Source organism: Subtercola sp. YIM 133946, from assembly GCF_036553535.1.
Classification (GTDB): domain Bacteria; phylum Actinomycetota; class Actinomycetes; order Actinomycetales; family Microbacteriaceae; genus Subtercola.
Genome location: NZ_JAZHPE010000022.1, coordinates 56466 through 169887 on the forward strand (window position 1 = coordinate 56466; position 113422 = coordinate 169887).

General features: G+C 69.6%; 104 protein-coding genes (2 of these 104 only partly in view). 39 read left to right on the plus strand and 65 right to left on the minus strand.

Features of this window, described 5'->3' with window-relative positions; translation table 11 throughout:
- On the plus strand, positions 1–1411 hold the 3' portion of the coding sequence (locus V3W46_RS07705; protein WP_331782508.1) for an FAD-dependent monooxygenase. 341 nt of this gene lie to the left of the window's left edge; 1411 of the gene's 1752 nt are visible here — the last part of the coding sequence; the start codon falls outside the window, past its left edge; its stop codon occupies positions 1409–1411.
- Here V3W46_RS07705 and V3W46_RS07710 read toward each other — a convergent pair.
- The 5 genes from V3W46_RS07710 to V3W46_RS07730 form a co-directional block, all read right to left on the minus strand.
- Positions 1345–1680, minus strand: a complete 336-nt coding sequence (locus V3W46_RS07710; RefSeq protein ID WP_331782509.1) for a hypothetical protein — start codon at positions 1678–1680, stop codon at positions 1345–1347. The genes V3W46_RS07705 and V3W46_RS07710 overlap by 67 nt on opposite strands.
- Positions 1677–2294: a hypothetical protein gene (locus V3W46_RS07715; RefSeq protein WP_331782510.1), complete on the minus strand. Its 618-nt coding sequence runs from the start codon at positions 2292–2294 to the stop codon at positions 1677–1679. The genes V3W46_RS07710 and V3W46_RS07715 overlap by 4 nt, the downstream gene beginning before the upstream one ends.
- On the minus strand, positions 2291–2851 hold the full coding sequence (locus tag V3W46_RS07720; protein ID WP_331782511.1) for an RNA polymerase sigma factor: 561 nt from the start codon (positions 2849–2851) through the stop codon (positions 2291–2293). Before V3W46_RS07720 ends, V3W46_RS07715 begins: the two co-directional genes overlap by 4 nt.
- A gap of 154 nt (positions 2852–3005) precedes the next feature.
- Positions 3006–3752: a mechanosensitive ion channel family protein gene (locus V3W46_RS07725; protein WP_331782512.1), complete on the minus strand. Its 747-nt coding sequence runs from the start codon at positions 3750–3752 to the stop codon at positions 3006–3008.
- Between the two features lie 88 nt (positions 3753–3840).
- A complete protein-coding gene (locus tag V3W46_RS07730) occupies positions 3841–4620 on the minus strand; it encodes a PRC and DUF2382 domain-containing protein (protein ID WP_331782513.1) in 780 nt (259 codons plus the stop codon).
- Between the two features lie 179 nt (positions 4621–4799).
- Between V3W46_RS07730 and V3W46_RS07735 the strand changes: the two genes are divergently transcribed.
- Complete coding sequence (locus V3W46_RS07735) at positions 4800–5612, plus strand: aldo/keto reductase (protein WP_331782514.1); 813 nt, start codon at positions 4800–4802, stop codon at positions 5610–5612.
- A 41-nt stretch (positions 5613–5653) separates the two neighbouring features.
- Here V3W46_RS07735 and V3W46_RS07740 read toward each other — a convergent pair whose 3' ends face one another.
- The 5 genes from V3W46_RS07740 to V3W46_RS07760 form a co-directional block, all read right to left on the minus strand.
- Positions 5654–6610, minus strand: a complete 957-nt coding sequence (locus V3W46_RS07740; RefSeq protein ID WP_331782515.1) for an alpha/beta hydrolase — start codon at positions 6608–6610, stop codon at positions 5654–5656.
- Between the two features lie 11 nt (positions 6611–6621).
- Complete coding sequence (locus V3W46_RS07745; protein WP_331782516.1) at positions 6622–7941, minus strand: NtaA/DmoA family FMN-dependent monooxygenase; 1320 nt, start codon at positions 7939–7941, stop codon at positions 6622–6624.
- A gap of 370 nt (positions 7942–8311) precedes the next feature.
- On the minus strand, positions 8312–9457 hold the full coding sequence (locus V3W46_RS07750; RefSeq protein ID WP_331782517.1) for a DUF4232 domain-containing protein: 1146 nt from the start codon (positions 9455–9457) through the stop codon (positions 8312–8314).
- Positions 9454–9663 (minus strand): helix-turn-helix domain-containing protein, encoded by a 210-nt coding sequence (locus V3W46_RS07755; RefSeq protein ID WP_331782518.1) that lies wholly within the window; start codon positions 9661–9663, stop codon positions 9454–9456. The genes V3W46_RS07750 and V3W46_RS07755 overlap by 4 nt, the downstream gene beginning before the upstream one ends.
- Entirely contained in the window at positions 9663–9866 is a 204-nt protein-coding gene (locus tag V3W46_RS07760) for a hypothetical protein (protein ID WP_331782519.1), read from the minus strand. The genes V3W46_RS07755 and V3W46_RS07760 overlap by 1 nt, the downstream gene beginning before the upstream one ends.
- Positions 9867–9949: 83 nt before the next feature.
- Between V3W46_RS07760 and V3W46_RS07765 the strand changes: the two genes are divergently transcribed.
- Both V3W46_RS07765 and V3W46_RS07770 read left to right on the plus strand, forming a co-directional pair.
- Positions 9950–10348, plus strand: coding sequence for a hypothetical protein (locus tag V3W46_RS07765; protein ID WP_331782520.1), 399 nt, complete (start codon positions 9950–9952; stop codon positions 10346–10348).
- Positions 10336–10560: a hypothetical protein gene (locus tag V3W46_RS07770; RefSeq protein WP_331782521.1), complete on the plus strand. Its 225-nt coding sequence runs from the start codon at positions 10336–10338 to the stop codon at positions 10558–10560. The genes V3W46_RS07765 and V3W46_RS07770 overlap by 13 nt, the downstream gene beginning before the upstream one ends.
- Here the strand turns inward: V3W46_RS07770 and V3W46_RS07775 are convergent.
- From V3W46_RS07775 to V3W46_RS07785, 3 genes are all read right to left on the minus strand, one after another.
- Entirely contained in the window at positions 10495–11802 is a 1308-nt protein-coding gene (locus V3W46_RS07775; protein ID WP_331782522.1) for a LuxR C-terminal-related transcriptional regulator, read from the minus strand. The genes V3W46_RS07770 and V3W46_RS07775 overlap by 66 nt on opposite strands.
- Positions 11803–11888: 86 nt before the next feature.
- Entirely contained in the window at positions 11889–13433 is a 1545-nt protein-coding gene (locus tag V3W46_RS07780) for a helix-turn-helix transcriptional regulator (protein ID WP_331782523.1), read from the minus strand.
- A gap of 109 nt (positions 13434–13542) precedes the next feature.
- Positions 13543–14226 carry an SOS response-associated peptidase gene (locus tag V3W46_RS07785; protein WP_331782524.1) on the minus strand — a complete coding sequence of 228 codons (684 nt, stop codon included), beginning with the start codon at positions 14224–14226 and terminating at the stop codon, positions 13543–13545.
- A gap of 148 nt (positions 14227–14374) precedes the next feature.
- Between V3W46_RS07785 and V3W46_RS07790 the strand changes: the two genes are divergently transcribed.
- Positions 14375–15571, plus strand: coding sequence for an adenosylhomocysteinase (locus V3W46_RS07790; protein WP_331782525.1), 1197 nt, complete (start codon positions 14375–14377; stop codon positions 15569–15571).
- Between the two features lie 66 nt (positions 15572–15637).
- Here V3W46_RS07790 and V3W46_RS07795 read toward each other — a convergent pair whose 3' ends face one another.
- On the minus strand, positions 15638–16405 hold the full coding sequence (locus V3W46_RS07795) for a DUF429 domain-containing protein (RefSeq protein WP_331782526.1): 768 nt from the start codon (positions 16403–16405) through the stop codon (positions 15638–15640).
- Between the two features lie 203 nt (positions 16406–16608).
- Here V3W46_RS07795 and V3W46_RS07800 point away from each other — a divergent pair, with 203 nt between their 5' ends.
- The 3 genes from V3W46_RS07800 to V3W46_RS07810 all read left to right on the plus strand — a co-directional run bounded on the left by V3W46_RS07800 (position 16609) and on the right by V3W46_RS07810 (position 19138).
- Positions 16609–17103, plus strand: a complete 495-nt coding sequence (locus tag V3W46_RS07800; RefSeq protein ID WP_331782527.1) for a hypothetical protein — start codon at positions 16609–16611, stop codon at positions 17101–17103.
- A 113-nt stretch (positions 17104–17216) separates the two neighbouring features.
- Positions 17217–17975 carry a glycosyltransferase family 2 protein gene (locus V3W46_RS07805; protein WP_331782528.1) on the plus strand — a complete coding sequence of 253 codons (759 nt, stop codon included), beginning with the start codon at positions 17217–17219 and terminating at the stop codon, positions 17973–17975.
- Between the two features lie 47 nt (positions 17976–18022).
- Entirely contained in the window at positions 18023–19138 is a 1116-nt protein-coding gene (locus V3W46_RS07810; RefSeq protein ID WP_331782529.1) for a 5-methyltetrahydropteroyltriglutamate--homocysteine S-methyltransferase, read from the plus strand.
- 37 nt (positions 19139–19175) lie between these two features.
- Here V3W46_RS07810 and V3W46_RS07815 read toward each other — a convergent pair whose 3' ends face one another.
- Together V3W46_RS07815 and V3W46_RS07820 are read right to left on the minus strand one after the other, a co-directional pair.
- Positions 19176–20204 (minus strand): LLM class flavin-dependent oxidoreductase, encoded by a 1029-nt coding sequence (locus tag V3W46_RS07815; RefSeq protein ID WP_331782530.1) that lies wholly within the window; start codon positions 20202–20204, stop codon positions 19176–19178.
- Positions 20205–20225: 21 nt separating this feature from the next.
- Complete coding sequence (locus tag V3W46_RS07820; RefSeq protein ID WP_331782531.1) at positions 20226–21086, minus strand: zinc-ribbon domain-containing protein; 861 nt, start codon at positions 21084–21086, stop codon at positions 20226–20228.
- Positions 21087–21184: 98 nt separating this feature from the next.
- Here V3W46_RS07820 and V3W46_RS07825 point away from each other — a divergent pair, with 98 nt between their 5' ends.
- Together V3W46_RS07825 and V3W46_RS07830 are read left to right on the plus strand one after the other, a co-directional pair.
- Positions 21185–21787 (plus strand): GIY-YIG nuclease family protein, encoded by a 603-nt coding sequence (locus V3W46_RS07825; protein WP_331782532.1) that lies wholly within the window; start codon positions 21185–21187, stop codon positions 21785–21787.
- Positions 21788–21923: 136 nt separating this feature from the next.
- A complete protein-coding gene (locus V3W46_RS07830; RefSeq protein ID WP_331782533.1) occupies positions 21924–22967 on the plus strand; it encodes an isopenicillin N synthase family dioxygenase in 1044 nt (347 codons plus the stop codon).
- 27 nt (positions 22968–22994) lie between these two features.
- Here the strand turns inward: V3W46_RS07830 and V3W46_RS07835 are convergent, their stop codons facing one another.
- On the minus strand, positions 22995–23783 hold the full coding sequence (locus V3W46_RS07835) for a winged helix-turn-helix transcriptional regulator (protein ID WP_331782534.1): 789 nt from the start codon (positions 23781–23783) through the stop codon (positions 22995–22997).
- A gap of 96 nt (positions 23784–23879) precedes the next feature.
- Here V3W46_RS07835 and V3W46_RS07840 point away from each other — a divergent pair, with 96 nt between their 5' ends.
- Both V3W46_RS07840 and V3W46_RS07845 read left to right on the plus strand, forming a co-directional pair.
- A complete protein-coding gene (locus V3W46_RS07840; RefSeq protein WP_331782535.1) occupies positions 23880–24428 on the plus strand; it encodes a dihydrofolate reductase family protein in 549 nt (182 codons plus the stop codon).
- A 60-nt stretch (positions 24429–24488) separates the two neighbouring features.
- Entirely contained in the window at positions 24489–25559 is a 1071-nt protein-coding gene (locus tag V3W46_RS07845) for an FUSC family protein (RefSeq protein ID WP_331782536.1), read from the plus strand.
- On the opposite strand, the gene V3W46_RS07850 is transcribed toward V3W46_RS07845, so the two are convergent.
- Positions 25505–26479 (minus strand): DUF4436 family protein, encoded by a 975-nt coding sequence (locus V3W46_RS07850; RefSeq protein ID WP_331782537.1) that lies wholly within the window; start codon positions 26477–26479, stop codon positions 25505–25507. The genes V3W46_RS07845 and V3W46_RS07850 overlap by 55 nt on opposite strands.
- A 47-nt stretch (positions 26480–26526) precedes the next feature.
- Here V3W46_RS07850 and V3W46_RS07855 point away from each other — a divergent pair, with 47 nt between their 5' ends.
- On the plus strand, positions 26527–26799 hold the full coding sequence (locus tag V3W46_RS07855; protein WP_331782538.1) for a DUF2277 domain-containing protein: 273 nt from the start codon (positions 26527–26529) through the stop codon (positions 26797–26799).
- Positions 26800–26933: 134 nt separating this feature from the next.
- Here V3W46_RS07855 and V3W46_RS07860 read toward each other — a convergent pair whose 3' ends face one another.
- Entirely contained in the window at positions 26934–27593 is a 660-nt protein-coding gene (locus tag V3W46_RS07860; RefSeq protein ID WP_331782539.1) for a class I SAM-dependent methyltransferase, read from the minus strand.
- 467 nt (positions 27594–28060) lie between these two features.
- On the opposite strand from V3W46_RS07860, the gene V3W46_RS07865 reads away from it, so the two are divergent.
- Positions 28061–28702 (plus strand): hypothetical protein, encoded by a 642-nt coding sequence (locus V3W46_RS07865; RefSeq protein ID WP_331782540.1) that lies wholly within the window; start codon positions 28061–28063, stop codon positions 28700–28702.
- On the opposite strand, the gene V3W46_RS07870 is transcribed toward V3W46_RS07865, so the two are convergent.
- Positions 28692–30095 (minus strand): glutamate decarboxylase, encoded by a 1404-nt coding sequence (locus V3W46_RS07870; protein ID WP_331782614.1) that lies wholly within the window; start codon positions 30093–30095, stop codon positions 28692–28694. The two genes, V3W46_RS07865 and V3W46_RS07870, sit on opposite strands and share 11 nt — an antisense overlap.
- Before the next feature lie 150 nt (positions 30096–30245).
- The gene (locus V3W46_RS07875; protein ID WP_331782615.1) at positions 30246–31010 is read right to left on the minus strand and encodes a putative protein N(5)-glutamine methyltransferase; all 765 of its coding nucleotides are present in this window, start codon (positions 31008–31010) and stop codon (positions 30246–30248) included.
- Between the two features lie 286 nt (positions 31011–31296).
- On the opposite strand from V3W46_RS07875, the gene V3W46_RS07880 reads away from it, so the two are divergent.
- Together V3W46_RS07880 and V3W46_RS07885 are read left to right on the plus strand one after the other, a co-directional pair.
- Positions 31297–32061 (plus strand): fructosamine kinase family protein, encoded by a 765-nt coding sequence (locus tag V3W46_RS07880; protein WP_331782541.1) that lies wholly within the window; start codon positions 31297–31299, stop codon positions 32059–32061.
- A 347-nt stretch (positions 32062–32408) separates the two neighbouring features.
- Positions 32409–32651, plus strand: coding sequence for a hypothetical protein (locus V3W46_RS07885; protein ID WP_331782542.1), 243 nt, complete (start codon positions 32409–32411; stop codon positions 32649–32651).
- On the opposite strand, the gene V3W46_RS07890 is transcribed toward V3W46_RS07885, so the two are convergent.
- The gene (locus tag V3W46_RS07890; RefSeq protein WP_443069954.1) at positions 32627–32929 is read right to left on the minus strand and encodes a DUF7882 family protein; all 303 of its coding nucleotides are present in this window, start codon (positions 32927–32929) and stop codon (positions 32627–32629) included. The two genes, V3W46_RS07885 and V3W46_RS07890, sit on opposite strands and share 25 nt — an antisense overlap.
- 205 nt (positions 32930–33134) lie before the next feature.
- On the opposite strand from V3W46_RS07890, the gene V3W46_RS07895 reads away from it, so the two are divergent.
- A complete protein-coding gene (locus V3W46_RS07895) occupies positions 33135–33734 on the plus strand; it encodes a histidine phosphatase family protein (RefSeq protein WP_331782543.1) in 600 nt (199 codons plus the stop codon).
- A gap of 13 nt (positions 33735–33747) precedes the next feature.
- Here the strand turns inward: V3W46_RS07895 and V3W46_RS07900 are convergent, their stop codons facing one another.
- The gene (locus V3W46_RS07900; protein ID WP_331782544.1) at positions 33748–34644 is read right to left on the minus strand and encodes an anti-sigma factor family protein; all 897 of its coding nucleotides are present in this window, start codon (positions 34642–34644) and stop codon (positions 33748–33750) included.
- Positions 34641–35147 (minus strand): sigma-70 family RNA polymerase sigma factor, encoded by a 507-nt coding sequence (locus tag V3W46_RS07905; protein ID WP_331782617.1) that lies wholly within the window; start codon positions 35145–35147, stop codon positions 34641–34643. Before V3W46_RS07905 ends, V3W46_RS07900 begins: the two co-directional genes overlap by 4 nt.
- Before the next feature lie 143 nt (positions 35148–35290).
- Here V3W46_RS07905 and V3W46_RS07910 point away from each other — a divergent pair, with 143 nt between their 5' ends.
- Together V3W46_RS07910 and V3W46_RS07915 are read left to right on the plus strand one after the other, a co-directional pair.
- Complete coding sequence (locus V3W46_RS07910) at positions 35291–35791, plus strand: QcrA and Rieske domain-containing protein (protein ID WP_331782545.1); 501 nt, start codon at positions 35291–35293, stop codon at positions 35789–35791.
- A gap of 12 nt (positions 35792–35803) precedes the next feature.
- Positions 35804–36550 (plus strand): hypothetical protein, encoded by a 747-nt coding sequence (locus tag V3W46_RS07915; RefSeq protein WP_331782546.1) that lies wholly within the window; start codon positions 35804–35806, stop codon positions 36548–36550.
- Between the two features lie 57 nt (positions 36551–36607).
- On the opposite strand, the gene galE is transcribed toward V3W46_RS07915, so the two are convergent.
- From galE to galT, 4 genes are read right to left on the minus strand one after another with little or no spacing between them, the layout of a single operon-like run.
- Complete coding sequence (gene galE / locus V3W46_RS07920; RefSeq protein WP_331782547.1) at positions 36608–37576, minus strand: UDP-glucose 4-epimerase GalE; 969 nt, start codon at positions 37574–37576, stop codon at positions 36608–36610.
- A 31-nt stretch (positions 37577–37607) separates the two neighbouring features.
- On the minus strand, positions 37608–38906 hold the full coding sequence (locus tag V3W46_RS07925; RefSeq protein ID WP_331782548.1) for an aldose 1-epimerase family protein: 1299 nt from the start codon (positions 38904–38906) through the stop codon (positions 37608–37610).
- On the minus strand, positions 38903–40285 hold the full coding sequence (galK, locus tag V3W46_RS07930; RefSeq protein WP_331782549.1) for a galactokinase: 1383 nt from the start codon (positions 40283–40285) through the stop codon (positions 38903–38905). Before galK ends, V3W46_RS07925 begins: the two co-directional genes overlap by 4 nt.
- Complete coding sequence (galT, locus tag V3W46_RS07935) at positions 40278–41531, minus strand: galactose-1-phosphate uridylyltransferase (protein ID WP_331782550.1); 1254 nt, start codon at positions 41529–41531, stop codon at positions 40278–40280. The genes galK and galT overlap by 8 nt, the downstream gene beginning before the upstream one ends.
- Positions 41532–41567: 36 nt before the next feature.
- Between galT and V3W46_RS07940 the strand changes: the two genes are divergently transcribed.
- Together V3W46_RS07940 and V3W46_RS07945 are read left to right on the plus strand one after the other, a co-directional pair.
- Entirely contained in the window at positions 41568–42488 is a 921-nt protein-coding gene (locus tag V3W46_RS07940; RefSeq protein ID WP_331782551.1) for a DeoR/GlpR family DNA-binding transcription regulator, read from the plus strand.
- A 57-nt stretch (positions 42489–42545) separates the two neighbouring features.
- The gene (locus V3W46_RS07945) at positions 42546–43811 is read left to right on the plus strand and encodes an LCP family protein (RefSeq protein ID WP_331782552.1); all 1266 of its coding nucleotides are present in this window, start codon (positions 42546–42548) and stop codon (positions 43809–43811) included.
- An 11-nt stretch (positions 43812–43822) separates the two neighbouring features.
- On the opposite strand, the gene V3W46_RS07950 is transcribed toward V3W46_RS07945, so the two are convergent.
- The 6 genes from V3W46_RS07950 to V3W46_RS07975 form a co-directional block, all read right to left on the minus strand.
- On the minus strand, positions 43823–46516 hold the full coding sequence (locus V3W46_RS07950) for a putative bifunctional diguanylate cyclase/phosphodiesterase (RefSeq protein ID WP_331782553.1): 2694 nt from the start codon (positions 46514–46516) through the stop codon (positions 43823–43825).
- Positions 46517–46803: 287 nt separating this feature from the next.
- Positions 46804–48147 (minus strand): aminotransferase class III-fold pyridoxal phosphate-dependent enzyme, encoded by a 1344-nt coding sequence (locus tag V3W46_RS07955; RefSeq protein ID WP_331782554.1) that lies wholly within the window; start codon positions 48145–48147, stop codon positions 46804–46806.
- A 14-nt stretch (positions 48148–48161) separates the two neighbouring features.
- The gene (locus V3W46_RS07960; protein ID WP_331782555.1) at positions 48162–48920 is read right to left on the minus strand and encodes a DedA family protein; all 759 of its coding nucleotides are present in this window, start codon (positions 48918–48920) and stop codon (positions 48162–48164) included.
- Positions 48921–50360, minus strand: a complete 1440-nt coding sequence (locus V3W46_RS07965; RefSeq protein ID WP_331782556.1) for a sensor histidine kinase — start codon at positions 50358–50360, stop codon at positions 48921–48923. It lies immediately after the preceding gene.
- Positions 50357–50536: a hypothetical protein gene (locus V3W46_RS07970; RefSeq protein WP_331782557.1), complete on the minus strand. Its 180-nt coding sequence runs from the start codon at positions 50534–50536 to the stop codon at positions 50357–50359. The genes V3W46_RS07965 and V3W46_RS07970 overlap by 4 nt, the downstream gene beginning before the upstream one ends.
- A 7-nt stretch (positions 50537–50543) precedes the next feature.
- A complete protein-coding gene (locus tag V3W46_RS07975) occupies positions 50544–51215 on the minus strand; it encodes a response regulator transcription factor (protein ID WP_331782558.1) in 672 nt (223 codons plus the stop codon).
- Positions 51216–51394: 179 nt separating this feature from the next.
- On the opposite strand from V3W46_RS07975, the gene V3W46_RS07980 reads away from it, so the two are divergent.
- Complete coding sequence (locus tag V3W46_RS07980; protein WP_331782559.1) at positions 51395–54556, plus strand: HAD-IC family P-type ATPase; 3162 nt, start codon at positions 51395–51397, stop codon at positions 54554–54556.
- A gap of 17 nt (positions 54557–54573) precedes the next feature.
- Here the strand turns inward: V3W46_RS07980 and V3W46_RS07985 are convergent, their stop codons facing one another.
- From V3W46_RS07985 to V3W46_RS07995, 3 genes are all read right to left on the minus strand, one after another.
- Entirely contained in the window at positions 54574–54813 is a 240-nt protein-coding gene (locus tag V3W46_RS07985) for a hypothetical protein (protein ID WP_331782560.1), read from the minus strand.
- A 180-nt stretch (positions 54814–54993) separates the two neighbouring features.
- A complete protein-coding gene (locus V3W46_RS07990; protein WP_331782561.1) occupies positions 54994–56346 on the minus strand; it encodes a glycosyl hydrolase family 28-related protein in 1353 nt (450 codons plus the stop codon).
- Positions 56347–56384: 38 nt separating this feature from the next.
- Entirely contained in the window at positions 56385–56867 is a 483-nt protein-coding gene (locus V3W46_RS07995; protein WP_331782562.1) for a MarR family winged helix-turn-helix transcriptional regulator, read from the minus strand.
- A 59-nt stretch (positions 56868–56926) separates the two neighbouring features.
- Between V3W46_RS07995 and V3W46_RS08000 the strand changes: the two genes are divergently transcribed.
- Both V3W46_RS08000 and V3W46_RS08005 read left to right on the plus strand, forming a co-directional pair.
- Positions 56927–57970, plus strand: coding sequence for a tryptophan-rich sensory protein (locus V3W46_RS08000; protein WP_331782563.1), 1044 nt, complete (start codon positions 56927–56929; stop codon positions 57968–57970).
- The gene (locus V3W46_RS08005; protein ID WP_331782564.1) at positions 57967–59829 is read left to right on the plus strand and encodes a DHA2 family efflux MFS transporter permease subunit; all 1863 of its coding nucleotides are present in this window, start codon (positions 57967–57969) and stop codon (positions 59827–59829) included. Before V3W46_RS08000 ends, V3W46_RS08005 begins: the two co-directional genes overlap by 4 nt.
- Here the strand turns inward: V3W46_RS08005 and V3W46_RS08010 are convergent.
- Complete coding sequence (locus V3W46_RS08010) at positions 59775–60377, minus strand: TetR/AcrR family transcriptional regulator (RefSeq protein WP_331782565.1); 603 nt, start codon at positions 60375–60377, stop codon at positions 59775–59777. The genes V3W46_RS08005 and V3W46_RS08010 overlap by 55 nt on opposite strands.
- Positions 60378–60473: 96 nt before the next feature.
- Between V3W46_RS08010 and V3W46_RS08015 the strand changes: the two genes are divergently transcribed.
- Genes V3W46_RS08015 through V3W46_RS08025 form a run of 3 tightly spaced genes read left to right on the plus strand, consistent with a single transcriptional unit; the run spans position 60474 to position 63476 of the window.
- Positions 60474–61376: an aldo/keto reductase gene (locus V3W46_RS08015; RefSeq protein ID WP_331782566.1), complete on the plus strand. Its 903-nt coding sequence runs from the start codon at positions 60474–60476 to the stop codon at positions 61374–61376.
- A 10-nt stretch (positions 61377–61386) separates the two neighbouring features.
- On the plus strand, positions 61387–62694 hold the full coding sequence (locus tag V3W46_RS08020; RefSeq protein ID WP_331782567.1) for a DMT family transporter: 1308 nt from the start codon (positions 61387–61389) through the stop codon (positions 62692–62694).
- Positions 62694–63476, plus strand: coding sequence for a GntR family transcriptional regulator (locus V3W46_RS08025; RefSeq protein ID WP_331782568.1), 783 nt, complete (start codon positions 62694–62696; stop codon positions 63474–63476). Before V3W46_RS08020 ends, V3W46_RS08025 begins: the two co-directional genes overlap by 1 nt.
- Positions 63477–63793: 317 nt before the next feature.
- On the opposite strand, the gene V3W46_RS08030 is transcribed toward V3W46_RS08025, so the two are convergent.
- A complete protein-coding gene (locus V3W46_RS08030; protein ID WP_331782569.1) occupies positions 63794–65941 on the minus strand; it encodes an alpha-keto acid decarboxylase family protein in 2148 nt (715 codons plus the stop codon).
- A gap of 134 nt (positions 65942–66075) precedes the next feature.
- Between V3W46_RS08030 and V3W46_RS08035 the strand changes: the two genes are divergently transcribed.
- The 7 genes from V3W46_RS08035 (at position 66076) to V3W46_RS08065 (ending at position 74857) form a co-directional block, all read left to right on the plus strand.
- Positions 66076–67296 (plus strand): ROK family transcriptional regulator, encoded by a 1221-nt coding sequence (locus V3W46_RS08035; protein WP_331782570.1) that lies wholly within the window; start codon positions 66076–66078, stop codon positions 67294–67296.
- A 117-nt stretch (positions 67297–67413) separates the two neighbouring features.
- The gene (locus V3W46_RS08040; RefSeq protein WP_331782571.1) at positions 67414–68688 is read left to right on the plus strand and encodes an extracellular solute-binding protein; all 1275 of its coding nucleotides are present in this window, start codon (positions 67414–67416) and stop codon (positions 68686–68688) included.
- 118 nt (positions 68689–68806) lie between these two features.
- A complete protein-coding gene (locus V3W46_RS08045; RefSeq protein ID WP_331782572.1) occupies positions 68807–69775 on the plus strand; it encodes a carbohydrate ABC transporter permease in 969 nt (322 codons plus the stop codon).
- Positions 69776–69912: 137 nt separating this feature from the next.
- Positions 69913–70812 carry a carbohydrate ABC transporter permease gene (locus tag V3W46_RS08050; RefSeq protein WP_443069955.1) on the plus strand — a complete coding sequence of 300 codons (900 nt, stop codon included), beginning with the start codon at positions 69913–69915 and terminating at the stop codon, positions 70810–70812.
- Positions 70809–72668: a beta-N-acetylhexosaminidase gene (nagZ, locus tag V3W46_RS08055; protein ID WP_331782574.1), complete on the plus strand. Its 1860-nt coding sequence runs from the start codon at positions 70809–70811 to the stop codon at positions 72666–72668. Before V3W46_RS08050 ends, nagZ begins: the two co-directional genes overlap by 4 nt.
- Positions 72665–74068 carry an ROK family protein gene (locus V3W46_RS08060; RefSeq protein WP_331782575.1) on the plus strand — a complete coding sequence of 468 codons (1404 nt, stop codon included), beginning with the start codon at positions 72665–72667 and terminating at the stop codon, positions 74066–74068. Before nagZ ends, V3W46_RS08060 begins: the two co-directional genes overlap by 4 nt.
- 3 nt (positions 74069–74071) lie before the next feature.
- Positions 74072–74857 (plus strand): glucosamine-6-phosphate deaminase, encoded by a 786-nt coding sequence (locus V3W46_RS08065; protein ID WP_331782576.1) that lies wholly within the window; start codon positions 74072–74074, stop codon positions 74855–74857.
- 169 nt (positions 74858–75026) lie between these two features.
- On the opposite strand, the gene V3W46_RS08070 is transcribed toward V3W46_RS08065, so the two are convergent.
- Complete coding sequence (locus tag V3W46_RS08070; protein ID WP_331782577.1) at positions 75027–75635, minus strand: TetR/AcrR family transcriptional regulator; 609 nt, start codon at positions 75633–75635, stop codon at positions 75027–75029.
- Positions 75636–75772: 137 nt separating this feature from the next.
- Here V3W46_RS08070 and V3W46_RS08075 point away from each other — a divergent pair, with 137 nt between their 5' ends.
- Positions 75773–77257, plus strand: a complete 1485-nt coding sequence (locus tag V3W46_RS08075; RefSeq protein ID WP_331782578.1) for a DHA2 family efflux MFS transporter permease subunit — start codon at positions 75773–75775, stop codon at positions 77255–77257.
- A 96-nt stretch (positions 77258–77353) separates the two neighbouring features.
- Here V3W46_RS08075 and V3W46_RS08080 read toward each other — a convergent pair whose 3' ends face one another.
- The 22 genes from V3W46_RS08080 to V3W46_RS08185 form a co-directional block, all read right to left on the minus strand.
- Positions 77354–78370, minus strand: coding sequence for a carbohydrate kinase family protein (locus tag V3W46_RS08080; RefSeq protein ID WP_331782579.1), 1017 nt, complete (start codon positions 78368–78370; stop codon positions 77354–77356).
- On the minus strand, positions 78367–79323 hold the full coding sequence (gene pip / locus V3W46_RS08085) for a prolyl aminopeptidase (RefSeq protein WP_331782580.1): 957 nt from the start codon (positions 79321–79323) through the stop codon (positions 78367–78369). Before pip ends, V3W46_RS08080 begins: the two co-directional genes overlap by 4 nt.
- 184 nt (positions 79324–79507) lie before the next feature.
- On the minus strand, positions 79508–79846 hold the full coding sequence (locus V3W46_RS08090; protein ID WP_331782581.1) for a hypothetical protein: 339 nt from the start codon (positions 79844–79846) through the stop codon (positions 79508–79510).
- A gap of 70 nt (positions 79847–79916) precedes the next feature.
- Positions 79917–80783, minus strand: coding sequence for a response regulator transcription factor (locus tag V3W46_RS08095; RefSeq protein ID WP_331782582.1), 867 nt, complete (start codon positions 80781–80783; stop codon positions 79917–79919).
- Positions 80784–80829: 46 nt separating this feature from the next.
- Positions 80830–82362 (minus strand): sensor histidine kinase, encoded by a 1533-nt coding sequence (locus V3W46_RS08100; protein WP_331782583.1) that lies wholly within the window; start codon positions 82360–82362, stop codon positions 80830–80832.
- Between the two features lie 2 nt (positions 82363–82364).
- A complete protein-coding gene (locus tag V3W46_RS08105) occupies positions 82365–83192 on the minus strand; it encodes an ABC transporter permease (protein ID WP_331782584.1) in 828 nt (275 codons plus the stop codon).
- Positions 83189–84136, minus strand: a complete 948-nt coding sequence (locus V3W46_RS08110; RefSeq protein ID WP_331782585.1) for an ATP-binding cassette domain-containing protein — start codon at positions 84134–84136, stop codon at positions 83189–83191. The genes V3W46_RS08105 and V3W46_RS08110 overlap by 4 nt, the downstream gene beginning before the upstream one ends.
- Before the next feature lie 238 nt (positions 84137–84374).
- Positions 84375–85328 carry a TetR/AcrR family transcriptional regulator gene (locus V3W46_RS08115; protein WP_331782586.1) on the minus strand — a complete coding sequence of 318 codons (954 nt, stop codon included), beginning with the start codon at positions 85326–85328 and terminating at the stop codon, positions 84375–84377.
- A 44-nt stretch (positions 85329–85372) separates the two neighbouring features.
- Positions 85373–86218 carry an ABC transporter permease gene (locus V3W46_RS08120; protein ID WP_331782587.1) on the minus strand — a complete coding sequence of 282 codons (846 nt, stop codon included), beginning with the start codon at positions 86216–86218 and terminating at the stop codon, positions 85373–85375.
- Complete coding sequence (locus V3W46_RS08125) at positions 86215–87168, minus strand: ATP-binding cassette domain-containing protein (RefSeq protein ID WP_331782588.1); 954 nt, start codon at positions 87166–87168, stop codon at positions 86215–86217. Before V3W46_RS08125 ends, V3W46_RS08120 begins: the two co-directional genes overlap by 4 nt.
- 127 nt (positions 87169–87295) lie before the next feature.
- Complete coding sequence (locus V3W46_RS08130) at positions 87296–89407, minus strand: acyl-CoA dehydrogenase family protein (protein WP_331782589.1); 2112 nt, start codon at positions 89405–89407, stop codon at positions 87296–87298.
- A gap of 212 nt (positions 89408–89619) precedes the next feature.
- Complete coding sequence (gene recQ, locus V3W46_RS08135; RefSeq protein WP_331782590.1) at positions 89620–91650, minus strand: DNA helicase RecQ; 2031 nt, start codon at positions 91648–91650, stop codon at positions 89620–89622.
- An 82-nt stretch (positions 91651–91732) separates the two neighbouring features.
- Complete coding sequence (locus V3W46_RS08140; RefSeq protein ID WP_331782591.1) at positions 91733–92209, minus strand: MarR family winged helix-turn-helix transcriptional regulator; 477 nt, start codon at positions 92207–92209, stop codon at positions 91733–91735.
- Positions 92206–93441, minus strand: coding sequence for a 2-hydroxyacyl-CoA dehydratase family protein (locus tag V3W46_RS08145; protein WP_331782592.1), 1236 nt, complete (start codon positions 93439–93441; stop codon positions 92206–92208). The genes V3W46_RS08140 and V3W46_RS08145 overlap by 4 nt, the downstream gene beginning before the upstream one ends.
- Positions 93438–94556 (minus strand): 2-hydroxyacyl-CoA dehydratase family protein, encoded by a 1119-nt coding sequence (locus V3W46_RS08150; protein ID WP_331782593.1) that lies wholly within the window; start codon positions 94554–94556, stop codon positions 93438–93440. The genes V3W46_RS08145 and V3W46_RS08150 overlap by 4 nt, the downstream gene beginning before the upstream one ends.
- Positions 94553–95797, minus strand: coding sequence for a CaiB/BaiF CoA transferase family protein (locus V3W46_RS08155; protein ID WP_331782594.1), 1245 nt, complete (start codon positions 95795–95797; stop codon positions 94553–94555). Before V3W46_RS08155 ends, V3W46_RS08150 begins: the two co-directional genes overlap by 4 nt.
- Positions 95794–96960, minus strand: coding sequence for a CapA family protein (locus V3W46_RS08160; RefSeq protein ID WP_331782595.1), 1167 nt, complete (start codon positions 96958–96960; stop codon positions 95794–95796). Before V3W46_RS08160 ends, V3W46_RS08155 begins: the two co-directional genes overlap by 4 nt.
- The gene (locus tag V3W46_RS08165) at positions 96957–97805 is read right to left on the minus strand and encodes an alpha/beta fold hydrolase (protein ID WP_331782596.1); all 849 of its coding nucleotides are present in this window, start codon (positions 97803–97805) and stop codon (positions 96957–96959) included. Before V3W46_RS08165 ends, V3W46_RS08160 begins: the two co-directional genes overlap by 4 nt.
- On the minus strand, positions 97802–98647 hold the full coding sequence (locus V3W46_RS08170) for an ATP-binding cassette domain-containing protein (RefSeq protein WP_331782597.1): 846 nt from the start codon (positions 98645–98647) through the stop codon (positions 97802–97804). The genes V3W46_RS08165 and V3W46_RS08170 overlap by 4 nt, the downstream gene beginning before the upstream one ends.
- Positions 98644–100593 (minus strand): dipeptide/oligopeptide/nickel ABC transporter permease/ATP-binding protein, encoded by a 1950-nt coding sequence (locus tag V3W46_RS08175; protein ID WP_331782598.1) that lies wholly within the window; start codon positions 100591–100593, stop codon positions 98644–98646. The genes V3W46_RS08170 and V3W46_RS08175 overlap by 4 nt, the downstream gene beginning before the upstream one ends.
- A complete protein-coding gene (locus tag V3W46_RS08180) occupies positions 100590–101531 on the minus strand; it encodes an ABC transporter permease (protein ID WP_331782599.1) in 942 nt (313 codons plus the stop codon). The genes V3W46_RS08175 and V3W46_RS08180 overlap by 4 nt, the downstream gene beginning before the upstream one ends.
- Before the next feature lie 47 nt (positions 101532–101578).
- Entirely contained in the window at positions 101579–103147 is a 1569-nt protein-coding gene (locus V3W46_RS08185; RefSeq protein WP_331782600.1) for an ABC transporter substrate-binding protein, read from the minus strand.
- A gap of 115 nt (positions 103148–103262) precedes the next feature.
- Between V3W46_RS08185 and V3W46_RS08190 the strand changes: the two genes are divergently transcribed.
- Positions 103263–104660, plus strand: coding sequence for an alpha/beta hydrolase domain-containing protein (locus tag V3W46_RS08190; RefSeq protein ID WP_331782601.1), 1398 nt, complete (start codon positions 103263–103265; stop codon positions 104658–104660).
- A gap of 64 nt (positions 104661–104724) precedes the next feature.
- Positions 104725–105297, plus strand: coding sequence for a MarR family winged helix-turn-helix transcriptional regulator (locus tag V3W46_RS08195; protein WP_331782602.1), 573 nt, complete (start codon positions 104725–104727; stop codon positions 105295–105297).
- A 108-nt stretch (positions 105298–105405) separates the two neighbouring features.
- Here V3W46_RS08195 and V3W46_RS08200 read toward each other — a convergent pair whose 3' ends face one another.
- Complete coding sequence (locus V3W46_RS08200; protein WP_331782603.1) at positions 105406–107550, minus strand: bifunctional metallophosphatase/5'-nucleotidase; 2145 nt, start codon at positions 107548–107550, stop codon at positions 105406–105408.
- Positions 107551–107701: 151 nt separating this feature from the next.
- Here V3W46_RS08200 and V3W46_RS08205 point away from each other — a divergent pair, with 151 nt between their 5' ends.
- Together V3W46_RS08205 and V3W46_RS08210 are read left to right on the plus strand one after the other, a co-directional pair.
- Positions 107702–108622 carry a DMT family transporter gene (locus tag V3W46_RS08205; protein WP_331782604.1) on the plus strand — a complete coding sequence of 307 codons (921 nt, stop codon included), beginning with the start codon at positions 107702–107704 and terminating at the stop codon, positions 108620–108622.
- A 124-nt stretch (positions 108623–108746) separates the two neighbouring features.
- Positions 108747–109382: a TMEM175 family protein gene (locus V3W46_RS08210; protein WP_331782605.1), complete on the plus strand. Its 636-nt coding sequence runs from the start codon at positions 108747–108749 to the stop codon at positions 109380–109382.
- A 161-nt stretch (positions 109383–109543) separates the two neighbouring features.
- Here V3W46_RS08210 and V3W46_RS08215 read toward each other — a convergent pair whose 3' ends face one another.
- Both V3W46_RS08215 and V3W46_RS08220 read right to left on the minus strand, forming a co-directional pair.
- Complete coding sequence (locus V3W46_RS08215) at positions 109544–112000, minus strand: DEAD/DEAH box helicase (RefSeq protein WP_331782606.1); 2457 nt, start codon at positions 111998–112000, stop codon at positions 109544–109546.
- Positions 112001–112386: 386 nt separating this feature from the next.
- A protein-coding gene (locus tag V3W46_RS08220; protein ID WP_331782607.1) for a YhgE/Pip family protein crosses the window boundary here: on the minus strand, positions 112387–113422 show its 3' end. Its footprint extends 1133 nt past the window's final position; 1036 of the gene's 2169 nt are visible here — the last part of the coding sequence; its start codon lies beyond the right edge, outside the window — the gene reads right to left on this strand; it ends in the stop codon at positions 112387–112389.

Consider the following 113422-nt stretch of genomic DNA (forward strand, 5'->3'; position numbering starts at 1 on the left):
ATTCCCTGCTGCGGGCCACTTCGCCGGGCTCTTCTTTCGCCCCGACCTGCTCGACCAGCACAATCCCGAGATCACTGCGCACGCGGGCGCCGGCGGGTCGACGATGGTGCGGCAGAGCGAGGTCGAGTCGCTACTCGAGACACGCCTGGCGTCGTTGGGGGTCACGGTCGAGCGCGGCGTCGAGCTGACGGGGATGGACACGCTGTTCGACGACGACGGGGTCGAGATGGGCAAGCTGCTCGTGACCAGCGGCGGTGTGATCGGCGTCGGCTGGGTGGTGGGCGCAGATGGCGGCCGCAGTCGCGTGCGTCGGTTTGCCGGCATCGGGTTCGACGGCACAGATCCGGAGATCACCGGCTATCAGGCCATCGCGGAGTTGGAGGGCACTGAGGGGCTGGGGCGTGGCTGGAATCACACCCCCACCGGCGTCTACAGTCTCGGGCCGATTCCCGGCCGTATTCTCACCGTGCAGTTCACCGGCGCACCCGACCGCGCCCTGCGTGACCAGCCGGTGACCGAGGCGGAGCTGCAGGCCAGCATTCGCCTCGTCACAGGCCACGACGTGACGGTGCGCGCCCTCCACGGCGCAGCGACCCGATGGACCGACAATGCGCGCCAGGCAGCGACCTACCGGTCCGGCCGAGTGCTGCTGGCCGGAGACGCTGCCCACGTGCATTCCCCGTTCAGCGGGCAGGGGCTGAACCTCGGCGCGGGAGACGCCATCAACCTCGGCTGGAAGCTCGCCGCAACCATCGACGGCTGGGCGCCAGAAGGTCTGCTCGACACCTACACGACAGAGCGGCATCCGATCGGCGCGCAGGTTCTGGACTGGACCAGGGCCCAGGTCGCCCTCATGCGAGGCGACGACAAGACGATCCAGCTGCGCAGAGTCGTGGAACAGGATCTGCTGTCGAACAGCGTGACCACCACACGCCTCGTGCTCACCACTTCAGGCGTGGCTCAGAGATACGACCTCCCTGACTTCGATGACGCCGGAGTCGACGCGCCCCAGCACCCGCTCCTGGGTCGACTCATCGGAGACACTCCCCTGTCGGCGGGCGGGCGACTCGCCGACCGCTTCCACACCGGCCGTTTCGTGCTGCTCGACCGCCTCGGCGGGGCTCTCGCCGCCACCGCGGCTGCCTGGTCGGAACGTGTGGTGAGCGTGGTTGAAACCGCACCCGCGGCCGACTGCCCCGATGCCTACCGAGCGACGACCGGCATCCTCATCCGACCCGACGGGATCATCGCCTGGGCGACCGACACGCAGCAACCCGAGGAAGGCATCGCCGCACTGGAGAAGGCGATGAATCATTGGGTTGGCGCTCAGGCGGATGCGACGGCTCAGCCGACGCGGCCGATCTTCACCGATATGGAGGTGGGGGGCGCTTCGCTGTTGTCGGTGAAGTAGCTGCGCAGAGCGTCGTGCGCGCGCCGGCAGACGATGGGCGCCGGCTCGTCGGTGGAGATACCGATGCAGGCGGTGATGGTCACGCCCTCTGCCTTCTCGCTGACGCTGACGAGATGCATGCCGACGGGATCGTTGCGCACGGCTTCGACGACGGCGCTGGCGAGCGCGGGAATGAGTGGTTTGGTGGCGTAGACGGTGTGCACACCGTCGACGTTCCGGAGCAGTCGGGTCAGTCGAGTGGGAAGATCGTCTTCGGTTTCGTCGTTCATTCTGCCGCCTCGTCTGCGTCTTCGTCGCTCAGTTCGGTGTCGTGCACGCGCACCGTCACCCTCGTGACGCTGAGATGCGTGTGCCTTGCGACCGCCTCACGCACGAGTCGCTCGAAGTGAGCGGTGACCTGGGCGGGCTCGGCGCCTTCGAGGGTGGAGACGACGACGTGGATCGCCACGGGTGCACCCGGTGTTTCGACGTCACCGTCGAGCTGGGTTCGCTCGACGATGAGCCCGTCTGTCTCGTCGCCGGCTTCTCGTACGAGCGCACGCACGGCCCCTTCGGAGATGGAGAGGTTCGCGCCGTGTACGTCGTGCGGAAGAGGGATGTCGCGCCCGGCGTGCGCCTGCACGCCGATCTGGTCGAGGATGCGCGAGATCCAGTTGTCGTTCTTGGGCGCGAAGAAGGTGGCGTCGGCGTCGATGACGCGGGGCGCGATGGAGCGGAGGCGACTGAGAGCGGCGAGGGCATGCTGCGCTGCCGGGGATGATTCGATTGCGGGATCACGTGGTTCTCGCCCGCGATCGAGATAGTCGCTGAGCTCTTCGACTGTGTGCCCGTCGAGATCATCGAGCGGTGACGGGTTCGAAGGCTGAGGGGTGTTGTCGTTCATCGCCAGGCCTCCATCTCGCGAACGAGCGTCTTCCGACTGCGTACGAGGAGCCCGCGCACTGTCGAGACAGGCAGGTCGAGTTCATCTGCGATCTGGTTATAACCATACCCAGCGATCTCCCGGAGCACCCAGCACCGTCGCTGGTCCTCCGGCAGGGTAGACAGGGCTTGCGACAGCGCCTCATCCAGAGACTCTGCGGATGCCGCACCCTCCGGCCCCGGAGCGGAGTCTGCGACGTCGTGGTCGTCGATCGAGTCGTGGTGGCGTTCGGCGCGGAGCCGGTCGATGCTCTTGCGGGTCACGATCGTGATGAGCCACGAACGAACCGAGGCCGGGTTCGCCAGATCGGGCAGATCCTGCCACGCCGTGACGAAGGTCTCCTGCACGACGTCGTCGGCGTCAGACGGCCTGACGATACGCGCAGCGTACGCCCTCAGGAGCGAGCCGTAGCGGCGCATCAACAGTTCGAAAGCGCGGATGTCGCCGTCAGCCGCCCGGCTGGCGATGGTGCGGTCGTCGGCGTCGCTGAGGGAGTCGCGTCCGGGAAGCGAAACCATTGCAGCCTTTCCCACCCGTGTACCGTTCGGTAGCGACGGGGACGTCTCTGATGTTGACCCTATCCGACGGGTGCGAAGGAACGATACTGTCCCCATCCGAGGGGTAGGCGGAACGATACTGGCCCCCGCGCCCCCGCGGGGACCAGTATCACCGTCAGCTGTGTCGCGTTGCGCTCTTCACGTCAGCGGCGGCCTGCTTGGCCTGTTCCGAGACGCTCGGCGCGGTGTCGATCTTCTGGGCGACCTTCGGTGCCTCGGCTTCGGCGGTGTGGAGCCAGGCATCCCATCGTGCCTGCATGGGCTTGATGAGTCCGCCGCCGACCCCGACGATGAGCACGCCCGCGATGATCGCGAGCACCGTGATCAGGATGGGCGTGGTGACCGTGTCGGCGATTCCCACCTGGTTCAGTGCGGCAGTCACGCCGAGGAACAGGATGAAGATGCTGGCGATGTTCGCGACGATCTTGCCGTACGACGAGCCGCCGAGGGTTCCCTGGATGAGCGTCTTCACGGCGGCGGCGATCGCTGCGGCGATGATCACGATGATGATCGCGACGATGATCCTGGGAATGTAGCTGATGATCGCAGCGAGCAGGTCGCTGATCGGGTTCGGCCCGAAGACGCCGAACGCGAATTGAAGAACGAAGAGAACGAGAGCGTAGTAGACGATCTTCGCGACGATGTCTGACGCGTCGAACTTCGACCGTTCCAGGGCTCGCTTGATGCCGCCGCGTTCCACGGCTCTGTCGAAGCCGACGCGGGTGAGCAGCTTGCTGATCGCCTTCTGGATCACCTTCGCGACGATCAGTCCGACGATCAGGATCACCAGGGCGAGAAGGAGGAGGGGAACGAAGGCGATGACGGCGGCGAGGCCGTTCTGCAGTGTTGCGGGGAAATCCACGGGGAGTGCCTTTCAGGTTGAGGGGTGAGGGGTGAGGGGTGGTCGGCTGCCGTCGGGGGCGAGGGCTCCCGCCGGCAGCCGGGGTGAATCAGTTGCGGGTGCCGGCCTCGGTGACCGTCGGGTCGACGAGTTCGATCTCTTCGTGTGCGACCTCTTCGGTCACCTGCTGCTGCTCGGTGACCGTCTCAGTGCCGAGGGCGACGCGCTCGACCGGAACGGTCTCCTTGTTGACGATGACGCGCTCCTGCGTCAGCACTACTTCGTGTTCCTCTTCGCTGAGATCAGGGCCGGCCGTCGCGTCGCCGATGTTCGCCTCGGTGATCGGTTCGCGCGTGAGCGTGACCTCCTCGTGGCTGACCGGCACGGTGACGGTCTGCATCTCGGTGACGACGTGCTTGCGCAGGCGCGCGCGGCCCGCCTCGACCTTCTCTGTTCCCACGTGGAGCTGCTGCTCAGAACGCGTCATCGCGTCGTCGGTCGTGGGCCCCGAGGTGTCGTGACCGACCTGGGTGTTCACCGGCGTCTCGGATTCGACGGACGCGCCGTTGCGGCCGTTGCCGCCGTTGCCGTAGTAGGCGTAGAGCGCGTTCTCCTCTTCCTGGCTGAGCGCACCGTCGTCGGCGATGCGGGGAGCATCCTTGACGAAGTCCTTCTCGTACGACAGGCGCAGGGCATCGCCGTCGTATGTTGCGCTCTCGAGCGGGGCGAAGCTCTCACCCGTGCCGAAGAGTCCGGTCTTGACTGTCACCCAGAGCGGGGCCTGCGTGTCGGTGGCGACGTACACCTGGCCGACGGTGCCGATCTTCTCGTCGGAACTGCCGTAGACGGTGGCGCCGATCAGTTCATTGACGTTGTTCGTGTCGATCATCGTTCTCTCTTCTCTTCTCAGACAGCCATCCGAAGATCGCTTCGCCGCCGATGCAACGTGTCTCCTACTGGTCGCTGCACGGGCCCGTTCTGTCACAACACCTCCGCGGGGGTTGTGAGCGCGACATCACCCGTGTATAACGAGCTCGGGGCCTGCGGTCTGGGCGTAGCGTTGACGGCATGATCACCTTCCCCGACGGCAGCGAAGTACCGTCTCTCGGCCAGGGCACGTGGCACATGGGCGACTCACCTGCCACCCGCGACGAAGAGCTCAGGGCGATCCGTACGGGCATCGACCTCGGCCTGACCGTGATCGACACCGCCGAGATGTACGGCAACGGCCGCAGTGAACAGCTCGTCGGCGAGGCCATCAGCGGTCGCCGCGACGATGTCTTCCTCGTCAGCAAGGTGCTGCCCTCGAACGCCTCGGCGAAGGCAACCGTCGAGGCATGCCGGGCGAGCCTTCGCCGCCTGAACACCGACCGCCTCGACCTGTACCTGCTGCACTGGCGCGGTCGATACCCGCTCGAGGAGACCGTGGCGGCCTTCGAAACGCTCGTCGCCGACGGCTCGATCGGGGCGTGGGGCGTGAGCAACCTCGACGCCACCGACCTTGCCGAGCTGCCGCCCGGCTGCCAGACCGACCAGGTGCTCTACAACCTCACCCGCCGCGGCCCCGAGTTCGATCTGCTGCCGTGGGCCGAGGCAGTGCGGATGCCCGTGATGGCTTACTCGCCGGTGGAGCAGGGGCGACTGGTCGGTCATACCGCGCTCGCCGATGTCGCCCGGTCACTCGACGCGACGCCGGCGCAGGTCGCGCTGGCCTGGACGATGCGGAGCGGTTCGGTGCTGTCGATTCCGAAGGCATCGACCGCCGCCCACGTGCGCGAGAACGCAGGTGCCCGCGACCTCCGGCTGAGCGACGCCGACCTCGCGTTGCTGGATCGCGCCTTCCCGCCGCCCACCCGCCCGGTTGCGCTCGAGATGCTCTGACACCAACAGTCTCGCGGGGCTGCGCCGATCCCCTGATCCGGTCAACTCCCATCGGGACTGGCGAGTGCTTCCTTCAGTCGACCGGCGGATTGCGCGATTGCGCGGTCACGGCTGGGCATCGGCGGGAACGTGATGAAGAGGTGGGGCACCCCTGGGATGAAGATGGTGTGGGTGGGTACCCCAGCGGCCCGGAGTCGACCGGCGTACTCGAGACCTTCGTCGCGCAGCGTGTCATGTTCGGCGACCACGATCGTCGCGGGCGCCAGCCCGCTGAGGTTCGCCCTGTTAAGCGGGCTCGCGGCGGGCTCCGTGCGCCGATGCGGGTCAGGGCAGTAGAGCTCCCAATACCACTCCATTTCTGCGGTGGTCATCAGCAGCCCCGTGGCGTTCTCGCGATACGAGTCGCGGGTGGTGTCGCTGTCGAGAACGGCACACAGCAGCAGTTGGTGAACGACTCTCGGCGCCTCGCCCGCGGCGGCGAGCTGCGCCAGCACCGCAGCGATATTGCCACCAGAGCTGTGCCCGGCCACGGCGATGCGATCGGCGCCGCGAACCAGCCCGTCGGCGCCCGAGGCGAGCCATCGCAGGGCGGCGACCCCGTCGTGAATCGCGGCCGGGTAGGGATGTTCGGGCGCCAGCCGATAGTCGACGTTGACGACCGACGCTCCTGCCTGCATACACAGCTCGCGGCACAGGGTGTCGTTCGTGTCGAGGTCGCCCATCATCCATCCACCGCCGTGGAAGAACAGGATGCTGCCACCCGGGTTCGTGGCGGGCGAGTACACGCGCAGGCGAAGTCCGCGCCCGCCGCACGCGATCTGGATGTCGTTGCTGGTGACGTCGGCCGTGTCGGCATCCCGGGCTATCCGTAGGCGCTTCCGCGTGGCATCCACCCCGGCGTCCCGGCCGACAGGCAGGCCTCGGTTGAGGTTGTTGAGATGAGCGGTGAAGCGGGCGGCGTCGAGGTCGGTGAGCCGAGGGTCGAGTCGGGCATCCATCGCCTGCCGCCTCAGAACGCGAGCAGATTGTCGCGGAACAGGGGCGAGCTGTACTCGGTGCGGGCCAGCCCGCGCCGCTGGAGCTCGGGTACGAGACCCTCGGTGATCTCGATGACATAGCGCCTGTTGAGACGGTTGACCGGGCTGGTGATGAGAAAGCCGTCTCCACCCGCGATCTCCATCACCTCACCCATGCGGGCGGCGACGTGGGCCGCGGTTCCGACCAGTTCGACACCGTCGTCGAGGCCACGCCTGGCGTGCTCGCGGAGCGTCTTGCCGGCACCCTTGCGCAGCCACTGGGCGAGGGATCCGCGTTCACCGTTGGTTCGTACGTCGTCTGGAACCGGCGCATCGAGGTCGAACTGCGAGAAATCGACTCCGCTGATCGACGAGATCATCACCAGCACCCGTTCGGCGAACTGCGGGTTGTCGAGCAGGCGATCCTGCCTCGCCCTGGCCTCCTCCATTGTGTCGGCGATGATGGGCGCGACGATGAACAGCACTTTGCAGGTGTCGGGATGCCTGCCCTCGGCGGCGACGCGGGCTCGGATGTCGTCGCGGAACTCCCGCATCTCCTCGGGGCTGACGGCCACCGCGACGATCACGTCGGCGTGCCGGGCCGCGAACGCTCGTCCCCGAGGCGAAGCGCCGGCCTGGCACAGCACCGGCCGCCCCTGCGGCGACCGCGCCGTGTTCAACGGCCCGCGGCTGCGATGAAAGTGCCCCTCGAAGTCGATGGCGTGCACCTTCGACGGGTCCGCGTAGGTATTCGTCGTGCGGTCCCGGATGATCGCGTCGGGCTCCCACGAATCCCACAGCTGTTTGGCGAGCTCGACGTACTCCTCGGCCCGCTCGTACCGATGGTCGTGTTCGTGCAGAGCATCGAGACCGAAGTTGCGCGCGGCCAGATCTTCGCCAGACGTCACGATGTTCCAGCCCGCGCGACCGTGCGAGATGTGATCGATGGTCGAGGTGAGGCGGGCCAACAGGTAGGGCGGGTAGAAGCTCGTCGAGAGCGTGGGCACCACGCCGAGGCGCTCGGTGCCCGCTGCGATCAACGTGGCCAGCGGCGCCGGATCGAGCTTCGGCGCAAGCGCATGCTTCAGGTCGTGGTCACGCGAACCGCCGTAGGTCTCACTGATCGCGACCTTGTCTTCGATGAGAACGAAGTCGAAACCGGCCCGCTCGAGCATGCGCGCGACATCGACATAGAAGCTGCCATCCAGGTTGCCACCCCCGGATGCCCACGGATCGTTCCACTCGTCGACCCCGTAGTTGAGGAACCACGACAGGTGGAAAGCACGCGGATGAACAGAAGATGTATCGGTCATGATGATCGCTCTCGGTTGGGCGAGCGGTGACCGTAGGGAAGTCCATAATCCACCGCGTCGCAAGACGGCACGCAGTGGGATCCCTGGCTGTGACGGCCCGGGACGGGATCTGTGCGAAAAACATAGCACAGCGTTCGACGGCCGTCTGACGCTGGTGTGCTCGGCCGCCGAAGCTCGAGTCGCAGCAGGGGCGCCCTGCTCAGCAGTAGATCTGGGTGAAGGAGTAGACGTACACCTTCAGCGACACCGCGGATCGTAGGTCGCGACCTCCGGTGCCCGTCCCGGTTCAGGCCGGGCTCGCTGTGCTGGGGCCGATCAGACCGGTGGCGATCGTGCTCATTCGTTCCGAGCGGGTGGCTGCCCGGGTGACTCAGTCGGCCGGAACCGGGGTGTAGCTCGCCCACGCGGTGACGGCCACGTCGGCGTCTTGGATGAGATCGACGCTGACCGGGAGTGGCACGCGCTCGGCGCCGGGGTAGGGGGCGATGTGGATGTACGCGACGGTGTGGTCGGGGTCTCGGGGTTGGGCGTCCCATCCGAGGCGGGCGATCACCGATTGGCCGCCGCTGAGGGTGATCGGGGTCGGGCCGGCATCGTCGGTCGAGAAGGATCCGCCGTGCACGACGTGCATCGTGAGGAGGAAGTCGTCGGCATCGGCGAAAGCGATGTCGGGGTATCCGTCGAGTACGCAGTCGACGCCTGCGCGGTTGGTCGCGATGAGGCCGAGAGTACGGTGCCCGGCTGCCCCGTCGGTCGCTCCGGCTTCGACGGTGAGCTGGTCGTCGCTGCACCACTGCGGATCGACCGCGGGTGATCCGTCTGCGGTCAGAGGAACCGCGGGGCCGGTGGGCTGCACCGTCGGAAGCGGCTCTGACGGGTCGGTCGGCACCGTGTATCCGGTGAGCGACGAGGAGACGACGACGACCGCGAGTACGATCGCCGCGGCGGCCGCCCCGCGAACACGGCGGCGGAGCACGACGCCGTTCGGGGTGGATGGACGAGGCTGCAGTGTGTCGGAAGGCACTCGCGAGATCAGCAGGGCGGGTATCCATCCCCACACGAGACCCCACAGCACGGCCGCTTCGATGACGTCAGGAAACCCGTCGAAGGCTGTCCAGAGTCGGCTCGGCGGCCAGTCGTGGAAGGTCTGGCCGAGGGCGAGTGCGAAACCCACCAGGCCTGCTGAGAGCAGTGCGAGCAACCAGGCAGCGAGGAACCGGATGAGGCGGCTGGGCCCGTGCCCTGTGCCGGCATCCCGGATCGCACGCGAGCTGAGGGCGACCACGGTACCGACCGCGAGCGCAGAGACGATCGGGGTGACGACATTCCACGGCGGATCGGAGACCCACGTCACCGAGCGAACGGCGGCCGGAAACACCAGGTTCGCGAGAGCCGTCGGCAGGGTGCTGTTGAAGGTCACTGCGACGTTCAGGCCGTTGGCGAGCATCCACAGCGCGGCCGCGACTGCGCCCGCGACAACACCGGTGAGACGAGCCGGCCTGGGGTTCGGGGTCATGCGTCTGGCACGTAACTCAGGATGTCGCCCGGCTGGCAGCCGAGCACGTCGCAGATGGCGTCGAGGGTCGTGAACCGGATGGCTTTCGCACGCCCGTTCTTGAGGATCGAGACGTTCGCCACGGCGAGGTCGATGGCGGTGGCGAGCTCGGTGACAGACATCTTGCGTTTGGCCAGCTCCACGTCGAGGTTGATCACGATCGCCATCAGATGACCTCAGCCGACGATGACGACGCCTGGCCGACGACGAAGGAGACGAAGCCGCCCACGGCGAGAACGGCGCCGACCCCGAGCGCACCGATGGCGGTGTTCGTGTACCGGTCGGCGTGGCGCTGGCCGTCGAAGATCGATTCGTCGCGCACCATACCGGCGAGCAGCACTCGCAGCAACACATCAACTCGGGTGGTCATCCTCCGATCATATCGATGTTCGTGTAATTTGTATTGATATTCGATATGTTCTATCGCAATCAGGCAAACAACAGAGTGGAACTATGCCCGCCCCAGCTCGTCACCGACCGGCTTCACGCAGAACCACCGCGTCTCTCGCCGGGTTCGCGTTCGTTGCGGTCGCGCTGTGGGCGGCCGGCTCGCTGCTGTCGCTGTGGCCAGCACACCTGCTCGGGAACGCCGCCACCATCTGCGCATCAGGCAACTGGCAGCCCTGGACGTCTGGCGGCCCCGCGACGACAGGCTTCTCGCTGGCCCCGCTTGGGCTCGTCTGCACCTACCCGCACTTCGCAGACGGCAGCCCCATCCGCGTCTACCCCGACGAACCCGGCGCATCGCTCTTCGCCCTCTGCCTGGTTCTCGCGGTGCTCGGCGCCTGGTTCCTGCTCGGCGGCCACTACCGCATCAGACCAGTAACGACATCGCGAGCGTGCACTCTCTGATTCCTACCGGGGTGCTGTGCACGTTCCCCGCCGCGGCAGACGGAACAGGCCTGGTGCTCTTCGGTGCCGCCGAGTTCGCAGGAGCCGGCAGCGTCGCCACGGTCGCGTTCGTGGCCACCGTGCTCGCCTTCTTCCTCGCCAGTCGGTTACGCCCCGAACTCGCCGTCACTGGGGAGGGCACCCTGTCGACTCGCCGCGAAGGCCAGGAGTGAGAATGCCTGCGCGCGCTCGGCCCGCTCGACTGCTTCGACGCGCGATGCGACCGACAGCTTGGCGTAGATGCTGCGACACTGCGAAGCGATCGTGTTGCGCGCGGTGAACTGGTCGCGTGCGATCTCGTCGAGGGTCTTGCCGGTGCGAAGGGCTGTCAGAACATCCCATTCACGTGGTGTGAGCAGCGCGAACGTCTCGGCGATCGTGTCGAGGCCGCTTCTCGGCCTGCCGGCGACTCGGGTGACGCTGTCGGGCAGCCGGGGGTGCTGCCGCCCGAACAGATCGATCAGCTCATCGAGCAGTTGTGACGGCAGCAGCGTCAGGCTCATCGGCCCGCTGGGGTCGGCGAGCACGATGGCACGGTCGAGAGTGGCGATCGCCGACTGAGTGCGACCGCCGGCAAGGAAGGCGCCGGCCCGAACGGCGAGCACCTGCAGGCGCGTTCTGGCGTTGTGCCGGTCTGACGAGCGGTAGCAGTCGTCGGTCAGTCGCAGCGCCACGCCCGGCATTCCGGCGCTCAGAGCTGCGAGCGCCTGCATCGTGGGTACACAGACGTTGTGGTGATCGCGGCACGTACCGTTCGGCTCGGCCGCTGCAGCGACGACGCCGCCCGGCACCCCGGCTGAGAGCAGTGCCGTGAGCCGCGCGCCGAACGCGAGCCCCTGCATCGTTCGGTCGACCCCGGCGGCCGCCGCTCCCTCGCCTCGCTGGCCTACCCGGCCGAACGACTCCGCGACCCTGAGCGCCCGTTCCCCCTCGCCCGACAGTGCCGCGTGATGCACTCGGGCCACTGTGATCGCGAGCCGCCATGTCGACTCCGATCCGGCCGGATGGGGCACCACCGCTTCGACCAGCACCTCCGCCGCATCGAGATGATCGGCCATCGCGTCGAGCCTCAGCTCGGATGCGGCCACAATGGCCCGGGCGAGCGACAGCCGCAGGTGGAGTCGAATGAGACCGGCCCAGCCAGGTCGGGCCGCTGCGTCGACGAGAGCCTCGAGTTCGAGGATGCACTCGAGGGCTGCCCGCAGCTCCCCGGAATACCCGTACACGCAGGCGAGATCGCCGAGGGCCAGCCCGCGCGGGTAGCGAGCGGCGCTGCGGCGCGTGCGCTCGAGCAGCGGAACTGCAGCCCGGTCGTCGCCCGCCGCCCGGAACACCACCGCCGCCGACCACCAGAGCCAGGGCAAAGTCGCCTCGACACGGCGGTAGGCGTCGGCGTCGAGCTGGTCGATGCTCACGAGTGCAGCCCGGGCATCCGTCTGTGCCTCTTCGAGTCGGCCGGCCCGCAGCTGCGCGCGAAGCCCTGCCGAGAGAACCCGGATGTTCAGGGCCGGCCTTCTGCGAGAGCGAACCAGCCGGCGACCTCAGCCACATCGACCGCCTCTGCCCGTGAACTGACGCCGAGCTTCGACGAGATGCTTCGCAGGTGCGATTTGACCGTGTTGCGCGACGTGAAGGTGTTCGACGCGATGTCGTCGAGCGTGCCGGGTGTGCGCAGCTGGGTGAGCAGAGACCGTTCGGCTGAGGTGAGCGTGCCGAGCGAGACGAAGACGGCGTCGAGGCCGTTCGGCGACTGTTCGGTGAGACGCTTCACCGAGTCGGGCAGGGGGCTCGAATCGCCCGATTCGAGCAATCCCGCCAGCAGCGACGACGGCAACAGCGCCGCAGAGGCGTAGCCGGCAGACTCTGTCGCGCTCATCCACTCGCCGAAGCGATGCCTCGCGCCCTCCCGGTCGCCGAGCAGGTGCGCTGAGGCAGCCCTGATCAGTGGGATGTTCGGCGCCGACGACTTCGAGTGGGAATGGCCCAGGGCGACGCACGATTCGATCGCCACGAGTGCCTCGCGGGGCATACCGAAGGCGAGATAGCCGAAGGCCCGCAGTGTCTCGAAGCACAGCTGGTGAGCCGGCAGGTCGGCGAACGGGCTCGTCGCCGCGATGCTGGCACCCGGGTGGCCGAGAAAGAGCTCGACCAGGGCGGTCGAATAGGAGATCTGGGCGCGAACCGCGAGCGACGCGGTGGCCAGTTCGAAGCCGAGCAGGGCCTGCTCGAGATGGCCGACGACGACCTCTGCCTCGCCGGCGAGACACCAGAACTGCACCTGCACTTCGAGCGCGGCGAATCGCCACTGCGGCTCGGCCGACTCGAGCACCTCGTTCAGCGCGACGAGGGAGCGGCGCGCTTCATCGAGACGCAGCAGACCGACGTTCATCAAGACGAGGGCGGCGAAGATCGGAATGCGGTTCTGGTGCGCGGGCCAGCCGTGCTTGCCGATCAGGGCGAGAGCAGCCTCGGCCGGAGTCTGCACTCGCGGCAGATCGCCCGAGAGGGCGAATCCGAGCGCAAGGTAACCGAGGGCGAGGTATCTGATGTAGTCGGCGTTGTTCGTCGCCGCGGCGCGACCGAAGAGACCGAACGCCTCACGGTACTGGTGGAGCAACTGCAGCGCGAGGCCGCCGGTGAGCCAGATGGCCGCGACGGGCGGTTCGGGCGAGATCTCGCCGCCGAGAACCTCGACCGCCCGCTCGATGAGCGGTACCGCCAGCTCGGGCGTTCCCCTGTTCGACAGGGCGCGGATCACCGCGGCGACCCTGAGTGCGGTGTTCGACGAGATGGGCGACTGGATGTCGGCGGGCTGAACCGCGCGAATGAGAACCTCGGCGAGGTTCGGGTCGAGTGCCACCGGGCTGCCGGGGAACGAGCTGAGAACGATGTGCGCCGCGATCGCGTCGAGGTCGGATCGCAGCTGGTCGACCGTCAGCCGGCCGGCGATGCTCGACGCCTCGGCGACACCCGCCAGGTCGTCGAGCGAAGCGACGACCAGCGCGACCAGCCGCTCACCCGGCAGGGCGTCTGCTGTCCTGCTCATCGCAACACTCTATCGCCCGGGCGTTCGCAGGATCGGCGTCGCACCGCGGGCTGTGCAGGGCCGCTCAGAGCCGGCGACACGGCCGCGCAGGAGTCACCGACACGGCCGCTCAGGAGTCGACGGAGACAGGTGCGATGAGGCTCTCGACGTTTCTCGGGTTCGGTGCGCCGATTCGCGGCGAGACCCGGTGACGCAACAGTTCGTCGGTCAACCGTCTGGTGGCCGCCGACGGCTGCACGAAGAAGTCTGTCGGTTTGCGCGCAGGCTCCGATCCGAGCCACGCATCCCAGTCGTTCTGCTGCAGCAGGGCGGGAACCTTGCGCCGCGGGTTCGGAGCGTCTCGGGTGACCACGGCGACCGAGAACAGGTTGCGCCTACCCACCGTCTTCGCGGTGTAGACGCCCAGCGCGGCGATCATCGGTTCAAAGCCGTGTACGAAGTACGGCACGGCTTCGCCCCGGCCCGGCTGCCACTCGAAGTATCCGCTCATGGGAATCAGGCAACGCCTCGCCCGGGCGGCGTCGCGAAAGAGACCGTTGCGGCTGATCCGCTCGATGCCGACGCTCGCGACCGGGCTCAGTTCCCCGCTGGCCCACTCGGGCACGAACCCCCAGCTGGCGAGCTGCAGCTCCCGGCGAGCGGGAACCGCGAGCGTGCTCTGGCGCAGGATGAGAATGCCTGCTCCAGGACCGAATCTGTACGAGGGTTTCCAGCCCGATGCTCCGTCAGGCACTCCCCGGGTGAACGCCGCTACTTCGCCGATGGGGCATGAGAGTGCAAATCGCTCGAGCATCACCCCCACGCTAATCCGAGGATAACGCCGACGCGGCCGCAGCGGGCTATCTCACCCGCTGTTTCATTCGGCGCCGCCACCGGGCGAAGATGAGGGGAGAGTACGAAAGCACGAGAGCACGAGATCGACCGCACCGACAGGAGACACCATGACCCCCGACTCCCCCACCCAGGCCGAACTCGCGGCCGCGGGCGAAGCGCGCCTCGGCTGGATCAGGTCGCGCATGCACCTCCTGCGGGAGGTGCGCGCCGACTTCGAGCGGCGGCTGCCATTCGATGGCATGACCATCGGAGTGGGGCTGCACACCGAGCCGAAGACCGTAGTGCTCTTCGAGACGCTGGCGGCCGGTGGGGCGACCGTCATCGGCACGGGCAATCACGGGTCGACGCAAGACGACATGGTGGCGGCGCTGGCGACGAAGGGCATCACCATCTACGGCCGGCGCGACGACACCCTCGAGCAGCACATCGGCAATCTGAACCGCACGCTTGATGCCGGGCCCGACATGCTGCTCGACAACGGCGCCGACCTCGCCATTCTGGCAGCCGACCGGGGCCTCGCGGGCACGATCGTCGGGGGTACCGAAGAGACGACGTCGGGCGGGTTGCGGCTGCGCGACGAGGCCGACGGCCGCATCCCCTTTCCGGTGCTCGTGATCAACGACAGCCCGCTGAAGGCGATCGCCGAGAACCGGCACGCGGTGGGCCAGAGCACGGTCGAGAGCTTCATGCGCATCACGAACCTGCAGATTCCGGGCCGGCGGTTCGTGGTGGTGGGGTACGGATGGTGCGGCCGGGGCGTCGCGCAGTACCTGCGGTCGCTCGGCGGCGTGGTCGCGGTCGTCGACTCCGACGAGCTGAAGGCGTTCGAGGCTGCGTACGACGGATACCGGGTGGGCACGATCGAAGAGCTCGCCCCGTGGGCGGATGCCGTGATCACGGCGACCGGGCACGCGAACGCACTGCCCGCCCACGTGTTCGAGACGCTCGCCGACGGCGCCGTGATCGGCAACGTGGGCCACTTTCTGTGGGAGATCGACGTGCCGGCCCTCAAGGCAGCGGCGACGGATGTCACGATCGTCGCGACCGCCCTCGAACGCATCGACCTGCCGAACGGGCGTCACGTCGTGCTGATCGCCGAGGGCCGCATGTTCAACCTGGCCGGCACGCAGCCCAAGGGCAACTCGATCGAGTCGATGGATCTCGGCTTCATGCTGCAGGCCCTCTCGCTCGAGCGCGTGGCGCTGAACCGCGCGTCGCTCGTGCCGGGCCCGCAGCCGATTCCCGACGACATCAACCGCCACGTCGCGCGGCGCGTTCTCGCCGTGCTGGGCGCCTCCCGCTAGGTCACGCCCGCTGGGATGGGCGGGGCCACCGGCTACGGGCGGGCCTGGCCGCGGGCCGGGGGCGGGCTACGGGTGGGCCCGGCCCACGGTGTCGACCAGCGCGGCGAGGGGGCACGTCGGCAGGGCGACCCAGCCCTCGCGGCGGGCCTGGGCGAGCATCCCGGGCGGGGCGACGGTCGAGTGCCCGAGGGCTGCGGCACGGGTGGCCAGGGAGGCGATGACAGCGTCGAAGGCGTCGGTCGAGGCGCGCATGAGCGGGGCGAACCCGCCGAGGTCGAGCCACGGGGCGGCGCTGCGCAGGTCGGCGACGAGCTCGCCGCGGCGGGCGGAATCGGCGCGGTAGCCCGCGGTGACGAAGCCCCACAGCCGCAGCGACGCCGCCGGGTACACCTCGGCGATGCGGCCGGCGCCCGAGCGGTCGACGTCGACTCCGGATGCCCGCAGGCGGCCGAGCAGGCCCGCGCACCTCATCGCGGTGAGGCCGAGCCGGTCGGTCGACACGCTGAGCGGCCAGCGCCCGGTCACGGCCCGCACCTCGCGGTCGGTGGCGCGGTAGGCAAGGGTTCGGCGCCAGTCGATCGAGCCGTCGGCGCCGTCGGGCAGCGGGTCGCCCGACGCGTGGGCCGCGACGAAGGCGACGAACTCGTCGGGCCAGCCGAGCGCGCAGTCGATTCCGAGTTTCGCGGAGCCTGCGGCGGCCGACACGATCGTCTCATCGGCGACGCCCAGCTGCAGGTCGCGCAGCACCGCCGTGGCGCCCCTCCACTCGATGACCGCGAGCGCCGTGCCCTTCGCCTCGGCGGCGAGGTCGACGCCGGCGGTGATCACGGGCATCCTCGCAGCGTCGGCATTCGTCTAGGGTAGGTCGATTCGGCGGCGCGCGGTGCCGGGTCGGCCGACGTGCGGCGCGCGGTGCCGGGTCGGCCGAGGTGCGGCGGGCGCGCGGTGCCGGGTCGGTCGACGTGCGACCGGCACCGAGGCACGAGTCGGCCGAAGTGCCGACTGGCGGCGAGCGACGACCGGGGCTCAGGATGAGCATGGAGGACGTCATGGCGAACACCGGCAACGAGCCGCCCTTCGCGACGAACACCGGCGGGCAGGCACCCGACCCCATGCCCGGCGGCCCGCTCGGCGGCACCCGCCGCAACGCCCGCGGCGCCCTCATCGCCGTGAACGTGCTGGTCTTCGCCGGCAGCGGGATCGCTGCCCTGGCCTCCGTGTGGACCGCCTTCGGCGCCTACTTCTCCCTCTCCGGAACGCCGAACCCGACGCCGGGCGAGATCGTCGCGCTCGACGTGTGGGCGGCGGCCTCGGTGCTGCTCGGGGTGGGTTCCGTGGTGCTCGCGCTGGTCATCCGGGGCCGCTGGGCGATCGTCTTCGGCACGCTGAGCGCTGTCGGCCTGGTGGCGGCCGTGATCGTGGCGGCGCTGCTCACTTCGCCGCAGTGGAACGCCGTGCGCCCGGTCGACACCGGCCCCGACCTGCCCTCGAACTACCAGCCGTGCTACAGCGGCAGCAACACCTGCAACTGAACGACCGGCTGCATAGACGCGTGACGCCCGTTTGAAAAGGGGTCGTCGGATGCCCGTGCCACACGTACGGTCAGGGCATCCGTACTCTTCGAACGCCCGCCCTCACCGTCTCTGTGGTCATCCCGGCCAAAGACGATGCCGTCGCCCTGCGCCGCTGCCTCGACGCCCTGGCGCGGCAGACCCGCATGGCCGACGAGGTGATCGTGGTCGACAACGGCAGTTCAGACGACACCGCCGAGGTGGCACGGTCGTGGGGGGCGGTGGTGATCGAGCAGCTCGAGCCGGGCATCCCCGCCGCCGCGGCCGCCGGGTACGACGCTGCCCGGTTCGACGTGATCGCGCGACTCGACGCCGACAGCATCGCCCCGCCGCGCTGGATCGCGAACGGCCTGCGCCGGCTCGACGCCGACGACAGCCTGACGGCGGTGACCGGCCCGGGGTTCTTCTACGACGGCCCGGCGCGGGGCTCGCGCCTGATCGCGGCCGTCTACCTGGGCGCCTACTTCGGGTCGATCAGGCTCGCGCTGCTCACCACTCCCCTGTTCGGCTCGTCGTTCTTCCTGCGTCGCGCGGCGTGGACCGAGGTGCGCGGCGTGGTGCACGTCACGGGGCTCAACCTGCACGACGACCTCGACCTGACGATGCACCTCACCCCTGAGCACCGCATCGGGTTCGACGCCGCCGTGCGGGTGGGCATCTCGTACCGTCCGTTCACGCGGCGCGGCACCGTACCGCTGCGGCTGAGGCGCGGACTGCACACCTTCGTCGCCAACTGGCCGCGCAGCTCGTCGATCGTGCGCTGGCGGGGCGCGCTGCTCGGCCTGGCCGATTCCCGACAGCGCGGTGCGCAGGGCAGAGGAGTTTCACAATAAGAAGCAAGCAGTGATCTCGCACACGCCGCTGCGGTACGGTCATCGCTATGGAACAGACACACACGCCACCCTTCCGCGCCGACGCGGTCGGCAGCTACCTGCGCACCGACGCGATCCACGAGGCGCGAGCCCAGCACACGGCCGGGCAGCTCGACGACGAGCAGCTGCGCGCCATCGAAGACCGCGAGATCGTCGCCCTCATCGAGAAGCAGCAGAACATCGGGCTCGAAGCCATCACCGACGGAGAATACCGGCGGGCCTACTGGCACTTCGACTTCTTCGACGGGCTCGACGGCATCGAACTGGGCGAGGGCCCCACGGGCATGGACTTCCAGGGCCTCGCCATCAAGCCTGTCGCCGTCGAGATCGTCGGCAAGCTCGGGTTTCCGGATGACCACCCGATGCTCGCGCACTACCGCTTTCTGCAGCAGAACACCGGTGCCGGCCACCTGCCCAAGATGACCATTCCCTCGCCGACCGTGTTGCACTTCAGGCTCGCCGGCGACTCGCTGGTGACACCGTTGTACGCCGATCGCGACGCGCTGTTCGACGACCTGGCCGCCGCCTACCGCGGCGCCGTTGCGGCGTTCTACGCGGCCGGCTGTCGCTACCTGCAGTTCGACGACACTGCGTGGGCCTACCTCTGTTCTGCCGACGAGCTCGCCAAGGCCGCGGCCCGTGGCATCGACATCGACCACATTCAGGAGGCGTACGTCACGCTGATCAACGACTCGCTGCGCGACAAGCCGGCCGACATGGTGATCACCACGCACGTCTGCCGAGGCAACTTCAGGTCGTCGTGGATCGCCTCTGGCGGCTACGAACCGGTCGCTGAGAACCTGCTCGCCAACTGCGACTACGACGGCTACTTTCTCGAGTACGACTCTGAGCGGGCCGGCGGCTTCGAGCCTCTGCGGTTTCTGCCGCACGGCGACAAGATCGTCGTCCTTGGCCTGATCACCACCAAGTCGGGAGCGCTCGAGGCGGTCGGCGACGTCGAGAAGCGCATCACCGAGGCGGCCCAGTTCGCGCCCCTCGAGCAGCTCGCTCTCAGCCCCCAGTGTGGCTTCGCCTCGACCGAGGAGGGCAACGTGCTGAGCGAAGACCAAGAGTGGGCGAAGATGCGCGAGGTCATCCAGGTGGCGGGCGAGGTCTGGGGCTAGGCCGGGTCGTCGGGCCGGTCGCCCGGGGCGGGGCGGGTCAGCTCGACGCCGTTCGCGGTGTCCAGCCGAGCAGCGGGCCGAGGCGCGTGGCCATGTCGGTGAGTATCTGCACGTAGTCGTCGTGCTCGAACGAGAACGGCAGGGCGAACACCACCTCGTCGACAGCCCGGTAGCCGGCATGGGCCTGCAGGGCATCCGCTATCTCGGCCGAACTGCCCACGATGTCGGGGGCGAACAGCATGCGCTGCGGCCCCTGCGGCGTGGTGGTGCGGGCGAAGCGCGCCTCGGCATAGGCCCGGTACTTCGCGGCCTGTTCAGGCGTGGCGCTGTCGGTCGGAACGACCACCAGCCCCTGCGACGCGCGAGCCGCCTGGCCGAGCGGATGCGCAGCGCGGAACCGTTCGATGTGCGAGCGCTGGATGCGCGCGAAGTCGTCGTCTTCTTCGGCCCGCACCACACTGCTGCTCAGCAGGTTGAGCCCGTGCGAGCCGGCCCACTCGGCCGAGGCCAGCCCCGCGGCCCCGTACCAGACCCGGTCGACGAGGCCGGTGGCGTGCGGCTGGATGATCGTGGAGTACTGCTCGATGCCCTCAGTTCCGGCGAAGGTGCTGACCGGTTCGCCGCGCAGGTTGTGCAGCAGCCGCTCGACCCGCTCGTAGCCGAAGTTCTCGTCGGCCCACGAGTCGGGGTAGAGGTGCTCTCTGATCGCCTCGAAGTGGGTGGGCGGCCCGACGCTGAACCCCGGGTTCAGCCGCCCCCGGCTCAGCACGTCGACGGTCGACAGGTCTTCGGCGAGCCGGAACGGGTTCTCGAGCCCGAGCGGAATGACCGCCGTGCCGAGCGCGATGCGGCTGGTGCGCTGCGACGCCGCGGCGAGAACGGCCACCGGCGACGAGATGCCGTGCTGCAGGTGACGGTCGCGCAACCACGCACTGTCGAACCCGAGCTGCTCACCCAGCTCGATGATGCGCAGCGTGCTCTCGTGGCCGCCGTAGGGGTCTTTCTCGTCGAACAGCCCGATGGTCAGAAAGCCGAGCTGCGAAAGGGGGCGGTCTGTGTCGGTCATGGTCTCCTCGTCGTCTCAACGCTACCCTGCCCGGGCGTAGGCGTTCACGAGCAGGTCGCCGCAGATGACGCGCAGGGTTTCGACGAGCCGGTCGACGGCGTCGGCCGAGACCGCGGTGATGACGAGGTCGTGCGGGCCGAGCATCCGCAGCGGTGCAGAGCGCAGGCGAACCACCTCCCACCGGGCCTCGCGCAGCAGCCGGTCTTTGCGCCGGTCGACGGCCTCGCGCCGGCCGACGTGCTCGAGGCCGAAGCGGCCGACGGTGTCGTATTCGATGGCGACGCGCAGCTCTGCGATGACGATGTCGGGCCACACCTCGAGGCGGTCGAAGAAGGGCCGGCCGACGACCACGGCGTTGGGTGTGAGGTCGACGTCGAGCCGGTCGGCGAGCGCGGCCCGCAGACGCCCCTCGGCGGCCGAGGAGGGCTGTGGAGCGAGCGGGCTGTGGAAGGCCTCGCCGACGGCTCGGAGTGACGGGCTCGGCGCTCGCGCGGCCCGGCGCCCGCGCGCCCCGCTCGTCGAGGGAGCCCGCAGCACGGTCTTCTGCTCGTCGTGACGGCTCGGCCCGACCACGCCCGGCAGCGCCGCGGCCGAACAGGTGGGGCACCAGGATGACCGCCGCCGAACCCGCCCGGGCCGGTCGCGCTGCTCGGCGGGGGTGGCCACGAAGAGGTGCCCCGCGTCGCACTGCCAGGTCAGGTACACCTCGGCCGCGGGCGGGATCTGCGTGAGGGTGATGCCGTGGTTCAGGTCGGGATGGTACTGCCGGATGAGCGCGGGATAGCGCTGCCAGTCGTCGCGGTAGGTTCCGATCGGGTAGGGCACGGGCATGCCCTTCGAGCGTTGCCGGCGTGCCCACCAGGCGTCGATGCTCTCAACCACGGCCGCCGCCTCCCTTCGCTCTCGCCACGCGGCGACTGTATCGAGCACCTCCGACGCCCAGCCGGCCGATGTCAGCACGTGGCGCTACCCTGCTCGACATGGGCGCACAACCGACCACTCCGCCACCCCTCGCTCCCCCACCCTGCGGCGCGCGACTCGAGGGCGAACAGGCCTGCACCGAGCCCGCCGCCGCCGGTTCGAGCCTCAACCTCTGCCTGCGCCACCTGTTCGCGGCCTACGACGAGGTCGCGGGCGAGGTGGGGGTGACGGATGCCCTGCCCTCGCCCTGCCTCGCCTGCGGCTCGAGGCTCGGCGTGCGGTACCCCTCGGGCTGGCTCTGCGCGGTGTGCGAATGGAAGGCGGGCGACGTCGCCGACGGCGATCTCGTGGCACCCCGGGTCGACGTGGTGTACTACGTGCGCGCCGGCACCCGCATCAAGATCGGCACCTCGGCGGGCCCGCGCGCCCGGCTCGCGCAGCTGCACATCGACGAACTGCTGGGGTTCGAGCGGGGCGACCGCTCGCTCGAACAGCGGCGGCACGCCCAGTTCGCCGCGTTCCGGGTGCCGGGCAGCGAGTGGTTCGATACCCACGCGGCGCTGCTCGAGCACATCGCGGTCGTCTCGGCAGGCGTCGACGACCCCTGGCGGCTGTACCACCGCTGGGTCAGCGAGGCGGCCGCCCTCCGTTCCCTACAATGAACGAGAGGCCGGATCAGCGAACCGCATCCATTGCATCCGACCGCACCGAACCGAACCGAACCGAACCGAACCGAACCGAACCGAACCGTCCAGCTCAGCCCAGCGCCGCCCACCCCACCGTGATTGGACCCAGCCCATGGCATCGAACTTCACCGTTCCCACCGTCGACATCACGCCCTACATCGCCGGCGGCACCGACGACGAGAAGGCCGCCGTCGTGGCGGCGCTCGACGAGGCCTGCCGCCAGGTGGGATTCATCCAGATCGTCGGCCACGGCGTCGACCCGACGATCATCGCCGGCCTGGCCTCGGCCATGGACGACTTCTTCGCCCTCAGCCTCGCCGAGAAGAAGGCCTACGTGCTGCCGCCGTCGCAGAACCGCGGGTACAGCCCGCCCAAGAGCGAGTCGCTGAGCTACACGATCGGCGTCGACTCGGTCACGCGCATGAACGATTTCTTCGAGGCGTTCAACGTCGGCGCCTCGGCGGCCGACTACCCGGGCAGTGACGTGTCGGCCGACGACTACGCCTCGAACACCTGGCCCGACGTCGACGGGTTCGAGGCCCGCGTCTCGGCGTACTACGACGCGACCTCGCAGGTGGCGCAGGCGCTCATCCGCATCTTCGAAGCTGCTCTCGAGGTCGAGCCAGGCTCTCTCGAGGCCATCACCGACCACTCGATCGACGTGCTGCGGATGAACAACTACGCCCTGCCCGAGGGTGAGATCGAGCTCGGCGCCGAGCTCACCGGCATGGGTGAGCACACCGACTTCGGCATCGTGACGGTTCTCTGGGCCGACCAGGTCGAGGGGCTGCAGGTGCTCGACCGCGACGGCGACTGGCACGACGTGAGCCCCGCCGACGACGCCTTTCTGATCAACCTCGGCGACGTCGCCGCCCGCCTGACCAACGACCAGTGGATGTCGACGCTGCACCGCGTGAAGCCCCCCATCGTGAACGGAACCATCCGGCGTCGCCGCTCGGCCGCCTTCTTCCACGACGGCAACGCCGACGCCGTCGTCGGCCCGCTGCCGCACTTCGTCGCCGAAGGCGACGAGCCGCACTACGAGCCCGTCACGGTGAAGCAGCACATCGTCGCCAAGCTGAGCGGCTCCCGTGCCGGCAAGAAGAACACCTCCGCCACCCGCGAGGCCGCTCGCGTCAACGCCGCGAAGGCCTGACCGCCGGGGGGTGACGAAGCGTGGCGCTCAGATGCGGAAGTAGCGGGCGAAGTCGTCGAAGAGGGCGGGGTCGCCGTCGAGAGTGACGGCACCCTGGGCGACGGCTTCGGCGGGGGTGAGCTCGCCGGCCATGACGGCGCGGATGGCCGGGCCGCTGGTGATCGTGAGGTCGGGGCCGGGCGCCTCGGCCGCAGGCGGTGCCGTGGGGGCATCGGAAGCCCGAACCGGGGCCGGAGCCCGAGCCGGAAAAGGAACCGGAACCGGAGCCCCAAAAGGAACCGGAGCCCCAGCCGGAACAGGAACCGGAGCCGGAGCCGCCGAACCATACGGCCCGGGGGCGACCGTCAGGGCGCCGCGGTCGAGCACGGCGTGCAGCACCACGTCGGGGCCGACGCGCAGTTCGAAGCTCGCCGAATCCGATCCGGCCACCTCGGGGTGGAACGTCGAACGCAACGCCATGACGAGGGATTCGGGAGTGACGATCTCGTCTGGGTCGGGTTCGCCGAGCATCCGTGCCCCCCACCGGCCGAGCGCCAGCACGATCTCTTCGAGACCACGGCCGTACTCGGTGAGGGTGTAGACGACGGTATTGCGGGGCTGGGCGAGGAGCTTTCGTTCGACGACTCCGGCCTCTTCGAGTGACTTCAGGCGATTCGTCAGCACGTTGGTCGGGATGCGCGGCAGCCCCCTCTTCAGGTCGCCGAAGCGCTGGTCGCGTACGAGCAGGTCGCGGATGATCAACATCGCCCACCGCTCGCCGACCACGTCGCTCGCTCGCGCCAGGCCGCAGTACTGCCCGTACATCCGTTTCGCCATGCCATCAGCCTACGCCCCTGAACTTCACTTGACAAAGTGCAGTTGTTTAAAACAAGCTTGCATCACCTCAACCGCTCACCGAAGGAGCTGAACCTCATGCGCAAACTCACTGCCGGCCTGTTCATGTCAGTCGACGGGGTCGTCGAAGCCCCCAACCTCTGGCAGTTCGACGCCTTCGACGAGCAACTGGGTGCGGAGCTGAGTGGCGTGCTCGGCCGCGTCGACACCGTGCTGCTCGGTCGCGTCGGGTACCAGGAGTGGTCGGGCTACTGGACCACAGCCGGCCATGACGACCCGTTCGGCGGGTTCATCAACCCGGTGCAGAAGTACGTCGCCTCGACGACGCTCACCGGCGACCTCGGCTGGCAGAACTCCTCACTCATCGAGGGTGACCTGGCCGCCTTCGTCACCGAACTGAAGCAGGGCGACGGTGGCGAGATCGCCGCGATGGGCGGAATCACCATCGTGCGCGAACTCTTTTTCGCCGGCCTGCTCGACGAGCTCACGCTGCTGACCCACCCGGTGGTCGCGGGCGGGGGCCGCCACCTGTTCGACCCCTCTGACCAGACGACGCGCCTGACGCTCATCGACTCGTACAGAACGGCCAAGGGCAACGTCGTGTCGCGCTACGCGAAGGCCGAGTGAGCCAGGTCGTTCCAGGCCAGCCTCGACGCGCCACCCACCGCTCGCCCTAGACTCGAGGGCGTGTCGACCCCCGCCAAGGCACCACCCCTGCGACGCACCACCCTCCGCTTCGTCGTCGCCGTCGCCGCGCTCTTCGTGCCGGCCGTGGTCGTCGCCTTCACTCCGCTCGCCGCGCTGACCGAGTTGCTCTTCATCGGGCTCATCCCCACCCTGTTCGGCGCGCTGTACGGCCGCCGCGTCGCCCTTACCGCCGCCGTCGCGACAGCGGTCACCGTCGGTCTCGTCGAACTCGTCAACCCGTACACGGCCGCCGCGGTCATCCTCATGGCCGTGCTCGGCTTCGCGGTGGGCCTCTGCGGTCTGCGCGGATGGCAGTCGATGGCCACCATCGTCTTCAGCTGGCCGGCCGTGCTGGTGGTGGGCGCACCCGTTGTGCTGTCGACGAACGGATGGTCGCCCGGCACGGTCGCGACCCTGGCCTGGTTGCTCGACGGTGCGGGCGCGGTGCTGCTCGCCGCCGTCGCCACGCTCGTCGGCGGCCTCTGGACCCTGATCGCAACCCTCGTTCTGCCCCCGCTGCCCCGCTCGACTCCCGAGCCCCTCGACGCGCCCACCTCGCTCATCTACGGCGGCGCGCTCGCCCTCGTGCTCGCCATCGCCACCTCCGCCGCCTCGACCTGGGCCCACGGAACCATGGCGGGCTGGGCGCTGCTCACCATTCTCGTGGTGGCCCGGCCGGGCATCCACGAGACCTGGCACCGCGTGGTCGCACGCGCGCTCGGCACCATCGCGGGCGGCGTGGCGGCGGGCGCGCTCTCGCTGATCGTGCCCGTCGAGGCGGTGCTCTCGGTGCTCGGACTCGTCGCCCTCGTCGCGGCCGTCGTGCTGCAGCTGAAGAAGGCGAACTACGCCCTCTATTCGATCGCCCTCACGGCCGCCATCGTTCTGCTCAATGCGCACGGCGTCGACGTCTTCGCGGTCGACGTCGCCCGCGTGCTCTTCACCATCGCGGGTGCCGTTCTGGCCGCGGCCGCCGTCGCCGCCCTGCAGATCGCGCTCGCTGCACGCACCCGCCGTCAGCGCGATCGCGGGGTGCTGGGTGTGCCCCAGCGCACCCAGGCCGAGACGTAGATGGCGAGTCCCGTGATGAGGCCGACGATGACCCAGAGCACGATAAGGAAGTCGATCCATGAGCCGATGGGGGGCGAGCCCGGCAGAAAGCCGCGCAGGGGGATCGTCGCGAACAGCATCGCGCCCATCCAGCTCATGAACGAGGCCTCGACCTTGCGGCGCCCGCTGAACGCGGTGATGGCGACGAACAGCACGAGCACGGGCATGACGATCAACAGGCCGAGCAGCAGAATCGCGAAGGCGAGCGTGCTCGCCGACCGGCTCGCCGTGAGATCGATGAGCGGAACCTGCTGCGACCCCTCGGCGGTGGTGAGTGTGGCATTCGAGTCTGGCAGGATGCTGGCTCCCAACGTCCAGCCGGGCACCGAGCCACTCATGATCACGTTGGTCGGAATCGGCTGACGCGCCCCGTCGATCGTCTCGTAGGCGATCACCGCGAGGCCGGGCGTCGGTGAGTCGGGGTTCACCGAATAGTGGTCGAACGGCCAGGTCTCGACCTCGCCCGACGTGATGACCTTGACGTTCTGTGTGCCCGGGATGGTGTCGGCGGCGAACTCGACGACCTGGTTGCCCACGACCGGTGAGATGATGACGCTGACCGGGTACTTGAGGCCGATGCCGTCGGGGTCTTGGAGTTCGGTCGAGACGCCGATGGCGACATCCATCGAGATGGTCTGCGCGACGGCGTCGACCGACTGCGGCGACATCGCCACCGTGACGCCGCCGGGTTTCGGTTCGAAGCTCTCGCCCGTCGAGCCGACCTGGCCGCTGGATGCGTAGAGGTTCACAACCGCGAGGTAGACGAGCACGACGACTGCCACGATCGCGACGATCCACCAGCGGCGACGGCGGCGGGGCGGGGCGGCCGAGGAGGCGGGCTCACTCTGGTGCGGCATGCCGCTCGGCTCGATGTCGCTCACGGTCTGAGCCTATCGAGCCGGACGAGAGCGGCGTATCCTTGTGTGGCATGTGCCGGAACATCCACACTCTGCATAATTTCGAACCCGCCGCCAGTGACGACGAGGTGCACGCGGCCGCGCTGCAGTACGTGCGCAAGATCAGCGGAACCACCAAGCCCTCGAAGGCGAACACCGAAGCCTTCGAACACGCGGTGGCCGAGATCGCGCACATCTCGCGGCACCTGCTCGAAGACCTGGTGGCGACGACTCCGCCGAAGAACCGCGAGGTCGAGGCCGAGAACGCCAAGGCCCGATCGGCGAAACGGTTCGCCGCGGCCTGAGCCCGTGCGGGGCCGCGCGAGGCCGTGTTTGCCGGTGCGAGGCCATGCCTGCGCGAGCGAGCCCCGCCGCGCCGGCCTGTGACCGAGCGCGCCGATGCGAGCCCGGGTGGGCCCGCGGCCGCCCCGGCGGTCGACTACGCCCGGCGCACCTGCACCACGCTGTCTTCGAGCTCGGCGTCGGAGCCGTCGGGCGCCGCGACGACCCGCTTCTCGTCGGCGACGATCTCGACGATCCAGTCGCCGGTCGGCAGCCCGAGCGACGCCAGCACCTCGGTCGCCGGCGGCAGCACGACGCCCGCAGGCGGCTCGTGCCACGGTGGAAAAGCCGCGTGGCTGACGACCAGCAGGTGGCCGCCCGGTGCGACGGCGTCTCGTGCGCCCCGCAGAATGCGGTCACGGTCGAGCTCGATCGGCGACTGCAGGAACTGAGCCGACACGAGCCCGAACTCCCCCGCTGGGAACGCCGCCACGAGGTCGGCCTGCAACCACTCGATGCGGTCATCCACTCCAGCCGCAGCAGCGGCGCGCCGGGCCCGTTCGAGGGCGGTCGTCGACACGTCGACCGCTGTCACCCGCCAGCCCTGCTCGGCGAGCCAGATGGCGTCGGCACCCTCCCCGCAGCCGAGGTCGAGGGCGGTGCTGGGCGTCAGTCGCCCCGCCTCGCGCACGAGTACGGGGTTGGGCCGGCCGCTCCACACCTGGTCGCGCTGGCCGTAGTGCGTGTTCCAATACTGTTCGGGGGCGACGCCGGGCTCAGGCTCGGCTGCGGGTACGGGACGCTCGTGATGGTGCATCCCGTCATCCTGCTGGCCGGCGCAGCCGAACGCAAGCGCTCTTGCCGAAGCGGCAAAACCGGCCCAACGCGACCCCGCCCATCGCGCGAAGATCGCCGCGTGGCTGATGCCTCACGAGCCCGCAGCGACACCCGCCGCGTCGCGCCCGCCCACCCCCCTAGACTGGCGGGGATCGGCCCGCGGACGCGGGTGACCAGGGGTGTCGAGGCGATGAGGGTGACGATGAGCACACGGCCACGCCGAGCCGGGCACCGCAGTCATTCGGCGCACCCTCGCGGCCACCGCGGCCAGTGCGCCCACCGGAGGCCTCGAGGCCAGTGCGGCCACCGGAGCCACCGCGGCCACCGCGGCCACCGCGGCCTGGGGCACTCCGCCGCAGAGCAGGGCGACGCGAAACCGAACCGCGCGAAATGGAACCGCGCGAAGCTGAACCGCGCGAAGCCGAACCGCGCGAAACCGGAGGGCTAGTGGGCACCGCGCCGGTGCGGCGACTGCGACGCGAAGCGTGGGGCTTCGCGCTCGGCGCGCTGCTGTTCATGCTCGGCGCTGTGCCGTTCTACCAAGAGGCCGTGGGCGACGTCGCGACGAATGCGACCTTCGTCGCCGGTTCGGTCTTCTTCACCGCCGCCGGCTTCATCCAGCTGAGCCTGAGCGGCAAGCGGCCGCCGTGGCGCAGCCCGAACCGGCCCGACACCTTCGACTGGTGGTCGGCCGCGGTTCAATTCGTCGGAACCCTGCTGTTCAACGTCAGCACGATCTCGGCGCTGGTGGTCGCGGCCAACGCCTCGTCGAGACTCGACGGAGGCTGGCGCCCCGACGCCTACGGGTCGATCGCCTTTCTGGTGTCGAGCGCCTTCGCCGTCGTCGCCACCACCGAGCGCGACCGGCTGTGGGATCTGCAGGCGCGCACCTGGCGCTGCACCTGGCTCAACATGATCGGGTCGGTGCTGTTCGGTCTTTCGGCCATCGGCGCGTTCGTGCTGCCGTCGACCGGTGATCTGCTCAGCCTGTTCTGGGCGAACGCCGGAACCTTCGCCGGCGCGGCCTGCTTCTTCGCCGCGGCCGTGCTGTCACGGCCCGGCATCGGCGGCCGGCGGCTCAGTGCGTGAAGCTGCCGACGAGCCCCTCGGTCGGCATCGGCGACTGCAGGGCATCCAGGTAGCCGACAGCCTCACGGATGTCTGACATGAGGCTCTCGGCGAGGTTGCGGCTGAGACCGTTGCGCACGACGATGCGCTGCACCGTGATGTCGGTGAGGTTGTCGGGCATCGGGTAGGCCGGGATGAGCCACCCCTTGAGGCGCAGCCGCTCAGAGAGGTGGTACAGCGTCCACTTGTCGGTGTGACCCTTGGCGAGCTGCCAGGCGAAGACCGGGATGTCGCTGCCGTCGTTCCAGAGGTCGAAGGCGTCCATGGCACCGATCTCGCGGGCGAGGTACATCGCGACGTCTTGCGAGGCCTTCTGCACGCGGTAGTAGCCGTCCCAGCCGAGCCGAAGGAACAGGTAGTACTGCAGCAGCACCTGGGCGCCGGGGCGCGAGAAGTTCAGCGCGAAGCTCGGCATGTGACCGCCGAGGTACGTCACGTCGAACACGAGCTCCTTCGGCAGATCGTCGACCGTGCGCCAGATCACCCAGCCGAGCCCAGGGTAGACCAGGCCGTACTTGTGCGCCGAGGTGCTGATGGAGGCGACGCGCTCGACCCGGAAGTCCCACTCGAGTTCTGTCTGCAGGAACGGCGCGATCATGGCACCGGATGCTCCGTCGACGTGGATCGGAACATCGAAACCCGTGTCGGCCTGAATCCGGTCGAGCGCCTCGGCGATCTGCTTCACCGGCTCATACATGCCGGTGTAGGTCACGCCCATGATGGCGACCACGCCGATCGTGTTCTCGTCGACGTACTTCTCGAGTTCGTAGCCGTCGAGCACCTTGTGCTCGTCGGTGATGGGCACGTAGCGCGGCTCGACGTCCCAGTAGTTGCAGAACTTCTCCCAGCACACCTGTACCGCGCTCGACAGCACCAGGTTCGGCTTCGAGGTGTCGAGACCCTTGGCCCGGCGGGCGAGCTGCCAGCGCCGCTTCAGCGCCAGCCCGCCGAGCATGCAGGCCTCCGACGAGCCGATCGTCGAGGTGCCGATCGCGTTGCTCGCGTCGGGAGCGTTCCAGAGCTTCGCGAGCATCAGCCAGCAGCGCGTCTCGATGGCGGCCGTCTGCGGGTACTCGTCTTTGTCGATCATGTTCTTGTCGGCCGACTCGGCGTAGATGCGCTGGGCGTGCTCGTCCATCCAGGTGCCGACGAAGGTGGCGAGGTTGAGCCTCGAGTTGCCGTCGAGCATCGCCTCGTCGTGTACGACCTGGTAGGCGGTCTCAGGCAGCGACTCGCCGGGCGGCAGCTGGTCGAGGGGAAAGTCGCTGGCCTCGCCCTCGCGACAGAACAGCGGGTTGAGCTGGTTCTGGCCCGACAGGCCTGTGAAGGCGTGGGTCGAATCGCTGGGCTTGATGTAGTTGGTGGATGCCACAGTCGCCTTCTTCGGTCTGAAACTGTGCGCCTGGACTCTCGGCACGGTCTCAGTGTGGCGTCGTGCCCAACGACGGTCAAGCGCGTCCGTCAGCCGAACAGGACGATTAATGCCGGGCGGCCCGAGCGCCGGTCACGGGCGTGTTCCGATGACGACGGTGGCGAAGTGCTCTTCCGAGCTGACGATGCGGGCGGGCATCCCGCTTCGCTTGAAGATCGCGGCGGTGAGCGGCGCCTGCTCCTCGCTCGTCTCGACGAGCAGGCTGCCGCCCTGGCGCAGCCAGTCGGGGGCCGAGGCCGCGACGCGGCGCTGGATGTCGAGCCCGTCGGCTCCCCCGTCGAGTGCGATGCGCGACTCGTAGAGCCGGGCCTCTGGCGGCATGAGTGCGATGGCCTCGCTCGGCACGTAGGGCGTGTTGGCGACGAGAACCGAGACCGACCCGCGCAGCGACGCGGGCAGAGCATCGAACAGGTCGCCCTGGTAGACCTGGCCGTTCGGAATGTTGCGGCGGGCGCTGCTGACGGCGGCCGGGTCGATGTCTGAGGCGAACACGTTCGCGTCGGGCACGTGCGCGAGCACCGCTGCACCGATGGCGCCGGCGCCGCAGCAGAGGTCGACGACGATGGCCGACGTCGCCAGCCTGATGGCCTGCTCGGCGAGGAACTCCGTTCGCCGACGCGGAACGAACACGCCCGGCTCGACCGCGATGCGCAGGCCGTAGAAGCCCGCCCAGCCGAGGATGTGCTCGAGCGGCAGCCCCGACACCCGACGATCGACCATCGCATCGAGCTCGTCGTCAGACTCCGCTTCGGCGATCAGCAGTGCGGCCTCGTCTTCGGCGAAGACGCACCCGGCGGCCCGCAACCGCCGCACGATGACGTCGAACTCCGCTCTCATCGGCGTCTCCCCCGTTTTGCTCACGACAACACTGTCACGCCGCTGGCCGCCATGCCCGCAGGTTGGTAGATTAGGGGCAGACGCGAGTCAGGTGAAAGACATAGCTGCGACGACACAGGGGGCACTACGATGACTGAACTTCTCTTCGGCATACTCGGCTTCATCACGCTCGGCGTGGGCATCACCGGCATCGCCGCCGGCCTCGCCATGGCGCACAGCGCCTACCGCAACTGACGACGGGCCACCACACCAGAGCCGGCCGCACCCTCGGCCCCGACCCCGCCGCATGCTGCCCAGAACGTTCGAGAAGAGACGAACGGATGCCCCGCAGGGCTTCTTCGAGGCCGAAGCAGCCGGGCTCGCCTGGCTGAAAGACGCCCACGGCGTCACGACCGTCGACGTGATCAGCGTCGACTCGGGGCACATCACCCTGCGCCGCGTGGAGGAGACCCGGCCCGCGGCTGAGGCCGCCCGCCAGTTCGGCCGCGACCTCGCGCTCACCCACGACGCGGGAGCGGCCGCTTTCGGCGCCCCGCCGCACGGCTACGACGGGCCGATGTTCATCGGCCGGCGCCCGCTGCCGGCCGCGCACTCCACGACCTGGGGCGCCTTCTATGCCGCAGACCGGGTGCGCCCCTACCTCGACCAGGCCGAGCACGCGGGCTACCTCAGCCGCGAGGGGCGCACGATCGTCGAACAGGCCTGCGACCGCATCGCCGCCGGGGAGTTCGACGACGACGATCTTCCGTCGCGCATCCACGGTGACCTCTGGTCGGGCAATGTGCTCTGGTCGACCGGAGGTGTCGTGGTCATCGACCCGGCGGCGCACGGCGGTCACCGCGAGACCGACCTCGCGATGCTCGCCCTGTTCGGCTGCCCTTTTCTCGAGCAGATCGTGGCGGGCTACCAGTCGGCGCACGCCCTGCGCCCGGGCTGGCAGAGCCGGGTGCCCCTGCACCAGCTGCATCCGCTCGCTGTGCACGCCGCCGGCCACGGGCCGTCGTACGGCGCCGAACTCACGCACGCCGCGACCGACGTACTCGCGCTGTGACGCGACTCCAGTCTCTGCTGAGACAGCTGCGTGCGAGGAGCCGGCCGTGACCCACGGGGGCGCCGCCTATGAGCAGGCCGTTTAGGAGCTACTGCGCGGTCAGGCGCGGTCGACCGGCACGCCGTTGAGCGAGGTCGGCGGGTGACCGTCTGCCGGTCGCCGAGCCGAGACGATACCCACCGCCACGGCCCCGGTCAAGAGCGGGTCGCTTCCCGGGTCGCGGTGTTACTCTCGTTCGCAATCGAGCTGCCCGAGACCCCGGCACCTCGGTTGCCTCGATGACCGACAACGCTGCGGGGTCACAGATGACGGAACACACCGGCTCAGAATCACATCGGGGCGAGAGCGTGAGCACAGCGCGCGCTCCCGATTCGGGCGACGGCGGCAGCGGCAGCGGCAGCGGCAGCGGCAGCGGCAGCGGCGAGCGTGACTACGGCCGGAGCCGGCGCTTCGACGTTCAGGTCGCGCATCCGTACCTCACCGACGACCGGTACCGCCGGCTCGCCGACGACCTCGACTGGGGCATCGCCCAGGCGCCTGCACCCGCCCGACCGGGCGGGCCCGGTCAGGCCTCGGGCTCTGCGATGTAGTGCAGGCCCGCGCCGCTGTTCGCCGAGTCGGCGAGCACGCGAATCCACTCCCGGTTGACGATCGGCACCTTGCTGCCGAAGTACTTGAAGTAGAGCGGAATCGACGGATCGAGCCACAGGCTGCTGCGCCCGGAACCCTGTTCGGCGTCGTCCTTCCACGAGAAGAAGAAGCTCTCGCGCCGGCGAAGCTTGTTGCCGATGACGATCTGCAGATGCGCCAGAACCCGGTCGTCGAAGACGATTTCGGTGCCGGCATTGCCGTAGATCATCTTTCCCACGCGCGTGCCTCCACTGAACCCGAGAAGACGTCCTCCTGCGCGGTCACAGATAGACAATATTCAACCGAAACACGTCGCGCCCACTAGACACTAGGGGGTTGACGGGGGCGGTCATCCGTGCTTGATTACACGATCGTCAGGTCGAGCGACGCCCGCGCCGTGCATCCGACGGCGACTCGTCGCAAGAAGCTGTCACACTAGGGTGGTGACTGCTTCGACGACCCTCGCTCTCGTTCGGCACGGCGAGACCGCCTGGAACGCCGAGCGACGGCTGCAGGGCAGCTCCGACATTCCGCTGAACGACACCGGGCGCGAACAGGTTCGCGCGGCAGGCTTCGTGTTGCGCGACTCGACGTGGGACTTCATCGTGTGCTCGCCGCTCATCAGGGCACGACAGAGCGCCGAGATTCTCGCCGAGGTGCTCGGCGTACCGGTGGTCGAGGTAATTCCGGGCATCACCGAACGCGACTACGGTCTGGCCGAGGGCATGCAAGACGGCGACGAGCTTCGGGCCCTGCGCATTCCGGGCGGCTTCGAGGGCGCCGAGACCGAGGCCGAGGTCGCCGAGCGTGCGACCGTTGCGCTGCACGACCTGGTGGCCGGGCATCCGGGTGCGCGCATCGTCGTCGTGGCGCACGGAACGTTCATCCGCATCGCGATGAGCACCCTCAGCGGGCACCACATCTCGCCGATTACGAACGCGGCGCACTGCGTGATCGTGCACGAACCCGAACGCTCGCAGTGGTCGGTGCTGGTCGTGAACGGCGAAGACTTCGTGCCCGAGAACTCGGCCGTCGGGGCATAAGGGGGCTGGCGGGTCAGAGGGTGGAGGCCAGCAGCACCTGACCGCTGCCGAGCGCCACGATGGCCACCTCGGCGATGTCAGCGAGACGGATGCTCGTGGTCGCCGTGGGCTCGGCCACCGTTCCCGGGCCCGAGGTCCACGTCGCGACCTGAACGGTGTTGCCGCTGCGGTCGGTGACGTTCATGCCGTAGCCGACCGAGGCGGATCCCGTCGCCCCCGCCGCCGAGCCACCCGCCGAGCCACTCGTCGCCGGCGGTGCACCCGGGTCGCCGTACAGCGGTTCGCCGCCGGAGACGCCGGCACCGGTACCGGCCCCCTCGGTCGCCTCGGCGTACGTGCACTTCCATTCGATGCGTGTACCCCAGGGCTCGTCGCGCAGTGACGCGACGGCGCTCAGCGGCCCGGGAACCTGCGGCACGAACTGAACCTGGCTGGCGAGGCCGGCGTTCGCTGGGTCGGAGGGTGGTGCGGTTGCGGCCGAGCTGGTCGGTGCGGCATCCGGAACCGAGGTCGATGCGGCCGGGGTGATCGCGAGCGCCACCACCAGCGTCACGGCAACGGCGGCGGCCACCGAGCCGACACCGATCGCTAAGACGGTCAACCGCGAGCGGCGGCGCGCGGCCCGGGCGCGGGCGAGCAGGGTGGGAAGAATCGTGGGTGGGGCGTCGAGCACTGCGGGCCAGGGCCTGGCCGGAACAGCGTCGAGGGCGAACGCCTCGTCGGGCGTGACGGCGGCGAGCAGGCCCGGCATGCCGGCCAGTTCGGCCAGGGCGGCGGTGCATTCGGGGCAGCGGGCGAGGTGCTGCTCGTATTCGAGACGTTCCGCGAGGGCGAGGGCGCCCAGAACGTAGGCGGCATCCCACTCGCGGTAGCGATCGTCGGGCGGCAGGCGCAGGTCGTCGGGTGTCACCGGGTCACCCCCCGCTCCTGCAGGGCCAGCCGCAGCGCGCGCAGGGCGTAGTGCAGCCGCGACTTCACCGTGCCGTCGGGGATGCCGAGGTGCTCGGCGATCTCGGCGACCGACTTGCCACCGTAGTACGAGTGAACGAGCACCTCGCGGTGTTCGAGGGTGAGGTCGGTGAGGGCGTCAGAGACCAGCCAGGTCTGCAGTACGGCATCCGTGTGGTCGGCCCTGGCCCGTTCGGGAAGGGAGTCGGTGGCGATCTCGTGGCGCGAGCGGGCGCTGCGCCACTCGTCGATGACGAGGTTGCGGGCCACCGTGAAGAGCCACGCCTGAACCGACTCTTCGGTGGTGTTCAGGATGCCCGGGCTGCGCCAGGCACGGAAGAGCGTCTCCTGCACCACGTCTTCGGCCCACTGGCGGTCGTTGGTCTGCCGCACCACGAAGCGGTACAGCGCGGGGGCGTACTCGTCATGCAGCGAACGCAGCAGATCAGACTGCTCCTGTGCCACGGCATCCACCTCCACTCGCCTCACACAGTGATACGACAGACAGAGCGAAAAGGTTCACTCTGCAAGAATGTCGGTGCAGCAGTGAACGAAGTCTGCCGTGCTCTCGTAGGTACCAGTACAACACTCGCAGACGAAGGAGCACCATGACTGAGAAATCCGCCATCCCCCGCCGCGTCATCCTCACCGCCGGCAGTGCCGGCCTCGCCGGAGCCAGCGCCCTCGCGCTGGCCGCGTGCGCCCCCACGAGCACCACGGGCTCAGGGTCTGCCGCGCCGGCCGCGCCGTCGGCCGCGGCCACCGCCCCCTCGACCCCGTCGGCTGCGGCCGGGTCGGGCGCCGGCTCGCGCTCGTCGGCCGCCACCATCGCGCAGCTCGCCGACATTCCCGTCGGGGGCGCCAAGACGGTCACCTTCGACGGCGCAGACATTCTGGTCGGTCAGCCCACCGCCGGAACCGTGGTGGCCTACAGTTCGGTCTGCCCGCACCAGGGCTGCGCCGTCGCCTTCGCCAAGACCGACTTCGAGTGCCCCTGCCACGGCTCGACCTTCGCCCTCGCCACGGGCGACGTCACACACGGCCCGGCCGTCACCGGGCTGTCGACCGTCGCCGTGAAGGTCGACGGCGACGCCATCGTCGCGGCGTGACCGGGGGTTCTGATGCTTCCTGAGACAATCAACGGGCTGCCGCTGCACATTCTGCTCGTGCACGTGGTGGTGATCGTGGTGCCGGCCGGCGCGCTCCTGACGGCGGTCGGGTCGGTGTGGCCGGCGTTCCGGCGAAAGCTGGGCATCCTGACGCCGATCGTCACGCTCATCGGGCTGATCAGCGTGCCGCTGGCGACCAACGCCGGCGAGTGGCTCGAGCAGCGTGTGGCGCCGACGCCGCTCGTACAGGCGCACGTGGCACTCGGCGACACCCTGCTGCCGTGGGCGATCGCCCAGTTCGTGCTGGCGACCGTGATCTGGGCGTGGTACCGCTTCTTCGCGGCGGTGCCCGTCGTACCGGAGGCTCCCCAGCGAAATGCGTCGGTGCCCGCGTTCGCCGGCGCCGCACCGGCCGGCGACCCAGCGGTCGTGGGTGGCGGCTCCCCGGCCGACGTCTCGGCCACTGGCATCACACCCGCGCGCGTCTCGGCCGGCGGTGGCTCGACCACCCTCGACCCGGTGCTCGGCGCGGCGCCCGCCTCCGCGAGCTCCGCGGGCAACACCGCCTCGGCGGCCGCGTATACGGGGAGGGCGACCCGTCGCCGCGCGAGCCGCCCCGTGTCGGTGGTGGTGTCGATCGTGCTGATCGTGGCCGGCATCGGCGTCTCGGCCGGAACGGTCGCGAAGATCGTGCAGATCGGCGAATCCGGTTCGGCCGCCGTCTGGACCGGCTCCTTCAGCGACGCGCCGCTGAACTGACCCGTCAGGGCGCAAGGTGGCGTGGGCTCAGCCCGCGTGGGCAAAAGTGGCGGAGGTTCAGCCCGCCTGGGCGTGGGTGGCCGCGGCCCAGCCGGAGGCGATCATGTCGTGCAGGGAGTGGGCGGGCATCCAGCCGACGTCGCGGGCGGCGAGGTCGCCCGAGGCCACGATGCGGGCGGGGTCGCCGGGGCGGGCGGGCAGAATCTCGGGGGTGAACGGGATGCCCGTGACCTCGGCCATCTCGGTCATGATCTCACGCACCGAGACGCCCGAGCCGCTGCCGAGGTTGTAGGCGCGCTCGAGCGCAACTCCCGCGTCGAGCTTCTGCGCGGCCTGCACGTGCGCCGCCGCGACGTCGGCGACGTGCACGTAGTCGCGCACGCAGGTTCCGTCGGGGGTGGGGTACTGGTCGCCGAAGATCTTGGGCGTGGCACCCGACTGCAGCGCGCGGAACACCAGTGGAAACAGGTTGTGCGGGCTGGTGTCGCTCACGTCGGGCGTGGCAGAGCCGACCACGTTGAAGTAGCGCAGGCTGGTGTGGCGCAGGCCGGTCGCGCGGGCCTGGTCGGCGATCATCCACTCGCCGATGAGTTTGGTCTCGCCGTAGGGCGACTCGGGGGCGGTGGCGGTCTGCTCGGTGACGAACTCGGCGGGGGTATTGCCGTAGACGGCGGCGCTCGACGAGAACACGATCGACGGCACCCCGTTCGCGTGCATGGCGTTCAACAGGTTGACGGTGGCCGTGATGTTCTGCGTGTAGGTGTGCATCGGGCGCTGCACTGAGACTCCGGCGTACTTATAGCCGGCAAGGTGTACGACTCCGGTGACCGGATGCTCGGCGAAGACCCGCTCGACGAACGCCGCATCGACCAGCGAGCCCTGCTCGAGCACGGCACCCTCGGGAACGAACCCGGCGCGTCCGCTCGAGAGGTCGTCGACGACGACGACGTCGATGCCGGCCGCGAGGAACGCCCGTGCGACGTGCGAACCGATGTAGCCGGCGCCGCCGGTGACGAGCCAGGTCATGCGGGGTCTCCCTGGGTGCGGGCGGGTGCGGTCATCGTGGTTCCCCCTGGGACGTCGGTGCGGGCGGTGCGGGCGGTGCCGTCGGCGCTGTCAGCGCTGTCGGTGCTGGCGCGGCAGGTGCGGCCGGTCCGTCCGGTTCAGCCGGTTCGGCGGGTAGCGTGTCGTGGCCGCCGACGGGCGCGAAGTCGATGCCCCAGCTCACGGTCCAGGTGTCGCCGGGGGCGATCCAGTGCAGGCCGTGCCCGGAGTTGAGGGCGTCGGGGGCCGCGGTGGTGGGCTCGACCGTCACCGCCCAGCCGAGGCCGCCAGACCTCGGGAAGATCTGCGTGGTGAAGACCTGGGCCTGGTCGAAGCTGCTGTCGCCCCACAGCTCGATGCGGCGGCCGTCGGGGGCGGCGATGGTCTGCACGAAGCGTCCGTCGGGCGCGGGGGTGAGGTCGAGATAGGCGGTGTCGAGGTCGAGCGTGCCGACGACGGCGCCCTGCGAGAGGTCGTAGGGGGTGCCGGTGACGGGGGCTGTTCCGGTGGGGTTCAGCCGGTCATCCACCGTCACGCGGGTGGCGGCGTTCACCGTCACGGTGAGCTGCTCGGTGGCGACGTCGCCGATGCGGAAGTACGGATGCGCGCCGACCGCCGCGGGGGCGTCACGGTCGCCCGTGTTGGTGATGGCGTGGGTGACCGTGAGCACGGGGGTGGCCGCGGTGCCGGGCGTGGCCGGGGTGGCGGGGGCGGCCGCGGTGGCGGGGGTGGCGGGGGTCGCGGGTGCGAGGGTGAAGGTGGTGTCGACGGTGAGGGCGAAGGGGTAGGGAGCGGTCGGCTCGATGAGGGCGCGGAGGGTGATCGACGCGGGCGAGGAGTCGACGACGGTGTGCCGCAGGTCGAACACGAAACCGTGCAGCGCGTTGCCGCGGTCGGGCTCGGTGATCGGCAGCTGGAGGTCGGCGCCGTCGTAGTGCCAGCGGGCGTCGCGAACGCGGTTCGGCCACGGGATGAGCATCCAGCCGGCGCAGAAGGTCGGGTAGACCGACTCGTCGAAGCCCTCGATGAGGGGCACGCCGTCTGCTTCGAGCACGCGCAGCATGGCGCCGAGTTCGGTGACGACGGCGCGGTTCTCGCGCCCGTCGTCGGAGACCGCCCGCAGCTCGAACTGGCGGCCGGTGGGGGCGGCTGCCGCGGGCGAACCGGGTGCGCGCGGCGATGTGGCGGCGGGCTCGACGCTGGCGGGCGCCGCGGAATCGGACGCCGCGGAATCGGACGCCGCGGGGGCAGGCGCCGCGGCGGCGGGCACAGCGGCGTCGGGCACGGCGGCCGGGGTGGTGGGCGTGCTCATCGGGGTTCGCCTTCCATGGTGGCGCCGTCTGACGGCTGAACGACAAAGAGGTCGGGCTGCTCGTACGAGCGCTGTGCGAACATGTCGAGAATACCGGCCTCGAGTTGTGCCCGGAGGGCACGCGGAATGAGAGCGATCGCTGATCCGCCGAAGCCGCCGCCGGTCATCCGGGCGCCGATGGCGCCAAGCGACTGGCTCACCTCGACGGCGAGGTCGAGCTGCGGCACCGAGATCTCGAAGTCGTCGCGCATCGAGACGTGCGAGGCGTCGAGCAGGGCTCCGATGGCCTGCGGGCCCGCGGAGTCGAGCAGCCGCACGGTCTCTTCGACGCGCGCGTTCTCAGTGACGATGTGCCGGGCACGCCTGAAGGTCTCGTCGTCGAGCAGCTCGGCCATGCGAGGCAGGTCGTCGATGCCGAGGTCGCGCAGCGACTCGACGCCGAGGGTGCGTGCGGCCAGCTCGCAGGATGCCCGGCGGGCCGCGTAGCCACCGGTGGCGTGGGCGTGGCTGACCTTGGTGTCGATCACGAGGATCTCGTAGTCGTGCGCGGCGAGGCCGAGCGGAACGCTGGCGGTCTCGAGGCTGCGGCAGTCGAGGAAGACGGCCGCGTCGGCGTGGCCGAGCATGGAGGCCGACTGGTCCATGATGCCGGTGGGGGCGCCGACGACCTGGTTCTCGGCGATCTGCCCGATGCGAGCGAGCCGTTGCGGGTCGTTGCCGAGCGCCCAGAACTCGTTGAGGGCGACGGCGGTGGCGCACTCGATGGCGGCCGATGACGAGAGACCGGCGCCGATGGGCACGTCGGAGTGGATGTGCAGGGCGAACCCGCGCGGGGTGGGCGGGGTGGCGCGTGGCTGGGCGGCGGGGGGCGGGGTGTGCACTGTCGGCGCGGCGGGGGCGGCCAGGGTGGCGCCGCTGGCGCGCTCGCCGGCGGCGGCCGGGGTGGCCCGGGCGAGAAGGGCCCAGGCGACGCCGAGGGGGTAGGCCGACCATCCGCTGAGGGTGTCGGGTGAGAGCTCGGCCAGCGGCACTTCGACGATGTCGTCGGAGAAGGTCGACGAGACACGGGCCACTCCGTCATCGCGGGCGCCGAGGGCGACGTAGGCGCGGCGGTCGATGGCGAACGGCAGCACGAAGCCCAGGTTGTAGTCGGTGTGCTCGCCGATGAGGTTCACGCGGCCGGGGGCCGACCAGACCCCGAGCGGCGGGGCGCCGTGGCGCGCCTCGAACTCGGCCGCGAGGCCGTCGGCGCCGGCGGTGGGGCGTGCCGCGAGGCCGTCGGCGCGGGCGGCGGCGGCGTGCTCGGCGGGAGCGGAACCCGGCTGAGCGGCACGGTCGCCGGCGAGGCCGTCTGCGGCGGCGGTCGTCGCGTCACTCACGGTCGAGCGCCTCCCTCAGGTTGTGGGCCGTCACCTCGGGCGGAACGTCTCCGATGAACGCCCCCATCGCCGACTCCGAGCCGGCCAGGAACTTCAGTCGGTCGGCCGCGCGCCGGGGCGAGGTGACCTGCAGCATCAGCCGCATATCGTCGCGGTGCGAGCTCACGGGGGCCTGGTGCCAGCCTGCGATGTACGGGGTCGGTGTCGGGTAGAGCCGGTCGAGGGCGCGCAGCACCCGCGGGTACAGCACCGCCAGCTCGTCGCGCTCGGCCGAGTTCGTGGCAGCGAGGTCGGGGATCTGCCGGTGCGGCAGCACGTGCACCTCGATCGGCCAGCGTGCCGCGAACGGAACGAAGGCGCTCCAGTGCTCGCCCTGCACGATCATCCGCTCGCCCGCCTGCTCGAACGCCAGAATGTCGGCGAACATCGTGGGCCCGTAGGCGTCGAGCGACGCGATCAGCTGGCGTGTGCGCGGGGTGACGAACGGGTAGCTGTAGATCTGGCCGTGCGGGTGGTGCAGCGTGACGCCCACCTGCTCGCCGCGGTTCTCGAACACGAACACCTGCTCGACTCCGGCCAGCGCCTGCAGCACCGCGGTGCGGTCGGCCCACGCCTCGATCACCGTGCGGGCACGCGAGGTGCCGAGGGTGCCGAACGACCCTTCGCGCTCGGGGCTGAAGCACACCACCTCGCAGCGGCCGACGGATGCCCGCGACTGGCCCAGCGCGAGCGGCTCGTCTCCCGGCGCGGCGGCCGCGCCAGCACTCGCGCCGGCATCCGCACCCGTACCCGCTCCGGCACCGGCACCCGCGTCCGCTCCGGCCGCGGCACCGACGGCGCCGGTGTGGGCGAGCTCGGGGCCGAACGACGGCGACCGGTTCTCGAACACCGCAACGTCGTAGAGGCTCGGCACCTCGGAGGGGTTGTCGGGCGCCTGCGGCGCGAGCGGGTCGAGATTCGCCGGCGGCAGGAAGACGCGGTTGTTGCGTGCGGCGGCGATCGAGATCCACTCGTCGGTGAGCACATCGCGGCGCATCACGGCGGTCGGCGGCCGGGGGTCGAGCAGGCGCTCGTCGGGCGCGCGGAACGGCGCGAGCACCGTGTCGGCGTCGTCGTAGTACACGAGCTCGCGGCCATCGGCCAGAACGTGCGGGCGCTTCACGATGGGCCTGCCGCCCACGACCGACAGGTCGATCGCCTCAGTGAGGGCGACCGGGTGCCCGCCGGCGGGATTCTCGAGTGTCATGCCTGCAACTTTCGTTTTCGCAAATATAATCCAAGAATGGTTTCAGAATCAAAAGCAGCTTACAGCGCCTCTGACCGGCGCGAGCGGGTTCTGCAGCTGATCGACGAGCGCGGCTTCGCGCGCGTGGCCGATCTCAGCGAGGCGTTCGGGGTGTCTGACGTGACCATCCGCTCTGACCTCGACGTGCTCGACGAGCAGCGGGCCGTTCGCCGGGTGCACGGCGGTGCGGTCATCGGCGACCGCGACCTCGAGCGAGAGCCGACCTTCGAGCAGGCCCTCGAGGCCGAGGCGGCCGAGAAGCAGGCGATCGGGGCGCTTGCGGCGAGCCTGGTGCGGCCCGGGCAGAGTGTTCTGCTCGACGTCGGCTCGACCGCCCTTGCGGTTGCACAAGCGCTCGTGGCGCGCGCTGAGCTCAGCGACGTGGTGATCATCACGAACGGCCTCAGCATCGCGCTGGCGCTCGAGCCGGGCATCCCGCGCTTCACCGTCATCGTGACGGGTGGCACGCTGCGGCCGCTGCAGCACTCGCTCGTCGAGCCCCTCGCGTCGTCGATGTTGCGCGGGCTGCACGCCGACCTCGCCTTCATCGGGTGCAACGGGGTCGACGCCGACCACGGAGTGACGAACGTCAATCTGCCGGAGGCGCAGCTGAAGCAGCTGATGCTCGAGTCGGCGTCGCGCTCGGTGATCATCGCCGACCGCACGAAGCTCGGGCAGGTGCACCTGGGCCGGGTGGGATCGCTCGACCGGTTCGACGCCCTGGTGACGGGCCCGGCGGCGGGCGGGCGAGGTGACGGCCTCGGCGGCAGCGCGAGCGGGGGCGAGCGAAGTGACGGTGGCGCGGTCGGCGGCGGCAGCGCGAGCGACGGCAGCGACCCCGGCGGCCTGGCTGACACCGGCCTCCTCCTCATCACCGATACGGCGTCGGCTCACGCCTTCGGAGCGGCCGCAGGCTGATCGCCGTCGCGACGCCGGTTCACAGGCTGAGCCAAGCTCGGTAAGTATGCTGTTCGGATGCCCAGCCCCACCCCACCGATCAAGCACGCCGCACGCCGGAGGTTCGGCGCGGCCACCACCCTCGTGAAGGCACTGGCGATCGCGGTCGCCGTGGTTCTCGTCAGCGGCGTATCCGTCGCCGCCATCGCGCTGACCAGCATCGCCAGCCAGGTCAGCGCCAACTCCATCGACATCTCGGGCGGAACGGCGTCACAACCCCACGTCGGAGCCTTCGTCGGCGGCTTCAACGTGCTGATCGTGGGCACCGACAACGACGCCAGCCAGGGCGACGCCTTCGGCGAGCGCGACGCCACGCTGAACGACGTCAACATTCTGCTGCACGTCTCGGCAGACCAGAAGAGCGGCGTGGTGGTGAGCTTTCCGCGCGACCTCATCGTCGATCATCCTCAGTGCACCGACCCCACCACCGGCGAAGAGTTCGACGCCACCTACAACCAGCCGCTGAACACCGGGTTCGAGCGCGGCGGCCTGGCCTGCATCACGTCGACCATCGAAAACCTCACCGGGCTCGACGTGCCCTACGCCGGCCTCATCTCGTTCAACGGCGTCATCGAGATGACGAACGCCGTGGGCGGGGTTCCGGTGTGCCTCAACGAACCGATCGTCGACACCGACTCGGGGCTCGACCTGCCGGCCGGCACCACCGTGATCTCGGGCTCCGACGCGCTCGCCTTCCTGCGCACGCGGCACGGCGTGGGCGACGGCAGCGACCTGGCCCGCATCTCGTCGCAGCAGCAGTACCTGTCGTCGTTGGTGCGCACGCTGAAGAGCGCCAACACCCTGACCGACGTGACGAAGCTCTACGGTCTGGCCCAGGCCGCCGCCGAGAACATCAAGCTGTCGACGTCGCTCGCGAGTCTCGACTCGATGGTGTCGTTGGCGCTGGCGCTGAAAGACGTCGACCTGAACAAGCTGGTGTTCGTGCAATACCCGGGCACGACGAACGACCCCGACTACCCGGGCAAGGTGGTGCCCACCACCAGCACGGCCGATGAGCTCTTCGCCAAGATCAAGGCCGACGAACCGTTCACCCTCGACGCCGGCGCGACGGGCCCCGGCTCGAGCGTCGTCGACGGCAGTACTGGTGCGGCCACCGACGCTGCGACCGACACCCCGACCGACCCTGCGACGGGTGCTCCGGATGCCTCGGGCTCAGCCACCACGACTCCCACCGACGGCTCGACCACAGGCCCCGACGTGATCGACGGCGTCACCGGCCAGACGGCGGCCCAGCAGACCTGCGCCAACGCCTTCGGCGACTGACCCGCGGCGGGTCAGGCGAGCTGGGGGAAGAACTCGTCGAGGGGGGCCGGCCGGCCGATGTAGTAGCCCTGCGCGCCGTCGACACCGATCTCGCGCAGCATCGTCAGCGCGACCTCGTCTTCGACGAACTCGGCGATGGTGAAGCGGCCGAGGCCCTTGCCGATCGACACGAGTGAGGCGAGCACCAGCTGGTCGAGTGGGTCGCGTTCGCTGCCCGACACGAACTCCCCGTCGAGCTTGACGATGCCGAACGGCAGATGCTTGAGGTAGTAGAACGATCCGTAGCCGGCCCCGAAGTCGTCGAGCGCGAACACGCAGCCGAGCTTCGTCAGGCGGTTCATGAAGGTCTGCGCGGCATCGATGCTCGACACCGCCGCCGTCTCGGTGACCTCGAGCACCAGGCCCGTGGCATCCACCCCCGACTCGGCGAGCCGCCGCTCGATGAACTCGGCGACCTCGAGGTTGCCGACAGAGCGGCCCGACAGGTTCACGTGCACCTTGATCGTCGGCGCGAACGATTGCAGGGCGCCCAGATGCTCGATGGCGTGGCTCACCACCCACTGGTCGATCATGACGGCGAGCCCGGCACTCTCGGCGGCCTGGATGAATTGGGCCGGCGGAATCAGCGACCCGTCGTCGTCGATCATGCGCAGCAGCAGCTCGAGCGACGAGATCTGGTTGGTCTCGAGGTGCAGAATCGGCTGGCCGTGCAGCACGAACCGGTCGTTCTCGATGGCAGCGAGAATCTTCTCGGTCCAGTTGACCTGGCTCGAGACTCGGGCCGCCAGAACTTCGGATGCCCCGAGAAAGCTGTATCCGTTGCGACCGGCGTTCTTGGCGTCGTACATGGCCAGGTCGGCGTCGCTCAGCAGCTCGCCGGCCGTGGTCGCATCACTGACCACGGTCACCGCGCCGATGCTCACCGTGACACGCCGGGCCAGCCCGGCCTCGTCGGCCGAGCTGCGGAACCCGTCGCGCACCAGGGCCACGAGCGTCTGAACCGACGCCTCTGCCTCGTCTCGGTCGCCCTCGGTGAGCAGCACCGCGAACTCGTCACCGCCGATGCGGGCGACAGAGTCGCTCGAGCGGATCCACCGCGAGAGCATGCCCGCCATCGCCACCAGGAACTCGTCGCCGCCGGCGTGCCCGAGGCTGTCGTTGATCTCACGGAAGTTGTCGAGGTCGAGCACCAGCACGGCCCCGGTGTCACCACCCCAGCGGCACGATTCGAGGTGCTCGGCGACCCGCTGTTCGAACTCCGACCGGTTGATCAGCCCGGTGAGCGCGTCGTGCGTGGCGAGGTAGGCGACGTGCTCGTGGTAGCGGTGCTGCTCGGTCGTGTCGTAGGCGTTGACGAGCACCGAGGTCGGCTCGCCCGACGAGTCGAGCAGCACCACGGCCGTGATCATGGCGCGCTTGGGCTCGGCGCCCGGCGTGGTCGGGGGCAGCACGACCGGTGCCGTGCGGCGCGTCTCGCCCGATGCGATGAGGTCGCTCACCCAGTTGCCGCCGGCGGAGGCGAGCATGGGCAGCAGCTCGGCGGCCGAGGTCTCGAGCAGAGCATCCGGAGCACACTCGAACAGGGCGCAGAACGCGTCGTTCACCAGGGCGATGCGGCCGTCGGGGTCGCTCAGGGCGATGCCGGTGGGCGATTCGCGCACCAGCTGCTCGAACTGTTCGGTGACCTGGCGCAGCGCGAGTTCGCGGCCACGGGCCTCGGTGATGTCGCGGGCCACGACGAGGGCGAGCGGATTCTCGCCCTGCACGAAGGGCACGCTGGTGATCTCGGTCTCGCGCCGGGTCACGGTCGATGTCACCTGAACGACCGACCGGGTGCCGGCGAGGGCCCCGCGAAAGGCACGCTCGAGGATGGCCACGTTGGTCGGGCTCGACACGTCGTAGAGGGTCTTGCCCTGCCAGTCGACCGCGCCCTGGAACACCTGCCCCGCACCGGCGGCCAGCTGGTACCGCATATCGGAGTCGACGATGAAGAGAATCGTGTCGGGCATCTGCTCGAGCAGCAGACGGGTTCGCAGCTCGCTCGCCCGAACATCCGCGAGCCGTGCGGCACTCTCGGCCTCGCGGGCCCGCAGCTGGCGCACGACGCTGTGGATGATCGGGCCGATCAGCGCCACGCAGGCCACCCACGCGCAGGCCCGCGCCCAGTCGCTGAGCTGCCCCGTCTGCAGGGCCGAGCCGAAGGGTGTGAGCAGCGGAACGATCAGAACCACGGCGGTGGCCACCCCCGACAGCGCCAGCTCGACCGCCGTGCCGTAGAGGGCGAACCACAGCACCGGCAGCAGCACCAACGGGTCGAACCCCGACGCACTGGCCGACAGACCGCGGAGCAGCACGATCACGACGAAGAAGAGCAGCACCGGCACGGCCTGGGTCCATCGCGGCAGTCGCCGCCAAGGCAGCAGCACCGCCAGTGCAACGATGACCAGCATCGTTGCGGCGGGCGCGACGAGGTTGACGAGCGAGATCTCGAAGGGCATCAGGGCCAGCGCGAGAAAGACAAGCAGCACGAACAGCAGGAACGGCAGCGCAGCCCGCGACCGCAGCCGGGCGGGAGGTGCGGTGGGTGGCGTGACGGGTGGCGTGGCGGGTGGCGTGGCGGGTGGCGCGGCTGGGTCGCTGCCGGGCGCGCCGGTCACGGGTGCGTGCGCCGACGCAGAACCGACCGCGAGCCTCCCCCAAGCCATGACCTGCTGCGCCTCCCTCGGGCAGTGCAGAGGCGAGAGGATGCCCGCCAGCTGTTACTGACAGTCAACCTAGCATTCGGCAGCCGACGCACGCAGCGATCACGCGATTGCAATGCTGAAGGGGCCGCGGCTTGACAGCTGGCGGCCTCTGGTTCGCGCGCGGACAGCGGCAGGTGGCCGCCACGCGCACCGGCGGCGGGCAGCAGCAGATGACCGCCACACAAGAGGCCGGTTGTCGCCGACCCGCCTGCCCGCCTCCCTGCCCGCCTGCCCGCCTGCCCGGCGACTTACGGCTCGAGCGCCTGCAGCGCCTCTTCGATGACGGTCGCGGCGTCGTCGATCAGCTCGTCGCTGATGACCACGCTCGGCAGAAAGCGCAGCACGCTGTCCCAGCTGCCCGCGTCGAGCACGATCACGCCGTTCGACGTGGCGTGCTTGATCACCGCGCTGAGCGCCTCGGGGTTCGGCGTGCGGGTGCCCGGATGCACGAGCTCGACCCCGAACATGCAGCCCTTGCCGCGCACCTCGCCGACCACGGCGTACTTCGACGCCCAGTCGCCCATGCGGGCGAAGAACGCCTTCTCGACGCGCTGCGCCTCGGCGATGAGGTTCTCCTCCTCGATGAGCCTGAACACCGCGAGTGCAGCCGCGGTAGAGACCGGGTTGCCGCCGAAGGTGCCCCCGATGCCACCGGGCTGTACGGCATCCATGATCTCGGCGCGACCAGTGACGGCCGCGAGTGGAAAGCCGCCGGCGATGCCCTTGGCGCTGGTGATCAGGTCGGGCACGACGCCCGAGTGCTCGATGGAGTACCAGGCGCCCGACCGGGCGATGCCGGCCTGGATCTCGTCGGCCACGAAGACGATGCCGTTCTCGGTGCAGAACTCGCTGAGGCGCTGGAAGAAGCCGTCGGCCGGAATGACGATTCCGCCGTCGCCCTGGATGGGCTCGACGAAGAGCGCCGCGAGCTCGGTGGCCCCGATGTGGGTGTTGATGTAGTCGATCGTGCGCTCGGCCGCTTCGAGCCCGGTCATCCCCTCGGGGTCGCGGAACGGGTAGCTCGTGGGCACGCTGTAGATCTCGCCCGGGAAGGGGCCCATGCCGGCGCGCTCGGGCCAGGGGCGGTAGGTCATGGCCATGGTGAGGTTGGTGCGGCCGTGGAAGGCGTGGTCGAGCGCGGCGATGGCGCGGCGGCCGGTGAACTTGCGGGCGATCTTCACCGCGTTCTCGACGGCCTCGGCGCCCGAGTTGACCAGGATGGAGTGCTTCTCGAAGTCGCCTGGCGTGATCTCGGCGAGCTTCTCGGCGACGCGCAGGTAGTTCTCGTACGGGGTCACGGTGAACAGCGTGTGCGTCAGCTTGCCGGCCTGCTCGGCCGCGGCGGCCGCGATGGCGGGATGCGCGTGGCCGATGGTGGTGACCCCGATGCCGCAGCCCAGGTCGATGATCTGGTTGCCGTCGACGTCGACCAGAATCGCGCCGGAGCCGTGATCCATGTAGATGTCGGCCAGCGTGCCGGCGCCGCGAGAGACGACCCTGCGCCGCAGTTCGTGGAGTTCACGCGATTTCGGGCCCGGCAGTTCGGTGACGATCTTGCGTTCTTGAGAGACGGTGAAAGGTGCAGAAGCCATGAGACGAGCTTAGGTTACGACTGTTTCGTTGCTGTGTCGGGCGCGGCGGGCGCCTCGTTCCCCGGGTCGTTCTGCGGGTCGTTCCGCGGCTCGGCCTGCGGGTTGTTCTGCGCCTCGGCCCGTGCCTCGCGCTTCGCACGGATGAACGACACCACCGCCGCGATCACCGTGAACAGGAGGATGCCGCCGATCACATAGCCGAGGTACTGCGTCACCAGGTCGGAGACCCCCGGGATGTGCCCGAGGAAGTAGCCGAGCAGCACCAGCAGGAAGGTCCATGCGACGCCGCCGATCGCGTTGTACAGCAGGAATGTGCGGTAGTGCATCTTGCCCACGCCCGCGGCCACCGGCGCGAACGTGCGCACCACCGCGATGAACCGGGCCAGGATGACCGCCGCCCCGCCGTACCGGGTGAAGAACCCCTGCGTGCGAGCCACGTTCTTCTTCGAGAAGAACCCGGCCTCCTTGCGCTCGAAGACGCGTGGCCCCGACCTGAATCCGATCAGGTAGCCCACCTGGTCGCCGGCCACAGCGGCGATCGAGATCGCGATCAGCACCAGCCAGAGCGGCTGCGGAATCGCGCCGGTGAAGGTGAGCAGCCCGGTGAAGAACAGCAGCGTGTCGCCCGGCAGCACGAAGCCGATCAGCAGCCCGGTCTCGGCGAAGATGATGGCGCAGACCACGAGCAGCGCCCACGGCCCTGCGCTCTGCACCAGCGGCTCGGGGTTGATCGGATTGATGCCCGCCAGGGCAGAAGCGAGATTCACAATCACCTAAGAAGCCACACCCTCACGTCGCAGAGAACTCACGGGAACATCGGCGACGACGCAGAGCCCGGTGGGCCGCCGATTCGTCATCGTAACAGTGCCGCCTGCCGACGCCATGAGCGCCTGCACGATCGACAGCCCGAGGCCCGCACCCGAGGCCGCGGGAGCCGCGCCGCTGCGCGAGACGTCTTCGCGCGCGAACCGGTCGAAGGCCTGCGGCAGAAACTCCTCGCTCATGCCCGGGCCGGTGTCGACGACGGTGAGCCGCAGAGTGGGATGCTCGGGGTCGCCCACGACCGCCAGCTCGGCGCTCACCGTGGCGCCGCCGCTCGGCCCCCGGGCCGCTGCGATGGCCGCGATCGCGTTGCCCAGCAGATTGTCGGCGACGCGCCCGAAGTTGTACCGCGAGATCGCGGCCGCCCACTCGTCGGCGAACGCCGGTGCCAGCGACTGCATCTCGTAGTCGACCACGGTGTCGCTGCCGATCGCGAGAATGCGGGCCCGGTCGATGGAGTCGACGAGTTCGGCGGCGAGTTCTGCCACGCTGGCTGAGTCCTGCCCGGTCATGCCCTCGATGCGCGTCAGTTCGAGCAGGCTGGCGGCGAGGGCAGAGAGACGACTGACCGTGCGCTCTGCCGATTCGATTTCGAGCAGCAGGGCATCCGCGTCGCCCGCACTCAGGTGCGCCAGTTCGAGCTGGGTCTGCAGAATGGCCAGGGGGGTGCGCAGCTCGTGGCTCGCGTCGGAGACCAGCTGCTTCTCGCGGTCGGCGGATGCCCGCAGCTGGCCGATGAGCCCGTTCAGGGTGACGGCGAGCGCCGAGAGCTCGTCGCGCGCCGGCCCGACAGGCAGCAGCTCGGTCGAGGCACTGCTCTGCAGAACGAGGGCCGTGCGGCGCATCGCCGACACCGGGCGCAGGGCCGCCGAGGCGAGCAGCCAGGCTCCGAAGCCGAAGAGGGCGGTGAGGATGACCAGGCCGACCAGCAGCGCCCGGGTCAGGTTGTCGACCGCGAGCTTCGACGCCGACTCGTTTCGGGCCGTGACCACGTGCCAGGTGCCGTCGTCGGCCTCGACCGTGCGCGAGATGACGAGGTAGTCGGCCGCCGGTGTGTGCACCGACTGGGTCTGGGTTCCCGCGGCCGCCAGGGCGCCGAGCTGGGGTTGCAGCTCGATCGGAAAGGTCGACTCCTGCACGAGGCCGTCGGGGGTGATGATGGCGACGAGCTGACCCTGCGCCGGGGAGTCGAGCGTGGCGCCGCGGCCGTCGGCGATGTCTTGCTGAAACGGGGCGGAGTCGCTCTGCAACAGCATGACCGACGACTGCATGAGGATGTTCTCGACCTGGTGGCTGACGACGAACGAGGTTCCGGCGAAGAAGACGCCGGCGATCATCACGGCGCCGATGGTGAGCCGCACGCGGATGGAGAGGCGGCGTAGCAGCCTCATCGGGGCGGGGGTGGGTCGGCGGGCAGCTCTGCGGCGGGCAGCTTCGCGGTGGGCAGCTCTGCGGCGTGCAGCTTCGCGGTGGGCAGCTCTGCGGCGTGCAGCTCTGCGGCGTGCAGCTCTGCGGCGTGTAACGTCGCGGCGTGCGCCTTCGCGCCGAGCATCCCGTCGGCGGGCACCGGGGCTCTAGACGACCTCGAGGCCATAGCCGATTCCGCGGCGCGTCGCGATCGAGACGTCGCTGCCGAGCGGATCGAGCTTGCGGCGCAGGTAGCTCACGTACTGGTCGACCACGTTGGCGTCGATGTGGTCGGTTCGACCCCACACATCGTCGAGAATCTCGGTGCGGCTCAGAATGGTGCCCGACTTCGACGCGAGCAGGCGCAGCAGGTCGAACTCCTTAGGGCTCAGCGAGAGGGCGGTGTCGCCCACGAGGGCCCGGCGGTTGTGGCTGTCGATGGTGAGCGAGCCGACCGAGAGCGACAGCTGCGGGCCCGAGGTCTCCCGGCGCAGCAGGGCACGGATGCGCGCCGAGAGTTCGGCGAAGGCGAAGGGTTTGGTGAGGTAGTCGTCGGCACCGGCGTCGAGGCCCTTCACGCGGTCATCGACTGCATCGCGGGCGGTGAGCAGCAGAATGGGCAGCGCGGAGTTCTGCGAGCGCATGTGGCGGCAGAATTCGAAGCCCGACATTCCGGGCAGCATCACGTCGACGATGGCCGCCGAGTACGGCACGGCGCCCGCCGAGATCAGCCCGTCTATGCCGTTGGCCACGCGTTCGACCTCGTAGCCTTCGGCCGTCAGCCCGCGCACCAGAAGGCGGCCCATCTCGTCTTCATCTTCGACAACCAGGAGTCTCACGTGTACACACCCTTCTGGGTTCGATTATGGGGGTACAGGCTCGGCTTCAGGCCACCGCCGACCCGCCAGAGTGTGAAAACTCACAGGCTCGGCCCCCTGTGGACGACCCCGAACGCGCGGTGGTCTCGCGGGAATACCCCTAGGGGGTATACCGTTGGAACTGCGGAAGGGCGGCAGCGATGACCACACACACCCAGCACGACCACGGCACGCCAGAGCACGCGGGCAACGACCACGGCGGGCCAGAGCACGCGGGCGACGACCACACCACGCCAGAGCACGCGGGCGACGACCACAGCACGCCAGAGCACGCGGGCAACGACCACAGCACGCCAGAGCACGCGGGCGACGACCACGTTGCGCACGACCACGCGGGCGCCCGCCCCGATCACGCTGGGCGCGACCACGTTGCGCACGACCACGCCGGGCACGATCACGGCGTGCTGGCGGAGGCGCCGGTCGGGCAGGCGGGTCTCGATCACGTGGGGCACGACCACGCGGCCGCCGGCCCCGATCAAGTCGGGCACGATCACGCGGCCGCCGGCCCCGATCACGCGGGGCACGACCACGGCGGCCATGGCGGGCACGACCATGGCGGGCACGACCATGGCGGGCACGGCGACCACGTAGCCATCTTCCGCGCGAAGTTCTGGGTGACGCTAGTGCTGGCCGTGCCGACGGTGTTCTTCAGCAGCATGTTCGCGGGCATCATCGGCTACACGGTGCCGCAGTTTCCCGGCTCGTACTGGATCTCGCCCGTCATCGGCACCGTGATCTTCTTCTGGGGCGGCGCACCGTTCCTTCTCGGCGGCATCGCGGAATTGCGTAGCCGCCAGCCGGGCATGATGCTGCTCATCGCCATGGCGATCACGGTGGCGTTTGTCGCTTCGTGGGCCACCACACTGCACATCGGCGGCGCCGACCTCGACTTCTGGTGGGAGCTGGCGCTGCTCGTCGTCATCATGCTGCTCGGGCACTGGATCGAGATGCGCGCCCTGGGTGCCGCCTCGGGCGCGCTCGACGCACTGGCGGCCCTGCTGCCCGACACCGCCGAGCGGGTGGTCGACGGTGAGGCGCCGAGTGCCGCCGTCGATGACGAACGTGGGCGCGACGACGACGAGACGTCACGTTCTGCCAACGGCGACCAAGGTAGGCACTACGACAGCGGGGCGCCAGGTGCTGCCGGCGGCGACCAAGTGAGGCGCTACGACGACGGGGCGCCAGGTACTGCCGCCGCCGGCGACGAAGGTGGGCAAGACCACAGCGGGGCGCGCGGCACGGTCGAGGTGCCGGTGGGTGAGCTGGTGGTCGGCGATGTCGTACTCGTGCGGGCGGGAGCGCGGGTGCCCGCCGACGGAACCGTGCTGTCGGGCACGGCGGCGGTCGATGAATCCATGGTGACCGGGGAGTCGGTGGCTGTGCGGCGCGAAACGGGCGACCGCGTCATCGCCGGAACCGTGGCCACCGACGACGCGCTGCGGGTTCGCGTCACGGCGGTCGGCGACGACACCGCGCTGGCGGGCATCCAGAAGCTCGTGGCGGATGCTCAGAACTCGAGCTCCCGTGCGCAGGCCCTTGCCGACCGGGCGGCCGCGTGGCTGTTCTACTACACCGCCGGCGCGGGAATCATCACGTTCGTGGCGTGGCTGCTGCTCGGCAGCGTCGACGACGCGGTGACCCGCACCGTGACCGTTCTCGTGATCGCGTGCCCGCACGCTCTGGGGCTGGCGATTCCGCTGGTGATCGCGATCTCGACCGAACGGGCGGCACGCGCCGGCGTGCTGGTGAAGAACCGCCTGGCGCTCGAGCGCATGCGCACCATCGACGTGGTGCTCTTCGACAAGACCGGAACGCTGACCCGCGGCGAGCCCGCCGTGACCGGCGTTGTGGTGGCGGCCGGGGTGCGGTGGGGTGGCGCGGCGGATGCCCGTGCCGCCGGTGACGACCGGGGCGGGGCCGGGCGGGCCGAGGTCGCGCTCGAGTCCGGGCGGGTCAGGGCCGAGCGGCTCGGGGCAGGGCGGGGCGAGGCCGAGCGGCTCGGGGCCGGGCGGGGCGAGGCCGCGCGGCTCGGGGCAGGGCGGGGCGAGGCCGCGCGGCTCGGGGCCGGGCGGGGCGAGGCCGAGCGGCTCGGGGCCGGGCGGGCCGAGGCCGAGCTGCTCGACCTCGCGGCGGCGGTCGAGGCCGACAGCGAGCATCCCCTCGCCCGCGCCGTCGTGCGCGCCGCAGCGGCCTCTGGGCGGCCGATCGAGTCACGGGTTCAGACCAGTGATTCGCCCGAACACCCACTCGAACTCGTGAGTCGATTGGGCGCGAGCGAGATCCGGGCGCTGACGGGGCGGGGTGTGCAGGGAGTGGTGGATGGCACGGTGGTGAGTGTGGGCGGCCCGGCACTGCTGCGGGCATCCGGTGCCGTGGTGCCCGATGACGTCGATGCGGCCGCCCGGCAGTGGTCGAGCCGCGGCGCGACCGTGCTCTATGTGCTGCGCTCAGAGGGCGAGGGCGCTGGCGGCCGTAACCGCGGTGCTGACAGCGGCACCGGCAGCAGCACCGGCTCCGGCAGCACCGGCTTCGGCAGCACCGGCTTCGGCAGCACCGGCAGCAGCATCAGCACCGGCTTCGGTAGCAGCGATGCTGGCAGCAGCAGCACCGGCTTCGGCAGCAGCGCTGCCGGCAGCAGCAGCACCGGCCTCGATAGCAGCGATGCTGGCAGCGGCAGCGCCGGCACCGTGGTGCTCGGAGCGCTGGCGCTCGAAGACGAGGTGCGCCCCGAGTCGCGGCAGGCCGTCGACGCCCTGCACGCCCGCGGGGTTCGGGTCGCGATGATCACCGGCGACGCGCACAGCGTGGCGGCGGCCGTCGCAGCACGGCTGGGTATCGACGAGGTGTTCGCCGAGGTGCTCCCTGAAGACAAAGACTCGAAGGTGGCCGAACTGCAGAGCCGCGGGCTGTCGGTGGCGATGGTCGGCGACGGCGTGAACGATGCGCCCGCCCTGGCCCGCGCCGACGTGGGCATCGCCGTCGGTGCCGGCACCGATGTGGCCATCGAGTCGGCCGGGGTGGTGCTCGTGTCGAACGATCCGCGCGGGGTGCTGTCGATCATGCACCTCTCGAAGGCCAGCTACCGCAAGATGTGGCAGAACCTGGTGTGGGCGGCCGGCTACAACGTGATCTCAGTACCGCTGGCCGCGGGCGTGCTGGCGCCCATCGGGTTCGTGCTGTCGCCGGCGGTGGGGGCGATTCTGATGTCGGCCTCGACGGTCATCGTCGCCGCGAACGCGCAGCTGCTGCGGCGGGTCGACCTCGACCCCGCGCGGCTGGCGGCGGGCACCGCGCGCCGCTGACGTCAGCGGGCGGCGCCCTAGGAGTTGAAGTCCGACGGCCGGTCAGAGACCTCGTGCGCCAGCCGCGCCAGCTTGACGTCGTCGACCTCGATGCCGGCCTGCTCGAAACGCTCGCGGATCTTCTCGATCACCACCGGCAGCTCCTCGCCGCCGTGATCCTGCCGCACCTGGGCGACGATACCGGTGATCTTCTCGTCGACGCTCGCGTCGTCTGAGCCGACCATGACCGGCTTGTTCTGTTCTCCGTTGTCAACCATGATTCATCCTCTCATTGAACGGGGGTTCGGAGACCTCGGCCCGATCGACGGTTGACAGATGACAGATGACAGATGACCGATGACAGATGACACACGAGAGTGAATCGCCGACAGACGGATGCTCGTGCCGACCGATCACGGTCACCCGGCGCGCAGCGCCGCCGCCGGGCATCCACCGCCCTACGTCGTCTTCACCACGTTGTCAGCGTGGTTGCCCACCACCTCGGTGTTCGAACACGTCAGGAAGTGGCAGGGCTGGGTCGCCATGTGCCCCTCCTTCCACTGGTTGCCGACCGCCGCGATGGTGCGGGCGAACTGCGCCTCGACCACGTAGGTCCAGCCGGCGCCCGCGTCGTCGCAGGCGAACGTGTTGCCGGTGATGCTGAAGCCCTCGGTGCGGGCCGCGCTCGACACCCCGATGATCGAGATCGCCGGGTAGACGTTCTGCGCGAGCTTGCCGCCGTTCGAGAACATGTTGCCGATGATCTGGATCTGCGGTTTGTCGCTCGCAAGCCACGGCGGCATCGTGTACACGATCGACTGCTTGCGTGATCCCTCGAGGATGTTGTCGGAGACGAGCACCCGCTTGTTGCCACGAAACTCGATGTTGTAGGTCGGCGAGCCGTCGAGGTGATTGCCGAGCACCCGCACCGGCCCGCCCTCGAGCGAGAGGTCGGCGTAGCTGGCGCCCACGTTGTTGTTGATGATCCACGAGTCGTAGAAGCGGTACCCCGTGTAGATGCCGGTGCCCGTGTTCTGCTGGATGTTGCAGCGGTCGATGAAGTTCAGCAGCCCGCCGTTGTCGCTGAAGGTGCCGTCGTTGACGTTGATGCCGTACGTCGTCCAGTTGAGCAGCAGCAGCCGCTCGAGGTGGGTCTTGTCGACGTGGGCCGAGATGCACGGCGAGCCGAGCGAGGCCGCATCGAGCACGAGGTTGACCACCGTGCACGAGTACCAGATGCCGGTGAGCAGCGGGGCGTTGGTGGAGGCGCGGATGGTCGCGACCTGCGACCCGGCGCCCGCGAGCGTGATGCTGGTGAGGCCCGCAGTGGTGTTTCCGATCGCGCCCGACACGAGGTAGACGCCCACCGGGAACCACACAGTACCGCCCCCGTGTGCGGTCGCGGCGGCGATGGCCGCGATGATGGCCGGCAGGTCATCCTGAGCCCCGTCTCCCAGCGCACCGTAGTCGCGCACGTTGAACACCAGCTCGTCGTGCTTCGCGACGTCGGCCGGCAGCTGCGACTCGTACACATGGCCGTTGCCGTCGAGGGTGGCGAGCGAGGTCGGCAACTGCGACGTGTAGACCTTGCCGTTGCCGTCGAGGGTGGCGAACCCCGGCGGAATCTGATCGACGTAGACATGCGCATTGGCGTCGAGGGAGGCCACGCCGTTGGCCTGCGCCTTCTCAGACTCGGGGATGTACGTGGGCGTCGGCGTCGTGCTGAGGGCCGGCGCGGCGGCGCCCGAGACCGCCCCCGTGAAGAGTGCCCTGCGCGTGAGTTCTGCGGCGACGATGAGTTCAGTGACCATGGTGCTTTACCCCCTGTGTAACGCGCTGGACTGACCCGTCAGGTGTTCCAGCGCTCCAGGGCCGAGCTGGAGATGATTTCCAGCAGAGCAGTTCGAAACGCAGCAGCGTCACCGATGTCGGGCATGAGATCTTGCTCAAGTGTACGGGCCTTCGACCACGCCTCCTCCCCCGAATGGGTGAGCGAGACGACGTGCCTGCGCCGATCGGCCTGGTCGGGCATGCGTTCGACGAATCTCTGCCGCTCGAGACGCTCGAGGGTGCGCGACATGGTCTGGTTCTCGACGCGGGCGAGGCGGGCCAGATCGGTCTGGCTGCGCGGGCCCTGGGTGAGAATGTGCAGCACGATCAGCCCGGCGTGGGTGAGGCCGAGGCGCTCGAGTTCGGCGACCCAGGCGTGCTCGACCATGCGCGCCGCCGTCGAGAGCAGGCGCCCGGTGGGCCAGTCGGCGATGGCGTCGGCCGGCGGCCCGCTGCCACCCTGCCGGTCGGGGCGCAAGCCCGTCGTCGCATCTTCTGACATACGCCCAATCTAGTGCTAGCGTGAAATAGTAAGCTGGCTGACTAATTGGAGGTTTGCGGATGATCGGCTCTACTTCAGGCGGCGGCGCTTCGTCGGGCGGCGGCGCGGCTTCGGGCGGCGGCGCGGTCTCGGGGGGCGGCACGGCTTCGGGCGGCACCGGCGCCGGCGCCGGCACGGGTCGCGACACCGCCCGCCAGGTCGTCGTGCTCGTCAGCGCGATCATCGCCGTGGTCGGGTCGTTCATCGGATCGGGCGCGGCCGGCGGCACCCCCATCGCCCAGGCCGCGAACGGCGCCCTCGGTGCCGACGCCACCCTGATCGCGCCCGCCGTTCCGGCCTTCGCCATCTGGACCCCCATCTACCTCGGCCTCGTCGCGTATGCCGTCTGGCAGCTGCTCCCCCGCCAGCGCGCGGATGCCCGGCAGCACATCCTCGGCTACCCCATCGCCCTGACGCTGCTGCTGAACGCGGCCTGGATCCTCAGCGTGCAGGCCGGTCTGCTCGCCCTCAGCGCCGTGGTCATCGTGCTGCTGCTGGCCGCCCTGTGCTGGGCGTTCTCGCTGAGCCAGCGCACGCGGCCCGGCACCCGGCCCGGCGGCCGGCGCGGCGACAGCTCACGTGTCGAGCCGGCTGACCGCTCCCGGTTCGGCCGGCTCGTCGAGACACTGCTCGTCGACGGCACCCTCGGCCTCTACCTCGGCTGGGTGTCGATCGCCACCGCCGCGAACCTGACGGCGCTGTTCCAGCAGGCTGGGTTCGCAGGCTTCGGATGGCTCCCCGAGGCCTGGGGCGTCGCCATCGTCGTCGTGGCCGGGCTCGTCGGCGTGCTGCTGGCGTTCTCCGACCGCGGCCGCCTCGCCCCCGCCGCCGCCCTGGCCTGGGGACTCGCCTGGGTCGGCGTCTCGCGCCTGACCGGCTCGCTCGACTCCGCCGCGGTCGGGTTCACGGCCCTGGCGGCGGCCGTCGTCGTGCTGCTGATCACGGTGATCGTGCGGGTCAGCACCGCGCGGCGCGAGCCGTCTGCCGCCGGCGAACGAGCCGGAGAGGCTCGGGCATCCGCCGGCCCCCGCGTGACGGGCGCCGGCGACGAGGCCCGAGCGTGAGCGCGTCACGCGGTCGCTGGGCCGGGCTCGTCTTCATCAGCATCGGGGTCGCCCTGATCATCGTCGACTCGACGATCGTGAACGTGGCGATTCCGTCGATCATCGACGACCTCGGCATCACCTCGACCCAGGTGCAGTGGGTGCAGGAGTCGTACACGCTCGTGTTCGCGGCCCTGTTGCTTGTGTTCGGCACTCTCGCAGACCGCTACGGGCGACGCCTGCTGCTGGTGCTCGGGGTCGCCGTGTTCGCCGCGGCGTCGATTCTGGCCGCGCTCGCGCCCACGGGCGACCTGCTGATCGCCGCCCGCGTCATCCAGGGCGTCGGCGGGGCGATGGTACTGCCGACGACGCTCTCGCTGATCAACGCGAACTTCCGCGGCTCGGAGCGGGCCCTCGCGTTCGCCGTCTGGGGCTCGACGATCGGCGGCATGACCGCCGTGGGGCCGCTGCTCGGCGGCTGGCTCACGACCTACTTCTCGTGGCGCTGGGCGTTCGGCATCAACATTCCGCTCGGCATCATCGTGATCGTCGGCGTGCTCGTCTTCGTGCCCGAGTCGCGCGACAGCGCCTCGCAGCGCCGGGTCGACGTGATCGGGGCCGTGCTGTCGGTGATCACCTGCGCCACCCTCGTGTTCGGGCTGATCGAGGGCCGCAGCTACGGATGGTTCTTCACCGAGAGCCCTGCGCCCCAGCTGGGCGGCGTCACCTGGCCGTTCGCCGTGTCGCCCATTCCCCTTGCCTTTCTCATCACCATCGTTTCGGGCGTGAGCTTCGTGCTGTGGGGCCGTGCCCGAATGAGAGCCGGCAAGAGCACAATGCTGGCGTTCGATCTGTTTGCGATTCCGTCGTTCCGCAACGGCAACATCGCGGCCATGATCGTGTCGCTGGGCGAGTTCGGCATCATTCTGTCGCTGCCGCTCTGGCTGCAGAACGTGCTCGGCTATTCGGCCGTGCAGACCGGCCTGATCATTCTCGCCCTCGCCATCGGATCGTTCGTCGCCAGCGGCTTCGCCGGAGCGTTCGGAAACCGCATCGCGCCCGTGGTGATCGTTCGAGTCGGTCTGGCCGCAGAGATCGTGGGGGTTGCGGGGCTCGGCTTCGTCATCTCGCCGACCACCGGGTGGGGCATCCTCGTGCCCTTCTTGTTCGTGTACGGATTCGGCGTCGGTCTCGCCACCGCGCAACTGACAGGCGTGGTGTTGCGAGACGTTCCGGTCGAGCAGAGCGGGCAGGGTTCGGGCACGCAATCGACTTCACGTCAGATCGGTTCGGCCCTCGGCATCGCGATTCTCGGCACGATTCTGTTCACGTCGACGGGCGCGGCTCTCGACGCATCGCTCACCTCGCAGGGGGTGGCGGATGCCCAGCGGTCGGCCCTCGTCACGACCGTGGTCGACAGTTCGGGTGCGGCGATCGTGGGCCTCGCCGCCTCGCCCGACACCGCCGCGGCGGCCACCGCGGCGAAGCAGGCGTTCAGCGACGGAACCCGCTATGCGGCATTCTCGGCCGCGGGGTTTCTGGTGATCGGGTTCGCGGCGACGCTCTCGCTCGGCGGGGTTGGCGGCGCGGTTGGCGGCGGCGCGGTTGGCGGCGGAGCGCTCGGCCGTGCCGGCCGCCATGATGGCGCTGCTCGCGCTCGCGGCGCTGCGCAGGAGCACGATGCTGCGGGTGCGCACAACGCTGCGGGTGAGCACGATGCTACGGGTGAGCACGATGCTACGGGTGGGCACGATGCTACGGGTGAGCACGATGCTACCGGTGAGCACGACACCGGCCGGGCGAAGGGTGAGGCGGGGCCAGCCTCTCAGGCCGGCGCGGCGGGGCGCAGACCGACCAGAAGCAGGTCGAGCAGGCGCTGAGTCTGGCCGGGTTCAGCTGAGGCGCCGGCCACGGTCGACAGCATGACGCCCAGCATCGCCGCCGTCACGTCATCGGCGGCCATGTCTCGCAGTGACCCGTCGGCCACCCCGCGCGCCAGGAACTCCCCCACCACAGCATTGGCGCGCTGCCGGGTCATCGGCGTCGCGATGGCTCCGGATGCCCACCCGCCGCGCAGCACATCGAGCATGCCGCGCTTGGCGGCGAAGAACGTCGCGTACCGGTTCATCCAGGCACGCAGGCCCTCGTCGGGCGGCAGCAGCGACTCGGCGTCGGTGATCGACATGACCTCGTCGAGCTCGGACTCGTAGACGGCCTCTGCGAGCGCCTCCCGCGTCGGAAAATGCCGGTACAGCGTGCCGATGCCCACCCCCGCGGCCCGGGCGATCTTCTCCAGCGAGACCGCCGACGCCGCCCCCGGCGCAGCCCCTGGCGCAGCGACGAAGGCGTCGTGCGCTGCGGCGAGGAGCAGCTCGCGATTGCGTCGGCCGTCGGCCCGCGCCTTGCGCACGGGCGTCGGTTCTGCCATCGAACCAGTCAAGCGGAGGTACCTCCGTTAATGCTATGGTCTGAGTACCGGAGGCCCCTCCGGTAGATCGAGTATCTCACATTGGAGCACGATCCTATGTCCACATCCACCCTCACCCCCGGCGGCTCGGCACCGCTCGGCCGGCACACCGTCGCCCGCGTCGGCTACGGTGCGATGCAGCTCGAGAAGTTCCGTGACGACCGCGCCTCGGCGATCACTCTGCTGCACCACGCCCTCGACCTCGGCGTGAACCACTTCGACACGGCCGACTTCTACGGCCACGGTTTCGTCAACGACCTGCTGCGCGAGGCTGTCGTCGACCGGCCCGACGTCGTGATCGTGACCAAGGTCGGCGCGCTGCCCGACGCGGGGCCGATTCCTCTGCGCCCCGCACAGAAGCCGCATGAACTCCGAGCCAGCGTCGAGGGCAACCTGAGCTCGCTTGGGGTCGACCGGCTCGACGTGGTCAACCTGCGGCGCGTCGGAGTGGGGCCGGGCATCCGGGCTCAGGGCGACCAGGTGGTCGACCTCGACGACCAGCTCGCCGAACTGATCGCGCTGCGCGACGAGGGCAAGCTCGGCGAGATCGGCCTGAGCAGCGTCACCGCCGAGACCCTGCTCGCGGCGTTGCCGGCCGGCATCGTGTGCGTTCAGAATGTCTACAGCCTGGTCGACCGCAGCTTCGAAGGCGTTCTCGAGGCCTGCGTGGCGAACGGGGTCGCGTGGGTTCCGTTCTTCCCGCTCGGCGGGGGTCGCGGCGGCCCCATGGTTCGCGAGGTGCCGGCCGTCGTCGAGGCGGCGGCCCAGTTGGGCGCGACCCCGAGTCAGGTCGGCCTCGCATGGCTTCTGCAGCACTCACCGAACAGCCTCCTCATCCCCGGAACATCGACGCCCGACCACCTCGACGAGAACGTGGCGGCCGGCAGCCTGGTCGTGCCCGCCGAAGTCATGCGGCAGCTCGACTCGCTCGCCCTCGACCAAGACGCGCAGATTGTGTAACAATCGGTGAATGGATGCCCGGCGACACGATGACGACCTGACGAGGCCCCCGCTGCGCCCGCGTGCCCAGCGCGCGTCGGCCCTGCTCGTAATCGGCGCCGCCGTCTGCTTCGGCACCACCGGAACCGCCCAGGCGCTCGGCGGCGCGGGTGCCGGCGCGGTCTCGCTGGGCGCGGCCCGCATCGTGATCGGCGGGACCTTGCTGGCTGTCGTCGCCGTGGTCGCCCTCCTGGCGTCCCGACGCCGCGCCGCCTCCGCTGCCCGCGCCGCCTCAGCTGCTCGCGCCGCCTCGGCGACGGCCGCGCCAGCCACCGCCACCCCCGGCACCGCCCCCGCCCCCGCCCCCGCCACCACCGGCACCGGCACCGGCACCGGCACCGGCACCGGCATCATCGCCACCACCGCCCCCGCCACGCCCGGCGCTGCGTCACCCGGCACCGCGCCGTCTGGGCTGCGCTTGTCGGCGGGCATCCGCACCCCCTGGCTCGCGCCCGCCGCGCTCGTCGTCGTCGGCGCGCTCGGCGTCGCCGCCTACCAGCCCGCGTTCTTCACCGGAACGGGCCAGAACGGCGTCGCGGTCGGCACGTTGGTCGCACTGGGCTCCGCCCCCGTGCTGACCGGCCTGCTCGAGTGGATCTTCCTGCGCAGGGCGCCCGGAGCGCGCTGGGCGATCGCGACCGGGGTCGCGGCGCTCGGCGTCGCCGCGCTGTCGGGTGCCTTCTCCACCCTGATCGGCGGCGGAGGCGGCACCGGCGGCGTGGCATCCGGCACAGTCGTGGCATCCGGAACAGTCGCGGCGGCCGGCACCGGCACAGCCATCGGCACCGGCACCGGCACGGCCCTCACCCCTCTCGGTCTGCTGGCCTCACTGGCGGCCGGGATGAGCTACGCCGTCTACGCCCTGAGCAGCAAGGCACTTCTCGACCGCGGCTGGAGCCCCACCGCGACGATGGGCGCGACCTTCGGCGCCGCCGCCGTTCTGATTACCCCGATTCTGCTCGGAACCGACACGGCCTGGCTCGCTACACCGACAGGTGCCGTCACGGCGGCCTGGCTGGCAATCGTGGCGACCGCGCTGGCGTACACACTCTTCGCCCGGGGCCTGCGGCGACTGAAGGCCTCCCGAGCAGCGACCCTGACGCTCGTCGAACCCCTGACGGCGACCATCCTCGGCGTGGTCGTGCTGCACGAAGCCTTCACCCCGTCGACCGTGCTGGGCCTCCTGCTGCTGGTCGTCGGCCTGGCGATCCTGACCGTCGGCTGGCCCCTGAGGCGCGCCGGCGCCGTGCCCACGCCCATGGCCGGCGAGGGCCGCTGATGCCCGCCACCACCGCCGTCGACGACCTTCACGATGAGTTGCGCGCGAGCATCCTGAGCGGCCGCCTCGCCCCCGGAACGCCCTTGCGCGAGGAGGCGATCTCGGCGCAGTCGGGGTTGGGCAGGCACACGGTTCGGGCCGCCCTGAGACAGCTCGCCGCGGAACGGCTGGTGAGCATCCAGCCCTACTCCGGCGCCCGAGTCACCCTGCTCGACGACAACGACATTCGCGCGCTGATGCAGCTGCGTTCGGCGCTCGAGGGCGAAGCGGTGCGGCTGCTCAACAGACGCGCGCGGGCCACTCCTGCGGCCGCAGACGCCGCGAGCGCGAGCACCAGCGGCGGCAGCAGCAGCACCGTGAGTTCGAGTTCGACGGAGCCCGGCCCGACGCGTACAGATGCCCGGCGTCAGCCCCCCAGCATCAGCGCAGGGGGTACGGATGCCCTGCACCTGCCGCCCGGCATCCTCGCCGCCAATGCGCGCCTTCGTCGCACCTGCCTCGACGCCCCCGACGATCGCGGCGCCATTGAGTCGGCACACGCGGCGCTGCATCACGCCATCGTCGAGGCGGCCGGGAGCCCGCGCATCACGCACGCCCACGCGCAGCTCGAGGCCGAGACCATCCTCTTTCTCGCCCAGCTGCGGCGGGTACTCGACGCCGACGAGATGATCAGGCAGCACGACCAGCTCGTGGCAGACCTGCTCGTGCGCGGCGAAGACGCCATCCACGAGCACCTCGAACTCGCCGCCGACCAGCTCATCACGGCCCGCGCCGCCGGCTGACGCCGCCGCCCGCCTGCGGCGGGCTTCCGGCCGATCGACGTGGCGCGAAGGGCTGGTATCCGGCCGGATGGCGGCCCTTTTCGCCAACCCGCCGCCGACTGCGCGGGGAAGGGCGGGGCGGGTGGTGGGAGCAGGTCAGGGGCCGCGGGGGGTGGCAGGGGCTAGTCGGGGGCGCGCGAGGTGGCGGGGGTCAGTGGGGGCACGCGGGGCTCGTGGGTGGAAGGAGCCAGTGGGGCGCGCGCGGCGCGGGGTTGCGGGGACCAGTGGGCGCGAGACGGCGGGGGCCAGAGGGGGCGCGGGCGCGCGGGGGCCGGGGGCTAGTCGGGGGGCGGGGGCGCGACGGCGTTCGCGCGGGCGGCCGCGGCCGCGATGGCGGAGAGCAGCGGTGGCACGTCGAGCCGCGGAACGGCGGCCTCGATCAGTGTCAGCGCGCCCACATTGGCACGGGCATCCGTCAGCGCCCGCCGCAGCGCACCCACCGTCTCGACCCGCGACGTCACAATGCCCGATGCTCCTCGGGCGAAGGCCTGCGGCAGGGCGGTCCAGTTCCAGGGGGCGATGTCGTTGAAGGGGGCGGCGGGGCCGTGGATGGCGCGCTCGACGGTGTAGCCATCGTTGTTCACCACCACGATGATCGGGGCGAGGCCGAGCCGAACCATCGTTCCGAGTTCGGCGATGGTGAGCTGCGCGGCCCCGTCGCCGATGAGCAGCACCGGCCGACGGTCGGGCGCCGCGAGGGCGGCTCCGAGCAGGGCCGGAAGCGAGAATCCGATCGACGCCCACAGTGGCTGCCCCAGAAACACCACGTCGTGCGCAAGCCGATGCGCACCCATCCCATAGAACGAAGTTCCCTGATCGGCGATCACCAGGTCGCCGGGCCGGAGCGCGTCGGCGACCTCGCTCCACAGGGCGGCCTGCCCCAGTGGCTCGTTGTCGCTCGCGGCGCCCGTCGCACGCACGCTCGTACCAGCATCAGCAATCGCGTGCGTGCCCGCTCCCGCGATCGCTTTCGCGCCCCCGCCGACGTTGTCGGCCGCGTATATGCCGTCTCGGGCATGCGTCGTCACGTGTCGAGCGGCACTCGGCTCGGAGCCAGTGGTACCCCCGCCACCCGCGCCCGGTTCCGGATGCCCACCCCTCCGCTCGGCGACGATCTCGCCGAGCACCCTCAACGCGTCGGCCAGATCGATCTCGCCGAATTCCACCCCGCCCACGCTCGCCCGATGCGGATCGACCCTGATCACGACCGACCCGTCGAAGTGCTGGCTGAAGAATCCGCTGGTCAGGTCGGTGAACTGCACTCCGGCGAGAATCAGCACGTCTGACCCCTCGATGCCGGCGAGCACCGCCGGGTCACTGGCCGCGCCGGAGTAGGTGCCGAGGTAGCCCGGCGCGCTCTCGTCGACGACCCGGCGACCCCACAGCAGCGTCGCGTGCGCGAGAGGGCCGGCGGCGAGCAGATCGTGCAGCTCGTGCGTGGCACCCATGCGCTGCACGAGCAGGTCGGCGAGCACCGCGACCGACGGCATAGACACCGGGCCCGTCGTGACGGCCCCGGCCCGCTCGCCTTCAGCGTCAACAGCGGCGGCGTTCTCACCGGCACCGCCGATTTCGGAGGGCACCGCGCCGCACCGCACTGGCACGGGCGCGCTCCGACCCGGAACCAGCACCGCCCGCGCGGCCGCCCTGAACGCCGCGAGTGAGGCAGCCGACGTGAGGTCGAGCGACGCCGGCAGGGGCGCGGTGGGCGGACGGGCATCCGCCTCGCCCACATCGGCCGCGACCAGCAGGTAGCCGGGCAGCCGCCGCTCGCGAACGTCGAGCAGCACGCGGTCGATCTCGGCAGCCGCGTTCTCGGGGGTCAGCACGGCCTGAACCGCCGTCACCTCCTGGCTCATGCGAAAGAAGTGCCGAAAATCGCCGTCGCCGAGCGAATGGTGCAGCGCACGCCCGGCGTTCTGCGCGATGCGAGTCGGCGCGCCGACCACGTGCACCACAGGAACGTGCTCGGCGAAGCTGCCGGCCACGGCGTTGATGGCGCTCAACTCGCCCACTCCGAACGTGGTGCAGAGCACCCCGATGCCGCGCATGCGCGCGTAGCCGTCGGCTGCGTATCCGGCGCCGAGTTCGTTCGCCGTGCCGACCCACGAAATCACCGGATGCGCCTCGACGTGGTCGAGCAACCCGAGTGTGAAGTCGCCGGGCACCCCGAACATGCGATCGGCCCCGAGTTCGGCGAGACGGTCGAGCAGGTAGTCGGTGACGGTGTAGCGACCGGCGGCGCCGCCGCCCGACCGCCCGTCACCACCGGCGGCACCGCCATCCGACCGCCCGCCGCGAAGGGCGGCACTGCCACCCGCCCGCCCGTCGTCACCCGCAGCACCACCCGACCGACCGGCAGCACCCCCCGACCGCCCGTCAGCACCGCCTGCTCCGGAGTCACCACGATCACCCACATCTGTCATTCCGACATTCGACCACACCACCCGCTGCCACTGCGCGCGCGAGCGAGCGTGCTCGTGTTTCGGCGGCGTAAATTGTGCGAAGAATTTGGCTGAACGTCTTGCGGCATGTTTGTTCGTAAGCTTTACTAACAAACATGTCTGCAGCAGAAGGGCAGCGCGGCTCTTCGACAGTCGAATCCGCGCACCCTCACCACCACGCCGGTTTCGCCCAGAGCCGCGCCCTTCGCCCGAGCTCGAAGGTGCTGCCCGAACACGCTCGCTCCCACAACCGCTCGCTCGTACTGCAGACCCTCTACCGCACCGGCCGCCAGAGCCGCGCCGACATCGCCCGCGAGACCGGCCTCACCCGGGTCACCGTCTCCGACCTCGTCAACGACCTGATCAGCGAGCACCTCGTCGTCGAGATGGGCCAGCGCGAGGATGCCCGCCCGGGCAAACCCGCGACGATTCTCGATATCGACCGCTCGGCCTTCCAGATCATCGGCATCGACCTCTCCGAGCACTCCCTCTTTCGCGGCGCCGTGCTCGACCTCGACGGCCAGATCATCGAGCGCGCCGAACTCCCCCTCGCCGGCAGCACGGGCGCTGACGCCGTCGCCAAGGTGCTCGAGCTGACCGGCGAGCTGCTCGCCCTGACCACCGCACCCGTGCTCGGCGTCGGCATCGGTTCGCCCGGCGTGGTCGACCTCGACGGCGTCGTGCTCAGCGCGCCCAACCTCGGCTGGCACAACCTCGACCTCCGGTCGCAGATCGAGGCCCGGTTCGGGCATCCCATCATCGTGGCGAACGACGCCAACGCGGCGGCCCTCGCCGAACACAGCTTCGGCGGGGCCGACGGCGACCTCATGATCGTCAAGGTCGGCCACGGCGTCGGCGCCGGGCTGCTGCTCGGCGGCTCGCCCCTCTACGGCAGCAGGTTCGCGGCGGGCGAGATCGGGCACGTCGTCGTCGGCACCGACGGCGGGGCGCTCTGCGTCTGCGGCAAGCGCGGCTGTCTCGAGACGTGGCTCTCTACGCCCAACCTCACCCTGGCGATCGATCAGGTTCGGGCATCCGGTGCGTCACAAGACGAGGTGGATGCCCGTACCGACCTCATTCTCGTCGAAGCCGGCCAGCGGCTCGGCATAGCGCTCGCCCCCATCGTCGGTGCTCTCAACCTGCCTGAGGTTGTTCTGAGCGGACCGACCGAACTTCTCGACGGACCGCTCGCCCAGGCGACCATCGAGACCCTCCGAAGCAGAACGATGGCCGAGTTCCACGGCGATCTGACGCTTCGGATGACCACGCTCGGGCAGAACATCGTTCTGCGCGGCGCGGCCGTCATGGTGCTCTCAGGCCAGCTCGGGGTGTCGTAGCGCAGGCTACGCGTTCTGCACAGCTGCCGACGGGCACCGCCTCTCCACAACTGCACACAAGACGCATCACACGTCGGCGTCCAGCCGACACAATCAGCCCTAGGAAAGGTAACAACAATGAGGAAGAAACTCGGTCTGGTCGCACTCGGTGCGGCCAGCATGCTCGCCCTCGCGGCGTGTTCGTCAGGCGGGTCGTCGGGCACGAGCAGCACGCCCGAGGCGGCGAACATCCGCGTCTGGCTGAATGGCACCGACACGCCGCAGGCCGCACGCGACTACCTGAAGACGACCTTCGAGACGGAGAACCCCGGTTCGACGCTGACGATCGAAGAACAGTCGTGGACGGGTCTGGTCGACAAGCTCACCACCAGCCTCTCGGGCAGCGACAGCCCCGACGTGGTGGAGGTCGGCAACACCCAGGCCGCCGCCTTCACCTCGGCCGGCGCGTTCGAAGACCTGACCGACAAGTACTCCGACCTCGGCGGTGACGACCTGCTGCCCGGCTTCGTGACGGCGGGCACGTACGACGGCAAGTTCTACGCGGCTCCGTACTACTCGGGCGCCCGCTTGGTCTTCTACAAGAAAGACCTGATGGCGGCCTCGGGGCTGTCGGTTCCGACCACGCTCGACCAGTACGTCGCCGACGGCGTCACCCTCGCGGCGGCCAACCCCGGCGTCTCGGGAATCTACTTCCCCGGCCAAGACTGGTACAACGCCCTGCCCTACATCTGGGAGAACGGCGGCGAGATCGCCACCGACGACAACGGCACCTGGAAGGCCGGCTTCGAGTCGTCGGGCGCCATCGCCGGCCTCAAGCAGGTGCAGCAGGTCATGACGACCGCGTCGGTCGCACCGAAAGACGGCAACGAGACCGACCCGCAGGTTCCGTTCTGCGCCGGCACCGTCGCGCAGCTCTCGGCGCCCAGCTGGGTGAAGGGCTCGATCCTCGCCGCCGCCGATGCAACCGCGCCGGGCTGCCCCGACCAGGAGGCCAACCTCGGCGTCTACGCGCTGCCCGGCAAGAACGGCGGCGCGGCCGCGGTCTTCGCCGGCGGCTCGAACATCGCCATCGCGGCGAAGTCGGCACACCCCGAGCTGGCCTACAGCGCTCTGAAGATCATGCTGAGCGACGACTACCAGACCATCCTCGGCAAGGCCGGCCTGGTTCCCGCCAAGAAGTCGCTGGCGTCGACCCTCGGCACCGACGACGTGGCCAAGGCGACCGCCGCGGCCGCGGCCAACGCGAAGCTGACGCCCGCCTCACCGAAGTGGGCCGATGTGGAGGCCGCCGGCATCCTGCAGGACTTCTTCGTGAAGATCGCGCAGGGCGGCGACGTCACCACCCTCGCGGCTGACGTCGACAGCAAGATCGACGCCATTCTGAACGGCTAGGCACCGCACGGAATGCTCGGCCCCGGCATTGCCCGCCGGGGCCGAGCATCCACCAGGTGGTTTCAGCCCTAGGAAAGGCGAAGTCACACCGCAATCGTAACGAAAGCACTCACACTCCATGGCTACTCTCACCAGCACCCGCCCGGCGAGCACACCCAGCACGGGGCCAGGCGCATCGAGCCCGAAGCGCCGGATGCCCGCGGGCAAGCGCCTCGCACCGGCCCTGCTGCTCGTGCCCGCCATCGCCATACTGATCGTCATCATCGGCTGGCCGCTGGTGCAGCTGGTCGTCGTCTCGTTCCAGCAGTACGGCCGGGCGCAGGTCTTCGGCCAGGCGGCGCCGTTCATCGGCCTCGGCAACTACACCCGCGTGCTGGGCGACCCGCAGTTCTGGCAGGTGCTCGCCCGCAGCTTCCTCTTCTGCGCCGTCAACGTGGTCGTCACCATGAGTCTCGGCACGCTGGTCGCGCTGCTGATGACGCGCCTCAACAAGTTCTTCCGCACCCTCGTCTCTGTCGGTCTGCTGCTCGCCTGGGCCATGCCGGCGCTCACAGCCGTCATCGTGTGGGGGTGGCTGTTCGACACCCAGTTCGGTGTCGTCAACTACGTACTCAGCCGGGTCACCGGCGTCGACTTCACCGGCCACTCGTGGCTCATCAACCCCATCAGCTTCTTCGCGGTGGCCGCCATCATCATCGTCTGGCAGTCGGTGCCGTTCGTCGCCTTCACCATCTACGCCGGTCTCACCCAGGTTCCCGACGAGGTGCTCGAGGCCGCCCAGCTCGACGGCGCCGGCGCGGTCAAACGCTTTCGGCTCGTCATCTTCCCGTACCTCAAATCGATCTTCGTGGTCGTCACGATTCTGCAGATCATCTGGGATCTGCGGGTGTTCACCCAGGTGTTCGCCCTGCAGGGCATCGGCGGCATCCGCGAGCAGACCTCGACCCTCGGGGTCTACATCTACCAGACCTCGCTCGGCACCGGAGACTACGGGGCCGGCGGCGCGATCGCCGTGATCATGGTCATCATCATGATGGCGATCTCGATCTTCTATGTACGCCAGGTCATCAAGGAGGAGGAGCTGTGAGCATCCCCACCCGCACCCAGTCGGGTTCGCCCGACGCCGGCACAGGCACCGGCACCGACGCCCGAACCACCGGCGCCGGCGCCGGCGCCGACGACCAGAGCGTCGAGTCCCGCGCGCTGACCTCGGCAGTTTCGGCCATGATCGTGCCGCCCTCGGCGCGCAACGGCGTTCGCCGCTACCGGGCCTCGGGGCCCCGCGCCCGGCGCCGTTTCGTCGACGTGCTGCTGAGCGCGATCGCCGTCGTCATCTTCCTCTGCTCGGTGTTCCCGGTGTACTGGATGATCAACACCTCCCTGCAGCCGAACAACGAGATCCGCACCCCGGTGCCGAACTTCTTTCCTCACGACTTCACGCTCGGCAACTACGCCACCGTTCTCTTCGAGCCCTCACGCTCACCGTTCCTGCCCGCGCTGGCGAACTCGCTCGCCGTCACCCTGCTGACCGTGGTCATCGCGCTGGTCTTCGCGTTCCTCGCGTCGCTGGCCGTCACCCGGTTCCGGTTCAAGGGGCGCAAGGCGTTCATCCTGAGCATCCTCATCATCCAGATGATCCCGGCCGAGGCCATGATCGTCTCGACATACCGGGTGCTCGACAGCTGGTCGCTGCTCAACACCATCGCCGGCCTCACGCTGGTCTACGTGGCCACGGTGCTGCCGTTCACCATCTGGACCCTGCGCGGTTTCGTCAACGGTGTTCCCGTCGAGCTCGAGGAGGCGGCAATGATCGACGGCCTGTCGCGCACGGGCGCGTTCTGGAAGATCACCTTCCCGCTGCTCGCACCGGGACTCGTCGCAACCGGCGTGTTCGGGTTCATCCAGGCCTGGAACGAGTTCGTGCTGGCCCTCGTCGTGATGTCGCGGCCGGCCTCGCAGACGCTGCCGGTGTGGCTCCGCACGTTCCAGCAGGCCAACGGCACCACCGACTGGGCCGCCATCATGGCCGGGTCGACGCTCATGGCCATCCCGGTGGTCGTGTTCTTCCTCATCGTTCAGGGCCGCATGACCAGTGGGCTGATGAGCGGGGCGGTGAAGGGATGAGCGCAGTCGACGCCGCGGCCACCCTCCTGCCCGGGTTCGAAGGCACCATTCTGCCCGGCTGGCTGCGCGACCGCCTCGCGGCCGGCCTCGGGGGTGTGTGCCTCTTCGGCGAGAACATCGAGTCGCCCGAGCAGCTCAGGCGGCTCACGGCGGCCATCCGGGCGGCCAACCCGAACGCTCTCATCGCCATCGACGAAGAGGGCGGCGACGTCACACGGCTCTTCTACGATGTCGGATCGCCCTACCCGGGCAACGCCGTTCTGGGCCGCCTCGACGACCCCGCCCGAACCGAGGCCGTCGCACGCTCCGTCGGGCAGGCCCTCCGCGCGGCGGGGGTGAACCTCGACTTCGCTCCCGACATCGACGTCAACTCGAACCCCGACAACCCCGTGATCGGTGTGCGCAGCTTCGGGGCCACCTCCGCTCTCGTCGCCCGGCACAGTGCGGCCTGGGTGCGAGGCCTCCAGTCGACCGGGGTCGCTGCCAGCGCCAAGCACTTCCCGGGCCACGGCGACACCGCCACCGACTCGCACCTCGCCCTGCCGATCGTCGACGCGCCGCTCGCGGTGCTGCGGTCGCGCGAACTCGTTCCGTTCGCCGCAGCGATCTCCGCCGGCGTGCGTACCGTGATGACGTCGCACATTCTGCTGCCGCAGCTCGACGCCGAGCATCCGGCCACTCTCTCGCCCCGCATCCTGCAGGGTCTGCTGCGCGACGAGCTCGGCTTCACCGGTGTGGTCGTCAGCGACGCGCTCGACATGGCCGGCGCGAGCGCGAACATCGGCATTCCGCAGGCGGCGGTGGCGGCCCTCGCGGCGGGCTGCGACCTGCTCTGCATCGGCACCAAGAACACGGATGCCCAGCTCGCCGACATCGAACGCGCCCTCGCGGCGGCTGTCGCCGACGGGCGGCTGCCCGAGGCGCGTCTCGCCTCCGCCGCCTCCGCCGTGCGCCACCTCGGTGCCGAGCTCGCTGCGGCTCTGCCCCCTGACCTCGCCCCTGACCTCGCCACCGACCTCGAGACCCCGGCCACCTCGCCCGGCGGGGCGTATGAAGATCCCCCCACCGCGGCCGAGGTGGCGAGCACGTTCGACGTGTCGCCCGAGGCACGGCACTGGCTCGCGGGGCAGGCTCCCACGGTCGTCGTGCGCCTCGAGTCGACGCCGAACGAGGCCGTCGGAACGGCCCCGTGGGGTCCGTTTGCCCACCTCGCTCACGGTGACACTCTCGCCCACGTCGCCGACCCCGGCCACGTCGCCGACACCGCCCACCCCGCCGACGTCTCCGACGAGGCACCCGGCGAGCCGGGCACCACGTGGCTGACCGGCACCGTCGTCACCGTGACGCCAGACACCACGAACGCGCTCGAAGCCGTCAGCCGAGGCACCGGGCTCACCTCAGCGCGCGTGCTGGTGGTTGGCAAGGCCATCCACCTCGCTCCGTGGGCGACCCGGCTCGTCGACGATCTGCGACGCACCAGCGACGTGCTCGTCGTCGACATGGGGTGGCCCACGCCCGACCGCGCCTACGCCGACATCGCGACCTTCGGCGCCTCACGCCTCGTGGGCGAGGCCTTGCTCGGCCTGCTCCCCACCCCTGCCCCAGCCTCCGACCCTGCCCCAGCCTCCGACTCTGCCCCACGCTCCGACCCTGCCCATCGCCCGAACGACCAGCGCCCGCACACGAATCCGCTTGCGAATGACGCGCACGACCGGCACACGCTCGACCCGCACACGAATCCCCTCGTGCACGACGCGCACGACCGGCACACGCTCGACCCGCACACGCATGACGCGCACGACCGGCACGACCCTGAGGCCCACGACCACCTGCAGCACGAAAGGCTCGTCCGTTGAGAATCGGAATCGACATCGGCGGAACCAAGACCGATGCTGTCGTCATCACCGACGACGGGCAGCTCACTGAGCGCATCCGCCTCGCCACCGGCTTCGGCGCCGAGCAGGTCGTGCAGTCTGCGGTCGACGCCGTCGAACTGCTGCTGTCGCGAACCGGCCTGCGGCTCGCGGATGCCCGTTCCATCGGCATCGGAATCCCCGGCACGGTCGACAGCACCTCCGGCCACGTCTCGCACGCCGTCAACCTCGGCTTCGACACCCTCGACCTCGGCGACGCCCTCGAAGACCGGCTCGGGGTGCGCGTACGCATCGAGAACGACGTCAAGGCCGCTGCGATCGGCGCCTACTCCCTGCTCTCTGCCGAGCGCCCCCTCAATTCTCGCCCCCTCACTACTCCCCCGCGCACTTCTCCCCTCCTCACTTCTCCCCCGCGCACTTCTCCTTCCCTCTCTCCCCACCCTTCCTCCTCCTCCCACCTCTTCCTGCCGGGAGAGGTCTCGCACGGCTCGATCGGCCTCCGAGCCGAGCACCCGGAGCCGACGCGAGACCAGGGTGGAAGCGCGCGCGGAGTCACCCGCGAAGGCGAACGAGACGGCGAGGTCGGCAGTGCCGCTCCGCACTCGATGGCGTACCTCAACCTCGGCACCGGACTCGCGGCAGGGCTCGTCATCGATGGCGAGCTGTGGCGAGGCTCGTGGGGGGCCGCGGGCGAGATCGGGCACATCCCGATCGATCCGGCCGGCGCGCTGTGCCCCTGCGGCCAGCGGGGCTGCCTCGAGACTGTGGCCTCCGGGTCGGGCATCACCCGCCAGTGGCAGACCGACGCCGCCCTGCCTGCGCAGTCGCTCTTTGCGGCTGCCGCGGCCGGCGATCTGTACGCGGTCGATGTGCGCGACCGCTTCATCGACGGAATCGCCTCCGCCGTGCGCATCCTCGTGCTGACGGTCGACGTCGATACGGTCGTCATCGGTGGCGGCCTGAGCAATCTCGGGGTGCCGCTGCTCGACGCGGTCACCGAGGTGCTCGCCGGCTGGGCATCCAGTTCGCCATTCATCGCCTCGCTCGACCTGGCCCGTCGCGTCGAACTGCTGCCCACCGGCTTTCCGGCGGCCGCGGTCGGCGCGGCCCTCGTGGGCGTCGAGACACAGAGCCACGCCCCGTCGATCGGCACCGGCACCGGCACCGGCAAGGGCGCGGGCGCGAGCAACGACACCAGCACCCCCCGCGCCGCGGCCACCACGCTGGCCGACGGCGCCACCGTGCGTGCCTCGATGGCGACCCCTGCGCGCCCCGTCGACCAGTCCCCGCTTCCCCACGGCGAGCTCGACCCAGATCTCAACCCCGCACTCGACACCGGCGGCGAGCTCGAACGAGCGCTCGACCCCGCAGAAAGCAGCTGACCCGTGGCCCAGATCGTCATCGTTCCCGACGCCGGCGCCGCGGGCGAGCTCGCCGCCGACGCGATCGCCCGGCTCGTCGACCGCCGGCCTGACGCCGTGCTCGGCCTCGCCACCGGATCGACCCCGCTCTCGACATATTCCGCTCTGCGCCAGAGGGCCGAGCGCGACCACATCGACCTCTCCGACGTGCGAGGCTTCGCCCTCGACGAGTATCTCGGTCTCGCCCCGGGGCACCCCGAGAGCTACCGCGCCGTGATCACCCGCGAGGTAGTCGAGCCGTTGGGTCTGACAGCAGCGAACATCCACGTACCCGACGCGTCACCCGACGGCATCGAGACCGCCGGCGACGACTACGAGCGCGCCATCGTCGCGGCCGGCGGCGTCGACCTGCAGATCCTCGGCATCGGAACCGACGGCCACGTCGGCTTCAACGAGCCCGGCTCGTCGTTCGCGTCGCTCACCCGCGTGAAGACGCTCACCGAACAGACCCGGCGCGACAACGCCCGGTACTTCGAGGCTCCGGATGCCGTGCCGATGCACTGCATCACGCAGGGCCTCGGCACCATCCTGCGAGCCCGGCACCTCGTGCTGCTTGCCTTCGGCGCCGCCAAGGCCGCCGCGATCGCCGCCGCCGTCGAGGGGCCCGTCACCGCCAGCGCGCCCGGATCGGTCATCCAGCTGCACCCGCACACCACGGTCATCGTCGACGAACCTGCGGCGGCCGAGCTGGCCAGCGCCGACTACTACCGCCACGCCTGGGCGAACCGCCCCGCCTGGCAGCAGCTCTAGCCGCCCGCCGCTGGCCGGCAGGAAGCAAGGCCAGCGGCCGTAGGCCCACCGCCAGCCGTCAACCGTCAACCGTCAACGGTCAACGGTCAACAGGCAACGGTCAACAGGCAACAGGCAACCGTCAACGCCCGGCCAAGCTACCGGAGACCGAGCCGTTCGACCCCAATGCCTAGAGAGCGACCCGGTCTGCCGACAGAGACCGCACCAGGTCGAGCTTCTCGGGAAACGCGCACTCCATCAGCTCGCGCACGTCGGGGTCGTCGTCGAACTCGTCGGCCATGTCGAGCCCGATCATGGTGTTGATGAGCATGCCCTGCGCGAGAAACTCCTGCACCTGAAGCGGCTCGAACCCGGCGTCGTCGCGCAAAAACCGGTAGACCTGCATGAACCCAGCCCTGGCGGCATGACCGATCACGGGTTCTCGACCGAGCACGAAGGCGTGCATCAGCGACAGCAGCAGGCCGTGCTGGTTGAGCTGGTTGATGTAGGCCAGGGCCAGGCGCTTCTCGAGCGCGATATCTGAGTCGACCTCGTCGAGCGCGCCCTGGAACGCGTCGATCAGCTTGCCGAGCGCGCGGTTGATCACGTCGAGAAACAGCTGCTCTTTGGTTCCGAACAGACGCACCACATACGGCTGACTCACGCCCGCGGCCCTGGCGACCTCGGCGGTGGTGGCCCCGACGTACCCCGACGCGCCGAACACGTCGGTCGCCGCCTGCAGAATCAGCTCGCGCCGCTCGTCGCTCTTCATGCGCGTGACCGGGGTTTCGAGACTCATGTTGACATGGTATCAGCCGATAACTACTCTCTAAGTAATCGATTGATAACTAAACCATCCCTTCCCGAACTGCCTCCGCGAATCACCCGCCCGAATCGCCCTGCCAAACCGCCCACCCACCCCCGAATCGAGTCGCCATGACCTCCACCGCCACCCTTCCGGCGCCGACCACCTCTGCCCCGCGGCGCCGCATCCCGATCTGGCTCGGCATTCTCGCCGCCTCGCTGCCGATGTTCATGGCCACGCTCGACAACCTCATCATGACGAGCGCGCTGCCGGTCATCCGTGTCGACCTCAACGCCTCGATCAGTGAGCTGCAGTGGTTCGTGAACGCCTACACCCTCTCGTTCGCGACCTTCATGCTCATGGCGGTGGCCCTCGGCGACCGGCTCGGCCGCCGCAGCGTGTTCATCTTCGGCATCGCCCTGTTCACGGCCGCCTCGGCCTTCTCGGCGCTCAGCACCGAATCGTGGATGCTCATCGTCGGCCGCGCGTTCCAGGGCGTGGGGGCGGCGGCGCTCATGCCCCTCTCGCTCACGCTGCTCGTCGGCTCGGTCAGCACCCGGCTGCGGCCGCTCGCCATCGGAATCTGGGGCGGCGTCTCGGGCCTCGGGGTGGCGCTCGGCCCGCTCATCGGGGGCGCCGTCATCGAGGGCTGGAACTGGCAGGCCATCTTCTGGCTCAACGTTCCCGTGGGCATCATCTCGATTCCGCTGGTGCTCATCGCGCTGCCGAACACCTTCGGCGCCCGGCTTCGGGCCGACGTGCTCGGGCTCGTGCTGGTGGGCTCGGGCGTTCTGGCGATCGTCTACGGCATCATCCGCGGCAACGATGCGGGCTGGAGCAGCCTCGAAGTCGACGGGTCGCTTGCGGCCGGCGCGGTGCTGATCGCGGCGTTCATCTTCTGGGAGTCGCGCACTTCTGCGCCACTGCTGCCCCTGCGTCTGTTTCGCGACCGCAGCTTCACCGTGGCGAACATCATCGGCATCACCTTCAGCTTCGGCATCTTCGGTGCGGTGTTCATCCTGATCCAGTTTCTGCAGATCGTGCAGGGGCACTCGCCACTCGAGGCGGGCGTGATGACGATTCCCTGGACCATGGCGCCGCTCGTCGTCGCCCCGCTCACCGGATTCATCACGCCCCGGGTCGGAACGCGCCTGCCGATCATCGTCGGCCTGGCGCTGCAGGCGGTGGGCATCTTCTGGCTGGCGCTCATCCTGTCGCCCGATGCGTCGTACGCCTCGATGGTGGGCCCGTTCCTCTTCGCCGGAATCGGCATGGGGCTCGTCTTCGCCCCGTCGTCGACGGCCGTGCTGGTCAACATGGCTCCGGCAGACCAGGCGAAGGCGTCGGGCACCAACTCGGTGGTTCGCGAGATCGGCGTGGCGCTGGGAATCGCGGTGCTCACGGCCGTCTTCACCGGCCACGGCGGGCAGCTCACCCCCACGGGCTACGTCGACGCGGCGATCCCGGCGGTCACGGTGGGCGCAGCGGCACTCGCGCTCGCGGCGCTCGTCGCCTTCTTCCTGCCCTCGGGGCGCGCACACGCCGTTTCCGCTTCCGCAGCAGCAGCCACCGCGACTCCGCCGGGGGCGACCCCGGCCCCTGCCCACCTGCGCTGACGTTCCGCTTTGCGCAGAAGCACCTTATGGGCCGCCACAGGGTGCTTCTGCGCACACCGGGCTCAGAGCGGGGGGGGTGGGGCGGGCACCGCCCCGTCAGGGCAGGCGCAGGAGGGCGCCCGGGTGCCGGCAGGTCGCGGCGGCGATGAGCATGGCGCGCTCGAGCAGCTCGAGCCACGCCTCGTCTGACGAGGGCAGGCCGAACTGCCTGATCGAGGCGGCCGTCGAAGCGAGGGTTGCGTCGCCGGCTCCCATTGTGTCGACGACGCAACCCTCGAACGCCGCGATCGGAACGTCGACGCGCAATCCGCCGGCGGTACGGATGCTCGCTCCGGCCCGCCCCGCCGTCGCCAACACGCTCGCGGCTCCCTGTCGCACGAGTCGCTCGGCCACCGTGTCGAGAGGTTCGCCGTAGAGCAGCTCGCAGTCTTCGTCGCCGATCTTCGTGAGAAGGCTCGTCGCCGCCAGCCGCTCGAAGTTGCGCACGAACGCGTCGCGGTCGCTCAGCATCCCAGCGCGCGGATTCGGGTCGAGCACGAGCCGTCGCCCGGCACCCGCGGCAGTGGCAGCGGCGGCCCCGGGTGCGGTGCCAGCACCCGCCGCGCCATCCATCCCGCCCGCCCCGACCGCGGCGAACAACGCATCGGCCTGCTGGGTGTCATCGAACGGAAAACAGCTCACCACGACGAGCGCCGCCTCGTCGAAAGCCCGGCGCGTAGCAGGGTCGAACGCGAGGTGCCGCTTCTGGGCAGCCTCGTTGAAGATGTAGCGCGGCTCGCCCTCTGTGCGGTCGGAGATCGCCCGCGACGAACCGAAGCGCCCCAGCGTCTCGACCAGCGCGACGTCATACTCGGCCAGGAACTGCCTGATCAGCGTGCCATCGGAGTCGTCGCCCACCATGGCGACCAGCGTGCTGGGCACCCCGAGGATGCGCAGCCCGGTCGCCACGTTCAGCCCCGCGCCTCCCACGAAGTCGGAGCTTCCCTCCGCTGTGCGGAATTCGTCGATCAGCGCATCGCCGACCACGACCACCCCACCACGAACGCCCGCCTCCGCCGCTCCCGCCCCGGCCGTGCCCGCACCGGCAACACCCGCCGCCCCCACCCCGCTCACCGAGCGAACCTGTCGGTCGCCTCGATCAGGGCGCTCAGGATTCCGGGCTCGTCGAACGCGTGCCCGGCATCCTGAACCACCGTGTACTGCGCCTCGGGCCACGCGACGTGCAGGTCGTAGGCGGTCGCCGCCGGGGTGCACAGGTCGTACCGCCCCTGCACGATCACCCCCGGAATCTCGCGCAACCGCCCGGCGTTCGCGATGAGCTGGCCCTCGTCGAACCAGCCGTCGTTGACGAAGTAGTGGTTCTCGATGCGGGCGAATGCCAGGGCGTACGACGGCTCGGCGAACTTCTCCACGAGGTCGGGCCGGGGCATCAGCGTGAGGGTCGACGCCTCCCAGGTCGACCACGCGACGGCGGCCGGCCCGTGGATGCTCGGGTCGGGGTCGCTCAGCAGCCGGTGGTAGGCGCGAATGAGGTGGTGACGCTCGTCGTGCGCAACGGGCTCAAGAAACTTCTGCCACAGCTCGGGCACGATCATGCGCGCGCCGCCCTCGTAGAACCAGTCGAGTTCGAGCGTGCGCAGGGTGAAGATGCCGCGCAGAATCAGCTCGGTCACGCGGTCGGGGTGGGTCTCGGCGTAGGCGAGGCCGAGGGCGCTGCCCCACGACCCGCCGAGCACCTGCCAGCGGTCGATGTTCAGGTGCTCGCGCAGCTTCTCGATGTCGCTGACCAGGTTCCACGTGGTGTTCGCGGCGAGGTGGTCTGTCGATTCGCTGACGTGCGGCAGGCTCAGGCCGCAGCCGCGCTGGTCGAAGAGCACGATGCGGTACTTCTCGGGATCGAACAGTCGGCGGTGCGCGGCGCTGGTCGCGGCTCCCGGGCCCCCGTGCAGGAACACCACGGGTTTGCCGTCGGGGTTGCCCGACGTCTCCCAGTAGAGCTCTTGGCCGTCGCCGACGGGCAGAAACCCGATTTCGTCTGGTTCGATCTCAGGGTAGAGCGTGCGCATGCATCGAGCCTAGGCCGCGGCGGGCGGTGGCGGGCAGTGACGGGCAGTGACGCGGGGTGCGACTGCTCGTGTCAGACGTCGCCGAAGTCGGAGCTGGCGCCGGCCCGGGTCGTCATCGGAGCCCGTGTCAGAGGCCGGCCGAAGTCAGGGCAGGCGCCGGTCCGTGCCGTCACCGGAGTCGGTGTCAGAGGTCGTCGAAGTCGTAGTCGGCGCTCGCCGGGTTGCCGCCGGCCGTCGCCACGGGGCGCGGCACTGCGAGCAGGTCGGTGCGCCGGCGCAGGTGCGCGACGGCCAGAGTCGAGTCGGGTTCGGCGAACGTGGTGCGCTCCGACACACTGACCAGCTCGCTCGCCGGCCCGATGACGAGCTGAACCGTGTCGGCCTCACCGTCGGCATCGATGACAGGAATCTCGACCGCCTCAGCGCGGTGGCTCGACCCGAGAGCAGCGACGAAGTGCAGCAACGCATCGGCGACGCCGTCTGTGGTCACGAACGACCCTCCGCTGTACGAGATTCGCTTCATGCCTCAACGATTGTTCTGAACGGCAGAGCTTTCAAGGGCGTTGCGCAAGTCGGGGCCGACTGGTAGCCGGTCACACCAACCCCGTCTCGTACGCGATGATCACCGCCTGCACCCGGTCGCGCGCCCCGAGTTTCTGCAGCACCCGGCCCACGTGCGTCTTGACGGTCGACTCAGAGACGACGAGCCGCGCCCCGATCTCCTGGTTCGTCAGGCCCTCAGCGATGGCGGTGAGCACCTCGCGCTCGCGGTCGGTAAGCGTGGCAAGGCGTTCGTCGTCGAGCTCGGCCGATGGCTCCGGATGCCCGTTCCGCCCGCCCGCCCCGCCCGCAGCTGCGCCGGCTGCAGCCGCGCCGCCCGCACCACGTACGCCGCCCGCTCCCGCACCGCCCGCGCCACCGCCGCCCGCACCCGCACTGCCGCCGCCGGCAGCCGCACTGCCGCCGCCGGCACCCGCGCCGTCTCCCACGCCTGCGGGCAGCTCCGACCCGAACAGCGCCAGCAGCTGCTTCGTCACCCGCGGTGAGACCACCGCGTCGCCGCCGGCCACGGCACGGATCGCCGCGACGAGCTCGGCTGGCCGGGCATCCTTCAGCAGGAACCCGCTGGCCCCGGCCCTCAGGGCGGCGAACGCATATTCGTCGAGATCGAACGTCGTGAGAATGAGCACCTTCGCGGCCGGCAGCCTCTCGACGATCGCGCGAGTCGCATCGATGCCGTTCATGACGGGCATGCGCACGTCCATGAGAATTACGTCGGGCCGCGTCGCCAGCGCCTCGGCCACCCCGGCGGCCCCGTCTGACGCCTCGCCGACGACCACGAGACCGGGTTCGGCCTCGAGCACCATGCGAAAGCCCACCCGCAACAGTGCCTGGTCGTCGACCAGCAGAATACGGATGTCGGCCCCGACCGCTCCCCCGCCCACGGCCCCGCCGCTCATGGCCCCGCCGCTCACGGCCCCGCCGCTCACGGCAGCCCCCCGTCGCTCACGAGGCCCGCCTCGCGACCGGGATGACCGCCACGACCTGCCAGCCGCCGGCCGTCGTCGGGCCGGCCGTCAGTGTTCCGCCGAACGCAGCCACCCGCTCACGCATGCCGATGATGCCGCGCCCCGAGCCGACGGATGCCGCGGGCACGCCGCCCGAGCCACCCGCGGCAGCCGCGCTGGCCGCGCTCGTCGACTGCCCCACATCGTTCACCCGCACCCGTATCTCCCTCTGGTCGTAGGCGACCCTCACGGTCACGTGCTTCGGATTCGGCGCGTACCGCAGGCTGTTCGTCAACGCCTCCTGCAGCACCCGGAACACCGCCACCTGCACTCCCGTGTCACCCACCGGCTCGCCCGACACCGTGAAGTGCACCACCATACCCGCGCTGCGGTACGACTGGATGAGCGACGACAGATCGTCGTGCCCGGGCTGTGGTGCCAGCGGGGCCCCGGTGCCGAGCTCGCTCGCGCCCTGTGCCGGGCCGCCCTGTGCCAGGCCGCCCTGTGCCGGGCGCGAGCCGCCGAGCATCCCGCCCGCCGCATCGACACCCGCCGCACCGACGCCCGCACCCGCCCCCGCGCCCGCACCCTCGGCCGCACCCGCACCCCCCTCGGCCAGCACCCCCAGCACCACGCGCATGTCGGCGAGCGCCGCACGGCCGGTCTCGGCCACCTGCTGCATCGCATCGCGGGCGCGCGCCGGGTCGCGCTCGGCCGTCAGCTCGGCGCCGTCGGCCAGCGCCACCATCACCGTCAGGCTGTGCGCCACGATGTCGTGCATCTCACGGGCGATGCGGGCGCGCTCTGTGACGGTCGCGAGCTGCGCCTGCTGGTCGCGCTCCCGGGCGAGCTGGGCGGCGCGGTCGAGCAGCGCCTCGACGTACCGCTTGCGGTTGCCGACGTTCACCCCGACCAGCGTGGCCACCAGCGCCAGAAAGCCGCTCGACAGCGACAGCGTCACGGCCGCCATCACGTTGCCCGAGGTGCTGATCAGCGAGCCGATCGCGAGCGCGAGCGCGACCGTGCCGAACGAGATCCAGGCCGCACGCACCGACGAGTACACCGCCACGGCGTAGAGCCCGAACAGCGCCGGCAGCAGATACACCCCGCCCCAGTGCGGGAACACCACCACCAGGCACACGGCCACGACCGCGATCAAGACCAGCGGATGCACGCGCCTGAACCTCAGCGCGACGACCACCGCCACCAGCCCGGCCACGGCGACGATGCCGCTCGCCACGCTGTTCTGCTCACCGGTCGCCCCCGCCAGCCGAACGGCCAGCGACACCACCGCCGGAACGGCGAAGGCCGCCACCACCAGCCAGTCGACGATCCACGCGTGCCGCGCGAAGAAGAGGCGGAAGATGCCCGGCGGCTTCGGCAGTCGCAGCCGTTCGGTGGTCTCGGCGTCGGCACGGGCCGCCCCGCCGTCGCCCGGCTCGGCGTTCTGCCGCCACAACGCGGCCCACAACGCCAGACGCCCGGCTCGCGTCGACTCTGTCGCTGCGGCCGGGCGTCTGTCAGACGACATGGTCAGGCATCCCTCCGACGCATCAGAACCGCGGCCGTACCGAACGCGATGACGATCCATCCGAGCATAATCAGCAGAGCCTGCCACCAGTCGAACACCGCGCTGGCGTCGTAGATCGCGCGGCCGACCGAACCGGGCAGCCAGTCGACGATCGACGCCGACCAGTCGGCCGGAATCAGCTGGAAGATCACCGGCACGACGAGCAGCAGCCCGAGCGCCGCAGCGATGCCACCGGCGGTGCTGCGCAGAATCGCGCCGATCCCCATGGCCAGAACGCCGATCAGCGCCAGGTAGAGCGCCGCGCCGAGCAGCGGAACGATGACCTCAGAGCTGAACAGGTTCGACGAGACGCCGGCCCCGGCCAGAATCGGAGCGGTGACGAGGTAGGAGATCAGGATGCCGATGAACGACACCACGTACGTCACGACGAAGAACACCACGGCCTTGGCCCAGAGCACCGGCAGACGCTTGGGCACGGCGGCGAAGCTCGACCTGATCTGGCCGGTGGAGTACTCGCCGCTGATGACGAGCACGCCGAGCACCGAGACCACGAGCTGGGCGAACAGCACGCCCGCGGTGACGCCGAGAATCCCGAGGCCGGGTATGTCGGTCAGCGAGGTTCCGCTCGGCAGCCCGTCACGGCCGACGGTGACCGAGATCACCAGCAGGCCGATCGCGATCTGCAGAACGAGAATGACGGCGTAGGCCCAGACGGTCGAGCGCAGCGAGCGGAGCTTGATCCACTCCGAGCGCAGAATGCCGACGGTCGAGAGGCGCACGTTCGAGGCGTGCTGTGCGCTGTGGTGCACGGCGGGGGTCGTGGCGGTCATCGTGAGGCCTCCTGGTTCATGGGGGTGGTCGACGGGTCGAAGGCGCCGGTGCGGTACTCCACCGCGTCGGCCGTGAGGTTCATGTAGGCGTCTTCGAGCGAGCCCTTCAGCGGGGTCAGCTCGTGCAGCACGATGCCGGCCGAGGCCGCGGCCTCACCGACGGCGGCGGAGGTCAGCCCGACGATCTCGAGGGTCTGGGCATCCACACTGGTTATGGTGACATCGGGCGAGACCAGCAGCCGGGCGATCTCTGCGGCCTGCGGGCTCACGGCGCGAACCGACGAGACCGTCGACGCGCTCACCATCTCGGCAACGGGCGCATCGGCCAGCACGCGGCCCTTGCCGAGCACGATGATGTGATCGGCGGTCAGCGCCATCTCACTCATCAGGTGCGATGACAGCAGAACCGTGCGACCCTCGGCGGCGAGATAGCGCACGAGTTCGCGCACCCACACCACGCCTTCGGGGTCGAGGCCGTTCACCGGCTCGTCGAGAATCAGCGTTCCCGGGTCGCCGAGCATGGCCGCTGCGATGCCGAGGCGCTGCCCCATGCCGAGCGAGAAGCCGCCGACGCGCTTCTTGGCCACCGACTCGAGGCCGGTCATCTCGATGACCTCACGCACGCGGGTCGCGCCGATGCCGTGCGTGGCGCCGAGCGCCAGCAGGTGGCTGTAGGCCGACCTGCCCGAGTGAATCGCCTTCGCGTCGAGCAGAACGCCCACCTCGTGCAGCGGAGCGTGCGACTCGCGATACGCCTTGCCATTGACGGTGACGCTGCCGGCGGTCGGCCGGTCAAGGCCCACGATCATGCGCATCGTCGTCGACTTGCCGGCGCCGTTGGGGCCGAGAAAGCCGGTGACGAGACCGGGTCGAACGGTGAAACTCACCTGGTCGACGGCGGTCTTGGCGCCGTACGTCTTGGTGAGCGATCGGGCTTCGATCACAGTGTGTCTCCTCGAGGTCGGGGGGTCGTCGTCTGCCGCAGTGCCCAGGCAGACGTTCGTACACCACTGAGACTACGAGTGAACGGATGCCCGGGCATCCGCCCCCGGTCTGGTCTTCGTAACCCGCCAGGGGTGACCGTGTCGTACCCCAGTACCACCTGGGCGGCAGCACGGCAGCACGGCAGCACGCCTGGGCGTCAGCGCGCCCGGGCGGCCAGCACGCCAGCACGCCAGTGTGTCAGCGCGCCCGGGCGGCCAGCTTGGCGGCCCGCTCGCGGGCCTTGGCGATCTGCTCGCGCTCGCGCTTCAGGGCCTCGCGCAGCCGCGACTCGGCCTCGCGACGCTTCTCGGCGGCCTCACGCACGGCCGGGTCTTTGCGGTAGAAGGCGAGCCGGTCATCCGTCGCCTCGCTCGCTGCAGCGGCACGCGCCTGCCCGCGTTCGGGAGCCGACTGGCCGAGGTAGTGCTCGACCCCGTCGAGGTAGCGGTCGAGCCCGAACTCGAAGCCGCCCGCGGTGGGCGGCCGCCCGAGCGCGGCGATGGCCGAGCCGGCCGCACCCTGCCCGGCCACCAGCGCGGGTCGCAGGTATGGAAACCGCTCGTCGCTGACCAGCTCCTGCAGCGCGGCCGACAGGTCGGGCTGGCCCGACTCCCTGCCGGCGACGGATGCCGCACCCCCGCCCGCCCGGGCGTACCCGCCGAGCAGCAGCACGATCGCGAGCTTGTCGCCCGCCTCGAGCCCCGTCGACGCGAGACAGCGCAGGCCCCAGTCGACCAGCCGCAGGTTGTTCGGTGTGAGCAGCACCCCCGTCACCACGATCTCGGCGAACCACGGATGCGCGGCGTAGGCCTGCTGCGTCAGCAGCACCCACTCGCGCAGCTGCTCGCGCCAGCCGCGCTCGGCATCGTCGGGGGGAACCGGCATCAGCAGCGCCTGGTCTTGCATCAGCAGCAGCAGGTCGTCTTTGCTGGTGACGTACCGGTAGAGCGACATGGTCGTGAAGCCGAGCGACGCCGCCACCCGGCTCATCGACACCGCCCCGAGCCCTTCGACGTCGGCCAGCTCGATGGCCGACTCCACGATGCGCTCGATGCTCAGCTCACGCTTCGGGCCGCGCTCGGGGCGCTCGGCGATGCCCCACGACAGTGCGACGGCGTGCGGCAGGGCCGCCGCGATCGACTCGTCTGTCATACCGACATCCTGCCACGCGAGCATCCAGCTCATCGCCGGGCCCCCTACTTCGCTGCCGTGCGCCGATAGAGCAGCATCGAGCCGGCGACCGACAGCACCAGAATGCCTGCCAGCCACGCGAAGGCCTGCCAGAACACCGGCCCCGGGGCGACACCGCCGAGCAGGTCTCGCAGTGTCTCGATGATGGGTGTGAACGGCTGAGTGTCGGCGAAGCCCTGCAGCCAGCCCGGCATGGTGTCGGTGCCGACGAATCCGCTCGACACATAGGGCAGAAACAGAAACACGAACGTCACGCTGTTGGCCGCCTCGACGCTCAGCACCAGCCCCGCCACGCAGCTCAGCCAGGTGAACGCCACGATGATCAGCACGGCGAAGGCGATCGCGAGCAGCCACGAGGCGGCGTCGGCGTGCGGCCTGAACCCGAGCAGCAGCGCAACGCCCAGAACGGGCACGCACGCAGCGAGGTTGCGCAGAACACTCGAGACCAAGTGACCGTACAGAACGGATGCCCCGAAGATCGGCATCGTCTTGAACCGGTCGATCGTTCCGCTCGTCATGTCCTGCGCCACCGCCGTCGCCGTCGACGCGGCACCGAAGCCGAGGCACAGCACCAGAATGCCCGGAACGACGTACTCGATGTACCGCCCGTCGTCTTCGATCGCGCCGCCGAAGACCACCACGAACACCAGCATGATGCACACCGGTATCGCGAACGCGGTCACCAGCCCGTCGACGCTGCGCAGCGTGCGGCGCAGCTCGCGGGCCACCATCGCGGCGATGTCGCCGATCGGATGCCCGTGCTGCGAGCTCAGGGCAGCCGGGTCGCCGCCCGGGCCGGTGTTCACCGGCCCGGCGCCGCCGCCGGTCTGGCCGAGTGCGATGCTGCTCATGCCGCCACCCCCTCGGCGCGCTCGTCGGCGGCGCCCGTCAGCGAGAGGAACACGTCGTCGAGCGTCGGCCTGATGATGCCCACGTCGCTGACCCCGAGGTCGTGTTCGACGGCGAGGGCGAGCATCCACTGGATCGTCTCGACCGGGGCCGTCGCGGGCATCCGCAGCGCAAGCAGCTCAGCGCTGGCGTCGGCACGGGGGGCGAGTGTGCGCGCGAGCTCGAAGCTGCGGGCATCCTGAAACGTGAACTCGACGTGCTGGCGGTCGGTCAGGCGGCCCTTGAGCTCGGCCGCCGTGCCTTCGGCGACGATCGTGCCCTCGTCGAGCACCACGATGCGGTCGGCGAGCTGGTCGGCCTCATCGAGGTACTGGGTGGTCAGCACGATGGTCGTGCCCTGCGCGGCGAGCTCGCGTACGACGCTCCACAGCTGCGCCCGGCTGCGCGGGTCGAGGCCGGTCGTGGGCTCGTCGAGAAACACCACCGCCGGCCTCGCGATGAGGCTGATGGCCAGGTCGAGCCGGCGCCGCATGCCGCCGGAGTAGTGAGCGACTCGGCGACCGGCCGCCTCACGCAGGTCGAACTGGTCGAGGAGTTCGGCAGAACGTGCCGCCGCCTGCCGGTGCGACAGGTGCGCGAGACGGCACATCATCGCAAGGTTCTCGGCCCCCGTCTGAAAGGTGTCGACCGACGCGAACTGGCCGGTCAGGCTGATCAGCCGCCGGGCGTCGGCGGGCCGGGCCAGCACGTCGGTCGACGCGATGCGCACCGTGCCGGCGTCGGGGCGCAGCAGGGTGGTCAGAATCGAGATGGTCGTCGTCTTGCCGGCGCCATTGGCTCCGAGCATGGCGAACACCTGGCCCGGCCAGACCTCGAAATCGACCCCCCGCAGGGCATGATGCGAGCCGAAGCTCTTGGTGAGGCCTGCGACCTCGATAACAGGTTGGTGCATGGTGGTGCCTCCTGACTGTGTACGTCATACACTAGTGTACAAGATACACAGAGTGTACGTCGTACGCAATAAGGAAGCCGAGAAAAGGCCGGGACGGTGATGATCACCTTCCCGGCCTCCGAAGCACTCAGCCGCGGCTGCCCTTCACTGCTTTCTCGTCTGTCGGCGCCGTGCCGCTCTCGCGCAGGGCACGGTAGTAGTCGCGCGCCTCGTTCTGGCGCTCGGCCTCGGCGCCCGAGGCGATCGGCGCGCGGAGGTGTTCGGGGCCGTAGCCGAACGCGTCGACGAGGTCGAGGGCGTGCGGGCGCAGCCGAGCGGTGAGCCGAACGATGTAGTCGCTCACGGCCTGCGCGCGCTGCGGCGACAGCCGGCCGTGAATGAGGTACCAGGCCGCGTGCTTCTCGATCAGTCCGAGACCGAAGAGGTCACGCAGCCAGGTCAGCACCGTCTTCGTGCCCGGGTCGTCGATCGTTGCGAGGGCGTCGGTGAACGCCTCCCACTGCAGCAGCTCGCCGTGGGCGCGGGCCGCCTCGATCATTGCGTTCTGGTTCTGGTTGAAGAGGTCTGCCGCCTTCTTCTTCGAGGCCTTGTTCGCGGGGCGCAGCCGGGTCGCCACCTCGGCCACCATGGTCTCGACGCGGTCGACGAGCAGGGCGCGCTGCACCTTCGGCGAGCGCAGCTGGCCCACAGACCGGGCCTTCGACCCGTGGTCGGTCACGTTCTGGGCCAGCCGGCGCAGGCCCGTGCCGTTCACGGTGCGGTCTGCCGCCTGCTCGACCGCGTACCGGGCGAGTACACCCACATCGGCCTTCGCGAACTTCTTGCTGTAGTCGGTGAGCAGCCGCTTCGCGACGAGCTGCAGCAGAACGTGGTTGTCGCCCTCGAACGTGGCGTACACGTCGAGGTCGGCGCGCAGGCTCGTGAACCGGTTCTCGGCGAGAAAGCCGGCGCCGCCGCACGCCTCGCGGGCCTCCTGCAGGGTGTCGAGCGCATGCCAGGTCGACAGCGGCTTGAGTGCAGCGGCGAGGGTCTCGAGGTCTTGGCGGTCGACGTCGGTGTCGCTCGCACCCGAGAACACCGCATCGAACTTGGTGAGCAGCACCTCGTGCGCGAAGCTGGCGGCATAGGTCGTGGCCAGCCGCGGAATGAGACGGCTCTGGTGCTTCTGGTAGTCGAGCAGCACCTCCTCATTCGTGTCGCTGCCGGCCGTGAACTGGCGGCGCTGGCTGCCGTAGGTGATGGCGATGGCGAGCGCGACCTTCGCCGCGTTCGTCGAGGCGCCGTCGAGCGACACCCTGCCCTGCACCAGGGTGCCGAGCATGGTGAAGAAGCGCCGACCGGGGCTCGCGATCGAGGAGGTGTAGTCGCCCTCCTCCGACACGTCACCGTAGCGGTTGAGCAGGTTGAGTCGCGGAACGCGCACGTCGCTGAAGTGCAGCCGCCCATTGTCGATGCCGTTCAGGCCGCCCTTGAGGCCATCGTCTTCGCCGCCGATGCCCTCGAGAAAGCTGCCGTCGACGTCGCGAAGCGGCACGTAGAACGCATGCACACCGTGGTTCACGCCCCTGGTGACGAGCTGGGCGAAGACGACGGCGGCCGTGCCGTGCACGGCCGCGTTGCCGAGGTAGTCCTTCCACGCGCCGCGGAACGGCGTGTTCAGCACGAATTCGCCCGCCTCGATGTCGTAGGTCGCGGTCGTGCCGATGCTGGCGACGTCAGAGCCATGGCCGGTCTCGGTCATGGCGAACGCGCCCGGCACTTCGAGGCTCATGATGCCCGGCAGGAAGGTGTCGTGGTGGTACGCAGTGCCGAGGTGCAGCACGGCCGCGCCGAACAGCCCCCACTGCACGCCCGACTTGATCTGCAGCGACGGGTCGGCCGTGACCAGCTCTTCGAACCCGGCGATGTTGCCACCATGGTCGTCTTGGCCGCCGAGCCGCTTCGGGAACGCCTTGTTCACCGCACCCTCTTCGACCAGCAGGTGCAGCTGATCGAAGACCCGCTGGCGGTGCTCGGTGAGGCTCAGGCCCTCGATACGCTGCATCTCGGGCCGGGCAGTGACGCGGCGCGACTCGAGGCGCGCCTCGGCCCAGGTGCCGAGCAGGTACTGGCCGAGCCACTCCACGTCGATCGTCGGCGTGGCCGAGACCGTGGCCGGCCGGGGCGCCCTGGATGCTCGGGCGCCGCGTGCGGTGGTCGCCTCGCTGGCGATCGTACTGGCTGAAACGGTGTCGACCATCGGTGATCCTCGTCTTTCACGTGCGTACCGCTCGTGCGGCTGCGCACGAGACCTGCCTGACGGAACAACGCCGTCTTCGCCAGCGTACGAGCGCCCGGTGCAGTGCCAAAACGACCAGTGCCACGCCTACAACCGCCGCCCATCGCCGACAATGCGTGCCTGACGAAACCTACAACGGCAGTCGCTCAGCACGTGCCATGTCACACAAACGCTCAGGCGGCCGCGGCGACCACCCCGAGAAGGTCTTCGCCGTAGGTGTCGAGCTTCTTCTGCCCGATTCCGCTGAGCCCGTCGAGGTCGGAGATGGCGGCGGGCCGGCGCATCGCGATCTCGCGAAGAGTGGCGTCGTGAAAGATGACATACGCCGGAACGCCCATCACCTTGGCCGTCGCCGACCGCCAGGCACGCAGCGCCTCGAACAGCGCCACCGCATCGTCGGGCAGGTCGGCCGCCGCCGACTTGGCCCGCGACGACCGGGAGCCGCCCCCCGCGCTGCCCGCTCCGGATGCCCGCTCGGGCTCGGTTCGCATCGACACCGTCAGGGCACCGCTGAGCACATCGGCGCTCGCGGGCGACAGCACGAGCGTGCCGAAGCCGTCGTCGTTCACCGCCAGCAGACCCTTGGCGAGCAGCTGCCGAACCACCCCGCGCCACTGCTGCTCGCTCAGGTCGGCGCCGATGCCCCACACCGCCAGCTCGTCGTGCCCGTACTGGTCGACGCGCGCCGTCTTGGTCGCCCGCAGAATGTCGATCAGGTGGCCCGCGCCGAACTTCTGGTTGCGCTCGCGCTGCAGCCGTACGACCGTCGAGAGCAGCTTCTGCGCCGCGATGGTGCCATCCCACGACTGCGGCGGGGTGAGGCAGGTGTCGCAGTTGCCGCACGGGGCGCTGCTCTGGCCGAAGTAGCCGAGCAGGTTCACCCGGCGGCAGTCGACCGTCTCGCAGAGCGCGAGCATGGCGTCGAGGTGCGACGAGAGCTTGCGGCGGTGCGAGGCGTCGCCGGGAGACTGCTCGATCATGCGGCGCTGCTGCACCACGTCTTGCAGGCCGTAGGCCAGCCACGCCGTCGACGGCAGGCCGTCGCGGCCCGCGCGGCCGGTCTCCTGGTAGTACCCCTCGACAGACTTCGGCAGGTCGACGTGGGCGACGAACCGCACGTCGGGCTTGTCGATGCCCATGCCGAAGGCGATGGTCGCAACGATGACCACGCCGTCTTCGCGCAGGAAGCGCGACTGCGTTCTGGCCCTCAGCTGCCCGTCGAGCCCGGCGTGGTAGGGCAGGGCGTTCACGCCGTTGGCCGCCAGGAACGCCGCCGTCTGCTCGACGGTCTTGCGCGACAGCGCATAGACGATGCCCGCGTCGCCGTCGTGCTCGGTGCGGATGAGCGACAACAGCTGCTTGCGCACCTCGCCCTTGTTCTCGATGCGGTACTGGATGTTCGGCCGGTCGAAGCTCGCCACGAAGTGCTTCGCGCGCCCGAGGTGCAGCCGCTCGGTGATTTCGCGGTGCGTGGCATCGGTCGCGGTCGCCGTGAGCGCGATGCGCGGCACCTCGGGCCAGCGCTCGGCCAGGTCGGAGAGGCTGAGGTAGTCGGGCCGGAAGTCGTGGCCCCACTGCGACACGCAGTGCGCCTCGTCGATGGCGAACAGCGCGATGCGGCCGTTCTCGAGAAAGCGTTTCGTCGCCTCTGACGACAGGCGCTCGGGCGCCACATAGAGCAGGTCGAGTTCGCCGGCGAGGTAGGCGGCTTCGACGCGCGCCCGTTCGGTGGGGTCTTGGGTGGAGTTGAGGAAGGCGGCCCGCACGCCGACGGCCAGCAGGGCATCCACCTGGTCGTGCATGAGGGCGATGAGCGGCGAGATGACGACGCCGGTGCCCTCGCGCAGCAGCGCCGGGATCTGGTAGCAGAGCGACTTGCCGCCACCGGTGGGCATGAGCACGACGGCGTCGCCGCCGTTCGCCACCTGATCGATGACGGCGGCCTGGTCACCTCTGAAGTCGTCGTAGCCGAACACGCGCTTCAGCACCGCGCGGGCCGTCTCGGTGCTGGCCGGCGCCGCGGCGATCGCGGTGCCCCGAGCGCCCGGCGCCCGGTCAGCCGTGCGCCCCGCGGCCTCGTCGAGGTACGCCTCGTCGAAGCCGTCGCTGTACGCCTCGGCCGCGCCGCCGGGGGCCGCGCCGGCGCCCGCGATGTACTCGGGCCCGTCGGCCGGCGGGGCGTCTGCCTCCAGGTTCAGTGTCATGCCTTCAGTTTAGGTTCGGCCGCCGACAGAAACGCCGGGGGCGGGGAGCCTGTGGAGAACTTCTCCTCCACAGCCCGACCCGTCACGGTGGTGCGTCGCCGGCGAGCGCGAAGCGGCACAGGTGCAGTGTTCGGCGGAGGTCGGGAACGTCGTCAGCGGCCAGAGCCGACACCATCTGCTGCTCGATCGACGCGACGGCCGGTCGGAGTCGCACGAGGAGGTCTCTGCCTGTACTGCTGACCGTGAGCAGCTGGCGTCGATGGTGCGACGGATCGCGCATCCGCGTCACCATGCCGTGTTCGAGCAGTTCGGCCGTGACCGCCGACATCGACTGTGCGCGCACGAACGAGTTCTTCGCAAGCTCTGCCGAGGTCAGGCCGGGGCGCCGCTCCAGAACGGTGAGTGCCGTGTACTGCGTGACCGTCAGGCCCGCCTCGCGTGTCACCGACTCGAGCCGGGCGCGAATCGCCAGCTCGACCTGTTTGATGAGGTAGAGCAGTGTGACGGCCTCACGTGGAGGGTCGCCCGACGGCGAGGTCTGGGGCGGTTCAGACGTCATCGCTGAAGGCCGGAGATGAACTCGGTCATCAGTGCCTCGACCCAGCCGAGATCGAGGGTGCGCGGGTCTGCGTTGCTTGCGCGGATCTCGAGCACCGGAATCTGTGCCTCCTCGAGGGCGAGGGTGATGAACGACGCACCGGGCACGTCGTCGGCGACCAGGTGCACCACACCGTTCACACCGTGACCCCTGGCTTCTTTGACATACCACTCGGGCGCGAGCGGTGGGGCGTAGAGCAGGTCGGTGATGCCGACGAACCGGGCGGCGAGCGCCGTGATCGCATCAGACCCGTAGCGGATGTAGCCGTCTGCCGCGATCGCGAGGTACATCGACCAGACGAAGACTGCTCCGAACTCGTCTTCGAAACGGCGGTACATCGATGTGTCGCTCCACAGGCCACGGCCAACCCACATCAGCCGAGTGCGCTCGGGCACGGTGACGGCGGCGCCCTCGTCGACGAGTGCGGCCACTTCGTCGCGAAGGGTGCGAGCGGCATCCCGGCCCCACTCGCTTCCACGGTGCCACTGCGGAATCATCACCGCCGGGATGGTGTCTGACACGCGCACCGGTGCGGGCCGCGCTGCCGCGATCAGGTCGCGGGTTCGCAGGTTGTACTCCTCCTGCTCGTTGATCAGGGCCATGACCGCCTCGAGTCTGGCCAGGTCGAAGACGCGCCCGGTGCGCTGCTCGAGAAACTCGATGAGCAGGCGGTTCTCGTCGGCCATCAGCTCGATGCGCTCCCGGCCGAAAACCTCGTTCCATCGACGCGGTGCGAGCTCCCACCAGGGCCCGGCCGGCGGGATGGCCGCGGTTCGCTCGTAGGCGAAGTAGCCGATCGACGGGTCGTCGGTCCAGGCCTCGAAGACCTTGCCCGTCGCATCCCCGCTCAGTTCGGCGAGCACGAGGTCGGGCTTCGGCAGGCCGCCCCACGGTGCCTCGGCGGCACTCAGGCCACGAGAGCCCAGAGCCAAGACGTCGTATTGACGGCTGTCGTCGGGATATCCGGTTCGGGCCACCACCTCGAGGCTCTGCGGAGCGACTTGTTTGGCCGTCACGATCGAGGCCCACCACTGGTTGACCACATAGGGAATGCCCATCGCGCGCAGTATCTCCTGGGGCGCGTCGGCATTCACCAGGGCGTACGGCCGCCCGGCCGCGACGGAGTCACGCAGGCCCGCGAACCACTGCCTCTGGTACGCGAGGGCGGCCGTGGCCGACTCGAGCCGGGTCACGACGCCGCTCGCAGCGATTCGACCGCCCGGGCGATCCGATCGGGGTCTTCGGCCTCGTCACCCCGAAGCATCACCGCCGGCACCCCGGCCAGCTCGCTCTGCCGTCGCCAATCCCACGCCGGCGCCTCGTCGTACGGTCGCACCACGCTCAGCAGGCCACGGGCGCCGCTTGTGCGGATGCCGTCTCGTGTCGCCTCCGCGCGCGCTGCCATGGTCGACGAGGCGGATGCGGGTGCCCCCCGCAGGCGGCCGAGTGCGAGCTCGCGCAGCAGGTCATCCTTCGGCGCATCGATGTTCGCGGGCAGACGATCGCTGAGAATGGGATCGCCCCAGTCGTGATCTTCGGCGACCACGTTCGCCCCGGCATCCTCGACCGCCCGGTACACCTCATCGCCGAGCGGCGCGCTGCCGGTGAGGAAGACGGGGAAGGGCGACGTGGCATCGGTGCGAGTCTGTTCGGCGAGACTCTGTTCGGCAAGAGCCGTCTGCAGCAGTGGCAGCGACTCGGCCGGCGGCAGGGCGCATGCGACCCGATAGCCGTACAGCGACACCGTTCCGACCCGGCGGTTCGCCCGGCGCTCGGTGCGAGCCGACTCGAGCTGGCCGCGCACGTCGGCGACGGCGACGTATGCCTGCCACAGCGACCGGGCGGTGATCGGAACGGCGGTCCATCGTTCGACCGCCTCCCACATCTGGGCGAGCTGATAGGTGTTGTACCGAATGGTGCTCTCACGGTTCTGGTGCACCTGGTCGACGAGGTGAACGGGCACGGTGAACCGGCCGCGCCGGTTCAGTTGCTGCAGCGTGTAGAACAGCCGAACCGAGGCTTCACTGTCACGCGACACGAAGATGCCGGTGAGAAAGTCGAGCGATCCCGAGAGCGCTGCGGCCAGCACACGGGCGGCGGCGCGGTCGACGGCGCGGCCCATGACGGCGTCGGCCTCGTCGGTCGGTTCGTCGTGCGGGGCGATGCGAAAGGGCCGCGCCCCCGCCGCCACGACCAGGAGGGCGGGCACATCCCGTCCGACGATGCCGACGACGCTCTGGCCCGAAGCGGCCGCCTGGGCCGCGGCCTGACGGGCGCCCCGGGCCGCCCGTTCGAGTTCGGTCGTCACAGCGCCCCGGCCTCCCGCAGCGCGGCGATCTGCTCATCGCCGTAACCCAGCAGACCCGCGAGCACCGCTTCGGTGTGCTCGCCGAGCCAGGGCGCCGGGCGATCCAGCGACGTGCTGCTGCCCGAGAAGGTGATCGGCACGCCCGATCCGAAGAGGTCGTGGGCGATGCCGAAGACCGGATGCGGCAGCGGCTCCACCTCACCCCGGCTCAACACCAGTGGGTCGCGAACCGCATCGCCGGTCTCCCGCACCGCAGCGGCCGGCACCCCCTCCTCCTCGAGGCGGCGCACGGCCTCCTCGACCGTGAGATGTTGCGCCCAGCCCGCGATCATCGCGTGGAGCTCATCGGCGTGGTGAACGCGGTTGTCCCGCCGCGAGAACCGTTCGTCGTCGGCGAGCTCGGGAACACCGAGCGCTCTCATGACCCCTGCGCTGAAGGCGTCGGTCGGGCCGCACAGGGCGAACCAGCCGTCTCGGGTGAGGAAGACCCCGAAGGGTGCCAATCGTGGCACATACGAGCCGGTGCGCAGCGGCATCCCGATCTTCTCGAAAGCGTCGAACGGCTCGCACGCGACGAGTGAGGTCAACGCACCCAGCATCGAGACGTCGACGTGCTGCCCCTCCCCGGTACGCTCCCCCTCGAGTACAGCGGAGAGCACCCCGATGACGCCGAACAGGGGCGCGACGAGGTCGGCGATCGGCAGGCCGAACCGAACGGGCGGGTCGCCGGGACTGCCTGCCGTCAGCATCGTGCCGCTGAGGGCCTGGATGATCGTGTCCATCGCCTTGCCGCTGCCCGGGCCGCCCTGGGCGCCGAACCCGCTGATCGAGGCGTAGACCAGGCGCGGGTTGAGCTCGTGCAGGGTCGCGAAGTCGATGCCGAGCCGCTGGGTGACCCCCGCACTGTAGTTCTCGACGAGCACGTCGGCCGTGGCCGCCAGCTCGAGCAACACGGCGCGGCCCTCGGGCGTCTTGAGGTTCAGCGTCATGCTCTCTTTGTTGCGGCCGCGCAGCATCATCGACACCGACATGTCGGTCTCGCTGGTGCGGCGGGCTTGTAGACCGTTCGCGCCGTAGTACGGAGCGTTGTTGCGCGACGTGTCCCCGCCGAGCTCGGGATTCTCGATCTTGATGACCCGCGCGCCGAGCCCGGCGAGCAGAAGCGTGGCGTAGGGCCCAGACAGAGCGGTGGTGAGATCGAGCACCGTCTTGCCGGTCAACGGTCGTGCGATGTCGTTCATAGTGATTCTCCTTGTTGGTCTGACGCGTGCAGCCACACCTCGTCGCCCTCCCAGGCGAACGTCGTGCAGAATCCCTCGTCGGCGGTGATTCGCCGGATGTAGTCGACGACCGACCGGCCGACCTCGTCGTCACCGTGCGGCACCGGCCGTGCGGTCTCGTCGATGAAACAGGGCACGATGCCCCAGCGCAGGGCACCGTCTGACGAGACCTCGAGCACCGCGATGGCCGTGTTGCGGCTCTCGGGATGAAACGGGTACCAGCTGGGCAGCCGCTCATCGGGTTCGAACCCGAACAGGCGCTTGCGGCGCTCGGCCCAGCGGCGCTGCTCGTCGACGGCGGCAGCAGCCGGGGTCAGCGCATCGGTGACGGTCACGAAGTTGCCGAGTCCGTGGAAGATGGCGCGCCCGCGGTAGAACTCGACTCCGCGCATGATGTGCGCGTGATGCGCGATCACCGTGGTGGCGCCGGCATCGACGGCCGCGTGCGCGACCTCCGTCTCGTAGGCGGCCAGCTCCGACGGAACGTGAACCAGACCCTTGTGCAGCGCGACGACCAGCACATCGACGACCTCGGCCACGGCCGAGACGTGCCGGCGCAGCTCCTCGAGCGAGTGCGGGTCGGCGAAGGTGTGCACGCTCGGCGGTCCTCCGGGATTCGCGCCGATCGCCTCGTAGTGCGAGTACACCCGCACATAGGCGCCCCCCGGCCGCCTGCTCGTGGCCCAGCTGTCTGTCGGGCCGACGCAGTTGAACGACAGCACTCCGATGCGAACGCCGCCGCGCTCGACGATCACGGGCACGCCGGCAGCCGAGATGTCGGCACCGGCGCCGGTCGTGAGCATCCCGGCGGCCAGCGCCGCGGCGATGGTCTCTGCGATGCCCTCGCCCCCGGCGTCGCCGATGTGGTTGCCCGCAAGAGTCAGCACGTCGAAGCCCGCCCGAGCGACGGCCTCGAGGTGTGCCGGGTCGGCCGGCGGCGCGGGAACGTCGACCGTGGTGACCGCACGGGTCGTGGAGTGCGGCACCTCCAGCTGGCCGATCGTGAGGTCGGCGCTTCGCAGGATCGCCGCAGCGTCGGTGAAGAACGTCTCTGGCTGCGGTCGGTCGACGATGAGGTCGCCGACAGCCGCGATGCGGATCGGTGCCGACCCGACCCTGCTCATGCCCGCCTCCGAGGTTCTGCCAGCCCGTTCAGTTCGTCAACGAACACGCGCACCTCACGAACCAGGCGTTCGGGCGACTCTTCGCCGATCATGTGGCCGCCGTCTTCGAAGAGAACCGCCTTCGCCCCGCGCACGTTCACTGCGGCACGCAGGGCCGACTGGGGAGAGATGACGCCGTCTCGCATCGCGGCGAGAATCAGAACCGGTACCCGGATGCCGCGGTACACCTCCTCGAGCTGCTCGTCAGTCACCGCCTCGGGGAATGGCTTGCCCTGGTTGATCTGGGCTTCGTCTTCCGGCCGCCGACCAGCCTCCTCCGCAGCGGCGGCGAACCGCACCCGGCGTTGCTCCTGCAGCTCGGGGTCGTCGGTCGGCCCGGCCATGTGTTCGAGGATGCCCCTGACGATCTCGGGGTCATGACGCTGTTCGATGAACCGTCGGCGACCGGCAGAAGAAGACGTTCCCCCCTCCCGGTCGTGCGGCGTTCCGACGACAGAGATGAGAGCCTTCAGGCGTTCCGGATGCCGTCTGGCGATGTGCCAGCCGATACCGCCACCGTGCGAGATGCCCGTGTAGATGAAACGGTCGACTCCGAGCCGGTCGGCGAACGCGCAGACGTCGTCGGCCCACTGGTCGAGCCAGTTGTCGGGAGCCCGCTCCGGATGCGTGGAACGGCCGAATCCGCGCGCCTGAATCGTGTACACGTGGTACGAGGTGGGCTCGGCCGCCAGAATCTCGGGGTAGGCGCCGGCGGCGAATCCCATCGCCGACGAGAGCACGACCTCGTCTCCCCGGCCGTATTCCTCGTACCAGAGCTCTGCGTCTCCGATGTTCATCGCGGTCATTGCGTCCTCTCCATGGTGCGGCTTCGCTGGCGTTCTTCGCGCCGCAGTCGTTGCTCTCTCGGGTCTGGCACCGGGGCGGCGGCCAGCAGGGTGCGCGTGTAGTCGTTCTGCGGATGCTCGTACACCTGCTGGGCGGGCCCCTGCTCGACGATCTGCCCGCCCTGCAGCACGGCGATCGTGTGCGAGACATGCCGAACCACCGAGAGGTCGTGCGAGATGAAGAGCAGGCTCAGCCCGAGATCGCGCTGCAGTTCGAGCAGCAGATTGAGCACCTCCGCCTGCACCGATAGGTCGAGTGCGCTGACCGGCTCGTCGCAGACGATCAGGCGCGGCGAGAGCATGAGAGCACGGGCTATTGCGATGCGCTGGCGCTGGCCGCCTGAGAACTGAGCGGGGTACCGGCGTGCTGCGTCGTCGCTCAACCCGACGCGTCGAAGCAGCATCGCGCTCCGATCGGCGATCTCGGCCGTGCTCAGGCGTCGCTCGCGCGGCACGATGCGGCACGGCTCGGCGAGGGTGTACCCGATCGTCTTGCTCGGGTCGAGCGAGCTGTACGGATCTTGGAAGATGACCTGCCGTTCCGACCCGAGCGCACGCCGTTCGCTCCTGCGCATGCCCGTGATGTCGCGGCCGTCGAAGAGCACCGAGCCGCCGGCGATCGGCAGCATCCCGAGGATCGCCATTCCGGTGGTCGTCTTCCCCGAGCCCGATTCGCCGACGAGGCCGAGGGTCGTGCCCGCGGCGATCGTGAAGCTGACATGATCGACGGCACGCTTTCGCCGGCGCCCCGAACCATGGTCTACGGCCAGGTCGGTCACCTCGAGAATCGGCTGAACGCTCATACCTTCGCCTCCGCCAATTCGTCGATATGGATGCACCGGCTGGCTCGATCGCCGTCAAGGTGCACCATCTCCACGGGAGCTTCACGGCACTCCGCGGTCACCAACGGGCACCGATCGGCGAAGTGACAGCCGTGCGGCCACTGGTGCGGCGCCGGAACTGAGCCGCCGATGGTCGGCAGCAGCGTTCCCGCCTCGGCTCCGTGCGGGTTGGAGCGCAACAGCGCTGCGGTGTACGGATGCCGGGCGGTCTCGAACACGTCGGCCACCGCGGCTCGCTCCACGACTTCACCGGCGTACATGACGATCGCCCTGCTGCACAGGTCTGCGACCACACCCCAGTCGTGGCTCACCAGGATCACTGCCATTCCCGTCTCTGCCTGCAGCGTGCGCAGAAGCTCGAGAATGTCGGCCTGGACGGTGACGTCGAGCGCGGTGGTCGGCTCGTCGGCGATCAGCAGGTCGGGGCGCCCGGCCAGCGCCATCGCGATGGCGACCCGCTGCGCCATGCCGCCCGAGATCTCGTGCGGATACCGGCTCGCGATGGCGGGGTCGAGTCGTACCGCTTCGAGCAGGTGCCGGCTACGTGTTCGTGCCTCGGCCCGGCCGACCCGCTCGTGAGCGCGAATCGCCTCGACGATCTGCGAACCGACGCGGAATGACGGGTCGAGCGCACCCATCGGCTCCTGCGAGATCATCGCGATGCGGGCACCGCGCACCTCTCGCAGCTTCGCGCTCGACATGCCGACCAGCTCGTCAGACCCCAGCCTGACCGAGCCTGCCGTGATGCGCCCGTTGGCGCCGAGCAGGCCGAGCACGGCGAGCGCCGTCACCGTCTTGCCGCTGCCCGACTCACCGACCAGGCCGACGATCTCACCCGGTGAGACGTCGAAGTCGACGCGCTGGATGGCGGTGGTCTCGCGACCGGCGGCTCCGAACCCGACCGACAGCCCGCGTACCGTCAGCAGAGCATCCGGAGCCCCCGGAACCCCGGCCTCGTCATCGGGGTCGGCAGCAGTGGCCAATCGAGGAGAGGGAGTCGCGGGCGGCGGCGCAGTGGTCTTCACGACTTTCTCGCCGACGAGACCCGCGAGCGTGAAGCGCTCTTGGTTCGCATCTCGAAGGGCATCGCCGAGCAGGCAGAGCGCCAGCGTGGTCAGGGCGATGACGCCACCGGTCGGCACGAGCATCCACGGGTCGGTCTGAATGAGCGAGGCGGCCTCGGCGACCATCCCGCCCCACGTGGGCGCGGGCGGCGGCGGGCCGAACGCCAGGAACGCGAGGCCGGTCTGGATGCCCAGCGTCGCGGCCGCGAAGAGCGTCACCTGCACCAGCAGCACACCGCGGATCTGCGGCAGCACGTGGTCGACCATGATGCGGGCCTGGCTCAGCCCGGATACGCGGGCGGCGCCGATGTAGAGTTCCTGCCGTACCGACAGCGTCGCACTGCGGAACACCCGTATGAAGGCACCACTCGCGAGCACACCGACACTCACCATCGCCACCACCATGTTGTTGTCGAAGATGGCGAGCACCGCCAGGGTGATGATGGTGCCGGGAATCGACAGCAGCACATCGACGACCCGCAGAATCACGCGATCGAAGACGCCGCCGAGGTAGCCCGCGACGATGCCGAGCGGAATGGCCAGAATCAGCATCGACAGCACGGCGACGACCACGCCGCTGAGAGATTCCTGCCCGCCGAACATCAGCCGGCTCAGAATGTCGCGGCCGAGCGAGTCTGTGCCGAGCAGGTGAGCGAGGCTCGGGCCCTCCTTCGCGATGCGCAGGTTCTGCTCGAGCGGGTCGTAGGGGGCGATCCACGGTGCCGCGAAGGAGCCCCCCACGATCACGATCAGCACAAAGCCCGAGATCACTGCGATCGGTTTGCGCAGAACACGCCGACCGAGACCCGCCGACATGGCCCGGCTTGCAGAGCTGGCTCTCATTGCACTCGCACTTTCGGGTTGAGCACTCCGTAGAGCACGTCGATGATCAGGTTGACGATGATGACGAAGAGGGTGAAGAAGACGCCGACGCCGAGCACGACCGGAAGATCGTGCGAGGTGGTCGCCTGGGTGACGAGGGTGCCGAGTCCGGGCAGAACGAAGACGTTCTCGACGAAGACCGCCCCCGTGAGCGCCCCGACGACGGTCAGCCCCAGCACGGTGAGCGAGGGCAGGGCCGCGTTGCGCAGCACGTGCTTCAGCACGATCGTGCGCTCCCGCACCCCTGTCGAGCGCAGTACGCGGATGTAGTCGCGGGCCAGCACATCCATCGCCGAATCGCGCATCTGCTTCGCCACGATAGTGACGCCGCCGAGCGACAGCGCGGCCACCGGCAGAACGAGCGACAGCAGCCAGGCGCCGGGGTCGTCGGTCAGCGCGGTGTAGCCCGTTGCCGGAAAGATGCGGATCGCCACGGCGAACAGGGCGACCAGCACGATCGCGACCCAGTAGCTCGGCAACGCCAGGCCGACGAGCGAGATCGCGTCGAGGAAGGTGCCCACGGGCCCGCCCCGTACGGCGCTCAGCAGCCCCAGCCCGGTGCCGAGCGCCGCGATCACGATCGTTGAGAGCAGAATCAACGACAGCGTGACGGGCACCCGCGCGAGGATGAGCGTCACCACCGGGTCGCCGCTGAACACCGATTCACCGAGATCGCCGCGCACGGCACCGCCGAGCCACGTCGTGTACTGCACGAGAAGCGGCTGATTCAGCCCCAGCTGGTCTTGCAGTCTGGCCACCGCGTCTGGCGTGGCGTTCGCCCCCAGAATGGTTCGCGCCGGGTCACCCGGCACGAGCGACATGAGGAAGAAGATCGCGATCGACGAGATCACAATCAGAACGATCGACAGAAGCAGACGGGTGACTATCAGTCGGGCCATGGATGAGCTCCAGGAGTGGGATGGCGAGTGATCGGCGTCGCGTTGGGCTACTTCGACGGTTTCCAGGCGTACTGGGCGTCTGGCGCCTGCGGCAGCGGATTCGAGTTCAACGCCGAGGCCGTCACATTCGTGATGTTCTTGCCCACGGCGAAGACGTTGTCGGTCGACACCACCGGCGCGAACCACGCGGCGTCATTGGCCGCTTTCGTGATGTTCTGGTACGCAGCGGTCGCCGCGGCCGGGTCGGTGCTCGACTGGGCAGCGTCGTAGGCCGCGGTCAGCGTCGGGTCAGAGTTTCCGAACGGGTTGGTCACGCCGGGCTGAATGAAGTTCGTGAGAACCTGCGCCGAATTGCTGCCGACGACCGGCCAGATCACCGCAGGGTACTGCTTGGTGAGCGAGGCCTGGATGAAATCGGGAACCGAGTTCTTGACGACGAGGTCGACCTTGATGCCGATCTTGCCCAGGTCGCCGGCGATCGCCTGCGAGATGGTGGTCTGCGGGTCGAGGATGTTCTCCGTCAGAACCTGCAGTTCGAAGCCGTCAGGGTACCCACCCTGTGCCATCAACGATTTCGCCTTGTCGACGTCGTAGCTGTAGCCGTACCCCGAGATATAACCGTCGGTTCCCTCGGCGCCGATCTGACCATTCGCCTGCGTGTACTGCGAACCAAGAGCCGATGCCAGCGCGTCGCGGTCGATGGCCATCGCGATCGCCTGGCGAACGTCGACGTTCGCCAGGGCCGGGGCCAGCGTGCCCTGGGTGTCGGCCATGGTCAGACCCCAGGTGAAGAACGGGGCGGACACCAGGTCGAGGCCGGCAGCCTTCACCGTGTCGGCCGTGGTCGGCGAGACCCCGGCGAAGTCGACCTGGCCGGTCGTGGCCGCCGACGAGACGGCGCTGGGATCGCCGATCACCTTGACGACGACCTTGCCGAACTGCTGGGCCGCCGGGTTGAAGTAGTTCGGGTTCTTCACGTAGCCGTACGACGAACCCGACACAGAATCGGCGGCCGAGTAGGAGTACTGCCCTGTTCCGTCGCTCGAGGTGAGCAGGCTGTTCGGGTCTGCCAGGCCCTTCGGGCCGATGATCTGGCCGACGCTCCAGTACTGCGACAGATAGTACGGGCCGTCTGGATACGCGGTCGAGTAGGTGATGACGACAGTGGCGTTGTCGGGAGTCGAGATGTCGGAGATGGGGCCCGCATAACGGGCGTTGCCCCCACCCGCCTTCAGGAAGTACTCGAGCGAGGCTTTGACGGCTGCGGCATCCATTGTCGTTCCGTCGGTGAATGTCACACCGGATCGCAGGGTGAGGGTCAGCTTGGTGTTCGCGTCGGAAAGGGTCCACGCGGTCGCCAGATCGGGGATCAGCTTGCCGTCACCCGTCTGGTAGATGAGAGAGTCATAGGGCAGTGACGTGTAGATCGCGCTGCCGCCCGACCCGCCGAGGGCGGGGTTCAGGCTGATCGGCACGCCGGCGAACTGGGTGGTGAGTGTGGTGCTCCCGGCGTTCGCCGCCGGGGTGGACGAACAGGCTGCGACGCCGCCGACGACGGCCACGGCGGTGACGGCGATCAACGCGATTCTTCGCAGTGGGCTGCGTGCTGCAGACATTTTGCTCCTTTGCAATGTGTGCGGATTGTGCGGCGCTGCTGCGCGGCGCTGGACTAAAGTATCAGCTAACCTGATATTCACACAATAGGTCCGCCAACCCCGTGGAGGTTACGCAATGTCGCGATCGGTCATCGAGCCACTTTCGATCAGCGCCGGGTCTCGGCCCTTCGGCACGTCGTTCCTGCCCGAGATCGACATGGGTGTCGACCTCGCAGTGCACGATTTCGTCGAGACCGAATATCTCCTTCGCGGCATCGCGAGCGTGTGGCGCCATGACGACCACGGCGCCCTCGAGGCGGCGCAGAGCGACGTGCCCTTCTGCACCCGGGTGCTCACGCGTCACCCGGCTTCGGGCACCGGGTCTGGGCTCACCGTGGTCGAGCCGCTGCATCCCGACCTCGACTCGGCGCTGGTGTGGAACGCGATCAGTCCGTGGCTGCTGCGCGGCCGCCACAGCTGGATGGGTGTCACCGTCTTCAGCCCGGTCGCGACGCTCCTGAGAGACACCATCGATTCCGAACGATATGCCGCAGTCGACATCCCCGAAGAGGGAATGCAGTACGACGTGTTGGCCGAAGCGGTGCGGGCGGCTGTCGCAGGTGACCTCGGTGCGGTCGGCACCGGCCCGGTCATCCTCGCCGGGATGTCGGCGACGGGGAGCTTCTGCCGTGTCGTGCTGCAAGACGGCTTTCACGACCGATGGCGACGAGACGATGGCCGCCCCGCGATCGACGGATACATGATCGGCATCTCCTCCGGCGGCGCCGGGGCCGCGGGGTATCCGCCGCTCTCTGCACGAGACGTCGAGGTCACCTCAGACGATCCGCGGCGTTCGATCTCACCCCGTCAGGCCGTGGCCTTCGAGGTACTGAGCGAGACCGAAGCCGAGACGCACGAACGCGTGACCCACGCCGACAGCGACGACGCCGATGGCGTCTACCGGCTGTACGAAGTCGCGGGCACGGCGCACATCGAGGCCAGAGCCGGCGTGCTGACCAACCTGCAGCAGTACGAACGCCGGGGCGGGCGGCGCCCAGCCTTCAGCATTCGAGAACAACCCACCGATGCGCGATTCGACCTGTACCTGCGTGGTGCCTTCGAGGCGATGCACCGCTGGCTGGTTGCCGGCGAACTGCCTCCGAAGGCGGCCCGCTTCGATCACGTCGCCGGCACAGAGACGTTGGTGCGAGACGCCGATGGCAACGTACGAGGCGGCATCCGCACGCCATGGGTGACCGTTCCCACGGCGACATACGCGCCGCACAGCACGCCCTCGGCAGAGTCGGAACCTCCGCCGGAGTGGATGCCCTTCAGCCGGCCCGAGATGCTCGCCCGTCTCGTCGGTCACCTGCGGCCGTTCGCGACGACCGAGTTGCGCGAGCGGTACGAATCGCGCGCCGGCTACCTCGATCGGTTCGCCGAAGCCGTTCGTGAGAGTGTCGCGAGCGGCCTGCTGCTCGAGGTCGACGCGCACGAGCTCCTGCGCGCCGCCCCGCAACGCTGGCGGGGCTGATCCGGTGCCGCTCTTCCCGCCTCACAGGTTTCGTGCAGGTCGCATGTGACGATATGTTGTCGCTGTGGATGATGGCGAATTTGTCGATGGGGCGACGGTCGACGCCGGGCCCGTGATTCCGCGCCGACACCGGGCCACACCGCCGAAAGACGCGGTCGGTCGACTCGAGTGGGTGACCCAGCGACTGGTGCGAGCTCTGCAACGCGCCGTCGAGCTCGTCGCATCCGACAACGGCGTCACGGTGCCCGAATACCACCTGCTCCTGGCGATCAGCGACGATGTCGGCCGGTCGAACGCCGAGATCGCGCGGCTCATGTTCGTGACACCGCAGTCGGCGAACCGAGTGCTGGCCGATCTGGAACGGCGGGGTTTCGTCGTGCGCACCGACGATCCCTCGCACGGCCGAATTCGCAAGACCGTGCTCACGCCGGCCGGGCGTGCGGTGCTGCAGGAGTGCACGAACCGCATCGCGGTCATCGAGGGCCGCGTGATGGCCAGCCTCGAGCCAGAGCAACGCGACGTGATTCTTCCAGCGCTGCTCCGTGCCGCCGAAACGCTGGCCGGCGGGTACTTCGGCAACGCCGACGACGAACGAAGGGCCGAAGCGAACCGTCGCACCCGGCAGTCTCCGGCGTAGTCGGGCCGGGCAGCACTGCCGAGGCGGCGGGGCTGTGGAGTGAACTCCATCCACAGCCCCACTCGGCGCCGCCTGAGACCACGGATCAGACCGCGGCCGCCTCGCGCCTCACCGGGTGCGGCTGCCGCGCCGGCGCTGCACCGAGGTGAGGGCGGCGATGCCGAGCGCCAGCCCGAGCATCCCGAGCCCTGCCCAGCCCACCAGGGCGGCTCCGTCAGTGCCAGTGTTGGCGAGGGCCGCAGAGGCCGCCGCGACCGGGGTCGTCGTGGCCGCAGGCGTGGGGGTGGTCGGCACTGCGGCGGTGGCGACGGTGGTCAGAACGACCGCCGTCGTCGTTCCGGGCAACGTGACGACGATCGGCTGGCCGACCACCGCGTTCTGTGGCACGCTGAACGTCACCGTGGCACGGCCCACCTCGTCGGTGGTGTCGACGATCGCCGGGTCGATCGGGGCGCTGCCGATGACCGCGCCGTCGTAGAGCACGTCGACCGTGGGCGACACGGGCTCGCCGGCGCTGAACTGCAACGACGAGAGGTTGACCGTCACCGTCTGCCCGGCCGCCACACCCGCGGAGTCGATCGGAGTGACGAACTGTGCCCCGATGGCACGCTGGGCGTCGTCGGGGCTCGCGACGGGGAACGCCCCGAAGTAGTCGACCATCGACTGCAGGTCGATCTTTCCGGTGTCGGCTGCACCCGTGCCCTCAGCCAGCGTGACGAAGTTGTCGCCGCCAGAGGCGAGGAACGAGTTGACCACGATCTTCACACTCTCGTCTGCGCCGAGCGGCGCGCCGTTCAGCAGCATCGAGGTGATGTGCGCCCCGGCCGGGGCGGTGGGGTCGTAGGTGTACTCGAGAGACTTCGACACACCGAGCTTCAAGAAGGGCCGGGCGGCCGCAGCAGGCTGCCACTGCTCTTCGAGCACCTCTTTGATCTGGGCGCCGGTGAGGGTGGTCGTGACCAGGGTGTTGGCAAAGGGCTGAACGCTCGCCGCCTCTTTGAACGAGACCGCGCCGTCGGCATCGCCCGCGCCCGCCGAGGCATAGGTCAGGTCGGTTCTGAGGCCACCGGGATTCATGAACGCGATCTCGGCTCCGGCATCCTGTGTCGCCCAGAGCTGCACATCGGCGACGAAGTTGCCGAGCGTCGACTCGCCGCCGCGGTTCTCGCTGCCGTCGCTCTGCCGCGCCCGGTTGAAGTCGGCCGTGATCGTACCGGTCTGAACACTGCCCAGCACGTCGGCCACGGCGACTGCCTGCGTCACGATGCCCGCCACGGTCGGGTCTGCGGGGTACAGCGGCGCGTTGGGGGCGGCGGACTCGGTGAGAGGCAGCACCTCGGAGCTGATGCTCAACAGTTCTTTCGTCGACGGGTCGACCGAGAGCGCGAGGTGCCCGAGATCCATGCTGTAGGAGGCGGACTGCAAGACCGGCCGGGTGGCGCCCGGAACGCCGGGAACGGGAGCGTCGTAGTTGTACAGCTGGTGGGTGTGGGCGCTGACGATGGCGTTCACATTGCCGTCGACGCCGTCGACGATCTCGCCGAACGCCGAATCGGGTGCGGCCACAGCCGAGGTGGGGGCGCCCTCGTGCACGAGCAGTACGATCACGTCGGCCTCGCCGTTCGACGGGTCACCGTCTTTCAGTTCGTCGGCGACCGTGTTGACCGACGACACGATCGGGCCCACGGTGATGCTCGAGATGCCGGCCGGGCTCACCAGCGAGGGCAGCTCCTCTGTGACGGCGCCGATGAAGCCCACCTTGATTCCGTCGACCTGCTTCACGAAGTAGGGGTCGAGCACCGGCTCGCCGGTGGCCTTGTCGAACACGTTTGCGGCGAGGTAGGGGAAGTCGGCCGCACTCGACACCCGGCCGGTGAGGTCGTCGACACCCTGGTCGAACTCGTGGTTGCCCACCGACGACACATCGAGCTTCATCGCGTTCAGCGCGTCGATCGTGGGCTGGTCGTGCTGGATGAACGAGGTGAACGTCGACGCCCCGATGTTGTCGCCCGCCGAGACGAAGATCGTGTTCGGGTTCGCGGTTCTGAAGCTGTTCACGGCGCCCGCCAGCACGGCGGCACCCGCTGTGGTGCCGCTCGCCTCGAGTCGGCCGTGGAAGTCGTTGATGCTCACGATGTCGATGTCGACGGGAGCGGGGGCGGCCGAGGCGACGTCGCTCGAGACGACGGTGAGCCCGAGGGCCAGCGCGGCGGCGGCCACCGTGGCGCTCAGACGGAGGGAACGTGGCGACACGGGTGGTCTCCTAGCTGTGGGTCAGATGCGTGGATCGGATGCGTTAGTCGGATGCGTGGTGGTGTGGGCCCCTCGAGAAGGGCGCACCAGAACAATCTACGTTTCTGAGTGCACTCACAGAAGAGCGATCCCGATCTGTAACGTGTTCTTCATGTTCGCTGCCCTGCTCGGCACCATCGGTGCCTTCGTCTACGGCAGCTCCGACTTCCTCGGCGGCCTGGCAGCCAAACGCATCAGCCCGTTGCTCGTCACCGCCACGAGCGCCGCGACCGGCCTGGTGGTTCTGCTGCTGCTCTTCCCGCTGATCGGCGGCCAGTGGTCGTGGTCGGCTGTCGGCTGGGGTGCGCTCTCGGGCGTCTCGGGGGCCGTCGGGCTCTCGCTGCTCTACGCCTGCCTGGCCATCGGACCGATGAGCATCCTTTCGCCCCTCACCGCCATCATGTCGGCCGTCGTGCCGATGACCGCGGGCCTCATCACGGGAACGCGCTTCGGCCCGCTCGGCTACGCCGGTCTCGGCATTGCGCTCGTCGCGGTGGTTCTGGTGGGGTTCGTGCCCGAGAAGGGCGCCGTTCGGCCATCGCTGAAGGGCCTGCTGATGGCCGTCGCCTCGGGCGCCCTGATCGGCGGCTTCCTGATCTTCGTCGACCAGACGCCGACCGACTCGGGCATCGTTCCGCTGCTGTTCAATCGCAGTGTGAACGCCGCGCTGCTCTTCGGGGCGGTGGGCGTGCTGGCGGTTGCGACACGGGTTCGACGCCGTGCCTCTGGCCTGACGCACGCCGACTCGAGCGCCCCCGGGAGCGGGTCGGATGCCCGAGCCGAAGCCGCGGGCAGCCTGCGGGCTGCACTGCTGCTCGCCCTCGGCTGTGGCGTGCTCGACGCCGGGGCGAACGTGCTGCTGCTCACGGGCATCCACCTCGGCGACCTCGCGGTCATGTCGGTGCTGACTGCGCTCTACCCGGCAGGCACCATCGTGCTGGCCGCCATCGTGCTGCGGGAGCGCATCGCCCCGGTGCAGGTGGCCGGCCTGGTGCTCGCGCTCGTCGCGGCCGCGCTGCTCGCCCTCGCCTGAGCGGCGGGTCGGCGGGTCGGCGGGTCGGCGAGTCGGCGAGTCGGCGGGTCGGCGGTGCAGCTTCCCGGCGGCGGTGGCCGTAGCCAATGCCACCAACGGCCGCCCGAGCCGCGATAATTGCCTCATGGTTATCAGGCGCGGCTACGACCGACTCGTGAACCTCAGCGACGCGGTCATCGCCATCGCGGTCACCCTGCTGATCCTGCCCCTCGTCGACGCCGCCGGAAACATCGGCGACGCGTCACCCGGCCAATTCCTCGTCGATCACGAGGAACAGCTGTTTCTGTTCGCGCTCAGTTTCGTCGTCATCGCCGACTTCTGGCTCATCCACCACAAGCTGTACCGCGCGATCGAGGGGTACACAATAACGCTGGTCTGGGTGAACTTCGTCTGGCTGCTGACCATCGTGTTCCTGCCGTTCCCGACCGAGCTGCTCGGCCAGAGTTCGGGGTCGAACACCGTCACCTCGGCGCTCTACATCGGAACGATGGTCGTCACCACCTACGCCGGCCTCGTGGCGCAGTACATCATCGTGAAGACCCCCGAGATGCAGCTCGAGAACATCCGCGGCACCATCCTGCTCTCGCCCGCGGTCTTTCCGGCCATCGCCATGACGGCGGCCCTGATCGTGGCCGTCACCGTTCCGGGCGTCGGCCTCTGGGCCCTCGTCATCCTCTTCGTCTCGGGCTGGGTCGAGCGCTACTGGGTGCGCCGCAGCCGCGCCCGGCTGCGCGACCAGGCGGGCCGGCCCGTGGCCTGATCGCTCGCGCTCCACGCGGGTGCCCGGCGGGTACGAAGAAGGGCTTCGGATGCCCGCCCGAAGGCAGAGCATCCGAAGCCCTTCAGTCACTGCTCGGTTCGCACCGGGCACTCGGTTCGAACCGGATGTTCAGTGCGCCGCAGGAGCGGCTAAGCGCCAGATCAGATGCCCGCGCTCTGCAGGTCGTCGATCAGCTGGTCGCCGGGCATGGCCGGAACCATGGTGGCCTCGATGTCGGCGCGGCCGAGCAGCTCGTCCATGCGACGGCGGCGCGACTTCGAGATGAGCGTCACGACCGTGCCCTGCTTGCCCGCGCGGCCCGTGCGGCCCGAGCGGTGCAGGTAGGTCTTGTACTCGTCGGGAGCATCGGCCTGGATGACCAGATTGATGTCGTCGACGTGGATGCCTCGTGCCGCAACATCCGTCGCCACGAGTACGTTGACCCGGCCGCTGGTGAGCAGCTGCAGGTTGCGCGTGCGGCGCGACTGGTTGAGGTCGCCGTGCAGTGACGTGGCGGGAATACCCGCATCGTCGAGCTGGTCTGCGAGCTCTTCGGCGAACGCACGGGTGCGGGCGAAGATCAGCGTCTTACCCTCGCCACTGGCGAGCTGCTCGATGATCGCACGCTTGTCGCGCTGCTCGATGAGCAGCACGCGGTGGTCGATCGTCGACGAGGCCTGGTCTTCACCGGCGACTTCGTGCACGGCCGGCTCGACGAGAAACTCGTTGACGAGCTGGGCGACGCCCTTGTCGAGCGTTGCGGAGAAGAGCAGCTTCTGGCTCTTCGGCGCGGTGAGCCGAAGAATGCGCTGCACGGGCTCGAGAAACCCGAGGTCGCACATGTGATCGGCCTCGTCGAGAACGACGATCTTGACCTGCGAGAGGTCGAGACGACCCTGCTCGACGAGGTCTTCGAGGCGGCCGGGGGTCGCGATGATGATGTCGGTTCCGCGCTGCAGGGCAGAGACCTGCTTGAACTGCGGCACTCCGCCGAAGATCGGCGTGGTGAACAGGCCGACCGATCGGGCGATGGGCTGCACGGTGCGGTCGATCTGCATCGCGAGCTCGCGGGTCGGGGCCAGGATGAGCGCACGGGGCAGTCTGCCCGGCTTGCGACCCTTGGCGCCGTCGTTCTCCATCAGGCGCTCGACGAGCGGCGCACCGAAGGCGATGGTCTTGCCCGAGCCGGTCTTGCCACGGCCGAGAACATCCTTGCCGGCGAGAACGTCGGGAATGGTGGCTGCCTGAATCGGGAACGGGCTCGGAGCACCCATCGACGCCAGCTGGCGCGTGATGTTGTCGCCGAGACCGAGGTCGCCGAACGACATGTCGACCACGTCGCTCGCGGTGGTCACTTCGGCCTCGAGGCGCTCGAGTACGACGTCGTCCTGCGGGCCGAACCGGCCTGCGGCGACGGCGCCGGTGGCAGCCGCGGAGGCGTAGCCGTTGCTGTCGCGCTTCGGGTAGAAGTCGCTGCCGCGGCTGGCGCGGTCGGTGTTCGAGTCGCGTCGGTCATCGAACGAGCGGGCGGGGCGCTCGTTGCGGGCGCCGCGGTCGCCGTACGAGCCGCGGTCGCTGCTCGCGCCGCGGTCGCCGTACGAGGGGCGCTCGGTGCGGGCGGGGCGATCACTGTACGAGGGGCGTTCGCTGCGCTCGGGGCGGTCTCTGCGCTCGGGGCGGTCGCCGTACGAGGGACGCTCCGTGCGCGCCGGGCGATCACCGTACGAGGGACGCTCCGTGCGCGCCGGGCGATCGCTGTAGGAGGGGCGGCCGGTGGATGCTCCGCGATCGCCGTACGACGGGCGCTCCGTGCGGGCGGGGCGGTCACCGTACGACGAACGCTCGCTGCGCTCGGGGCGGTCACCGTACGACGGGCGGCCGGTGGAGGCACCGCGGTCGTTCGAGGCGCTGCGGTCACCGTACAAGGGGCGCTCCGAGCGGGCCGGGCGGTCGTTGTACGAACCGCGGTCGCTGCTGGCCGAACGGTCGCCATAGGAGGGACGACCGGTCGAGGCACCGCGGTCGGTGCGGTCACCGTACGACGGGCGGCCGGTGGAGGCACCGCGATCGTTCGATGCGCTGCGGTCACCGTACGACGGGCGCTCCGAGCGCCCAGCACCCGAAGAGTTGCGGTCACCGTACGACGGGCGACCGGTGGAGGCACCACGGTCATTGCGGTCACCGTACGACGCGCGGCCGGTCGAGGCACCACGGTCATTGCGGTCACCATACGACGGGCGGCCGGTCGACGCACCACGGTCATTGCGGTCACCATACGACGGGCGACCCGTCGACGCACCACGGTCATTGCGGTCACCGTACGACGGGCGACCCGTCGACGCACCACGGTCGCCGCGGTTGCTGTAGTTGCTCTCGCGGGTGGGCGGGGTGGCGCGCGGCTCCCAGTTGGGGCGGTCGCCGCGGCTGGTCGGGGCGGCACCGCGGGCGGCACGCTCGTCGGCGTTCCAGCGGGCCTTCTTGGGCGCGCCGGCGTCGGCGGCCTTGTAGCCGCGGTGACCCGCGCTGCGCGAACCGGCAGCGGCCGATGCGCCCCTGGAGCCCTTGGCTCCGGAGTAGTTGCTGCCGCTGTTGGCGGACTTCTTCGAGTAATCGGGCATGATGCTTTCCGGGTTATTTCATTTGCATGGCAAAGCGGTCAATACATTTGCGATTGACTTTTGCTGAACCCGGGCAGTCTTTGGCCGGGGCCGTTTCACATACGTGATTGTTCCCGCCCCGCGCTTTCACACCCCTGCACAACGTTCGTGCGGTGCTCTTGCGCTTGTGCACTCTCTGCATGCCGCATCCATATTGCGTCATGCCAATAACAGCTGAAATCACTGTCGCACGAAACGAGAAACCGGCCCACCTGACTTACAAACCCATCCGCGCACGACGCGCGGTGTCAAGAGCCGACCCACCTACGTTACACGATCCGCCCCGAAATAGCACGGAACGAGGGCTGAGACCCGCCGACGACCACCGGCGCAGCCCCAGGCCGACCCTACGTGGCGAGCCCCGGCGCGCGCGTTCCCGCCGCGGCGCCCGCATGATCGTGCTGCCCGTGTGCCGGCTCGCGCCCGCCCACCTCCACACCCTCGCCCGACGACGGCCCGTCGGTCGACGCACCGCGAGGGGTCGTCGGTCGCGAGTTCGCCCCCGCCAGCAGCCACCCCGTGCGAATCGGGTTGCGTCGCCGGGCCAGCGCGAAGCCGCACAGCAGCAGGCTCACCACCAGGATGATCGCCATCACCACCACGCTCGTCCACACCGGCCCCGAGTCGCCCTGCGTCAGGATGCCCTGCAGCCCGGCGACCGCATAGCTCATCGGCGAGATCGCACTGATGGCCTGGAACGGGCCGCTCAAGATCTGCACCGGATACAGCCCTGCCGTCGTCGCGATCTGCACCGCGAACAGGATCAGCGAGATGATGATGCCGACGCGCCCGAACGCCATGGTCAAGAACTGGTTGAACGCCATGAACGCGAGCGACACCAGCAGCGAGAAGCCGAACGCGGCCGGCAGGGTCGACCATCCGCCCCCGAGGCTCAGGTACAGGTACAGCATCACCAGCACGACCTGAATGGCACCGATGGCGGATGCCCGGCCGAACACCCGCGCGACGAGTCGCCCCGTCGACGCAGAGCTCGCGAGCACCGCGCTCTTCAGCGGACGGAAGAAGAGGAACACGGCAAGCGCGCCGATCCACAGCCCCGCGGGAATGATCAGGATCGCGATGACCTGGCCGATTCCGTCGACCGGGTTGAGCGCGGTGACGTTCACCGCGATCGGGTCGGCCGCGATCTTGGCCGCCGCCGCCGGATCGGTCGCCGTGTTGTTCGCGAGCGCGTCGGCGCCCGACTGCAGGCCGGTCTGCAGCTGCGTGATGTTGGTGGCGAGCAGGCCCGCGCCGTCGGCGGACTGCTGGATCGCGGGCGCGAGCTTGGCCAGCCCCGAGGCCAGGTCGGCCGCACCCGAGTCGAGAGCGGCGGAGTTCGCCGAGATCTGGTTCGCCCCTGACGACAGGCTCGAGATGCCC

What these genes read in the sequence shown, in the direction of transcription:
- V3W46_RS08190 (WP_331782601.1), top strand. Translation starts at nt 103,263, where the DNA reads ATGTCGCGATCGGTCATCGAGCCACTTTCGATCAGCGCCGGGTCTCGG.
- V3W46_RS08180 (WP_331782599.1), bottom strand. Translation starts at nt 101,531, where the DNA reads ATGGCCCGACTGATAGTCACCCGTCTGCTTCTGTCGATCGTTCTGATT.
- V3W46_RS08160 (WP_331782595.1), bottom strand. Translation starts at nt 96,960, where the DNA reads ATGAGCAGGGTCGGGTCGGCACCGATCCGCATCGCGGCTGTCGGCGAC.
- V3W46_RS07730 (WP_331782513.1), bottom strand. Translation starts at nt 4,620, where the DNA reads ATGATCGACACGAACAACGTCAATGAACTGATCGGCGCCACCGTCTAC.
- V3W46_RS07810 (WP_331782529.1), top strand. Translation starts at nt 18,023, where the DNA reads ATGGAACAGACACACACGCCACCCTTCCGCGCCGACGCGGTCGGCAGC.
- V3W46_RS07965 (WP_331782556.1), bottom strand. Translation starts at nt 50,360, where the DNA reads ATGAGGCTGCTACGCCGCCTCTCCATCCGCGTGCGGCTCACCATCGGC.
- V3W46_RS07715 (WP_331782510.1), bottom strand. Translation starts at nt 2,294, where the DNA reads ATGAACGACAACACCCCTCAGCCTTCGAACCCGTCACCGCTCGATGAT.
- V3W46_RS07980 (WP_331782559.1), top strand. Translation starts at nt 51,395, where the DNA reads ATGACCACACACACCCAGCACGACCACGGCACGCCAGAGCACGCGGGC.
- V3W46_RS08070 (WP_331782577.1), bottom strand. Translation starts at nt 75,635, where the DNA reads ATGAGTCTCGAAACCCCGGTCACGCGCATGAAGAGCGACGAGCGGCGC.
- V3W46_RS08210 (WP_331782605.1), top strand. Translation starts at nt 108,747, where the DNA reads ATGGTTATCAGGCGCGGCTACGACCGACTCGTGAACCTCAGCGACGCG.
- V3W46_RS08075 (WP_331782578.1), top strand. Translation starts at nt 75,773, where the DNA reads ATGACCTCCACCGCCACCCTTCCGGCGCCGACCACCTCTGCCCCGCGG.
- V3W46_RS07755 (WP_331782518.1), bottom strand. Translation starts at nt 9,663, where the DNA reads ATGGCGATCGTGATCAACCTCGACGTGGAGCTGGCCAAACGCAAGATG.
- V3W46_RS07765 (WP_331782520.1), top strand. Translation starts at nt 9,950, where the DNA reads ATGCCCGCCCCAGCTCGTCACCGACCGGCTTCACGCAGAACCACCGCG.
- V3W46_RS07990 (WP_331782561.1), bottom strand. Translation starts at nt 56,346, where the DNA reads ATGGTCACTGAACTCATCGTCGCCGCAGAACTCACGCGCAGGGCACTC.
- V3W46_RS08215 (WP_331782606.1), bottom strand. Translation starts at nt 112,000, where the DNA reads ATGCCCGATTACTCGAAGAAGTCCGCCAACAGCGGCAGCAACTACTCC.
- V3W46_RS08045 (WP_331782572.1), top strand. Translation starts at nt 68,807, where the DNA reads ATGGCTACTCTCACCAGCACCCGCCCGGCGAGCACACCCAGCACGGGG.
- V3W46_RS08000 (WP_331782563.1), top strand. Translation starts at nt 56,927, where the DNA reads ATGATCGGCTCTACTTCAGGCGGCGGCGCTTCGTCGGGCGGCGGCGCG.
- V3W46_RS08010 (WP_331782565.1), bottom strand. Translation starts at nt 60,377, where the DNA reads ATGGCAGAACCGACGCCCGTGCGCAAGGCGCGGGCCGACGGCCGACGC.
- V3W46_RS07745 (WP_331782516.1), bottom strand. Translation starts at nt 7,941, where the DNA reads ATGACCGATACATCTTCTGTTCATCCGCGTGCTTTCCACCTGTCGTGG.
- V3W46_RS08130 (WP_331782589.1), bottom strand. Translation starts at nt 89,407, where the DNA reads ATGGTCGACACCGTTTCAGCCAGTACGATCGCCAGCGAGGCGACCACC.
- recQ (WP_331782590.1), bottom strand. Translation starts at nt 91,650, where the DNA reads ATGACACTGAACCTGGAGGCAGACGCCCCGCCGGCCGACGGGCCCGAG.
- V3W46_RS08100 (WP_331782583.1), bottom strand. Translation starts at nt 82,362, where the DNA reads ATGTCGTCTGACAGACGCCCGGCCGCAGCGACAGAGTCGACGCGAGCC.
- V3W46_RS07925 (WP_331782548.1), bottom strand. Translation starts at nt 38,906, where the DNA reads ATGAGCACGCCCACCACCCCGGCCGCCGTGCCCGACGCCGCTGTGCCC.
- galE (WP_331782547.1), bottom strand. Translation starts at nt 37,576, where the DNA reads ATGACCTGGCTCGTCACCGGCGGCGCCGGCTACATCGGTTCGCACGTC.
- V3W46_RS07790 (WP_331782525.1), top strand. Translation starts at nt 14,375, where the DNA reads ATGACCCCCGACTCCCCCACCCAGGCCGAACTCGCGGCCGCGGGCGAA.
- V3W46_RS07710 (WP_331782509.1), bottom strand. Translation starts at nt 1,680, where the DNA reads ATGAACGACGAAACCGAAGACGATCTTCCCACTCGACTGACCCGACTG.
- V3W46_RS07740 (WP_331782515.1), bottom strand. Translation starts at nt 6,610, where the DNA reads ATGGATGCCCGACTCGACCCTCGGCTCACCGACCTCGACGCCGCCCGC.
- V3W46_RS07875 (WP_331782615.1), bottom strand. Translation starts at nt 31,010, where the DNA reads ATGAGAGCGGAGTTCGACGTCATCGTGCGGCGGTTGCGGGCCGCCGGG.
- V3W46_RS07785 (WP_331782524.1), bottom strand. Translation starts at nt 14,226, where the DNA reads ATGCTCGAGCGATTTGCACTCTCATGCCCCATCGGCGAAGTAGCGGCG.
- V3W46_RS07760 (WP_331782519.1), bottom strand. Translation starts at nt 9,866, where the DNA reads ATGACCACCCGAGTTGATGTGTTGCTGCGAGTGCTGCTCGCCGGTATG.
- V3W46_RS07855 (WP_331782538.1), top strand. Translation starts at nt 26,527, where the DNA reads ATGTGCCGGAACATCCACACTCTGCATAATTTCGAACCCGCCGCCAGT.
- V3W46_RS08115 (WP_331782586.1), bottom strand. Translation starts at nt 85,328, where the DNA reads ATGACAGACGAGTCGATCGCGGCGGCCCTGCCGCACGCCGTCGCACTG.
- V3W46_RS07840 (WP_331782535.1), top strand. Translation starts at nt 23,880, where the DNA reads ATGCGCAAACTCACTGCCGGCCTGTTCATGTCAGTCGACGGGGTCGTC.
- V3W46_RS08040 (WP_331782571.1), top strand. Translation starts at nt 67,414, where the DNA reads ATGAGGAAGAAACTCGGTCTGGTCGCACTCGGTGCGGCCAGCATGCTC.
- V3W46_RS08035 (WP_331782570.1), top strand. Translation starts at nt 66,076, where the DNA reads ATGTCTGCAGCAGAAGGGCAGCGCGGCTCTTCGACAGTCGAATCCGCG.
- V3W46_RS08105 (WP_331782584.1), bottom strand. Translation starts at nt 83,192, where the DNA reads ATGACCGCCACGACCCCCGCCGTGCACCACAGCGCACAGCACGCCTCG.
- V3W46_RS07735 (WP_331782514.1), top strand. Translation starts at nt 4,800, where the DNA reads ATGATCACCTTCCCCGACGGCAGCGAAGTACCGTCTCTCGGCCAGGGC.
- pip (WP_331782580.1), bottom strand. Translation starts at nt 79,323, where the DNA reads ATGCGCACGCTCTACCCTGAGATCGAACCAGACGAAATCGGGTTTCTG.
- V3W46_RS08205 (WP_331782604.1), top strand. Translation starts at nt 107,702, where the DNA reads ATGTTCGCTGCCCTGCTCGGCACCATCGGTGCCTTCGTCTACGGCAGC.
- V3W46_RS07780 (WP_331782523.1), bottom strand. Translation starts at nt 13,433, where the DNA reads ATGAGCAGGACAGCAGACGCCCTGCCGGGTGAGCGGCTGGTCGCGCTG.
- V3W46_RS07835 (WP_331782534.1), bottom strand. Translation starts at nt 23,783, where the DNA reads ATGGCGAAACGGATGTACGGGCAGTACTGCGGCCTGGCGCGAGCGAGC.
- V3W46_RS08015 (WP_331782566.1), top strand. Translation starts at nt 60,474, where the DNA reads ATGTCCACATCCACCCTCACCCCCGGCGGCTCGGCACCGCTCGGCCGG.
- galT (WP_331782550.1), bottom strand. Translation starts at nt 41,531, where the DNA reads ATGACACTCGAGAATCCCGCCGGCGGGCACCCGGTCGCCCTCACTGAG.
- nagZ (WP_331782574.1), top strand. Translation starts at nt 70,809, where the DNA reads ATGAGCGCAGTCGACGCCGCGGCCACCCTCCTGCCCGGGTTCGAAGGC.
- V3W46_RS08020 (WP_331782567.1), top strand. Translation starts at nt 61,387, where the DNA reads ATGGATGCCCGGCGACACGATGACGACCTGACGAGGCCCCCGCTGCGC.
- V3W46_RS07940 (WP_331782551.1), top strand. Translation starts at nt 41,568, where the DNA reads ATGGTTTCAGAATCAAAAGCAGCTTACAGCGCCTCTGACCGGCGCGAG.
- V3W46_RS08030 (WP_331782569.1), bottom strand. Translation starts at nt 65,941, where the DNA reads ATGACAGATGTGGGTGATCGTGGTGACTCCGGAGCAGGCGGTGCTGAC.
- V3W46_RS08155 (WP_331782594.1), bottom strand. Translation starts at nt 95,797, where the DNA reads ATGAACGACATCGCACGACCGTTGACCGGCAAGACGGTGCTCGATCTC.
- V3W46_RS08175 (WP_331782598.1), bottom strand. Translation starts at nt 100,593, where the DNA reads ATGAGAGCCAGCTCTGCAAGCCGGGCCATGTCGGCGGGTCTCGGTCGG.
- V3W46_RS07985 (WP_331782560.1), bottom strand. Translation starts at nt 54,813, where the DNA reads ATGGTTGACAACGGAGAACAGAACAAGCCGGTCATGGTCGGCTCAGAC.
- V3W46_RS08185 (WP_331782600.1), bottom strand. Translation starts at nt 103,147, where the DNA reads ATGTCTGCAGCACGCAGCCCACTGCGAAGAATCGCGTTGATCGCCGTC.
- V3W46_RS07995 (WP_331782562.1), bottom strand. Translation starts at nt 56,867, where the DNA reads ATGTCAGAAGATGCGACGACGGGCTTGCGCCCCGACCGGCAGGGTGGC.
- V3W46_RS08120 (WP_331782587.1), bottom strand. Translation starts at nt 86,218, where the DNA reads ATGAGCAGCATCGCACTCGGCCAGACCGGCGGCGGCGCCGGGCCGGTG.
- V3W46_RS07880 (WP_331782541.1), top strand. Translation starts at nt 31,297, where the DNA reads ATGCTGCCCAGAACGTTCGAGAAGAGACGAACGGATGCCCCGCAGGGC.
- V3W46_RS07750 (WP_331782517.1), bottom strand. Translation starts at nt 9,457, where the DNA reads ATGACCCCGAACCCCAGGCCGGCTCGTCTCACCGGTGTTGTCGCGGGC.
- V3W46_RS07950 (WP_331782553.1), bottom strand. Translation starts at nt 46,516, where the DNA reads ATGGCTTGGGGGAGGCTCGCGGTCGGTTCTGCGTCGGCGCACGCACCC.
- V3W46_RS07915 (WP_331782546.1), top strand. Translation starts at nt 35,804, where the DNA reads ATGCTTCCTGAGACAATCAACGGGCTGCCGCTGCACATTCTGCTCGTG.
- V3W46_RS07910 (WP_331782545.1), top strand. Translation starts at nt 35,291, where the DNA reads ATGACTGAGAAATCCGCCATCCCCCGCCGCGTCATCCTCACCGCCGGC.
- V3W46_RS08165 (WP_331782596.1), bottom strand. Translation starts at nt 97,805, where the DNA reads ATGACCGCGATGAACATCGGAGACGCAGAGCTCTGGTACGAGGAATAC.
- V3W46_RS08025 (WP_331782568.1), top strand. Translation starts at nt 62,694, where the DNA reads ATGCCCGCCACCACCGCCGTCGACGACCTTCACGATGAGTTGCGCGCG.
- V3W46_RS07720 (WP_331782511.1), bottom strand. Translation starts at nt 2,851, where the DNA reads ATGGTTTCGCTTCCCGGACGCGACTCCCTCAGCGACGCCGACGACCGC.
- V3W46_RS07795 (WP_331782526.1), bottom strand. Translation starts at nt 16,405, where the DNA reads ATGCCCGTGATCACCGCCGGCGTCGACCTCGCCGCCGAGGCGAAGGGC.
- V3W46_RS07830 (WP_331782533.1), top strand. Translation starts at nt 21,924, where the DNA reads ATGGCATCGAACTTCACCGTTCCCACCGTCGACATCACGCCCTACATC.
- V3W46_RS08095 (WP_331782582.1), bottom strand. Translation starts at nt 80,783, where the DNA reads ATGAGCGGCGGGGCCGTGGGCGGGGGAGCGGTCGGGGCCGACATCCGT.
- V3W46_RS08090 (WP_331782581.1), bottom strand. Translation starts at nt 79,846, where the DNA reads ATGAAGCGAATCTCGTACAGCGGAGGGTCGTTCGTGACCACAGACGGC.
- V3W46_RS07800 (WP_331782527.1), top strand. Translation starts at nt 16,609, where the DNA reads ATGGAGGACGTCATGGCGAACACCGGCAACGAGCCGCCCTTCGCGACG.
- V3W46_RS08050 (WP_443069955.1), top strand. Translation starts at nt 69,913, where the DNA reads ATGATCGTGCCGCCCTCGGCGCGCAACGGCGTTCGCCGCTACCGGGCC.
- V3W46_RS07825 (WP_331782532.1), top strand. Translation starts at nt 21,185, where the DNA reads ATGGGCGCACAACCGACCACTCCGCCACCCCTCGCTCCCCCACCCTGC.
- V3W46_RS07860 (WP_331782539.1), bottom strand. Translation starts at nt 27,593, where the DNA reads ATGCACCATCACGAGCGTCCCGTACCCGCAGCCGAGCCTGAGCCCGGC.
- V3W46_RS08125 (WP_331782588.1), bottom strand. Translation starts at nt 87,168, where the DNA reads ATGCACCAACCTGTTATCGAGGTCGCAGGCCTCACCAAGAGCTTCGGC.
- V3W46_RS07955 (WP_331782554.1), bottom strand. Translation starts at nt 48,147, where the DNA reads ATGGCTTCTGCACCTTTCACCGTCTCTCAAGAACGCAAGATCGTCACC.
- V3W46_RS08170 (WP_331782597.1), bottom strand. Translation starts at nt 98,647, where the DNA reads ATGAGCGTTCAGCCGATTCTCGAGGTGACCGACCTGGCCGTAGACCAT.
- V3W46_RS07815 (WP_331782530.1), bottom strand. Translation starts at nt 20,204, where the DNA reads ATGACCGACACAGACCGCCCCCTTTCGCAGCTCGGCTTTCTGACCATC.
- V3W46_RS08140 (WP_331782591.1), bottom strand. Translation starts at nt 92,209, where the DNA reads ATGACGTCTGAACCGCCCCAGACCTCGCCGTCGGGCGACCCTCCACGT.
- V3W46_RS07945 (WP_331782552.1), top strand. Translation starts at nt 42,546, where the DNA reads ATGCCCAGCCCCACCCCACCGATCAAGCACGCCGCACGCCGGAGGTTC.